The organism is Gemmatimonadaceae bacterium, assembly GCA_020846935.1.
In the GTDB taxonomy this organism is placed as follows: domain Bacteria; phylum Gemmatimonadota; class Gemmatimonadetes; order Gemmatimonadales; family Gemmatimonadaceae; genus RBC101.
The window spans coordinates 346,029-461,371 of the sequence record JADLCY010000011.1; the positions used below are offsets into that span (position 1 = coordinate 346,029).

Genomic DNA, 115,343 nt, shown 5'->3' on the forward strand with positions numbered 1-115,343 from the left:
CACCGTGAGCCACAGGTGCGTGGGGTGCAGCACGAGATCGTAGCGGCCCACGTCCACCGGTCGCGCCGAAAGCTTCTCCACCGCCTGCTCGGCCCACTTGGTCGCGTTGACGACCAGGTTCGCGTCCGTCACGTGCTCGTAACCCAGTCCCTTGGGCTGCACGTCGGTCGACTGGCGGGACTGGAAGTCCGTGAAATCCGCCGACACCGCGGTCACCGTCATGCTGGGCTGCGCACGGTAGATCGTCTGCACCGTGTACGTGCCGTCGGTGTTGGCGTAGGTCTTCTCCTCGCGGAGGAAGAACATGCTCGACGTGCAGAAGCGCGATCCCTTCACCTTGAGCGCGGCTTCGTTGGCGGCGAGCAGGAGCTGCACCTTCTCCTCGATCGGCACTTCGAACGGGTCGACCTTGATGGGGCTCTTCCATACGCCGTTGGGCTCGGCGGGGCCGCCTGGGGCGAGGGCGATCGGGCGCAGCTGCGTGATGCGGCTGGCCTGCGCCTGTCGCGCGGCCTGGCGAGCGACGCGAGCGATCTCGTCAGGCGTGATCACCGAGCTGGCGGCGAAGCCCCAGGCTCCGTTGACGAGTACACGGACACCAAAGCCAAAGGTCTCATTGTCCTGCACGCCCTGCACCCGGCGTTCACGCGTGAAGACGTTCTGCGTCCGATTGCGTGAGATGCGCACGTCGGCGTAAGAGGCACCGGCCGCCTTGGCAGCCTCGAGGGCCCGCATCGCGAGATCCTTGAACGCGGGATCCTGGATCGGTAGCGCGTCGGGGCCGACGAGCGTCGAGGCCGCCGCGAGTGAGCGCGGCGAGAACTGAGCGAGTCCGATCGCCGCAGCGGCTGCGGTCGAGTTGCGGACGAACGATCGACGGGAATGGGACACGGGTGAGCTGGCGGGTTGGCGAGGTGGGGGATGGACCTGCAGGCGCGGAGGGGAACGGTGGCTCTCTTGCGATGACACTCACAGCGCGCCGAGGACGGCGCTGCACGCACCCCGGGCCTGTTGAGAAGCGGGGCACCGAGTGCGGTCGCTCGGGCTGCTGCGAAGATACGCTCTGGGTCCCCGAGACGCTGGGCTCCGCTGGCGACTTGGGTCGGGCACGGTGGCAGACACCCGACGCATCCGGCACGCGAGCCACCGTGGGCTCAACAGGGCCCGGCGCCTGGAGGCTGAGCTCCAGATCCACGACCTCATCGGGACGAAGCGAACGCCAGCGCCGGACGCGGCGCGAGCTTCGAGCTGCGGATGGGCACAGAAGGGCGGTCCTTGCGCCCGGGCGTGTTCAGGCCTGCACAGAGCGGGTGCCTGGGTAATGCCGGCGCCTGGGCAGTCAAGCGGTTTGTGCCGACGGTGACCTGCGGCCCCCGTTCTGGACCAAGTCACACCACCTGAGCGCAAGCACGAAGGCCCCTCGGGCGCCGAGGGGCTCGTGTGGGAACATTCGCTTCGCTGAGTGACGGAAAATCATTGCCGAGCGCGTCACGTGAGCGTCACTTGGGGTCCGCCAGATCCCGGGAAATGACGTCTTACGCGATTACCTGCCGTTGCGGCGAGCGTTTCACCATTGAGGAGCGACACCTCGGTCAGGTGATCACTTGCTGGAAGTGCAAGCGTCAGCTCAAGGCCCGGCGACCGGGGGCTCGGGCGTGGCGCCCGGGCAGTGAGGTGGGTGCTCGACGGGGGCGCCTGCGGTGGCCTGGGTGGCGCGCCCTGACGCAGAGTGCGCGGAGCTTACTCGCCCACGCATTTCCGTTCGGCCGACGCTGGCGGGGCGCGGTACCGGCAATGCTGGCGATCCTGGCCTGGGGAGCGCTCGCTGGCATGGTCGGCGTGACGATCCTCATGTGGCAGGCCGGGGATCGCTGGCCGGTTGCGACGATTCTGCTGTTCATCGGGCGGTGGGTCTACCTCATCCCGATCGTGGGCATCGCGCTGCTTGTGCGGCGGCGAAATCGCGCGCTGCTGCTCCCGACCTATCTCGCCCTCTGGATCGCGCTCTTCCCAGTGATGGGGCTCCGAACGGGTTGGCGACGAATGCTTCCAGGGCCAGATGGCCCGACGCTGCGGATCGTCTCCTTCAATACGGCAGCGAGTCCGATCGTGACGGACAGCCTCGAGGCGCTCCTCGAGCGATGGGGCGCGGACGTGGTGGCCCTTCAGGAGTGTTCGGCGTCGTTGGCACAACGGCTCCCCGCAATTCGGGGATTCCACGCGCACGCCGTCCGGCCCCTCTGCTTGCTCAGCCGGTTCCCCATCGTTGCTGCCGAGTCCATGGAACGATCGTCGCTGGAGCGAGTTCGGAACGAAGGCCTGGCCGGCGTTGGAGGCGCGGGGTACGTGGTGCGATACGTGCTCGAAACGCCCGCTGGGCCAGTGGGTTTCACCAACCTGCACCTCGAGACCGCACGCAAAGGGCTGGAGCCGTTGCTCGACGGATTCGACCTGAGTCGGTTGCGCGACAACTCCGACCTGCGCGACATCGAAGCGAGGCGCGCGCGCGCGTGGGTCGACGGAGGACTGGTGCCGATGATCGTGGCGGGCGACTTCAACGCACCGCGCGAAGGCCGGAACTTCGCCGACCACTGGGGCGACCTTCGCAACGCCTTCGATCAGGTGGGCCAGGGCTTCGGCTACACGCGATATAACGGCTGGATCCGCGTACGGATCGACCATGTGCTGTACGGCGACGGATTGCGAGCGGTGACCGCGCGAGTCGCCGGTGACGCGTGGTCGGACCATCGGCCGTTGATCGTGGAACTGCGGCGCGTGCGACTCGACCCCTGATCGGCGTCGGAGCTACAGCGTCCGGAAGTACTCCTCGATGCCGTCGGCCACGCCGAGCGCGTACGCCTCCTGAAACTCCGCCGTGCGCAGCGCGGACTCCTGCTCGGGGATGATCAGGAAGGCACCTTCGCAGAGAACCGACGGCATCCAGGTCGGACGGATGACCGCGAGGTTGTCGTAGTTGACGCCGAGGTCGCGGAGGCCCAGCGTGCGCACCATACCTGCCTGGACGGTTCGGGCGAGGGCGATGCTCTGACCGGTGAAGTAGTAGGTGCCTGTTCCATGCGCGCGGAACGGATTCACGCCGTCAGGGAGGGCGTTCAGGTGAATCGACACGAAGGCGTGTGCGCCGGCCTGACGAGCGAGGCTGGGGCGCTCCGCGAGGCCTAACGCGGACGGACCGGTGCGCGTCTTCAGCACCTTCGCCCCGCGCTGTTCGAGGATCCGTTGCAGGCGCTCGGCGATCGCGAGCGTCGCGACGGGTTCGTAGAGGCCGGTGGGGCCCGTGGAACCGCCCGGCGGATGCCCGGCGTCCACGGCAATCGTGAGGCCGGCCAGCGGACGGCGTGGATCGATGGTCGGTGCGGCGCGGATGCGCAGCACGAACGCGCCACGCGCCCAGTGCGTGAGGTAGCCGTAGGGCGCACGCCGCAGCGTGATCACGTAGCGGGCCCGATCGCGCGTCACCTGCTCCCAGGTCACGCGTTCGACGAGCGAGTCTCGCGACGCGTAGTTGATGATGTCGGTGTTGGCGACCGTGCCGTGCAGCGTGAGGACAAGCGCGCGGTCCTCGACTTCCACCGCCCACGGTGGCGCGGCGCCGACGGGAATCACGACATCAGTGAAACCGGCGCCCGGGACAACACGCGCGTTGCCGGCGACACGCGAGGGCACGATGCGCGTCGAGTCGAGGATGCGGATGTCACCGGCATCGACCCAGCCTTCGAGGGATTCGTCGAGCGCGACGCGCCAGGCGCCGTCCTGGCGACCGGTCACCGCCACGTGCGTCCCTGGGCGGAGGAACCACTTGTAGGTGCCGCCCACGATGGATCGCACCGAGGTGACACGATCGGTGTCGGGCAGCGTGGAGGGCGCGACGCCGGAGAGTGCCACGAGGCGTCGGCCAGGTTCGACGACGGTGACCCGCGGCAGGACCAGCGTGATCGTGTCCGCGCCGCGCATCGCGACGATGTGCGACGCGTCGCCGAGCCACGGGGCCGGCACCTCGCCCACGTGCAGCGTTGAGTCGGGGCCGGACGCGGCCAGCACAGTGCGACCGGCCTGCGTCGTGACTTCGACGCGCGCCGAGCGTGGCGCGCGCAGCGCGACCCGGACCAGCTCATCCCGCCGACGCCACAACGTGCCCCGCGGTTGCACAGAGGCGCTGTCGACCACGAGGCGACCAGAGTCCGGCAGCGTTGGCAACGGGGGCAAGAGGCGCACACGGTGCGTGACGCGGACCGTGTCGCCCTTTCGTGTGGCCACGAGGCGCCAACCGCCATTGGAAGGCAGCGCGACCCAGGCCAGGAAGGCCCCGTTGGGCTGCACCGGGACCTCGGCCCCATCGATGTGCAAACGGGCGTCGCCGCTCCCGACCGACCCGAAGAGGAACGTGGAGTCCCGAGCGCCGGTGGTGGCGCCATCCGGCGGATAAACCACCCGGAACGCCAACCGACCGACCACCTTGGGCACCGGGGGAAGCTCCGGGGCGACCAACACGTTTGTCCGGTCGACGACAGGAGGCGCCGGAGCAACGCGGGCACACGCCAGGACCACCACCGTCGCCGTGGCGAATCGGAACCGCCGGTCGATTGGCATGCGGCAATATCGAGGGTTGCCGTTGGGTCGCCAAGCCAAACGTCAGGCGTCGCCGCACCAGCGCTTGGAGCTCGACGCGCCAGGTCACGGTGACTTGGGCGGGGCGACCCCGAGCAGCGGGTCGAGGTGACGGAAGCGCTTGGATGAGCGCGCGGCCCATGCGATTGCCGCTCCCCATCTTACGGTGTACTCCACCTTAGCGTTCCCCGTTACCAGCCACCATTGCGTCGGCGGTGCGCGTTTGCAGTCGTGCGGCTACGCCGGCGTCTCTGGTGACGCCACGGGACCATATCTCGTTTACCCAGCGATGTTTCCGGCCACGAATCCGCCCCCGAGGTTGATCCGTACGGGACTTCGTGCGATCTTCGCCGCGCACCGGCAGTGCGTCCATTCCGCCCACTCGGTCTCCTGCGTGCCAAATTGCTCGGCCTGCAACAGACGTCTTTCCCCGGGCGAGCGCTACTGCACGGGGTGCGGCAAGCCCGCTTCCGGGCTCATCGGCGGTCCTGAAACGCGCCAGCACGCAGCCCTGCGGCTCTCGCGGTGTCCGCATTGCGATCACGCCAATCGCGCCGGCGAACCCTTCTGTGCGCGCTGCGGATTCCGCATTCATGGCATCGAAGGCGCGCTGCCGACCTGCCGATCCTGCGGCACCCTCTCCACCGACGAGACGGCGCGGTACTGCGCCGGATGCGGCGCTCGCGTTCGATCCGACCGAACCCCCGAAACCACGGAGCCGCGCGGCCTCCCGGTCGTGGCAGGGGCACCGCGGCTCACACTCCTGGACGAGCAAGGCGACGAGTCTCGCGTGATCGAATTACCGGGTGACGGTGCGACAATCTCCGCCGACGGCCTTGGCCTTCACGTCGGGGACGACATGATCGGCGCCGACGGCGTCCACCTTTCGGTGGCGCGGCATCGCGCGCGCCTTGAGCCCGTCGGGAGCCCGCGCGCGTTGTTCGTTTTCATCACCGAGGAGACGTCGCTGGCCGATGGCGACATCGTCTTGCTTGGGTCACAGGTGATCCGGTGCCGACGCGTGCTCGAGGACGGCGCGCCGTATTTCGCCGACGCGGGCACGGTGCAGGTGGGGTCGGCGGTTCCCGCCCCCGATGCCGCCGTGCTGGAGCAGCTGCGCGCCGATGGTCGAGTGCGCGACACCATGCACCTGTGGCGCAAGCGTTCGATCCTCATTGGCCGCGAGGAAGGCGACTGGGTCTTTGCGTACGATCGCACGATGAGCGGCAGGCACGCGGTGATCCGATGCGGGGACGACGGCGGCCTCACGATCCGCGACATGGGCAGCCGCAACGGCGTCGCCATCGCGGTGCGGGTTGCGCGCGACCTCGTCCACGGACAGCGCGTCTCCCTTGGCGGCCAGGTGATGCGGGTGGATCTGGCGTGACGCGCATGGCACCACGTGGCACGGAGCTCACACGCGCGCTCCTCGATTACCCGGGAGTCGGAGCGTGAAGACACCGCCCGAAGTCCATGCCGCGCGACTCACCGGGGAATCGTCGGCGGGCAGTATTCTGGTCGAAGTGTACGCGCTGACGGACGTGGGGCGGACGAGGGAGCATAACGAGGACGCATACGTCGTGTCCGACCTCTCGCGCGGCACACCACTCGCCTTTGACACCTCGGTGCAGCAGCGCGTGGGGAGTCGCGGACTGTTGTTCATGGTGGCCGACGGCATGGGCGGCGCCGCCGCCGGTGAACTCGCGAGCGCGACCGCGGTCGACGTGGTGCTGCGTCACCTGCGCGAGCAGTGGACGACGGCGACATCCATCGCCCCCGACGAGTTCGTCGGCGCCCTGGAGCGGGCTGCCGTCACCGCCAACGGCGTGATCTACCGCTATGCGGCCGAACACGCGGAAGTGCGCGGCATGGGAACCACGGCGACCATCGCCGGGCTCCTGGGCGACACGGTCTACCTCGCCCAGGTCGGTGACTCGCGCGCATACCTCGTGCGCGACGGACACGCGCGGCAGCTCACCAAGGACCAGTCCCTGATCCAGAAGCTCATCGAAGCCGGTGACATGACGGAGGAGCAGGCGGAGCTGAGCGAGCGCAAGAACATCATCCTGCAGGCGCTTGGGCCCGAGGCGAACATCAAGGTCGACCTGACGCACCAGCAGGTGCGCCGCGGCGACGTGCTCGTGCTCTGCTCCGATGGGCTGTCGGGTCTGGTGCGGGGCGATGAGATCGCGCGCGCGGTGCGCGAGGAACCCGACCTGCTCAGCGCCTGCACGCGCCTTGTAGGCATTGCCAACGACAAGGGTGGCCCGGACAACATCACCGTGGTGGCGGCGCGGTTCGATGGCGCGGGCCTCCGGCGCGCCCTGCCGGAGGATCCGGTGGGTCATCAGCTGTACGAACGCCCGCAGCTCTCGATTCCCTCGGGCGCGGATCTCGACACCTTGTTGCGCGAACGGACCGAAGCCATGATGCGAGGCGCGCCCATCGAGCCCTTCCCCGTCGCGGTCCGCGAAGAACGCCGGCAGCAGGGCCTGATGATTCGCGCGGCGCTCGTGGCCGCCGCGGTGTTGCTCGGACTCTTTCTCGCCTGGCGCTGGTACGGCCGGCTGGGGGCGTAGGCGGGTCCGCGCGTCCAGTCGCGGCAACGGGGCACCCACCGCGCGATCCTGTCCCTCGATGACTCTCGCGGCCCCCGCCGGCCCCCCGGCCTTACCGGCCGCCAGCGCCATCGGGATCATCGAACGCCTGCGAAGAGCCGCAGCGCAGGAGACGCGAGGTTCGGTTGCCGTCAGGCCGGCGTCCGCTTGCCCAGCACCCGCGGACCCCTGGCGCCCGTGGCGCCCGGCACGTTGCCGGGCTGGCCGGTGAGGTGGAGGTAGCCCAGCAGGGCGAAGGCCACGGCTTCCTTGGCCTCCCCATCGAAGAACAGCTCGTCGAATCGTACCACGCGTCGCGGGGCCAGGCGCCGCGCGATGGCGTCGACCAGGGCCGGGTTGCGCGCGCCTCCTCCGGACACCACAACGTCCGCCACCGGCTCAGGTACAAAGCGCGCAAAGCTGTCGGCGATGGACGCAGCGGTGAACTCCACGGCCGTTGCGATCAGGTCGGGGTCGCTCGCGCCCGGGCGCTCGCGACGACAGGCGGCCATGAATTCCGCGATCCAACCGGGCGTGAACAGCTCGCGGCCGGTCGACTTGGGGGGCGGCGCGCTGAAGTACGCGTGGCCTAACGACGCGGCCACCACGCCGGGGATCGCCGTGCCGGCGCGCGCCAGGCGGCCGTCCTCGTCGTAACGCCTCGACGGGTCGAGCTGCCGCACGATGCCGTCGATCACGACGACGCCCGGGCCGGTATCGAACGCGCGCACCGCCGCCGCGTCCCCCCCGGGCGGTACGATGGTGACGTTGCCGATCCCGCCAAGGTTCTGCAGCGCACGGAAGTTCCGCGGGTCGGCAAAAAGCAGTCGATCGGCGATCGGCACGAGGGGCGCGCCCTGCCCTCCGGCGGCCATGTCACGGACGCGGAAATCGCTGATCACGGGAAGCCCGGTACGTTCGGCGATCACGGCCGACTCGCCGGTCTGCCAGGTGGAATGATCCGGGATGTGCCAGATCGTTTGTCCGTGGGACGCGATGCCGGCGATGTCGGCCCGCGGCACACCGGCCTGGGCAATCACCTGCTGCGCCGCCGCGGCGAGCCATTCACCCAGGTCGACGTTGAGACGGCAATACGTCTCGGGGGTGCCCCCCACCAGCGCGCTCCCCAGCCGCTCGCGCTGTGTGGCGGTGTACGGCGCCACGTCCCACGCGAGCAACTCGGCCGACACGCGCGCGCCATCCTGCGAGAATCGTACGACCGCCGCCGAGATGCCGTCGAGCGACGTGCCGGACATGAGGCCGACGAGGATCACGACGCCACCTCTCCCTCGACAAGCGCATCCGCACGCACCGGCGGCGGTCCCCCCACCACACGGCGGATCACACCGCCGCCTTCCACCAGTGCCGCCGCGGCCGCGGCGCGATCCACGCCCAGCTTCTGCATCACGATGGCAAGCTTCACGCTGCCGCCCGATTGTTCGAGCAGCGTACGCGCCACGTCGACACCGACGCCGCACACCTCGACCAGGATGCGCTCCGAGCGATCCTTCAGCTTGAGGTTGGTCGCGCGCAGGTCGACCATCAGGTTGCCGAAGGTTTTTCCGATGCGGATCATCGCACCGGTGGTCAACATGTTGAGGATCATCTTGGTGGCCGTGCCCGCCTTGAGGCGCGTTGACCCCGTGACGACCTCGGGCCCAGGCACGGCGATGATCGCGAGATCGATGGTGGCGACGAACGCAGGCTCGACGGGCGTACAGGCAACGAGCACCGCACGTGCGCCCAGTTCGCGGGCGCGCGTCAGGGCGCCGCGCACGAACGGCGTCGTACCGGAGGCCGCGATACCAACGACCACGTCCTTCGCATTGACCCCGTGTTCATCCATCGTCGCCGCCCCGGCCGAGGGATGGTCTTCGGCACCTTCCTGCGATCGGAAGACGGCGCGTTCTCCGCCGGCAATGATGCCCTGCACCAGTTCCGGATCGCTGCCGAACGTCGGCGGACACTCGCTTGCATCGAGGATGCCGAGCCGGCCGGAGGTGCCGGCCCCGACGTAGAAGAGCCGGCCTCCATTGCGGAACGCTCCCTCGACGAACTCGATGGCCCTCGCAATCGGTTCGCGCTGGGTGGCCACGGCGTCGGCGACTCGGCGGTCTTCGCCGTTCATGATATCGACGATCTCCAGCGGCGAGGCGAGATCGATCGCTGCCGAGGCCGGGTTGCGTTGTTCGGTAACGCGGGATTCGGGGCGTGGCGGCACGAGGTACCTGAGGGTCGAGGGCGCAGGGACGAAGTGAGTCTCGACCACGCCTGGCGGCGGCGCGGCGGCGCGTGGCACTAACTTACCGCCCTATGCGCTCACCATGCAGGCGTTCGAGGCGGGCGTTCCATGTACGGACGCGCGGCGTCCCCAGGCTCCGGTGTGTCGACTGATGCCACGTGCGCGCACCCTGATGATCGCCACGCTGCTCGGCCTCCCGGCCGCGGCAGGCGCACAGCGCCGCGACGACAGCGGCGGTGGCGAGCGCGCCTGGTTCGCGAGCGCGAGTGCCGGGATCCAGTTTGGCCCGCTCGTGCTCGACGATGCGTCCTCGTCACGATGGGATATCGACGCCGCGTTCAGCTGGCGAGCCACCGTCGAACGCGCGGTATCGCCGGGCGTCACGGCCGGCCTCGCGTTCAGCCACGCGCGATTGCCGATGACCTATGTCTCGACAGCGGCAAGCAGCAGCTGTGCCCGATGCGCCGCGGACGTCACCGTCTCGTCGTACGGCGGCATCGTGCGCGTAGGCCCTGGCAGCGCACGCGGCTTCCATCAGGTGCTCGAAGTCTTCGTCGGCGCGCTCCGATATGGGAACTTCGAGCAAGTGTCCCCACGCGGACGGCTGGCGCCTGCGTCCAACACGGACTTTGCCTTTGGCGCCGGCTACGGCTTTGCCTATGCGATCGGCAACGACTACGCCATTCAGCTCGTCCAGGACGCGGTCAACGCATTGCACGAACGGAGCACGCAGGGTGGTGGGCGGCTGGCGCGACACCTCTCGACCCGACTCGGCGTCCGCGTGGGGTTCTAGCTGGCGCACGCGTCCTGATGCTCGACGAGCCGACCGCGGGAGTGGCGGCCCTTCGAGATCGACCTGGAGACCCCCGTTCCACCGTCCACGTTGCGGCGTTCCAGTCGTGGGTCGACCCACTACCGGCGTTCCAGCGACGGCGCGCGCGGCGCACCGATTCAGTATCGTTCGGGTTCTGATGTATCCAGCGGCGTGTCATCCGCACGTCGTATCTCCGGCCTCACCATCATGCGCGCCATCGCCGTTGTCCTGGTGCTGTTCATCGTCGCCTGCTCCCGCGGGACGCCGTCGTCGTCGCTCCGTGCGACCGACATTCCCCCACGCCGCGCGATGGCGTTCCCCGAAGGGTGGCGTTTCGCGGCCGGCCAGCCCGCGGCGTTCGGTGAGCGGTTCATGATCGCCAGCAACGAGCGGCGCGCGTCCGATGCCGGGAACGAGATCATCCAGGCGGGCGGCAACGCCGTTGACGCGGCCGTGGCCGTCGGGTTCGCGCTTGCGGTCACCTACCCCGTCGCCGGCAACGTGGGCGGCGGCGGCTTCATGGTCATTCGCATGGCCGACGGACGCTCGGCGGCGATCGACTATCGCGAGGTCGCGCCCCAGGCCGCATCACGCGACATGTACCTCGACGCCCAGGGCAACCCAACCAACGAAAGCATCATCGGCTACCGCGCCTCCGGTGTACCCGGCGCCGTGGCCGGTATGGCCGAGGCCCTGGCGAAATACGGGACCATGCCCCTGTCGCGCGTGATGGAGCCGGCGATTCGCCTCGCGCGCGATGGCTTTGTGGTCGATTCGCAGTTCCATTCGTCGCTGGCCGGGAGCCGCGACTACATCACGCGCTTCGACGGGCGGGACGTTTTCTATGTCAACGGGCAGGCCCTCCCGGTCGGCACGCACTTTCGGCAGCTCGCGCTTGCGCGGACGCTGCAGCTGATCGCCGACCAGGGCCCTGCGGCGTTCTATCGTGGCGAGGTAGGCGATTCGCTCGTCGCCGCCATGAAGCGCGGCGGCGGCATCCTGACGAAGCAGGACCTGGAGAACTACCGACCCGAGTGGCGCACACCGATCCGCAGCACCTATCGCGGCTACACGCTCTTCACCATGCCTCCCGCGTCGTCAGGCGGCGTGACGATCACCGAGACCATGAACATGCTGGAGACGTGGGACTCGCTGCCGTCCTTTGGCAGCGCCGCCTATGCCCACGTGTTGTCCTCGGCGTACCAGCGGGCGTTCATCGATCGCAACAGCAAGCTCGCGGACCCGAAGTTCGTGCCGGTGCCGATCGCGGAGCTGACGAGCAAGACGTACGCGCGGGCCCTGGCGAAGACCATCGACCCGGCGCGCAAGACGCCGACGCCGCCGAACGGGGCGCAGATCGTCGACGGGATGCACACCACGCATTACTCCGTGGTCGACGACAAGGGCAACGCCGTGGCGACGACGACCACGATCAACAATGGCTACGGCTCGGCGGTCTACCTGACGAACGTCGGCTTCTTCATGAACGACGAGATGGATGACTTTGCGACCGCGCCCGGGAAACCGAACATGTTCGGACTCGTGCAGTATGAGCAGAACGCGATCGCCCCCGGCAAGCGGATGCTCAGCGCGATGTCGCCGTCGATCGTGCTGGACCCGAAGGGCGAGCTGCTTCTCGTCGTTGGGGCTGCCGGCGGGCCCCGCATCATCACCGCCACCTCGCAGGTGATCCTCAACGTGATCGATCACCGCATGTCGCTGTCGGATGCGATGCGGGCCCCGCGCCTGCACCATCAGGCCCTGCCCGACACGCTCATGTACGAGACCGGCGGGCTGTCGCAGGCGGCGCAGGACTCGCTCCGCCGCATCGGGCACGGCCTTCGCGCGATCGGCGGCATTGCCAATGTCAACGCCGTGATGCGGGTCAAGGGAGGTTGGGAGGGTGTCAGCGAGCCGCGATCAGGCGGGACGGGAGGGACGTCGGCTCGTTAGGCCGCCCGCCGCTGTGGGCCTGATCGCGGATCTGTGGGCCGCAGCATCCTCCCGGCGTGCCGGGCACGAGATTCGTCGATCGCGCGCATGGACGAGCCTCTCCGCGTCGCGGTCGGCAAGGCGTCGTCGCGTCATCCGGGCCCCTTGCCCGGCGACAGCCATGCCACTCCGATTCGCAATCGAGGACGAGCCACTCCGCGTCGCGGTCGGCAAGGCGTCGTCGACTCATCAGCGCCCCTTGCCCGGAGACAGCCATGCCACTCCGATTCGCATCGAAGTGGCATGGCTGTACCTCCGTGTGACTCGATGGCCCGCGCGGCACGTGGTCGCTGACTACGCGCCTGCGCGCACACGCACTACGCGCCAGCCACCGTCACTGACGAGTTGAGCTTCACCACGATGTCGGCGCCCGCGTTCAGGCAACCCTCGTAGTTCGCGGTAGCGGCCGCTGCGGCGGCACCCGCCGCCGCGCCGGCGGCGGCACCGATGAGCGTGCCCTTGCGGTTCTTGCCCAGCACCTGACCGAGGACGGCGCCAACTGCGGCGCCCCCAGCGACCTTCTTGGCGTCGTTCCCGGTGGACGAGTTGCGGACGCGATCGATGGTGGCGGTTTGCACGTCAGCGTCGAGCGGATACGTCTTGCCGCCAAACGCCACCGAGATCACGCGCAGGCCGATCACGATCTGGTCGTTCGTGTTTTCGCTGCGCTTGAGTTCCGTGAGTTCGAGCGTCACATCGGCGCCGGCCGGGATCATGACGCCGTTGCTGCCGGCCACGTTGTCCGCGACGGTCGCGGTAAAGCGATCACCGACCTTGTTGGTGTTGGTGCAGACCTTGTTGGCCGCATCGAGCTTGATCGTCGTTCCCGCGGCAATCGCGCCACCGGCCTTCTCGGCCACACCAGTGCCCTTCTCCGACGTGTTCCCGGATGGCGTGGTATTGGTTGGCGTCGGTGCCGGTGGTGGCGTGGGCGTAGGGGTCGGCCGCGGTGGCGGCGATGTGGGCCGCGGGCGCGGGCGTGTGGGCGCCGGCGTCGCGGGCGCGGGGGCGGCGGGTGCCGGCGTCTCCGCTGGCGGCACGTCCTGCAGTTGGGGCTGCACCGCGGTGTCCGCGCCCGCACGCGCCAGGTCGCGCTGCAGCGAGGAGTCGTTGGCGAGCGCGTCCTGCTTTGGCTCACGCGAGCAGGCGGCAACAGCGATCAATGCAAGCGCGGCGCTCATCACGCGGCCGCGTCGGAAGGCACGAGTCATCGAGGGCCTCGGCGGTTCGGGAAAGGGGGACGCCACAAGATACCCGGTCAGGGTGCCTTTGGTGCCTTTGCTGGTGCGCCGCGACGGCGCACTCGACCACGGCCGAGCGGATGAGTCGCTGGCGACGTGATGCCAGTCACCAGACACGGGAGCGGCGGCGGTACGGAGAGGCGAGTGGCGCGGTACGGAGAGGCGAGTGGCGCGGTACGGAGAGGCGAGCGGCGGTACCGAGAGGCGAGCGGCGATACGGAGAGGCGAGCGGCGGTACCGAAAGGCGAGCGGCGGTGGTACCGAGAGGCGAGCGCGACGCTCAGAGCCGCTCGAGCAGAAAGTCCGGCGTGAACCGCGTGAGCCAGGCGGCGAGCATCGTGAATCGATTGGTGACCATCAGCAACCCGATCGCCACCATCACCGCGCCGGTCCCGCGCGAGAGCCATCCGATCTGGCGCCTGACGCGACGGAAGAACGCCATGAAGCGATCCACCGCGAGCGCGGACAGGATGAACGGCACCGCGAGGCCTAACGAGTACGCGGTCAGGAGGACGACGCCGCGGCCCAGGCTCTCCTGGCCGGACGCGTACATCAGGATACCGCCAAGGATCGGCCCGATGCACGGCGTCCAGCCGGCGCCAAAGGCAATACCGACGAACACCGTCCCCGCATAGCCCATCGGCTTGTCCTTGAGGTGCAGCCGCCGATCCTGCGCCATCCAGCCGATGTTCAGGAAGCCCATGAGGTACAACCCGAACACGATGATCACCACGCCTCCGACCTGGCTGATCCAACCGCGATTGGCCGCCATGATCTGGCCGAACCCGGACGCGATCGCGCCAAGGACGATGAAGATCAGCGAGAACCCAAGCGTGAACAGCAGGCCATGCACGAGTGCCGTGCGACGTGCCGAGGCCGTCTGGACGTCGTCGATGGAGAGGCCGGTGATGAACGTGACGTAGCTCGGGACCAGCGGAAGGACGCACGGCGAGAGAAACGAGAGCAGACCCGCCGTGAATGCGATGAACAACCCGATCGTCGGTGCTTCCATGCGTCAGGCGCTCCGGGCCCACGCGGGCGCATCCAGCGCCGCACGCAGCGACTCGCGGGAATAGCGCTCCGGGTCCGCCTCCTCGCCGGCGCGCCGCACGACGCCGGCGATGACCTTTTCTAGCGTATCGAGCGGCGCATCGGCCTGGTGCACGATCTCGAGGTCCCACTTGCCGCGGTCGGGACCCTTCACGAGGAGCTTGTAGCGCGCGCAGAGGATCTCCAGCCGGCGGCGGCTCTCGGGCTCGCGCTCCTGCGGGCGTTCCGGCGCCGGCAACGCAAGCAGGTCGCCTAACGCGACGGTCTCCTCTCCGTCGATCGGTGCAGCGTCAGCCAACACGACATCAGCGGCCTCCATCGGGATGCTCACCTCCGCGTACCCGGCAAGGCTCTCGTATTCAACGACGACGCCCTCGGAGGCGACTTCCCATGTCGCCTCCCGGTCCACGGCGACGTCCACATCGAGATGCTCGGCGCGCACCGGCAAGCCGCCTGCGGCCAGCTCGGGCGATGGTGCATCAACGATCAGCGCGTCATCAGGCCCGGGCGCATCAGCGTGAACCTGGATGAGCTCGGGCTCGTCCGCGTGGGGATGCGCCAGTTCGACCTCCACATCGGCGACGACCCCAACGACGCCCAACGCATCCCCGGGCTCGACCGCGATGGTACTCGACGCGAGCAACGTATCGTCAGCGACAACTGCCGGCGGCGGCTCCACCGCGAGGACCGCAAGGCCGCTTTCGATCCCGCCCTGTCGAATCGCCGGGAACAGCCGCACATCCACGATGCGTGCCTCGGGAACCCGCTCCAGCACCGCCGTCAGGAATCGCCACGCGGTATCGTTCACAACGCGCGCTCCATGTTGGTCATGCTGCGGGCGCGCCGGTGCGCTGGGCCGCCGTGCCGGAACCTGGAGTCCATGAGTGTTCCCGGATGAAATGGTCGAGGGGGAAAGATAGTGCGCCGTCGAGCCGGGCCGAACCGGCTGGCCGGCACCGCGGGTGCTCACCGCCTGCTTGCCAGCCTACTACAGAAGGCTCTGCGGATCGCGGTCGATCGTGAGGCGAAGCGCATGTCGATCGGGGAGTTCGTAGCGGGTGGCCAGGTACTGCAACACGCTGGTGAGCAGACCGCCGTCCGACGAGCGCAGGAGCAAGTGCCAGCGCCACCGCTCCTTGATCCGATCGACCGGACATGGCGCGGGGCCAACAACGGCGAGACCGGACAGCGACCGCGCCCGGACCAGGCGGTTGAGCCATTGTGTCGCGCCCTGCGCGGCCTCGGCAACCGCAGACTCGTCGAGCCCGCTCACCACGACGTTGGCCAGACGCGTGGTCGGCGGATACGGCGGGGACGTTCGTCCCTCGAGTTCCTGCGCGACGAACGCATGGTAGTCGTGCGACACGGCGCACTGGATCGCGTGGTGTTCGGGCATGCGCGTCTGGATGACGACGTGGCCGCCCTTCACACCTCGGCCCGCGCGGCCGGCCACCTGGGCGAGGAGCTGAAAGGCGCGTTCCGACGCGCGGAAGTCGGGAAGGTTGATACCGACGTCGGCATCGATCACGCCGACCAGTGTCACGTTGGGGAAGTCGAGCCCCTTGGCGATCATTTGCGTGCCGAGAAGTACGTCGACCTCACCGCGTCCGACCTTCTCGAGGATGTCGGCGTGTGCCCACTTCCCGGTCGTGGTGTCCATGTCCATGCGCGCGATGCGCAGCGCCGGCATGCGCTCGCCGAGCAATCGCTCGACCTGCTGCGTCCCGAGGCCACGCTGCCGCACGGTCGCGTGCCGGCAGCGACGGCATTCCGTGTACGGCGCTTCGCTGTGTCCGCAGTAGTGACACGCGAGCCGATCGGGATGCCGGTGATACGTCAGCGAGATCGAGCAGTTTGGGCACGCCGCCACGTCGCCGCACGCGTTGCACTGGAGGAACGACGAGTAGCCCCGCCGGTTGAGCAGGAGAATCGCCTGTTCGCCCCGCTCCACACGCTCGACGAGCGCGCGTTCGAGCGGCGCGGAGAGCACGCGCCGAAACGGATCGCGCGCCGCTGACGGACGCTGTTCAGGCGACGGGAGTCGCTCACTCGGCTCCGCTGCGGTTGCGGGAGGGCGCGAGTCACGCAGATCGACCACTTCCACACTCGGCAGGGTGCTGCCGCCCACACGATCGGGGAGGGCGACCAGATCGACGTGGCCGCCGCGCACACGGGCCCACGTGTCCAGCGAGGGCGTGGCGCTGCCGAGGACGACGACGGCGCCCTCGTGCCTGGCGCGCACGATCGCCACGTCGCGCGCGTGATAGCGCGGCGCTTCGCCCTGTTTGTAGCTCGCCTCATGCTCTTCGTCCACGATGATCGCGCGCACGCGATCGAGCGGGGCAAAGATCGCCGAGCGTGCACCGACCGCGATGCGTCGCTCCCCGCGGTGCAGGGCGCGCCACGCGTCCAGTCGCTCGCCGTCGCTCAACGCGCTGTGCAACACGGCGACCTGATCGCCGAAGACCGCCCGGAAGCGCGCAACGGTCTGCGGCGTGAGCGCGATTTCCGGCACGAGCACGATCGCACTCGACCCCGGCTCGGCGAGCACGCGACGCAGCACGTCGAGGTAGACCAGGGTCTTGCCGCTTCCGGTCACGCCATGGAGGAGCGTGACCTGGCCCGGGCTCCGCGCGCCGATGCGCTCGATCGCCGCCGCCTGCGCCGCTGTTGGCTCGTGTCGCACGGTTGACGCCGCGGAACGCCCGGCGAACGGGTCTCGCAGCACCGACTCCTGCTCTATGCGAACGAGCCCGCGCGCGGCGAGCGAGGCCACGACGCCGTCGGTCACACCGAGTGTGGAGATGATGGAGGCCGCCGTGGCGCGGCCGCCGACGTGCTCCAGGTATTCGTAAACGACGCGCTGTTTGGGCGAGCGCCGGAAGGCATCGTCGCGAGCCATGAGGGAATCGAGCAGCCGCTCGATCACCACGACTCGCTGGCGCTTGCCCGGCGGAGCGGGAGCGGTCGCCGAGGTGAGGAGCACCGGCAACGCTGACCGGAGCGCGACCCCAAGCGGCGCGACGTAGTGTTGCGCCATCCAGCGGCAGGTTTCGAGCAGTGCTGGCCTGATGGCCGCCTCGGCGTCCGGCCACGCGTGGACGGCCTTCAGGACGCGGGGCGAATGGGCGTCTGGCGCGTGGGAGTCCGGCGGGTCGCCGTCATGCGAGCCGACGACGATGCCGATCTCCCGTCGACTCCTGAACGGCACGACGACGCGCGTGCCAGCCGCAATGTCCGTCGGGGCATCGGGGCCCACGGTGTACCGGAAGGTGCGGTGGAGGGGGAGCGCGAGCGCGACGTCCACGAGTCGTGGCATCCGGCAAAGTCTAGCGCGGTGGTGGCCGTGGTGTTTGCACCACGTTGCCTGAGCGGCTCGGCGGTCGACTCGGGGGCCGTCCGACGAGTTGCGCGGCCGGCGTTTGCGGTGCTGAGGAAAGGCGGGAACCCGACACAGGCCTGGCCGCTATGATCCATGTGTCACTGATCCCCCGCCCTGACCGCAACGCCGTGGCCCGACCCGCAACCGTCACCGCGCCGCACGACAAGGTCGACCTTCGAGCCCTGATCGACACGCACGGCTACGTCGTGCTCTACGACGGCGTGTGCGGGCTCTGCAACGGCTTCGTTCAGTGGGTGCTGGCGCGCGACCCTTCCGGTACGATGCGTTTCGCCACGCTCCAGGGACCCATCGGCGACGCGGCCAGACGTGCGCTGCCGCAGATCGCGGACGTGGACTCGGTGGTGGTGCTGTACAAGGACGGGGCGTGGGTGAAGTCGACCGCCGCCCTCGAGGTCGCGCGCTATGTCGGCGGCGCCTGGGCCATCGCCGTGGCCGCGTATGTCATTCCGCGGGTCGTGCGCGATGCCGTTTACGACGCCATCGCGCGTCGTCGCTACGGATGGTTTGGCCGCTACGACAGCTGCCCGATCCCCACACCCGAGCAGCGCGCGCGATTCCTGGACTGACGACGCGCCGGACCACCAGGTCGGACCTGCCGTGACTGGGCGAAAGCGAACGCCAGGGGCCGTGCCCTACAGCGACGCGACGGCCGCGCTGGCGGTGCGTCGTGCGAGAAAGGCCGCACGCTGGCCGCTCCGGTTGTCGCCCTGCGCAAGGAACGACAACAGCGCGTCGGCCAGCTCGTTCCCGGTCTGGTACCTGTCGTCGGCCGCCTTGGCCAGGCAGCGCATGACGATGTTCGACAACTCCGACGGCACGCGCGAGTCGACGACGTCCGGCGCGACGGCCTGCTCGTGCACCTGCTTGTAGCCCACCGAATACGAGTCGGCCCCGTCAAACGGAGGAAAGCCGAGCACCATTTCGTAGAGCATCACGCCCACGGCGTAGAGATCGCTGCGGCCGTCGACCATCTTGCCCATGGCCTGCTCGGGCGACATGTAGTGCGGCGTGCCCATCGCCCGGCCCATGCGTGTGAGGCGGCCGTGAAAGCGGGCCGTGGCAATGCCGAAGTCGGTGAGCTGCGCGTGCCCGTCTTCGTCGAAGAGCACGTTGTCCGGCTTTACGTCGCGGTGGACGATGCCTCGCCGGTGCGCGTAGTCGAGCGCGGTCGCCACCTGCGCGCAGATGGAGGCCGCGGACGCGGGGGCCACCGTCTTGTCCCGGATCAGCACATCGGCCAGCGAACCACCGGCCAGGTACGGCATCACGAGAAAGACGAGGTCGTTCAGTTCGGTGAAGTCGAGGATGGGGCAGATGTTCGGGTGATACAACTGCGCGCTGGCCTCAGCCTCGCGGCGAAACCGCTCGCGCATCTCCGGATCTTTGGCGAGGTGCTGGTGGAGGACCTTGATCACGAGCGGCCGATCGAGCTTGGCGTGTTGCGCGTAGTACACGTGCGCCATGCCGCCGCTGCCCATGCGACGCGTCACACGATACCGGCCACCGGATGAGCGGCGCAGGTTCGTGAGCTCGCTGTCCGGCTGCTCCATCGGCGGGCCCGAGACCTCGGGCAGCGGCGCCGCGCATCGCCCGCATTGCACCGCGCGGGTACGGTTCCACGTGCCGCACTCGGGACAGAACACCTAGCCTCCGAAGTGCAGACGCACGAAGTCGTATGCGGGCCAGGGTCCCGACTGCTCGATCGTCACGGCTTCCGAACGCTGCTGTTCGTCGCGCACCGCATCGACAAACGCTGACCACTTCTCACGATCGACGAGGAACGAGCTGTCGGCGACCCGTGCACCGTGCTCGGCGGCCTCGGACCGTGATACCGTCGCCACGGCGTGGCGGGTGAGCACGCGCATGGAGTCAAAGACGGCCGCTTCGAAGTCGGGGCCCGCGGCATCGACACGAGCGACCATGCGTACGCGAGCGGCGGCTTTGTCGTGAACAAACTCCAGGCCCTCGCGGAGGGCGACATAGTGCAGCTCCATCCAGCGCACGAGCGCGTCGCGCGAGCGGAACACCGCACCAAATGGCACCGGCACCACGGGCTGGTTCGTGAACGCTCCCTCGACCACCGCGCGGTACTCGCCAATCGCGAGCGACGTGGCGTCCACGCGCGCGTAGGGCACGCGCCTGACGAGTGCGATCAGGTCGCGGAGCGACACGACGTCCACCTCCAACGACCGCGACAGCGTACCTGCGTCACGGGCCACGACGGCAAAGAGCATGACACCTTCGCTCCCGACTGCCGCCTGGCGGCCACTGAACGATCGAATCACAACACTCCGGAGGTAATGGACCCACCGACCCGATGCCCGGTGCCGCTGCCTTTGTTGAGCGCCACCGACTCTGCCCGAGTATCGGTGGAACGCGTGCCAGACTCGAACAGAACTTTCCGACCTGCGCCGCGCTTCCGCGTTCGTCTCAGGACGACTGCGGGGGTGTGCTTCGTCACAACCCCAGCGACCTGCTTTCCCGTTCATTCCCAACGAGTTACGCAACGGCGACCGACACGGTGACGGTTCGGGTGAACCACGAAACCCCATCGGTCCGCTGGAGTCGTGTCACGGGGCCGGTCCGCACGCGCGCGCCCGCGCCCCACCGTGTTGTGTTCGCCCTATCCCAGCGCCCGGAGATGCGTCACACAGGCCTCGCCGAGCCGCGCGGGATCATAGCCGCCCTCGAGCGCGCTGACTACCCGACCACCGCACCACGCGGTCGCTTTCGCCACGACCTCCCGCGTGAGAAGGTCGAAATGCTCCATTTCCAGCGTGAACCCCCCCAGCGGGTCGCCCCGGAGGCTGTCGAACCCGGCCGAAACGAGGACCAGTTCCGGGGTCCACCCGTTCGTCGCGCGGTCGATCGCGGTCCGCAGCGCGTCGACATAGCTCGCGGCAGGAAGCCCAGGGGCCATCGGCACGTTGAAAACTGTGCCATGCGGCCCCCGATCTTCTGCCGGACCCGTGCCCGGGTACCAGGGCCACTGGTGCAATGACACGAAATGGATGTCGGGCTCGGCTTCGACGAGCGCCTGCGTCCCGTTGCCGTGGTGCACATCCCAGTCGAGGATGAGCACGCGCCCGATGCCGTGACGCGCGCGCGCGTAGTGGGCCGCAATCGCCACGCTCCCAAAGAAGCAGAAGCCCATGGCGTGGGCGCGCAGCGCGTGGTGGCCGGGCGGTCGCACGGCGCAAAAGGCACGAGAGGCGCGGCCGTTGAACACCATGTCGACGCCGTCGAGCAGCGCGCCGGTGGCTGCCGTTGCCGCTTCCCAGGTACCGTCGCTGGCCACGGTGTCGGCGTCGGCTCGGCCACCTCCTGCCGCGGCCAGCGCACGCACCGCATTCACGTACGCGGGGTCGTGTGCGAGTTGAAGCTCCCCCTCGGTTGCGTGCCTGGCTTCGTGATGCAACAGGGATTGGTACAGATCGAACTCGTTGCGCAATGCGCGTGGGATCGCGCGCAGCCGCCCGACGTGCTCGGGGTGATGCCAGCCGGTGTCGTGGCGCCCGCAGTCGGCGTGCGAGATGTACGCGACGCTCACGCCAACCCCGTCGAAGCGCCCGATGGTCTCATGTGGCGCCGCGCGTACGCCGCGAAGCCCACTCTGCCAGCAGCAGGGCGAGCGCGAGCAGGGCGAGGAGAACCTCCAGTGCCAACTCCTGGCGTGGGTCCTCCAGTGACCTGGTTTGGGCCACCGGTTGCCCCAATGCGCCTACGAGCGAGGCATACGGTGCGGGATCGGCTGCACTGATCAGGTTCGACTTCGTATCCTCTGACACGCGGATCCGTGACACACTGCCAACGATGGCGGACCACCACGCGCGATGGTCTTCCGGCGACGTCGGCCCACCCTCCATGCGCCAGCGCCAGGTCTCGGAGTATCCGATGACGAGAGCGCGCCCAGGCCCGACGCGCCTCGCGGCGACCAGCACGATCGGCCCCCGCCTGTCCACGGCGACCGCGTCGTCGCGCAGACCAACGAGCGCTCGCGCCGAGAGGCCTGTACGTGGGTTGAGGCGACCGAGCCCACCCACCTCCCCTGCGACCGACGCCCCAGGTCGCGCAGGCAACACGACCGCGAGCGCTGGCAGGGTTGCGGCCGCCGGGCCAAGGACCACACCGCCGCCATCCCGAACGAATCGCACGATGGACGCCGCTCTGCTCGCCGCGTGTTCGTCGAGTGCGATGACGGCCGAGTAGCGCGCCGTGTCGATGGGCAGCGCCGCTTCGCTCGTGCGCACGTTCGCGCCCCCGCCTGCGTTGGGTACGCTGGGATCGGTGACGCCAAAGTCCACCTCGACGCGCCACCCGGCCTCCTGGAGCGCCGCCGCGGTGAAGCGCCCTTCCCACCCGGCCCGCGCCAGCACCAGCACCGGCAAGAGCTCGAGCGAGTCCACCGACGCTGCGCTCGCGGTTCCCTCGCGCTGCTCCGCGCGAAGGCCACCGGCCGTGATCGATTCGACGACACGCACGCCGAGCGCGCCGATCACGGTGGAGTCAAGCACGCCGATGCTGTCGGCCATGCGCAAGGACGCACCAACGGGCGCGAACGCCGTGACGCGGACGCCGCCCTGCGGGTCGACAAGTGGCTCAGCGGCCACCGCAAGCGATGGCAGCGAACCCGTGGCCTGCCACTGCACCGGTGTTCCGCTCGATGCAATCGCCGAGAGCCACGCGCGTTCGGCGGGGCCCGGCAGCGAGTCGAGCCGGAGATCGAGCGCGGCCACCGGCGACTCGGTCGCTCGCGCGAGCGCGCCACCAAGCCCCGAGGTGTTGCCAACCCGCAGGCCTTCGCCTTCCCGTGGCCGTCCCACGCGCCACGCGAGGAGCACTATCGCGACGATCGCTCCGGCGCGGCAGGCGCGCTCGAGCCCGTGCCGCAGGTCAGCGGGTAAGCGCATAGACCACGAGGTTCACTGCAAACCGTGTGTTGTCCACGGCGTAGAAGCGCTTGTTGTCCGGATGGAAGTTCCACTCGGAGCTGTAGTCCTTGTTGCTGTAGAGCACCGTGAGCCGCCCGTCGCGGCTCGCGCCCATGAGGTACGGGTGAATGAGGTTGTCGCCCCAGCCGTTCAGCTCGTGCGACGTCGCCGGCGGTCCGTCGGGGAAGCTGAAGTGCACAGAATAGAGCGGGTGCGTGTTGGGCAGCTTGCTCAGTTTCCCGGCGACCCGTTCGATCTCCTCGACCGCGGTCCTGTGAAACATGCCGTCGATGTCGTGGTTGTGATCGTCGACAAAGAGCAGCCCACCGCGATCGAGATAGCGCGCCAGCACGTCGCGCTCCTGCGCGGTGAAGCGCACGGGGAGGTGGCCGGTCATCCAGACGAGCGGGTACTTCATCAACTCGTCGGAACCGAGGGGCACGATGCGGCCGGAGGGTGCGACCTCCAGGGTGGTGTAGCGCGCGATGGAGTCGATGATGTTCGCCGGGAGCACCGGAGCGCTGTCCCAGTCGCCGGACTCGTACTGCAGGGTGGCAAAGGTGAACTCGCTCACGGTCGCGGCCCGGTCCAGAACGAGATGGCGTCGCGGCGCGATGAGCCGGCGTCGAGGGACCGACGCACGGCTTCGACGTCGGCGCTGGCATCGCGACCGGACCGCACGGCAGCGATCAGGGCGTCCATCGCTCGCGCCGCGTCGGGGAGCTGACCAACGATCGACAGCCTGACGATGAGAAGCGAATCGGCCGCCGCACCCGGCGTTCCGAGCGCCAGCGCGCGTTCGATGCGCCCGATCGCGGTGCGTCGCAACGGTTCGGCCGGGCGGCTCGCCGCGCGGATCACGCTCTTCCCACGCTCCTTGCCGGCGAGCCGTGCCTTGCCGAGGTCCACGACCACACGCGGAGGAAGTCCGCGCAGGTAGAGTCGTTCGGCGGCACGCGCCTTCTGGATCGCCGCGAGCGCGACATACATCGGCGGGAGTGCCGTTCGCGGCCGTCCGGTATCCAGCTCGCGGCCCGCATCCCACATCGCGTTGTAGGCTTCCAGCAACGGCTTGTTGATCGCCACGATGGGCGTCTCGTCATGACCTTCCTCGACGAGGTTCTGACCAGTGCCGGTCGCCTTTTCTGCCGCGGCCAGCAGCTCTTCCGGCGTGAGGTTGCGCTTGAGCGGCTCCGACGCATCGTGGTCGTGACCGTCGCCGTGGAAGTGTTCCCCCGACGCGTCGTCGCCCAGGCGAGCGAAGACGAGGTCGCTCACCTGCTTGCGGAGTCGCGTCTGGTCGCGCGAGATCCGGCGGCTCTCGGCGACCACATCGTCGCGACCGAGCGTGCGCATGCGCCTGACGAGGGCCTCCGTCAGGTTGATCAGCATGCGCTGACTGAGGAGTGACTTGTCGGCCTCGGCAGGCGGGGCAGGATCGACCGCCACGGAGTCGTACTCGCCGGCGCGCGCGACGCGGATGGTGCGCGTGTCGGACGACCCGACACCGGGCCCGTCGATCGTCTTCCCGTCACGGGCCACGGCGCGCAGGTGAACGACGTCACCCGCCGCCAGCTTCATCGCCACGGCATCGAACGTCGCCGTCACGGTCACCGCTCGTGACGACGGACGCACGGCACCGAGCGTGCCGCTGCGGAACGTGAATCGCTCGCCGTCGCCGCTGCTGATGATGTATTCGATGGCCGCCGACGCGAGCCCGATGTCGTCGGTCGCCCGCGCGCGCAGCGCAAAGGTCCCTCGCGGTTCGCGCAAGATCGTGTCGCGGGCCGGCTGCTCGATGGTGACCACGGGGAGTGAATCGCGACGCGGCTCGATGACCACAAGGCGGCTGGTGGTCGCGTGCGCGAGACGCACGACGTGCGTGGCGGTGTCGGCCACGAGTCGGACCGCCCACCGGTCACCCGAACGCGCGGGTCGCAGGACAGCTGAATCCACGCGCGCCGCGATCGTGGCCGGCTCCATGCCTTCGGGGAGTCGACCGCTGAGCACGACCGCGCTACCAACGAGCGGATGCAGCACGTCAGCGTCGGCGTACTCTTCAACCGGCAGGCGCGCATAGGCCGGTGGCTCGATGCGCCCGCGTATGGTGGCCAACGGGTCGCCAGGCGCCGCGGATTCCCGGGCCATTCGAGCCACAGCGCCGGGCAGCGCTTCGAGGCGTGCTCCCAGGGCCATGGCGAACACGCCGGCCAATGCGAGGGCCAGCGGCCACCACAAGGCGCGATGCACCGCACGCCACCCCGTGGAGTTCACGTCGACGGCCGCGATGCGATCGAGCAACGCCGCCGGAGCATCCCCGCGCTCCACCGCGGAAACCAGCGCGAACTCGAGCCCAGGCGCGCGCTCCTCGAGCCAGAGCGAGACGCGGACGGGGGTCAGGCGACCTCCCGTCAGGCGCCATCCCTCCCACGTCGCGCCAATGAGCCCGACGACGAGTGCGGTGAGGACGGCCGCAGTCTCCGTGGCACCAAGCCATCGCGACACCAGATGCGCGACACCACCCGCGCCGATCCCGACCAGGAGCGCGCACACGGCGCCAACGAGTGCCAGGCGAGTGGTCCACGCCGCGACGAGGGCACGCGGGCTCACGCGGCTTCCCTCCGTGGTCGGCTGGCGGCGTTGCCGGTCACCCCGACGGCGCGACGGCGACGCATCCACCATTCGACGCCTAACGCGATGAGGGCGAGCGCGAGCAACGCCCGCTGCAGCATGGGATCGGGGCGCATGACACCGGCCGCCCGCGGGCCATCGCCGTCGGCGCGCAACACCGCCGCATCGACCGGCGCGAGTCGCGGCGACGCGCACGGCGCCGTGAGTGCGCGGACCACCGCCGTGAACGCCGGGCGCAACACCGCGTCACCTCGCACGGGCAGTCCGATGGCGACGTGACGGATGCAGCCCGCGCCGTGAGGCTCCTCCGACGCCGCAGGCGTTCCGTCAGCGAAGCGGGCGCGGGGCGTTCCTGAAAGAAGGTCTCCTGCAACGCGACTGACGGGAGCAACCGCGCTGACCCCATCCACCGTGATCGCGTCGACGGCACTATCGGGCGCCGCGACGATCGGCCACACGACCGTCGCGCCGCCGTCACGGGCAAACGCCGAGTCGGCGGCCGTGAGGGACGCGCGTGACAACCGCAGGTGTGCCGGCACGCCGCCCCACGCCACACGCACCGACGCCCCAACGGCGTCATCGATCGACGGGAGGGCGCTCCCCGGTGGCGTGGCCCGCGGCGCAGGGGCTGCGGCCCGCAACCGACGGAAGGTCACCGGACCACGCGTCGTGGCCACGATGCGGCCGAGCGCGGCGTCCACCTCCTCCTCGACGAGCGGAGACACCACCGCGACCTCGACCGAGTCGAAGCGCGCGTGTGCGTCGGCCACGGCACGCGCGGCCACAATGAGCGCCGCCCCGAGATGACCCCGTCCACCGACGGTGGTATCGGCCCGCAACCCATCGGGCGTGGTGGTGCGCGCCACCGTATCAAAAGCGATGACACGTAGCTCGGCGACACCGGTGGCCAGCGAATCGAGCACTGAAATGTGCTCGCGGGGATCGGCCACGGCTCGCGACCGGTCGACGACCACGACGCGCGCGACCCCGCCCACTCGCCAGCGCAGCAGCGGTCCCACGGCCGCAGCTCCAATAGCCAGGATCGCGAGCACGCGAATCGCGAGCACACTCAGGTCGCTCGGTTCGAGGCGGCGAAAACGCGAGGGTTGGGTGGCGGCAGGGAGGAATCGCGCCGTCGGCAGCAGCCGTGGACGCGGGCGGCGCCACGAGAGCAGGTGCAGCGCACCGATCCCCGCCACGGCGGCGGCGACCGCCCACCACACCAGCGGCGACGCAAAGGCCATCATCCCACCGCCTGATCCCGCGCGCCCGCCACGATCGCGCGTACGCTGGCGACAGGATCATCCTCAGCGACCACGCGAACATAGGTGGCGCCGAGCGCGATCCAGTCACGCCGAACCGCGTCCAGCCACGCGCCGAACGACGCGCCGTAGCCGGCCGCGCTCGTCGCGTCCACCGGGTACGGCTCGCCCGGACGCTCCGGATCCTCCACCAGTGCCACCGCCGGATCGAGGTCGAGTTCCCCGCGGGACACGAGGTGAAGGACCAGGACTTCTCCACCGCTGGCGAAGTGTGTCGCCGCTAGGCCACGCACCGCGCCTTCGTCGCCAAGCAGGTCGGTGACCAGCACGAGTCGCACGCCCGTTGCCACGCGCTGCAGCGTCGGCGCAAGCGGTGTGTTGCCCCCGACGTCGACGGCATCGAGTGCGGCCCCGATGGCGAACACGGCGTCGCGACGCGTGGTGGGCGCCAGCTGAGCTGACGCCGTTCCGCCAGGCACGAGCAGCGCCACGGGGTCACCGGCGCGCTGCGCGATGGCCGCGAGCCCCACGGTCAGCGCACATGCTGTCCGCCACTTGTCCCGCGTCGCCTCAGGGAACGCCATCGACGCCGAGGCATCCACGACGAACCAGGTCTCGTGGATCGCGCGGTCATCGGACAGGCGAACGAACGGACGGTCGCTGCGCGCGAGGAGCTTCCAGTCGAGGTCGCGCGGGTCGTCGCCCTGTCGGTACGCCCGATATTCGCTCAGCTCCGGCGCTCGCCCGCGCAAGCGGGAGACGTGCGTGCCGGTCCGCGCCCCACTCACGCGTCGGCGCGACGGCCACGTGAGCGAGCGAATGGCGTCCAGGAGGGGCCCGTGATTCATGACCGGCGACCGCTCTGGTCAGCGACCTGGTGTTTCGGGCGGACCGCCGGACCCGGCGGCGCCGCTGACTCCGTTTCCGACAGCCCTCATCTGCCTACCCAACCACCCGGCTATCCAACTGCAATGCCACTCCCGGGAACCTTGACCTCTCGCAACACACCGTCGATCACGCGTTCGACATCGATGCCCTCGGCCTGGGCTGTGAAGTTGGTGAGGATGCGGTGACGCAGCACCGGTCGGGCGACCCGCACGATGTCGGCGGGACTCACCGCCATGCGGCCCTGCAACAGCGCGTTGGCCTTGGCACCGAGGATCAGCGCCTGACCCGCGCGCGGACCGGCGCCCCAGCGGACGTACTTCTTCACCACGTCAATCGTGGCGCCCTCGGGTCTCGAGGCACGCGCGAGCCCGGCCGCGTATGCCAGAATGGGCTCCGACGCCACGACGGAGCGAGTCAGGTGCTGCAGCGCACGTGCCTGCTGCGCATCGAGGACCGGTGTGAGTTCGGCCGGAGCGTCACCCGTGGTGGCCCGAAGGATCGCGATTTCGTCATCGGCCCCGGGATACCCGACGCGCACGTCAAACAGGAACCGGTCGAGCTGCGCCTCCGGGAGCGGATACGTGCCCTCCTGCTCGATCGGGTTCTGCGTCGCGAGCACGAAGAATGGCTCAGGGAGCGCCATGGTCTCGCCGGCCGCGGTCACGCGGTGCTCCTGCATGGCTTCGAGCAGGGCCGCCTGCGTGCGTGGCGGCGCGCGGTTGATCTCGTCGGCCAGCACGATGTTGGCAAAGATCGGCCCGCGGACAAACCGAAAATGCCGGCCGCCAGTGCCCGCCGACTCCTCCAGGATTTCGGTGCCGGTGATGTCGCTCGGCACGAGGTCCGGCGTGAACTGCACACGACGGAACTCGAGGTGCAGCGCCTCCGCCAGTGACCGGATCATGAGCGTCTTGGCCAGGCCGGGGACGCCAACGAGCAACGCGTGCCCCCCGGCGAGCAGCGCCATCAGCAGTTCGTCGATGGCCTCGTGCTGTCCGACGATGCGGCGTGCGACTTCATGGCGCAGGCGGGCCACCCCGGCCAGCAGGGCATCCGCGCCGGCGGTCGTCTCGGCGCGATGGATCGGTGTGACGGTACTCAGCGGACTGGGCGCCGATGGCGGCTCGTAAGGAGCAGGATTGAGCCCGCGACGACACCTGCCGCGGCAAGCGACGTGTTCTCGTCGAGGATCTCCCAACCCGCCAGTTTCATCACGTAGTCGTCCGCATACTCAGCGGCGGGCACGAGCACCTCGAGGGCGCGTTCCTTCACGACGGACACCGGCGTATCTGCCGGCGCTTCGACCCGGATCGTATCCCAAACCTCGGGAACCTGCACGCGCAGCGTGATCAGCGGTTCGGTGCCTGTGCCCAACCGGATGGCGCCGGGACGGCTGCGGAGAGTAGTCGTGAACGGAGCGCTCATGCGGCACCAACCGGTGTGGCAACCACCGGGAGTACCGAGAAAAAGCGCGAGACCTGGGCATCGAACATGTACGTCGAGCCGGTGACCCGCGTGTGCGCCCCGTCCTGCACGGCGGCGATCACGATCTCTTCGCCGCCCTGCCCACGCAGCGACAAGTGCCGATCGCTCGCCTGTTCGACGAACGCCGCATAAAGCGAGTTGCGCCGAGTGAAGAACTCGCGCGCGGCGGCGAGAACCTCGCCGGGCGCGAGCGTGGTGGAGGTCTCGAGCAGGGTACGTCGCTGGAGTGACACGTGTCGGGCGGGAAGGAAGGTGATGCGGTGAGCTGGCTAGTTGGTCGGCGCCTCGAGGGGGAGTCGGACGACGTACGTCACGCTGTCTGAACCACCCTCTACCTCGACCGAACCACCAAGCGTGTGCGCGAGGTGGATGGCGAGCGGCACCCCAAGTCCGGTGCCGCCAGCGCGGCCTTCGATCGAGCGATACTCCTGCAGCAGGGCCTCGAGCTCGCGCACCCCCGCGGCGCCTGCGGTGACAACGCGGTAGGCGACGTGATCGTTGCCTGCCTCGACCGAGACCCTCACCGGCTCCTGCGAATGCGTGCGGGCAGCCGACACCAGCAAGCTAGCCAGGAGTCGCGCGGTTTTGCGCCGGTCCGATCGGAGTCGCGGCGCGTCCTCGGGGCCGGTCTCGGCAAGGACGTGCACCGCCATGCCCTGCGCGTCGAGGAGTCGCCGCGCAGCGCCGATCGGTTCCCAGGGGGAGAACGACTCCAGGTCGATCGGACCAGGCCCGGCGCGTAGCGCCGCGTACTCCAGCAGTTCGTCGATGCGCCAGAGCAGGTCTGCCGCCGAACGACGTGCGACGTCGAGCCGGGGGCCGTCCTCGTGCGCGTCGAGCGCCGCCAGGAGTGCGGTGAGGGGCCCTCGCAGGTCCTCGGACGCGTTGGCGAGAAACTCGTCGCGGCCTCGTCGCGCTTCGAGCACGGCGGCGTACTGCCGTTCCAGCTCGGCGTTCGTGTCGCTCAGCGCGGCGCTGGTCCGACGCAGTTCATCGGCGATCCGAACCTTCTCGGCGATCGCCGCGATCTGGTCGGCGAGCAAGCGCATGAGGTTGCGCCGCTCCTGCGTGGCGGTCCCGGCCTCGGCGAAGTAGAACGTGACCGTACCCAGTGCGCCGGCGCCGTTCTGCAACGGCAGGGCGACCAGCGAGCGGAACCCAAGTTCTGCCGCCACCTCGGCCCAGTCCTCCAGCGAACGATCGGTCGTCACGTCCGGCACCTCGATCAGGCGCCGTTCCGTCACCGCCTCTCCACTCGGCCCGAACCCGACCCGCACGCGCATTTCGCCGAGCCAGGGGCGAAACTTGGCCGGCCAGTTGAACGCGGCCGCGAGTCGCATCAGTTCGGAAACGCCGTCCACCAGGTAGATGGAGGCAAAGCTCGCCCCGATGAGCGGCGTGACGCGATCCAGCGCGAACTGAAAGGCTTCCTCAGGCCGGTCGGCCTGGAGATACGCGTGCAGGATCTCCCGGATGGCATTGAGCTCGCGCTGCGCCGGATCAGGGGCAGCGGTGCGGGCAAAGCGTTCGTGGGTGAGGATTCGCGACCGCGACACGTCCGGGAAAGTAGACCCGCGGGCCACCGGGCGGATAGGCGGGCCGGCGCCGTGGGGCGCCGCTGCGCAGAGGCCAGCCACCGCCTCGCTGGCTCGTTAGGCCTTTCCGGTCGCGAGTGCGCGCCTTCGACTGGCCATCATTCGTGACCGGGGATGGCGCGGTGATCCTGGACCGTGCCAACCCCGCGCACCCGAATCACCCGCAGCGGACCGTCCCGGCGCGTCAACCCTTTCGTGGCCGTGACGCGCGCACTTCGACGTTGTAGACGAGCGCGTGCGCCGGCATCGCCACCATCTGCGCCACCACCTCGGCCACGTCGTCGGGGCGCAGGGCCCAGGTCACGCTCGATCCGCCCGGGGTGAGTTCGGTCGCGACCGAACCCGGCATGACGCACGATACCCGGACCCCGTGGTCGCGGACCTCGAGCATCAGCGTCTCGGTAAACCCGAGCACCGCGTGTTTCGTCGCGACGTAGCCTGTCCCGCCCGGAAACGTCGTGCGACCGGCGATCGACGCGATGTTGATCACCTGCCCCGAGCCGCGGGCGATCATGCCGGGAAGCACCGCGCGCGTGACGTGATAGAGGGCGTTGAGGTTCACGTCGACCATCCCGTGCCATTCGTCGGGCGTGAGTTCGAGGAATGGTTTCCTGAACATCACACCGGCGTTGTTCACCAGTACATCGCAGCGGACGCCGTCCAGCGCGAGCGCGAGCCCGGCCGCATCCCGCAGGTCGACTTCGAGGCCGGTGAAGGTCCCGCCGGCGCCCGTGATCGCGGCGCCTAACGACTCCAGCTCACCACGCGTGCGACCGAGGCCGACCACGTGGTGCGTCCCGGCGAGGCGGAGGGCGACGGCGCGGCCAATGCCGCGCGTGGCCCCGGTAACCAGCACGGTCGGTGTCACGACAGTTCCTCCACGATCGCACACGTGAGCCAGAGTCCGAATCCGATCGCATCCACGCCCACACGTTCATCGTGCCCGTGCATGCGCGACTCGTCGCCTTCGGTGAGCGGAAACGGCAACAGGCCGTAGCAGGCGATCCCCGCTTCGCGCAGCGCCGCGGAGTCCGTCGCGCCCGTGCTGAGGTACGGCACCGTGATCAGCCCGGGGTCCAGGCGTTCCACCGCGCGACGGATCGCCGCGAACGCCTCGGTGTCGATCGCCGAGGACGGCGACACGCGACCACTCGAGCGCACCGTGAACTCGATGGCCGGATCGTCGCAGACCGTGGTGAGCCGTGCGATGAGGTCGGCGAGCGGCTCGTCAGGCAGCATGCGCACGTTGAGCGTCGCGGACGCCTCGGTCGGGATCACGTTGGAGCGCAGCCCGCCGGTGATGAGCGTCGGCGAGATGCCGTTGCGCAGCGTCGCATCGAGACCAGGATCCTGCCTGAGCCGCGCGGCGCCGCGCGACACGCGGGCCTGATCATCGCTGGCGACGTCCGCCATCGCCTCCCGCAGCGCTTCATCAGGCCAGATCACCGAGAGCGAGCGAAAGAACTCGCGCGTCACCGGGGTGAGCCGCAACGGCTCCTCGTGCTCGGCAATGCGGGCCACGGCCCGGCTGAGCCGAGCGATGGCATTGCCCGCGAGCGGTACCGACGCGTGCCCGCCTGGACCACGCGCCGTGACCACCACGTTGTAGGGCACCTTCTCGGCGCACTGCACGGCGGCGTAGAGGCGCTGGCCACCACGCTGCCGCACCCGACCTCCCTCGTTCAGCGCGACGTCCGCGGCGATGTCGTCGCGATGATGGTCCAGCACCCACTGGATGCCCAGCCGGCCACCCGCTTCTTCGTCCGACGTGGCGAGGAACACGAGGTCGCGGTCCGGTCGCTCGCCGGTGGCCTCGATCGCGCGCTGCCACAGCAGCATGGCCTGAAGGTTCGTCGCCAGCATGCCCTTGTCGTCGATGGCGCCACGGCCGTACACGTAACCGTCGGCGATCTCGCCGCTGAAGGGATGTTGCCGCCACTTGTCCCGTTCGACGCCCACGACGTCCATGTGCGCCATCAGCAGCAGCGCGCCCTTGCGACCGGTTCCGTGGATGCGCGCGATCACCGCACCGCGCCCGGGCGCAGGCTCGAGCAGCTGGGCTCCGATTCCGGCTTTCTGCAACACGTCGTGGAGATATCGCGCCACGCCGATCTCGTTGCCGGGCGGATTCACCGACTCGATACGAATCAGCGCCTGCAGGTGGCCGATGCACTCCCACAGCACGGCCTCCCGATCGGCAAGGGAAAGCTCGGAGATCCTCATGGCTGGTCGCAGCGCCCGCTCGCCACGCGCGTTACAGGCTCCCCGCCTGCACGGCGCGACCCGCAATCCACTCGCCGACACGATCCGCCGCCACTCGGTCCTGGGCGAGCGTGTCGCGGTGCCGCACGGTCACCGTCTGGTCGGCGATGGTCTGGCCGTCGATCGTGATGCAGTACGGCGTGCCAATCTCGTCCTGCCGACGGTAGCGACGGCCAATGGCGCCGCTCTCGTCCAGGAACACCGGGAATCGCCGGCGCAGCTCCCTGGCCAGCGCATCGGCAAACTCCGGCATCCCGTCCTTCCTGACCAACGGAAAGATGCCCGCCTTGATCGGCGCGATCCGAGGATCGAAACCCAGGACGACGCGGCCCTCGGTTTCACCCGGGACCTCTTCCTCGCGATAGGCATTCACCAGCGCGGCGAGCGTCGTACGGTCGGCGCCCGCCGAGGTCTCGACGACAAAAGGCACGTACCGGCGGTTCGACACCTGGTCCACGTATTCGAGCCGCTTGCCCGAGTACTCCTGGTGCCGACCGAGGTCGAAGTCACCGCGATGATGCACGCCCTCGATCTCCTGGAAGCCTAACGAGCCGCCAAAGTCGAACTGGATGTCGAACGCGGCCCGTGCATAGTGCGCGAGTTCCTTTTCCGTGTGCTGATGGAACAGCAGCCGGTCCTCGGCAAGGCCGAGGTCACGGTGCCATGCCATGCGCTGCGCCTTCCAGTGCTCGAACGCCCCCATATGGTCGCCCTGGGGATCGACGAAGAACTGCATCTCCATCTGCTCGAACTCCCGCGTCCGGAAGATGAAGTTCCCGGGCGTGATCTCGTTGCGGAACGCCTTGCCGATCTGCGCGATGCCGAACGGGATCTTCTGGCGCGATGCCTGCTGGACGTTGAGGAAGTTCACGTAGATGCCCTGCGCCGTCTCCGGGCGCAGGTACGTCACGCTCGCCGTGTCCTCCAGCGGGCCGACGTGCGTCTTGAACATCAGGTTGAACAACCGCGGTTCGGTGAGCTGACAATCGCTGTGCTCCCCGGGATGCCGGCTCGGCTTCCGCGGGCACGACGCGTCGCCGAGCTGGTCGGCCCGGAACCGCGCCTTGCACGCCTTGCAGTCGACCATGGGATCCGTGAAGCCGGCCACGTGGCCCGACGCCTCCCACACCCGTGGATGCATGAGGATCGCCGCGTCGAGGCCCTCGATGTCGTCACGTGAACGCACCATCGCGTGCCACCAGCGATCCTTGATGTTCCGCTTGAGCTCGACGCCGAGCGGGCCGTAGTCCCACACGGACCCGGCCCCGCCGTAGATCTCGGAGGACTGGAAGATGAAACCGCGCCGCTTGCAGAGCGACACGAGCTTCTCCATCACGTCGGGATAGGGCATTGCGGACGTTCGTGGTCGAGGTGGGTCGAACCTTGGGGCGGAAGCGCAAGATAAGCGCTCGCAGCGCAGCCGGCCCGAGCGGCTACCGCATGGACCCGCTGGCCACCTGCCGGATTTCGTCCGCAGTTCGGAGTTCGGGCCGCGCCCCGAGCAACCGCCCGATCAGCCCGGTGGCGTTGGCGACGGCAAACGAGACCCCGGACAGGTTGCGCTCCGCAGCGACACCGGGAATCGGCCGCGGCCAGGGCGACGCGCCCACGGGCCCGTCAGCTGAAGCCGAAACCGCCAGCGAGAAGCGCGGACAGGAAGGATCGACCACGACGCCAAGGACGCCGGCGAGCGAACCGGGATACCACTGGACTTCCCCGTCGTCGTACGCCGAGACGACGAGCGCACCACGCACCAACGCAGCGCTCAGCGCGGCTTCGAAGATGGGCACGTGGACCGCGTTCCTGGTGCCGAGGCTCAGGTTCACGAGGCGGGCGCCATCCTCCACCGCCCACACGATCGCGTCGGCGAGCATGCGCGCGCTTGTAGCGAGCGTGCGATCGAGCACGCGCACGGGAACGAGCGTCGCCTCGGGGAGCTTCTCCCGGATCGCCGCCGCGACGGCCGTGCCGTGTCCGAGGCGATCCACCGTGTCCGCTCGGTCGTCTCCAACGAGCGAGATCCCGCAGGCCAGCGCACCCACGTGGGGATGTCCCGGCGCCACGCCGCTATCGATGACGGCGACGCGGAGCCCGGCGCCGCCCGACGCCTCCGAGGGCGACCACAACTTGCCGCTCACGGCATCAGGTCGGGCTCGAGGAAGGCGGAAAGCTCTTGCGTGATCGCCGAGCGCGCGAGCATTGACAAGGGTGGCACGGGCTGTCGCTATGCGCTCGCCGACGTCACGACGGAGCGGTCCTCCACCAGGCGGCCGGCCTCCAGCACGACGGTGCGCCCAGCCATGGCGGCCACGTGTGCGCGATGCGTGATGAGGATGACCGTACGCTGCGCGAGCCATGGTCCCATGGCGCCAAAGACCGTTGCTTCGGTCGCGGGATCCAGCGCGTTGGTCGCCTCGTCGAGCAGGAGCACGCGCGGATTGGCCAGCCAGGCACGGGCGAGCGCCAGGCGCTGCCGCTCGCCCGACGACAGCGAGCGCCCGCGTTCTCCGAGCACCGTCGCCAGTCCCTCCGGGGCAGCGGCGAGCCAGTCACCAAGGCCCGTCACGGTGAGTGCCTCCTGCAGGCGCGCATCGGTCGCACTCGGGTCGGCCACTCGGAGGTTCTCGGCGATCGATGCGTGGAACACGAACGGCTCGGTCTCGACGGCAAGCACCGACTGCCTGACGACGGCGAGCGGAAGCTGGCGCAGATCGATGCCGTCGAGACGCACCACGCCGCGCTGCGGGTCGGCGTGCCTGACGAGGAGGTCGGCGATGGTCGACTTTCCGCCCCCACTCGTGCCAACGACCGCCAGGCACGCCCCGGGGTCGACGGACAGCGACACACCGTCGAGCACCGCGCCGCGGTCGAACGCGTACAGCACGTCATCGAGCCGCACCTCGCCACGAACGGGGGTCGCCGCGCGCGTGGGCGCTTGCGGATCCACGACCTCCACGGGCACATCGAGGATCTCGTGGACACGTTTGAGTGACACGCGCGCCGAAGCCACACTCGCATAGATGCCCATCAGTCCCTGGACCGGGCCCAACAGGCGCATCTGATAGGCGGCGAACGCGACGAGCGTGCCCATCGTGATCTCGCCGGTGATCACGCGCCACCCACCGTACATGAAGACGACGGCACTGCCGGCGGCGAGCAGCACCCCGGGCAATCCACCCGACAGGTACGTCTGCCGCCTCATGGTCATCAAGGCGTCAACAAACCCGGCGTTGCGCTCCCGAAACTCGGACTCGCTTCGCTGCTGCGCGTTGTGCGCGACGAGCAGCTTCATGCCCTGCAACGCCTCGATGAGGAACGTGCCCGTTCCGGCCGAGCGATCGCGCACCGCCGTGACCGAGCCTTCGAGCTGTCGCCGGTAGCGCCGCAGCGCCCACAGTGCCGGGGGCAGCGCGAGCAGCCCAACGACAAAGAGCCGCGAGTCGAGGAGAACCAGCATCACGACGCTGCCGACGAGGTAGACCACCTGCCCGATCCACGCCAGCGCCACCTCGGCCGCCACCCGCTGGATCTCGGCGATGTCGCTGTTGATGCGGGACGCGATCTGTCCGATCGGCGTGGCGGCGAACCAGCGCGGCGACAGCCGCTGCAGGTGGCGGAACACGTCGAGCCGCATGTCGAACAGGATGTCCGCCGACACGCGCGTGTAGCGGAGCCCGCTCACCACGTTGACGAAGAACGACGCAGCCGTGAGTCCGACGAACCCGGCGACCACCCAGGCAAGCGCCGTGAGGTCACGACCGATCAGCGCGCGATCGACGAGGATCTTGGAGAGGAACGGTTGCGTCAGCGAGAGCGCCGTGCCGACGAGCGAAAGGCCAACGACGGGAAGCAGGCGGCCGACGTAGGGACGCACGTAGCGCAGCGCGCGTCGAAAGTCACCACCGTCAGCCACGGGGACACCGCCGGTCAGTCACTCGTCACGGAACGACGAGAACGCGCGTCATGTCGGCCCGATACTCGACGGTGCGGATCTTCTGCAGCGTCTCCGCATCGTAGAGGTCGATCGTCGGACCAGCCGTGTGCACGTACAGCACGCGACCGTTCGAGCTCACCGAGAGGCCCATGCGTGGTCGCCCGTCGAACTCGACGCGCTGGCTCACCTGACGGTTCTCGAGGTCGAACGTCCAGAACTGGTAGTTCCCTACCTGTTGACGCAGGCCGAACGCCCGGCGTCGGCCCGGCGCGAGCGCAAACCCCACGGGCTCGCTGGGCCCCAGGGAATAGAAGTCGACCGCACGCCGGGCCAGGTCGACGCGCGCCACGCCCATGAGCGCGCGGTGGTTCACCGGATCCGTCGTGCGAAAGAGGCTCGTGTAGAAGCCTGGCTCATCGTACAGGCTCTCCGGGAACCCGAAGCTCAGCCGCCCCACGCCGTCATCGATCGAGTGCTGCAGGTCGAAACGATCGACTTCCCTGAGCGTGGCGGTGTCGTACACCAGGATGTCGTCGGCCGTGAAGAAGTACATCAGGCCGCCGTCGGGCGAAAAGAGCACCTGCGCGAACTCGCGCTCCTCGCCACCGGGCCAGCGAATCGTGTCCGTCACCACCTTCCGCGCCAGGTCGTACTTGAGGAGCGTGGGCCTCCCGATCACCCACCGATCCGACTTGCGCTGCGCCGTCTTCACCAGCAGTACGGCGAACCGGTCGCGAGGATCGATGTTGAAGTTCCGGATGCGCACCCGCACCGAATCGTTGGAGAGCGAGAACTGGCCTTTCGCCTTCCGCGTCGCGAGATCGAACACTTCGATGGACTCGAAGTTGGGTTCGATGATGTACATCGACTTGCGATCAGCCGAGAGCGTCATGCCCATCGGGATGCCGATGGACACGCGCATCGAGTCGCGCACGTTCATCGACGCCTCGTCGATGACGAGGACCTTCCTGTCGTAGGTGCCGTAGTAGATCGTGCCCGTGCCGCCGCTGGGCGCCTGCGCCGCCAGCGACCGGATGGCCGCGGCGCCGAGCAGCGCCGCCGCGAGCACTTGGGCGCGGACGCTCATGGGAAAATGAGGTCGATCTTGCGCCAGTCCTGCTGCGCGGCCGCACACTTGGCCGTCCAGTCCGGCGCGTGGTTGTACAGGTCGGGAACGTGGATCGGCCAAAAGCAGGTGATGTAGCAGTCGTACAGATCCCGCTCGACGGGCTGACAGAGCCCGGCGGTGGATCCGGTGCTATCGACCTCCCAGCCGGGGGAGAACACGAAGGAGCACCCGAGCGGGATGTGCGGCCCTTCCGGTACGCGAGGCCCCTGGGTCCCCTGGAGGGCCACGACGTCGCTCGCATCGTGAACGTCCGGCGGAGCATTCAGCTGCTCGATCGTCCGGGCCTTGCGGTTGACGGCCTTGAGATGGCGCATGTCCGATGATCGGTGATCGGTGGTCGATCAGGCGTCGAACTGACGAAGGAACTCGGGACGACGTGCGGCGAGCGTCGCGTACACCTCGAGGCACGTCGCACTCCAGCGACGGATCCACTCGCAATAGTGCAGGTTTGGCGCCTCGGTCGATCCGTAGCGCGTCTGTGCCTCGTGGTAGCACCCCCCGGCACAGAGCGATCGCGCCCAGCAGGTATGACAGTCGGTCTTGTTGTCGATGTGGTGCCGGCGGAGGTAGTCGTCCTGCAAGGCATGATCGACCCCGTCGCGCACCGTGCCAAGCTTGTGCCGGTCGGAGCCCGCGAAGCGATGGCAGAGCCCGACGTCGCCGTCGGTGGCCACGCCCAGCAAGCCGAGCCCTGCACCGCACGGGTAGGCCTTGGCCACGCCCTTGTGGATCTCGTCGAGCGTGTCGCGCACGTTGGAGAACCCGTGGTGACGTCCCTGGAGCGACGTCTCCCTGTACTCCGCCGCCAGCACCTGAAACTGCCCGAGCATCTCCTCGAAGCCTTCGGCCTGGATCGCGTAGTCGCGCTGCCACGACGTCGTCACGGGCGCGAAGCCCACTTCCCAGAACCCGATCTCCTCCTTGAGGTGCCGGTAGATGTTGACGACATCGAGGTTGCCCTTCGTGAGCGTCACCCGTGCCCCGATCGGCCGGCGGTTGTGGCGACGCAGCAACTCCTTCACACGCGGGATCACGACGTCGTAGCTCCCCGCGCCATTGGCAAACACGCGCAACGCATCCTGCTGCTCCCGTGCGCCGTCCATCGACACCGTGACCCCGACGTCGTTCTCCACCATCCAGTCGATGATCTCCTCGCGCAGAAGCGTCGCGTTGGTCGTCAACGAGGCGTCCACCGACTTGCCCAGGGCCGCGGCGCGCTCCTTCGCGTAGCCGAGCGCGAATTTCAGCACCTTGAAGTTGAGCAGCGTCTCGCCGCCAAAGAACGTGAGGTGCACGTGGGACTGCGCGCCCGACTCGGACAACATGAAGTCGACGCTCTCCCGCGCGGTCTCCTCGCTCATGAAGCGCGGCTTCGTCGTGGGCTCGACGATCCGATCCTCGCCGTATTCGTAGCAGTACTTGCAACTCAGGTTGCACTTGCTCGTCACGTTCATGACGAGCGTGGTCAGCGGAATGCGTCGGCGCGGACCCTCGGCGGCGGGCGCGGGCTTTGGCGCGGCCACCGGACGCACCGCCTGGGCCGCGACCAGCTCGTCGATCGTCTCGCCCAGCAGCGTCGGCTCGAAGCGCGCCGCGAGGCGGTCGAGCAGCGCGTCACGAGCGAGGTCGCCTTCGCCGAGGGCGTCGAGTACCGCCGCCGACGGGCCGTCGAGGCGAAAGACGGCGGCCGACGGCACGAGATAGACGTGCGTGGCGCCGTCGGCGTCGAACTGATGAAACTCCCCGCGTCGCAGCAGCATCAGGGCGCCGTCCGCGCCGGCTCCCAGCGCATGTACAGCGGGACGGTGACGATGAGCAGCGCCCGACCCTTGAGCGCCCGGGCCCCTGCGGTTGCTGGCGTGTAGGTCGCCACAACCCACACGTCGCCGATGTTGTTGCGGTTGCGGGAGCGCTGCGCGTTGGGCCCGTCCACGGCCGGCGTGAACAACCCCGTGCCGTCGATCGTTCCCACGAACTTCGTGTCGTCGTCCTTGAACGTCACGCCATACTCCTCGAGCCCCCAGCTCACCGGCACCGCACCCACCTCGATGTCGTCGTCGGTCTCGGGCTTGCCGTCGGGACCGTTGAGGTAGCCCACCGCCTCGAAGCGGGAAAATTGCTTGGGGAATCGTACGCCGCCGATGCGCGCCATGCCGGAGGCGGGCGTCACGCGGATGCGGTCGATGGTGCGCCAGGCCACCAGCGCCTGACGCAGCGAGGCGCCGCCAACAAAGAGATCCCGGGCTCCCACGGTCGCGGTGCTGTCGACGCTCACCCGGACGACCAGTTCATCGCCGGTTCCCCGCACCACGCGCTCCACCGCGACGCCGGGGCCGAAGTCAATGGCGCCCGGGGTCGCGGCGCGCGGGAGGTTCGATCCGTACACCGTCACGTCGACGCCTCGCTCGCCGACCCGTACGCCGCGAGGCCACACACCGGTCACCTGGGTGCCCGTGCCGGCGCGGCGCAGCGTCACGTCCATCCCAAACTCGTCGTAGCCGCCGCGGAACCAGCGGCCGGTCACTTCCTGCCATCCGGGCTCCACCGACAGCACCTCGCGCCACGAGCTGTCGCTCGGCGTGCCCGTCACCGACGAACGGCCGCGCCACTGATGCCCGGTATACACCACGGACTTGCCGTCCCTCGTGATCACCGGACCGCCGGCAGCATAGCGATAGGTCGCCCGCGTCGTGAACTCGTCATCGGTGCCGGGCACGCGCGTAGCGACGAGACGGCCATGGAATGGGCCCTTCCCCGCTTCGTAGCCGGTGAGCAGCCACGTGCCCTCGAGTGGCGCCGGCCGCATGGTCGCCGACCACGCGTTCCACTCCGTCGTGCGAAGCGGGAACGCGCGCGACAGGTGCGCGATCGCCTGATCCATCGGGTGCGGCTGCGGCGCGCTGTCCGCCGGGCTCGGCGCCGCGCGTCGGAACGCCTGGAAGTCGGAGTTGGGGTAGTAGCCTCGGTGTGTGGCCACGAGCAGCTCCCACTCCGTTCGCGTTCGCCGCTGCGTGATCACGCGACCCAGCGAGTGACAGGCGCGACACGTTCGCTCGGTATTCGCATCCGCCGTATAGCGGTAGTCGATCGAGCGACGCTCGGTCTCGAAGCGCCCCGGCCTCACCTCGGCGGGAGCAAGGCCCTGCGTGTTGGCGAGGTACTTCACGATCGCGCGCGCATCCGCCGGGTCGAGACGCACGCGGACGAGACTCGCCATTCGTCGGATCGACGCCTCCCACCCCTCCGGCGTCTTGCGCATGAACGAGATGCGTCCAAGGCGACCGGCCGAGTCCGCCTTGTGACAGGTCGCGCAGCGTCGCAGGATCAGCGGGTCGCGGATCACGAAGCCCGAGGTGTCTGCATTGCGCGGCGCCTGCGCGCCGGCGCCGGGCGCCGCCAGGACGCCTGCCACCAGCACGAGCGCAAGAACCGTTGGTCGTCGTGGGCGCATGAGAGCCATGTTGTAACGCGGGCAATCGCGGGCTGTCAAGCGAACGTGGCCCCACCCAGGCCAACCAGCACGGCGAGCGCCCCAAGGAAGTCGGGGAGCGCAACGGGTCCGAGCCGCCTGGTGTATTCGCCGTACATGGCGCCGGCGTCGTCGCTCGTGGTCGCGACCTCCAGCGCGACCATCAGGTCGACGTTCCGCAGGTAGCGCACCGGCTCCTCGAGCCCGGGGAGCACCAGGTGGCGCGCCTCCACCACCACGTTGCCGCGCACGAGTGGCCGATTCGCGAACGCGAGACCCGCGGCCGGAACGAGTCGCGCGCTCGCGCGAGTGCGCAGCGCGTCGAACGCCCGCTGCACCTCGGCCGAGCCGCGCAGTCGCTCGATGGACTCGGACTCCGGTTCGTCCACGTGCAGCGCGGCTCGGGCGCCCCAGAAGCCGGCATCGCTCCATCCCGCGGCCCGGTAAACGGAGACCAGTTCCCGGTGGGCTGCGGACACGTAGGCGCGCTCACGCTCGGCATACAACGCGAGCGCCGGCGCCGTCGAGCCCGGCGTGATCAGCGCGCTGTGCACCACCACCGCCGCGAGCCACGCCGAGGCCAGCGCCTTCTTTACTCCAAAGGACGACAGCGGGTCGATGAACGAGGCGGCATCCCCGACAGCCAGGAGACGTTCTGCGGGCACCGCATCGGCTACGTAAGGCGTCGCGTCACACGCCCACGCCGGCCCATCCCACCGAGCGCCCTCTGTTGCCGCGGCAAGGGCGGGGAGGTCGGCAAGCAGGTCGTGATACCGCGCAGCGAGTTCGGGGCCCGCCGCGAGAGGTGTCGCCGCCGGGTCGAGCATAACGGTGAAGTACCGGCGCACCCGCGATACCGGCACCGACCATCCCCAGCCCCACGGCCGGCTCTCGACCAAAGTGTGCGACGCGTCGGGCAGGTCCCAGGCGTCACGCTCCCACACACCGACCAGCCCGAACATCCGCGGGGCGCCTGGCCCGAGCTGCGCAACAGTGGCGCCAGCCGCCGGCTGCATGTTCGCAGCACGCCACTGCCGAGCGACCGCACGAGCGCGACCGGTGCAATCGAGCACCCAGCGTGCGCGTACCGCGCGCTCACCAGTCGGCGACGCAATGCACGTCGCATACCGCATCCCGTCGTCCGCAATGGAGGTGAGGGAGGCCAGGTGCCAGACCGTTGCGCCGGCGGCGTGGGCCGCATCGCTGAGCACGGCCTCCAGGTGATCACTCGCGACCTGATAGCCAGTGGCTCCGTCAGGGAAGTACTCCACGCGACGCGGCGTGTCGCCCCACCACACAGTGTTGCCGGTGCTTCGGACAAAGCCGGCCTCCTCCACCGCGGCGCGGATCCCAATCGCGTCCAGCAGTCCGTTGCAGCTCGGCGGGAGGGACTCGGCGAGCGGTCGCCGGCCGGCGCTCCCGGCCCGATCGAGCAGCAGCGTCGTGTGGCCCCAGCTCGCGAGCAGTCGGGCGGCGGCGCATCCCGCCGGCCCGGCCCCGACAACGAGGACGTCGACGTCCACGCCTAACGGCGCAGCTCGCGCGCCCAGGCCGCGAACGCGCGCGGATAGAATGCCGGGCCGAAGAGCAGCCACTCGCCAAGCGACGGTGGCAACGTAAACCTCGCCGCGGCCTGCTCCGCGGGCACGCCGTCGGCGAGCGCCTTGCGCGCCGCGTTCTCGATCTCGCCAAGGACGGCGACGTAGCGCTCGACGTCGGCGGCCGTGGCGACCGCGCCGTGACCGGGGACGTAGGTCGTTTCTCGCGAGCGGCGAAGCGCCGCGACGCTCGCGGCGAGCTGCGTCGGCACCGTGTCCACGTAGTTGGGGATCATCCCGTTCCACACGAGATCCCCGCAGAACACGACCGACGGATCGTCGATCCCGATCGTGACGTCGCTCGCCGTATGGCCTCCGCGCGGTACGAGTCGCACCGTGCGCCCGCCGAGATCGATGGTGGTTTGCGCCAGCGGGTCGAGGGCGATGACCGACGCAAGGGCCGCTGATCGCTCCCGATCGGCCGGCTGGTTGCGTTCGAGCACCTGCGTCCTCGTCGCGTCGGTCGCGTACACCTTCGGTCGTGACTCATCGCTCACGTATCCGGCCACGCCATTCGTGTGATCCGCGTGGTAGTGCGTGACCGCCACGTGCGTGGGCCAACGGCCGGTGAGCGTCTTCGATTGCGCCGCAAGCCACCGGGCGCCGGCCGGTGTCATGAATCCCTCGATCGCGAGCACGCCGCTCCGCCCGGCGATAAGTCCGCCGTTGCTCAGCGTCGTGCGATCACCAGCGAGGGGCGTGGAGACGAGGGCCCACACGCCCTCGGCCACCTGTTCGAGGCGACCGAACGGCTCGATGGCCACGGGGCGACCCACCGGACGCGCAGCCCACGCCGCGCGCGCCAGCAGCGTCGTCGAAGCGGCGGCCAGCGCCAGGTGCGTGGCACAGCTCGACGTGTCGCGGAGAAAGGTGCGGCGATCGATCATCGCGCGTCGCGTGAGAGAGCGGCAGAAGCTAGTGTGCGGGTGCCCGGACCGCGATCCACGAACGTGCGTTACCCGCCGTCGAGATCCCGGCTCACTCCCGGTGTCTCGGGGGCGGTGCGGCCCTGCAGGCGGGCCACGATGCGATCGCCATGGTGGCGCCCGTTCTCGATGAACACCTTGTTTGCATCAAAGCCCGCAATCACTACACCGGCCACGAAGAGGCCCGGAACCGTGGTCTCGAGTGTGGTCGGCTCGTGTGCCGGGATGCCCGTCACCGGGTCGATGGGTACTCCAACCGCGCGCAGCAGGTCGACGTTGGGTGCGTATCCGGTGAGCAGATACACGTGATCCGCCCCGAGACGATGTGCCGCGCCGTCGACATCGCGCACGTGAACCGCTTCGGCATCGATCGCCGTGACCCGTGCGTTCCAGCAGGCCGCGATGCTCCCCTCGGCGATACGGTTCGTGAGATCGGGCACCACCCAGGGCTTGATGCGCTTGTCGAACGTCGGGCCAAAGTGGCTCAGCGTCACGCGCGCGCCCGACCGCCAGAGGTCGAGCGCGGCTTCGGCGGCCGAGTTGCCTCCGCCAACGACCACGACGCGCTGCTGAAAGGCGTGGTGTCCCTCACGGTAAGCGTGCGACACGTGCGGCAGATCCTCGCCGGGGACGCGGAGCAGGTTCGGCGACCCCCAGTAGCCCGTGGCCACGACGACGGCGCGGGCGCGCACCTGCCTGACGACGCCACGTCGCTCGGTCGAGATGGTGAACACCGGGGCCTGTCCCTCGATGGCCGTCACGCGTTCGTATTGCCTGACGACGAGGTCGAAGTACGTAACCACGGCGCGATAGTACGCGAGGGCATCGCGACGCGTCGGCTTGGGCTCGGAGATCACGAACGGCAGGCCACCGAGCGACAGCTTCTCCGCCGTCGAAAAAAACGTCGCGTGCGTGGGGTACTGGGTGATCGCATTCACGACGCAGCCCCCGTCGAACACCACCGTGGTGAACCCGGCCCGTCCGAGCGCGATCGCCGTCGCCAGCCCGCAGGGGCCGGCGCCGACCACGACCACGTCGTACGCCTCGGGAGCGGTCATGCGCCGCTCGGCGGCACCTCGATGATCTGGTCGCGCCGCGTACCGACACTCACGTACCGGATCGGCGTCTCGACCAGTTCCTCGATGCGATCGAGGTAGCGACGCGCCGCCACCGGCAGGTCGCTCACGGTGCGCGCGTCGCCGGTCGGGCGCTGCCAGCCGTCCATCCATTCATAGATCGGCTCGAGGCGCTCGAGATCCGTGATGTCGGCCGGGAACTCCTGCAGCACGTCGTCCCCGCTCCGGTAGCCCGTGCACAGCGCGACGCGCTCCAGCGTGTCGAGCACGTCCAGCTTGGTGACCGCGAGGCCGGTGAGCCCGTTCACGCGCGCGGCATAGCGCACCACCACGGCGTCAAACCAGCCGCAGCGGCGCGGCCGTCCCGTGGTCGCACCGAATTCGTTGCCCAGCGTCCGGATGCGCTCTCCCAGCTCGGCATCGAGTTCGGTCGGGAGCGGACCGTTGCCGACCCTGGTCGTGTAGGCCTTCACGATGCCTAACGCGGCGCCGAGCGCCGTGGGGGCGATGCCAGCGCCAATCGCCGCGCCGCCGACGGTCGTGCTGCTCGACGTCACGAACGGGTACGTGCCGTGATCGACGTCCAGAAGCGAGCCCTGTGCGCCTTCCAGCAGCAGCGCGGCGTCGCTCCTGAGCGCGCGGTGCAGCATCACCCCAAGATCCTCGGCGAGCGCGAGGAGCCGGTCCGACACGGTGGCGAGGCTGGCCAGCGTCGCATCCACGTCCGCCCGTGCCGAGGAGCCAAAGCGCGTCAGCCGCATGTTGGCGTGATCGCACCCCTGCTCCACCAGCTTCCGCAGCCGTTCGGGATGCTTCAGGTCCACCACGCGAATACCGCGACGCCCCGCCTTGTCCTCATACGCCGGCCCGATCCCCCGTCCCGTGGTGCCGATGGCCTTGCTGGCGTGGCTCTCCTTGTCCACGAGCTTGTGGTACGGCATCACAAGGTGCGCACGATCCGAGACATAAAGCCGCCCCTCGACGTCTATGCCGTCCTTCACCAACTCGTCGATCTCGGTGAACAGCGTCTCCGGATCGAGCACCACGCCGTTGCCGATGGCGCATCGCACCCCGGGGTGCAGGATACCGCTCGGGATCTGGTGCAGCACGAACTCGTCGTCGCCGATGTGCACCGTGTGCCCCGCGTTCGCGCCCCCCTGGTATCGCACGACCCAGTCCGCACGCTCGGCCAGCACGTCCACGAGCTTGCCCTTCCCTTCATCACCCCACTGCGCGCCAACGATCACGACGGTGCGATTCCTGGAGTTCCACATGGAGAGAAGTCGGGTTGCGGACAAAGAAAAACGCCCCGGACCGGAAGCTCGGGGCGTTGGCGAAAGCTATGGCGCGGTGTGCGTGAGGGCAAACGGACGTCGAGGGTCAGGGCGCGCGGGAACGGCGGTGAGACGGCCCCGACCGAGCGCCATGCGCCACGCCCTGCGGCCTACCCATTCGCCTTCCCGATCGCGCTGATCGCCGCCGAGAGATCCGACTCGAGACCCGAACCCAGGATGGTGGCGCCACCATCCGTGAGGGTGCGCTCCGCGTGTGCAATGTCCGCCGACTCGACCAGCGCCACGAGCATCGAGGTGCCCACACCGATCCCGCTTCCCATCTGTTTGAGCAGCGGGTCGGGGAAGCCTGCGTCGACGAAATGAGCGGCGAGCCCCCCGACGATGGCGCCGGCGAAGGGTCCGATGCCAGGCAGCAGCAGCGCCGCCACTGCGCCGACGGCCGCGCTCTTCCCGATCCCCCAGTCCTGCGTCTCCTTGAACTCGACCTGACCATCGGCCATTCGCCGGATCACCGCGGCGTTCCCGAGTCGTGCGCCCGCTGCCTTGAGCCGATCGAGCCCACCACCTGCTCCTTCGGACGTGGGAAAGCTCGCGACGATGATGCGTTTGGTGGATGCAGGGCCCGATGGAGCGGTCATGGGAGTATGGGAACGGAGTGGGATCGAAACTGTAGAAAAAAACCTAACCTGGCGAGTTCCACCCCTCGGTGTGGCGGACTACGCCGCCGCGCCGATCATGAGAGTGACCGCGACGGCGCACCCCAGCCCGGTCTTGGCCGCGGCAGCCGCCACGCGCCCGAGCAATGCACCCGTGGCCACACGTGTCGCGCCTGCCCTCGTGGCGTCGGGGCGTGTGTACTCGAGCACGAGGGCGCCAACGAACGCGCCTGCGAATGCGCCGATCACCGAGCCGACGATCGGCACCGGCACTCCGACAATGGCACCCGCGATGCCCCCGAGGATCGACCCCCACGCCGCGCGCCTCGATCCACCGTACTTCTGCGTGTAGCGCGCCGAGAGCGTGAACTCGAGCACCTCGGCAAGCACCGCGAGGCCGACCGCGATCGCAACCGTGACCCAGCCGACCGATGCTGCCGGAACGAGCCAGTCATAGGCCAGCGCCGCGATGATCATGACCCACAGGCCAGGCAGGCCGAGTGGGACCAGGCACAGCGCAAGGAGCAGGACGCAGCCGAGGAGAACGAGGGACACAGACGGACGGGATTGAGCGACTGCGGTGCGGGAAAGGACGAAGGGCGGAGAGAGTGGCTCCCCGCCCTACGGATCGCTGCCTGAGCCGGATTCGACGCTATGCGACGCCAACCAGGCTCGCGTCGCGCAGCAGGCGCTCGACCTCGGCGATGTCGGCCGCGGACGGCGGCAGCAGCGGGAGCCGCACCGGGCCACCCTTGAGTCCCACCCGCTCCATTGCCGCCTTGACCGCGGGGATCCCCATGCGGCCGACGATTTCCAGCGCACATGGCGTCAGGCGCCGCTGGGCGTCTGCGCTGTCCTCGATACGCCCGGCCCGGAACGCATGGTAGACCTCGAGGGACAGTTCGGTCGCGAACAATGCCACGGCCAGGATCCCTCCGCGCACGCCGAGAGCCAGCGTCTGGTGGACCGTGCCGCCGTGCCCGGTGATGACCGCAAAGTCGTCCGACTGTGAGGCGAGATAGTTGGGCAGGTAGGCCAGATCGCCTGACGAGTCCTTCATCCCGACGATGTTGTCGTGTCCGGCAAGTCGCGCCACGAGGTCGCCCTCGAGGCGGAAGTGCATGTACTTGGGAATGTTGTAGAGCAGCACCGGGACGGGCGACTCATCAGCAACGCGCTCGTAGTGGGCCTGCAGCGCCGCCGAGGTCATGGCGTTTGAATAGTAGTGCGGTGCAACGACCAGCACGCCATCCGCGCCACGCTCCGCGGCCTCACGGCATCGTCGCACGCACGCCTTGGTGGACTCCGCGCCCGTGCCCACGATCAGCCAGCGATCGGCTGGCGTCACCGAGCGCGCCATTTCCACGAGCCGGAGGCGCTCGCTCTCCTCGAGCAGCGCGGCCTCTCCGGTCGAGCCGGCGATCACGAGCCCGTGCAACCCGGCATCGAGGTGGGCACGCGCGTTGGCACCGAACGCATCGAGGTCGAGTTCCCCGCGCGCATCGAACGTGGTGATCACCGGGCCGAGCACGCCGGCGAGAGTCCTGGTCATGCTGTCACTCCTCTCCTAGGTCAGGTTGCCCGCGTTGAACGGGTCGTTGTTCGCTTCCTCACGGCGCGCGGCGCTCCGGAACATGCTCATCTGCAGCTCGAAGTCCGCCGGGCGCGTCGACGCCGCCAGGGCCGTCTCGAACGTCACGACATTCTGGGTCACGAGGTCCGCGAGGTGCTGGTCGAACGTCTGCATACCGTATTGGTCACGCCCGTCGGCCATGTATTCGCGGATCTCGCCCACCCGCTGGTTGAGGATCAGGTCCGCGATCAGTGGCGTGTTCAGCATGACCTCGCACGCCACCGCACGCCCGTTGCCGTCCTTGCGCGGGAGCAGGCGTTGCGAAACGACGGCCGCGAGCGACTCCGACAGGCGGATGCGGATCACGTCCTGCTCCTCGGGCGGGAACATGGACACGACACGCATGATAGTCGCCTGCGCGTCCGGCGTGTGGACCGTGGCCAGCAGCAGGTGTCCGGTTTCCGCCGCCTTCATCGCCGTGTCGATGGTTTCGGTGTCGCGCAGCTCGCCGAGGACGATGACGTCCGGGTCCTGGCGAAGCGCGGCCTTGAGCCCGACCCGGAAGTTCTCGGTGTCGACGCCGATCTCCCGCTGCGTGATCGAGCTCTTGAGGTCACGATGCAGAAACTCGATCGGCTCCTCGAGCGTGACGATGTGCTTCTCGAGGTTGGCATTGATGTGTGCCATCACCGCCGCCAGCGTCGAGGACTTGCCCGAGCCGGTGACCCCGGTGATGAGGACCATGCCCCGTTCGGTCATGGCGATCCGCTCGAGCACCGCAGGAAGACCGAGCTGGTCGAACGTCGGCACGCGGAACGGGATCACGCGCATGACGATCATGAAACTCGATCGCTGGCGCAGGATGTTCACGCGAAAACGCCCGATGCCCGGGGCGCCCCAGGAGCAGTCGTAGTCGAGCAGCGAGTCGATCCGCTCCTTGACCTTCTCGTTGGTGATGAGGCGCAGCGCGATCGCGCGCGTCTGTTCGGGCGTGAGCGCCTGTTTCGTCATCGCCGTCAGCACGCCGTCGATGCGGGCGCGGAAGACGTCACCCGCCTTGATGTGCAGGTCCGACGCCCCACGGTCCACCGCCGCCTTGATGATCTTCTCCACTCACCCTCCCTCAGTCCAGGCCCATCAGTTCACGTACATAACCGATCGTCTGCTTCGCGATCCCCCGCGCCTTCGCGGCCCCGGCTTCGAGCCGCTCTCGCACGCGCGCGGGATGCGCGGTCAGCTCCGCCGCGCGCTCACGGATCGGCGTGAGCTCGGCGTTCATGTTCTCGAACAGCACCTTCTTGCAATCGATGCAACCCCAGCCCGCCGAACGGCACTGCATCGCCACATAGTCCACGGTCGCCGGTGGACTGAACGCCTTGTGCAGATGGTAGATGTTGCAGATGTCGGGGTTGCCGGGGTCTGTCCGCCTCACCCGCGCTGGATCGGTCATGGCCGGTCGCAGCTTTTCCCAGATGGTCTCGGGCGGATCGAGCAACCCCACCGTATTGCCGAGGGACTTCGACATCTTGGCCTGCCCGTCGAGCCCCATGATGCGCCGCGTGGGCGTAAGCCGCGCCTTGGGCTCCGGAAAGAACCCCTCGGAGAATCGGGCATTCCAGCGCCGGGCGATCTCGCGCGTCAGCTCGAGATGCTGCAGCTGATCCTCGCCCACCGGCACGGTGTCCGCCTTGTAGATCAGGATGTCCGCCGCCTGCAGGACCGGATAGTTCAGGATGCCAGCGGGTACGCTCTCAAAGCGCGCCGACTTCTCCTTGTATTGCGTCTGGCGCTCCAGCTCACCCACCGGCGTGATGGCGTTGAAGACCCACTGCAACTCGGTGTGTTCGGGCACGCGTGACTGCACAAACAGCGTGGCCTTGTCCGTGTCGATGCCCACCGCAAGCAGGGAAATCCCCATCTCGAGTGTGCGCCGCCGGAGGTCAGCCGGCTCGTACGGCAGCGTGATCGCGTGGTAGTCCACGACACAGAAAAACGACTCGAACTCGTGCTGCAGCTCGACCCAGTTCTTCACCGCACCGAGGTAGTTTCCAATGTGGAGTTCGCCCGAGGGCTGGATTCCGCTGAAGATCCGGGGCATTCGATGAAACTAAGGTGGCCGACTTTGCCGTCGCAACGAGACCAAACCTTTCCTGCGGTGCTTCTCACGGCGTGCACCGCTGCGGCGCAGGCCGGGGCAACTTACATCCGATCGCGCACGGCCGACCTTGCAACGATCGACTGGCAGGAGAAAGCACGCGCCGATTTTGTGAGCGAGGTCGACCTGGGCGCCGAGGAGCGCATCACCAACGTGCTCCATGCGGCCGTTCCAGGCGCCGTGGTCGTGGGCGAGGAGCGCTCACCGGGCCTCGCCCCGAACGACCATGAGATCGCGTTCATCGTCGATCCGCTCGACGGCACCACCAACTTCCTGCACGGGTACCCGCAGTATGCGGTGTCCATCGCCGCGGTGGCCGAAGGCGGCCTGGTCGCCGGGATCGTGCTGGACGTGCCGCGCGGCATCACGTACGCGGCCACCCGCGGCGGAGGCGCAACGCGCGACGGGACGCCGATCCGCGTGTCGCGGCTCGTGGAACCGGCGCGCGCGCTCGTGGGGACGGGATTCCCGTTCAAGGATCCACAGCGCATTCCGGAGTACCTCCCCTCATTTTCTCGCGTCGTGGGGCAGGTCGCGGGCGTGCGCCGTGCCGGGGCGGCTGCGCTCGACCTGGCCGACGTCGCCGCCGGGCGGTTCGACGGCTTCTGGGAGCTCATGCTCGCGCCGTGGGACCACGCCGCCGGCACGCTGCTCATTCGCGAAGCTGGTGGCCGCGTGAGTGACCTCGCCGGCAACGAGCTGCGCGTGGAGCACACGCCGGTGGTCGCGTCGAACGGCGTCCTGCACGAATGGCTCCTCGCCCAGTTGCGCCCGAGCGCACCGTTCACGATCCCTTCCTGAACTCCCCACCCTCAACTGCCCGCATGAAACTCGTCGAGTGCGTTCCCAATTTCTCCGAAGGTCGCGACGCCGCGGTCGTTGACGCCATTCGCGCGGCGATTGCCAGCGCCGAAGGCGCGACCATCCTCGACGTGTCGAGCGATCCGTCGCACCACCGGTCGGTGATCACGTTCGTAGCGCCCGTCGAACACGCGGTCGAAGCCGCGTTCCGCGGCATGAAGGAAGCGGCCAGCCGGATCGACCTCACCCGGCACCAGGGGGAGCATCCGCGCATCGGTGCCACCGACGTGGTACCCTTCGTGCCGCTCGAAGGGGCCACGATGGACGACTGCATCGCGCTGGCCCACGCGTTAGGCGCCCGCGCCGCCAGCGAACTGGGGATCCCCGTGTACCTCTACGAACGCGCGGCCTCGCGACCGGATCGCGAAAACCTGGCCGACGTGCGCCGCGGGGAGTTCGAGGGTCTGCGCGACGAGATCGCGGCCAACGTCAGGCGCGCGCCCGACTACGGCGAGCCCCGGATCCACCCGACCGCCGGCGCCACGGCCATAGGCGCCCGCCCCTTTCTGGTCGCCTACAACGTCTACCTGGGCGGTGCCGAGAACCTGCAGGTTGCCAGGGATGTGGCTCGGGCGGTGCGCCACTCCACCGGCGGGCTGCGCCACGTGAAAGGCCTCGGTCTCGAAGTCGACGGGCAGGCCCAGGTATCCATGAACCTGGTCGACATCGAGAAGACGCCGCTCTACCGCGCGTTCGACATGGTAAAGATGGAGGCGCAGGCACAGGGTGTCTCGCCGACGTGGAGCGAGGTCGTGGGACTCGTGCCGGAGCGCGCGCTCTTTGATACGGCTGCGCGCCACCTGCAGCTACGCGGGTTCTCCGCCGACGCGGTGCTCGAGCGCAAGGTGCGCGCGGCAGTCTCCGGCGGGGAGTCGCTGTCGACGTTCGTTGCGTCGGTGGCCGCGCCCACGCCGGCGCCCGGCGGAGGATCCGTCGCCGCCATCGTCGCCGCGCTCGCTGCGGCGCTCGCCCAGATGGTGGCGGGCCTCACGATCGGACGAAAGAAGTACGTCGCCGTCGAAGGCGAGATGAAAGACGTGGCGCGCGAAGCCGCCGCACTCGGCACGGAGCTGCAGGCGCTCGCGCCGCGCGATGCGGCCGCCTACGAGGTCGTCATGCAGAGCTACCGTCTGCCCAAGGAAACGCCCGAGCAGGTCGCCACGCGCCAGTCGGCGATCGAGGCGGCGCTGCTGGGCGCGGCCCACGTGCCGCTCGAGACCGCACGCACCTGCGCGTCCGTCGCGCGGCTCGCCGCGATCGCGGCGACCAAGGGCAACACCAACGCAGCCTCGGACGCCGGGGTCGCCGCACTCCTCGCCGAGGCCGCATGCCGCGGCGCGTCGTACAACGTGCAGATCAACGTGGCATCGCTCACCGACTCCGCCGAGGCGCGCGGCATGCTCGCCGAACTCGCGCGCATCGTGGAGGAGGCCGCCTCGCACGCCAAGGCCGCCGCAGAGGCCGTGCAACGGAGCATCGCGGCAAGCGCCGGGTAGGGTTACCCAGGGTGGGGCGCCTCGCCCCACCCGCCGGCGTCACGGCAGCCGATAGAGCAGGATCGATCGGCCGATCCTTGCCTCGGGCTCGCGATCCCTGAGCCACGCCAGGGCCTCCGGATACAGCGTCCAGACGCCGTTGCGCAGCACCGCATCGCCGCGTTGGAGGCGTGTCTGGCTCACGGCAAACCAGCCGTGGGCCTCGTCACCGCGCACCCACTCGTGCTTCACCGGAATGCCGTACATCCCGGGAACCGCACTCCCGAAGTACGCAGTCGTCACGCTGTCGATGCCGCGCGCCTGAATGGTGTCGCGCAAACGGCGCAGGTCCTGCCCCCAGTCGAGGTCACTGTCCACCAGCACACGCTCGGGATGCGCGCCGGCCAGTTCGTTGAAGTACGCGAGGTAGTCGGGGTGCACCCGGAACGTCGACACGAGGCCAGCGGTGGCGAGCGCGGCCAGCAGCGAGCGGGCAGCCGGAGTCTTCCATCGGGCGAATGCGGCTGACACGGCAACGCCGCCCGCAATCGCAAGCGTGGCGAAGACGGGCAGCACGTGGCGCACGCCGATGTTGATGCGCGCCGGGATCGATACGGCGAGGATTGCCACCGCGAGCAGCAGTGGCACGGCGATCTGCCAGTCGCGCGAGGCCCGCGACCGCCGCGCCAGCAGCCACGCACCCGCAAGCCCAAAGACGAGCAGCGTGAGCGGCGACTTGACCGCGAGCCCAACCGGGAAGAACAGCCATCGCCCGTCGGCGTAGGCCTCGCCCAGCAGGAAGGAGGCGTGGCCCAGTCCGTTGTGCGCCGCCAGGTCGCGCACGCCCTGGATGAGCGTGGTGAGCGGGAACGGCACGCCACGCAGGCTGCCAACCTGAAACCGGTACACGGTCCACACGGCGAGGAAGGCGACAGGAGCCACCACCAGCAGCCGGCGAAGGTGCGCCGGTGTCAGCGTCAGCCAGCGCGCGAGTCGACCGGCGAACCCCGGAGCTGGCGCCGCATCACGGGCCGCCCACACGTGACGCAGCGCGAGTACCAGCAATGCGGTGAGGCCAAAGAACGCGATGGACGAGAGCTTGGCGGTGAGCGCGGCCGCACCTGCGATGCCCAGCCACACGCTGCGCTTCGTGGTCGGCGACTCCACCCACAGCATCGCGGCGAACAGGAGCGCGATGAGCGTCGCAACGAGCGCCATATCGGTCGTGGCAACACTCGAATGCGCGAGCACGGGCGGCGCCGTCGTGAACAGCGTGACTGCGGCCAGGCCCGCGCCGTCGCCTGCGATGCGCCGAGCCCACGCCCACACCAGGCACGCCGCGAGCACAAAGAAGGGCAGCACACCAAGCCGCGCCAGGAACAGGGTGCGGTCGGCGTTCACCGCGTGAATGATCGATCGCCCCTCGCCCCAGATGTTGCCCACACCCTGCGAGCCGACACCACTGAGCCATGGCCCCAGGGCCACGGCCGCGCGCGCGAGCGGAGGGTGCTTGGGTTCATACGTGAACCGGCCGCGATCGAGCAGCTCCATGCCCGCGGCGATGTGAACCCCTTCGTCAAAGGTCTCGCTGAAGACCTCGTAGGTGGCAATGATGCGCGCAGCACCGATCGCCACCACCAGCACGAGGCCGAGGAGACTCCAGAGCGGAAGCGGACGATGGGACGATCGCACCATGAGGGACGACCAAACGGGGGAGCCGGCCACCAAGCGAGGGACAACCCGACCGGCCAACGCAGCGAACGCCACGGGCCCGGCCTACCCTCAGGCCGCCCGCGTGAGGACCCGAGGGCCGGCCTCCGTAATGGCCACCGTGTGCTCGAAGTGGGCCGACCGGGAGCCGTCCGCGGTCACGATCGTCCACTTGTCGCTCAAGGTTCGCGTGGCCGAACCCCCGACGTTCACCATCGGTTCAATGGCAATAGTCAGGCCGGGCAGCAGCTTTGGGCCCCGCTTGGGCTTGCCCTTGTTGGGCACCTGGGGATCCCCGTGCGGTTTGGTGCCCACGTAGTGGCCCACGAGATCGTCGGCGACGGTGTAACCGGCCGGACCCACCACGCCCCAGATCGCGGCACCAATATCGCCAACGTGGTTGCCGAGCACCGCGGCAGCGATCCCGGCCTCGAGCGAGGCCTGCGTGACCTCTATCAGCCGCTGCGTGGTCTCGTCGATCACCCCAACGGGCACGGTGATGGACGCGTCCGTGAAGTACCCCTCCAGCTTCACGCCAACGTCAAGCTTCACGATGTCGCCCTCGCGCAGCAGGCGACGCGGCGAGGGAATGCCGTGCACGATCTCCTCGTTCATCGAAATGCAGATCGCACCCGGAAACCCGTACAGGCCCTTGAACGCCGGCTCGGCGCCAGCATGTGAGCGAATGAACGCTTCAGCGGCCTGATCGAGCTCCTTGGTAGACACCCCGGGCCGGACCAGTGGCCGAAGATGCTCGTGCGTGAGGCCGAGGATTCGGCCTCCCTTGGCCATGATCTCGAGTTCGCGCTCCGACTTGAGGTGGATCATGTGCCGAGGGCCGCGCGGGCCCGCGCAAGGACGTCCGCCATGCTCCCGGTCGCGTCGATGGCGCGCACTGGGCCGCCCGTGGTCCGGTACCACGCGATCACCGGAGCCGTCTGCTGCTGGTAGGTATGGAGGCGATTCCGGATGGCTTCGGGCTCGTCGTCCTTTCGGCGAACGAGCGTTCCACCGCACTTCTCGCAGGTGGACCCCGGCTCGCGGCCCGTGTATGGCGTCTGGCAGGACTGGCACACGGTGCGACCCGACAGGCGCTTCACGAGATCCTCGTCAGGCACCTCGAAGACGAGCACGGCGTCGAGCGGGCGACCGAGTTCGCGGAGGACACGCTGCAGGCCTTCGGCCTGGGGCACCGTTCGCACCACGCCATCCAGGATCGCGCCGCGGGCCGCCGACGGCGCAGCGAGGGCTTCCTTCATGATGCCGAGGATGACGTCGTCAGGCACCAGGTCACCGCGGTCCATGGCCGCCTTGGCTGCCAGGCCGAGCGGTGTGCCGTCGCGCACGGCTGCGCGCAGAACGTCGCCAGTGGCGACCTTGGGAATGCCGAGTTCAGCGGCCAGGCGCTCCCCCTGGGTGCCTTTGCCGGCCCCTGGGGGTCCGAGAAGAACGAGAATCATTGAAGCGGTTGGGCGGATAGGAACAATGCGTCGCTCGCTCCCAGGAAAAACGCAAGGCGCGAGCCAGCCTTCACTCGCGCCCACTGACGGACAACGTACGATCGTTCCGGGTCCCGACGGGTCCCGCGTGAACGGTCGCAGCGACCGTGCGTCCCTAGAACCCTCCCGTCGCCCCCTGCCGCCCGCGGAACCGCACGCGGCCCTTCTTCATGAAACCATCGTACTTCCGGAGCAGCAGGTGTTGCTGCATCTGCGACATCGTGTCGAGCGCCACGCCGACGACGATCAGCAGTGAGGTACCGCCGAACCGGAAGGGTACGTTGATCCACTTCGCGATGAGCACCGGAAAGAGCGCGATCGCGGTCAGGAAGATGGCACCAGGGAGCGTGATGCGCGTGACGACCTGCTCGATGTACTCCGCCGTCTTGGCGCCCGGCTTTACCCCGGGAATGAACCCACCCTGCTTCTTGAGGTTCTCCGCCAGGTCGATGGGATTGAAGATGATCGACGTGTAGAAGTACGTGAAAAAGAGGATGAGGAACGCCGAGGCGATCACGTACGGCCACGATCCTTCGGCAAAGAGATCCGCCATGCGCTGGAGCGCCGGGTTCCCGGAGAACTGCGCCAGCGCTCCCGGCACCACGATCACAGACTGCGCGAACACAATCGGCATCACGCCGGCGGCGTTGATGCGGAGCGGGATGAAGTTCCTCGCTGCCTCGCGCATGCGACCGCGCGCCATGGTGCGTTGCGGGATCTGGATCAGCACGCGCCGCGCGGCCAGCGTGAGTGCCACGACGCCCGCCACGACGCCCACCATCACCAGGGCCAGCACCGCCAGCGAAAATGCGCCCACGGCACCCGTGCTCACGAACGTGAATGTCTGGAAGATCGCGCTCCAGAAGCGCTCGACGATCGAGAAGTAGATGATCAGCGAGGCGCCGTTGCCGAGGCCCCGTTCGGTGATCTGCTCACCGAGCCACATCACGAACACCGCACCGGTCGTGAGGAAGAGCGACATTTGCAGCCGGAACCCGAACCCGGGCGTCGCGACCGCACCCTGCAACGACTCAGTGAACAGCGCAAAGCCCCACGCCTGCACCACGGCAAGCGCCACCGTGAGATACCGCGTCCACTGCCCGATCTTTTTTCGACCTTCCTCGTCCTTGTTCATCTTGTCCATGGACGGGATGATCGCCGTGCCGATCTGTGCAAAGATCGACGCGGAGATGTAGGGCATGATGCCGAGGGCGAACACCGTGGCGCGCGAGAGCCCGCCCCCCACGAACAGGTCGTAGAGGCCGAGCAATCCGTTGCTCTGCTGGTTCTGGAAGAAGTCCAGCAGAGCCAGCTGGTCCACCCCCGGCGCCGTGATGTGCGAGCCGAGTCGGTAGAGCGCCAGGCACCAGAAGGTGAACAGGATCTTCTCCCACAGCTCCGGCGTGTTGCGAATGTTCGCCAGCGCCTGGGCGGGATTGGACTGCGCCATTTACTCCTCGATGCGGCCGCCGGCTGCGACGATCTTCTCGCGAGCGCCGCCGCTGACCTTGAGACCGCGAATGGTGTACGCCTGGGCCGCCTCACCATTGGCCAGCAGCTTCACCGGCCCGGTGCGCAGCTTCACGAGTCCTGCCTTCGCCAGCGTCTCCGGTGTCACCTCGGCACCGTCCACGCGCGCGAGATCGTCGAGCCCGACGATCTGGTACGCCGTGCGGAAGCGCGCGTTGTTGAACCCGCGCTTGGGAATACGACGCGACAGCGGCATCTGGCCGCCCTCAAACCCGGGCTTGCCGCCGCCGGGACCGCCGTGACCGGCGCGCGCCATCGAACCCTTGTGACCCTTGCCCGACGTCTTGCCGGTGCCGGACCCGGGGCCGCGACCCAACCGCTTGCGATCCCGGTGCGAGCCCGGGGCCGGCTTGAGGTTGTGCAGCCCGATCTTTTCCTGAGTTGCCACGTTCCTACTCCTTGATGGGCGTCACCTTCACCAGGTGGCGCACCTTCTTGATCGCCCCACGCAACTGCGGCGTGTCCTTCTGGATCGCCGTGTCCTGGTGGTGTCGAAGCCCCAGCGACTGCAACACGAGGCGCAGCTTGGCCGGGTGGCCGATGCTGCTCCGCACCTGCGTGATCTTGACCAGTTCTCCGGTCGGGACTTCGTCCTTCGGCGTGTGCTGTGGCCCGCGGGTGCGGTGCCACACGAATGTCCTAGGCATGCGCGCGCTCCTTCGACTTGTGGCGCGGCTTGTAGCGCAGCGCGGTCGTTTCGATACCACGCTCACGAGCGATCTGGTCGACCGTCGTGAGCTGGGCGAGTCCGTCAAACGCGGCGCGCACCATGTTGTGCGGGTTGGTCGAGCCAAGCGACTTGGTGAGGATGTCGGAGATCCCGACGCACTCCATCACCGCGCGCACCGCCCCACCCGCGATCACGCCGGCACCCGGCGCCGCCGGCTTCATCAACACCTTGCCCGCGCCGTGACGCCCCACCACTTCGTGGGGGATCGTCGCGCCGGTGAGCGGCACTTGCACCAGGCGCTTGCGCGCCCCCTCGACCGCCTTGCGAACGGCCTCGGATACTTCATTTGCCTTGCCGGTGGAGAAGCCGACCTTGCCCTGCCCGTCGCCGACGGCGACGAGCGCGTTGAACGAGAAGCGTCGACCGCCCTTCACGACCTTGGCGACGCGGTTGATTGCGATCACGTTCTCGATCAGGTCAGAACCGCCCTCGCGGGACTGCGGCTCTCCGCCACGGCGATCACGTCCACCGCCGTCGCGTCCGCCTCCGGGACCGCCATCACGGCCGCCACCGGGGCCGCCGCGGCCGCGGCCACCGCCACCGCCGCCCGGACCACCACGCCCGCGACCACCACCTGGGCCGCCACGACCACGCCCAGCCCCTCCGGGGCCGCGCGCTGCGGGTGACGACGATGCGCCCTGCCTTGGTTCAGCCATGTCAGAACTCCAACCCGCCTTCGCGGGCGCCATCGGCCAGCGCCTTCACGCGGCCGTGATATCGGTAACCAGCACGATCGAAGGTGACCTTCGAGATTCCGGCCGCCTTCGCCTTCTCGGCGAGCGACTTGCCCACCAGCGAGGCGCGCTCGCTCTTCTTGCCGCTGAACGCCTGGTCGCCGACCGCCACCAGCGTGCGCCGGCTGTTGTCGTCCACCAGCTGCGCATAGATGTGCTTCAGCGATCGGAAGATCACGAGCCGCGGGCGCTCGCCCGTTCCCGTCACCTTCTTGCGCACCCGCAGATGTCGGCGGGCGCGCTGCTCCTCGCGCGTCTTCGGACTTGCGATGCGACGCATTACTTGCCTCCTGCCTTGCCGGCCTTGCGGCGGATGACTTCGTTGGCGTACCGCACACCCTTGCCCTTGTAGGGCTCCGGCTTGCGGAGCTTGCGGATCTCAGCCGCGACGCGGCCCACCACTTCCTTGTCGGCGCCCTCGACGATCACCGTCGTCGGCTGCGGAGCCGCCAGCTTGATGCCAGCCGGCGCCTTCACCTCGATCGTGTGCGAGTAGCCCAGCGACATCAACAGTCCGTAGGGCTTCACCTCGGCCTTGTAGCCGACGCCCGTGATCTCCAGCTGCTTCTTGTAGCCGTTGGTCACGCCCTCGACCATGTTGGCCACGAGCGTGCGCGACAGGCCGTGCAGGGCCTTGTGCCGCGGCTCGTCCGACGGACGGTTCACGGTGATCGTGCCCTCCGCCATCGCCAGCTGCATCTCGGGGTGGAACGCGCGCGTCAGTTCGCCCTTCGGCCCCTTCACCTTGAGCGTGTTCCCCTCGAGGTTGGCCGTGACACCACCGGGCACGCTCACCGGCTTCTTTCCGATACGAGACATCGATTCCTCCTTACCACACCAGGGCGAGCAACTCGCCCCCGGTGTGCGCCTTGCGCGCGTCGTTGTCCGACATGAGGCCACGCGACGTGCTCAGGATCGCCATGCCCAGGCCGTTGCGAACCCGCGGGATTCCGGTCGCCGGCACGTACTTGCGCAGCCCCGGTGACGAGACGCGGCGCATCTCGCGGATCACCGACTGGCCCCCAGCGTACTTCAGGATCACCCGCAGCAGCTTGCGACCGCTCTCCGACTCCACGAGGCGGTAGTCCTGGATGTAGTGGTTCTCCTTCAGGATCCGTGCGATTTCGGCCTTCATCTTCGACGCCGGAATGTCCACGCGACGGTGCTTCGATCCGCAGGCATTGCGGATCCGCGTGAGCATATCGGCGATGGGGTCAGTCATGCTCATTCGTTGGTCTCTCTCTCCACCCGTATCCCCTGGGGACGCGGCGGAATCGGTGTGTCAGGAAGGAAGGCAGCCCGGTACGACGCGCGTGGCCATGCGTCGCCGGTGACTGCCCATCTGCTTACCAGCTCGACTTGCGCACGCCGGGGATCAGCCCGTTGAGCGCCATCTCGCGCATGGCCATGCGGCCCAGCCCGAAAAAGCCCTCGTAGCCCCGCGACCGGCCGGTCATCGAACACCGGTTGCGGATGCGAACCCGCGACGAGTTCCGCGGCAGCTTGCGCAGCTTGCTGTACGCGGCCTCGCGCTGCGCGTCCGTCGACTTCGGGTTCTTCACGATCGCCAGGAGGGCCTTGCGCTTCTCACGATACCGCGCGGTCAGCGCCTTGCGCTCCTCGTTCTTCACGATCTTGCTCGTCTTCGCCATGCGTCAGCTCGCCTGGAATTGGACCTGGATCGGCCGGTCGTCACCGCGGAACGGCATCCCGAGTTCGCGCAGCAGCGCAAACGCCTGGTCGTCCCGGTTCGTCGTCGTCACGAAGGTGATGTCCATCCCGTGGATCTGTTCGATCATGTCGTAGTTGATCTCGGGAAAGATCATCTGCTCCTTGATGCCCAGCGAATAGTTCCCGCGGCCATCGAACGAGCGCGTGCCCAGCCCGCGAAAATCGCGGAACCTCGGCACCGCCGCATTGATGAATCGGTCCAGGAACTCCCACATGCGCGTGCCCCGGAGCGTCACCGATGCGCCGATCTCCTGGCCCTCGCGCAGTCCGTAGTTGGCAATGGACTTCTTCGCCTTGCGCCGCACCGGTCGCTGACCGGTCACGAGCGCCAGCTCCTCCACCACCGAGTCGAGGATCTTCGGCGTCTTGATCGCCTCACCCATCCCGACGTTGAGCACGATCTTCTCGAGCCCCGGCACCTGGTTGGCATTCTTCAGCCCGAACTGCTGGGCCAGCCGGCCGCGCACCGTCGCGCGATAGTACTCGCGCAGCCGCGGGCTGGGCGTCGGGATCTTCGCGCCGGCGTGCGGTCCCTTGGGGAGCATCGACTTGCGATCGCCCCCCTTGCCGCCACCGGTGGAGCCGCCCTTGGGCGTGCCGCCGCCACTCTTCTTCTGTTCCTTGGTCGCCATGATCTATCGTCCTTGGCTCAGCGGGACCGCGGGATCGCCTGCCCGCTCTTCGCGCTGATCCGTTCCTTGGTCCCGTCGGCATCGATGCGGTGCTTCGACCGCGTCGGCTGCTCCGACTTCGGGTCGAGCAGCATCACGTTGGAATGGTGAATGGGCGCCGGCATGTCGATGATCGCGCTCTGCTCCTCGGCGCGACGTGCCTTGCGGTGCCGCTTCACCATGTTGATCCCTTCCACCGTCACGCGGCCGGTCTTCGGGAACACGCGGAGGATCTTGCCCTCCTTTCCCTTGTCCTCGCCACGCATGACGCGCACGGTGTCGCCCTTCGTCACCGGCATCTTCACGCGCTCCGACTTGATCGCGTGGCGGCCGGCGCCCAGGCGCTTGCCCTCCGTCTGGCGGTACTTCAGCACGCGCATGTCAGAGCACCTCCGGCGCGAGCGAGACGATCTTCATGTACCGCTTCTCGCGCAGCTCGCGCGCCACCGGCCCGAAGATGCGGGTTCCCAGCGGCTCGCCGTTGTCGTTGATGATCACGACCGCATTCTCGTCGAAGCGGATGTACGTCCCGTCCTTGCGACGCGTCTCCTTGACCGTGCGCACCACCACCGCCTTGGCGACGGCCGACTTCTTCACCGTGCCGTTGGGGAGCGCATCCTTCACGGCCACCACGACCTTGTCGCCGAGTCCGGCGTAGCGGCGTCGGGTGCCTCCGAGCACGCGGATCACGAGAGCGCGCTTCGCCCCCGAGTTGTCCGCCACTCGCACCATGGATTCCTGCTGGATCATCGATCGGGTCTCCTATTGGGCGCGTTCGACGATCTCGACGACCCGCCACCGCTTGTCCTTCGACAGCGGACGGGTCTCCATGATCCGCACGGTGTCACCGCGCTTCGCCGAGTTCTCCTCGTCGTGCGCTTTCACCTTGCTGGAACGCGTCACCATCTTCCCGTAAGTCGGGTGCGGCACGCGACGGTCCAAGCGGACCACCACGGTCTTCTGCATCTTGTCGCTCACCACCACGCCCACGCGCACCTTCCGCGTGCCGCGCGACGGCGCCTGCTGCCCGTTGTTGGTCATTTCGGCCATGATCGATTCCTCTAGCCCCTGGCCCCTGCGGCCAGCTGGCGCTCACGCAGGATCGTCCGCATGCGCGCTACGTCTCTCCGGATCGCGCGCAACCGCAGCGGATCCTCCAACGGCTCCGTCGCACTCTTGAACCCGAGGCGGAAGCTTTCTTCATCCAGCTCCGCCAGTCGCGCGCGGATGTCCGCATCGCTCATCTCGCGGATCTCTTCAGCTCGCATCGGTGTGCGCCTCCTCGCGGACCACGAACTTGGTCTTCACGCCCAGCTTCGCCGCCGCCAGCGCCATCGCCTTTTGCGCGATCTCCGGCGTCACGCCCTCCAGCTCGAAGAGCACCCGACCCGGCTTCACCACCGCCACCCACCCTTCCGGAGAGCCCTTGCCCTTCCCCATGCGGGTCTCGGCCGGCTTCTTGGTGATCGGCTTGTCCGGGAAGATCCGGATCCAGACCTTGCCGCCGCGCTTGATGTGACGCGTCAGCGCCACGCGGGCGGCCTCGATCTGCCGGTTGGTTACCCACGCCGGCTCGAGCGCCTGCAGGCCGTAGTGCCCAAAGGACACCTCGGCGCCACGGCCGGCCAGACCCTTGGTCCGGCCCTTGAACATCTTGCGGAATTTGACGCGCTTGGGACTCAGCATCGCTGTCTATCGTTATGCACGATCCGTGGTGACCCGCTCGGGCTTCCCGCGCTTCTCGTGCTCCTCGTCGCTCGCTCGTGCGCTCTTACGAACCCGTGCTGTAGGTCTTCCCACGTCGATCCTCCACCACCTCACCCCGGAAGATCCACACCTTCACCCCGATCGTGCCGAACGTCGTCTTCGCCGTGCTCGTCGCGTAGTCGATGTCCGCACGCAGCGTGTGCAACGGCACGCGCCCCTCGTGGTAGCCTTCCACGCGCGCGATCTCCGCGCCGCCCAGTCGGCCACCGGCCTTCACCTTGATCCCCAGCGCCCCCATCCGCATCGCGCTCTGCACCGCGCGCTTCATCGCGCGGCGGAACGAGATGCGCTGCGAGAGCTGGTTGGAGATGTTGTCCGCCACCAGCTGGGCGTCGAGCTCGGGGCGCTTGATCTCTTCCACGTTCACTCCGACCTCCTTGCCCGACAGGCGCGCAATCTCCTCGCGCAGCTTGTCCACCTCGGCGCCCTTCTTCCCGATCACCACGCCCGGACGTCCGGTGTGGATCGTCACCACCACCTTCCCGGGCTTGCGCTCGATCTGCACGTCCGAGATGGCCGCGTGACCCAGGCGCGTCTTGATGTACTTCCGCAGCATCTGGTCTTCCTTCAGCAGCTGCGGGAACTCGCGGTTCGCGAACCAGCGCGAACGCCACGGCTTCGTGATTCCGAGGCGGAATCCGATCGGATTGGTCTTCTGTCCCATTAGCGGCCTGCCTTCTCGGCCACGACGATCTCGACGTGGCTGGTGCGCTTGAAAATCGGGGTGGCGCGGCCCATCGCCGCAGGGGTCCACCGCTTCAGCTTCGGCCCTTCATTGATGATCGCCTTCTTCACGAACAGCGCGTCGACGTCCACCGATTCGTTGTTCGATCGCGCATGCTGCTCAGCGTTTGCCACCGCCGACTCCAGCACTTTCGCGATCTCCGTCGCCGCCCGCTTCTTCGAAAACTTCAGCATCGACAGCGCATCGTTCACCATCTTCCCGCGGATCTGGTCGATCACCAGCCGCATCTTGTAGGGCGATTGGCGCGTCGTGCGCTGAATGGCACGTGCTTCGGTGGTCATGGCCTACTTGCCTCCCCTGGCCGCCGGCGCCGCCGGGACCGGTGCCTTCTTGTCCGTCGGCCGGTTGCCGGAGTGCCCGCGGAACAGACGCGTCGGCGCAAACTCGCCGAGCTTGTGTCCCACCATGTTCTCCGTCACGTACACCGGGATGAACTTGTTCCCGTTGTGCACCGCGAACGTGTGCCCCACGAAGTCGGGCAGCACCGTGCTCGCGCGTGACCAGGTCTTCACCACGCGCTTCTCGTTCTTAGCGTTCATGCCAAGCACCTTCTTCATCAGTGCTTCCTGAACGAACGGTCCCTTCTTGATACTGCGAGCCATAGGTCTCTGTCTCGGTGGTGGCTAGAACCCGGACTGGGTCGCCTTGCCGCGCTTGCGCCCGCGCACGATCAGCTTCGTCGAGGGCTTCTTCATGTTGCGCGTCTTCACGCCTTCCTTCTTGCCCCACGGACTCACCACGTTGCGCCCGCCACGCGTGCGGCCGCCGTGCGGGTGATCCACCGGGTTCATCACTTCGCCGCGCACCTTCGGACGGCGACCCTTCCAGCGCGTCTTGCCGGCCTTGCCGTACGAGATCAGCTCGTGCTCCGCGTTGCCGACCTCGCCGATCGTCGCCAGGCAGCGCATGTGCACGCGTCGCATTTCCGTCGATCCCATGCGCAACGTCACATAATCGCCTTCCTTCGCCACGACCTCCGCCGACATGCCCGCCGAGCGCGCCACCTGTCCGCCCTTGCCCGGCACCAGCTCGATGTTGTGCACCGCCGTACCCAGCGGCACTTCGCCCAGCGGCAGCGCGTTCCCGGTCCGTATGTCGGACCCGGGGCCGGACACCACCGTGTCGCCCACCGACAGCCCCTTGGGGTGCAGGATGTATCGCTTCTCCCCGTCCGCGTACTCCACCAGCGCGATCCGCGCCGAACGGTTCGGGTCGTATTCGATCTCGCGCACCGTGGCCACGTCGACAAAGCGGTTGCGCTTGAAATCGATCACGCGATACATGCGCTTGTGACCACCGCCACGACGCCGCATCGCGATATGCCCGTGGTTGTCGCGGCCGCCGCTCTTCTTCAGTGGCTCGAGCAGCGACTTCTCGGGCGTCGAGCGCGTGATCTCCTTGAAATCCGCCACCGAGCGAAAGCGCGTGCCCTTGGTGACCGGCTTGAATTGACGAATGCCCATGCGTGTGCCTCAGACCTCGAAGATGGGAAGCTTGTCGCCGGCCTGCAGCGTCACGATCGCCTTCTTCCAGCTCGGGCGCAGTCCTGCCGTCTTCCCCATGTTCTTCCGCGGCTTGCCGCGCGTGTTCATGGTCCAGACGCCGGTGACCTTTACGCCCCACAAACGTTCGATTGCCTGCCGAATGGCGGGCTTGCTCGCGTCGCGTGCGACTTCGAAGACGTATTCCCCCCGGTTCTGGTATTGCGCCGAGGTCTTCTCCGTGACGAGCGGACGCACAATGGTGCGGTGCAGCGTAGCCATCGATCAGTCCCCCTTCTTCTTGGCCGACTTCTTCGCCGCCGGCTTCTTTGCCGTTGCCTTCGCGGGCGCCTTGCTCGCGGGCGCCTTCGCCGCCGCCTTCTTTGCCGCCGGCTTCGCCGCGGGAGCGGCCTTCGTCTTTCGGGCCGTGGGCTTCGCGGTCCCCTCGGCCTTCGCGGCTCTCGCCGCGGGCGCCGGGGCCTTCTCCGCCACCGGAGCCAGCGTCTGGCCGATCGCAGTGCCCTCGATCAGCACCACATCGGACCACAGGATGTGGTAGGTCGACGCGTCCTTGAACGGCATCACGTGCACCCTGGGCAGGTTGCGACCCGACAGGTGAACGTTCGGCTTGTTGCCGTCGGTCAGCACCAGCACCTTGCGCCCGGCGAGGCCGGCACGCTCGATGAGCCCCTGGATCAGCTTCGTGCGCGGCGCCTCGTAGTTGAAGGCATCGATCACGTAGATCGCCGACTCGCGCGCGCGCGCGTTGAACGCGCTGCGACGCGCGAGCTGCTTGACCTTCTTTGGGAGCGCCTGCTCGTAGTTGCGGTCCCCGTGCGGTCCGAAGACCGTACCGCCACCCGGCCAATGAGGGGCGCGTGTCGAGCCCTGGCGCGCACGCCCGGTGCCCTTCTGCTTCCACGGTTTCTGATTACCGCCAACCACCAAACCGCGTGTCTTGGTGGACGCGGTTCCCTGGCGCTGGTTGGCAAGGTACGCCTTCACGGCGAGATGCATGGCCGGCATGTTCACCGTGCCATCGAACGTCTCCGCGGGCAGCGCCACGCGCTCGCGCGAGGTGCCCAGGCCGGTGAAGGCCGCCGCGTCGAAGGAAGTCTGGTCAGCCATGATCTATTGCCCCTGCTTCCGCACCATCACGATGCCGTTGGTGGCACCGGACACCGAGCCGCGGATATAGAGCAGGTTGCGCTCGGTATCCACCTTCTCGACGCGGAGGTTGATTTGCGTGTGGCGCACGTTGCCGTGCTGGCCCGGCATGCGCTTGCCCTTGATGACGCGGGACGGATCGGTGCCCGCGCCGATCGAGCCCGGGCGCCGGTGCTTGGTGTTGCCGTGCGTGTTGGGACCGCCGCCCGCCTTGTGGCGCTTCACGATGCCCTGGAAGCCGCCGCCCTTGCTGGTGCCGGTGACCTTGACCAGCTCGCCGACCTGGAAGATCGAGATGTCGACCGTATCGCCGAGCTTGTACTCGGGCGCCGTCGCCATGTCGTCGAGTCGGAACGAACGCAGCACGCGGGGCGCGGCCGCGAGGCCCGCCTTCGTCGCGTGACCCAGCGCCGCCGCCGTAGCGCGATGGCCATGGGGCACCTTCTTCTCCCCCTTCTTCGCCTCACGACGCGTGCGCGAGCTGCCGTAGCCCAGCTGCACCGCCGCAAAGCCCGGCTTGTCGGACTCCGCACCGATCACCTGCACGACCGGGTTGGGCTTTGCCTCAACCACCGTGCAGGGAATCTGCTGCCCCTGTTCGTTGAAGATCTGGGTCATGCCCAGCTTCTTCCCAATGATGCCTAACATCGGTTCCCCGTTCTCGTTGAGAGTCGCGACCCGGCGGTCGATACGCACCGGACTGCAGTCGTTGGACTCGTGTCGTTGGCTGCAGGGGTGACATCCCTGCACCCGTCCATCCGATCCCTTACTGAACCTTGATCTCCACGTCCACGCCCGCCGGCAGATCGAGCCGGGTGAGCGCGTCCACGGTCTGCGCGCGCGAATCCAGGATGTCGATCACACGCTTGTGCGTCTTCAACTCGAACTGCTCGCGCGACTTCTTGTCCACGTGCGGCGACCGGAGCAGCGTCCAGCGACGCGTCTTGGTCGGCAGCGGGATCGGGCCGGAGACCTGCGCCCCCGTCTTCTCCGCCGTCCGCACGATGTCCGACGCCGCCTGGTCGATGACCGCGTGGTCGAACGCCTTCAGTCGAATTCTGATGCGACCCGCCATGGAAGCCTTGAAGTCGTGTCCTGACGCGCGGGCAGCACTCGCTGCCCGCGCGTCCCGGAGCCTTACGCGAGAATCTTCGTCACTACGCCCGAGCCAACCGTCCGGCCGCCCTCGCGAATCGCGAAGCGCAGCTGGTCCTCGAGCGCGACCGGCGTGATCAGCTCGATGGTCATCTGCGTGTTGTCGCCCGGCATCACCATCTCCGTGCCGCCGGGGAGCTCGATCGAGCCCGTCACGTCGGTCGTGCGGAGATAGAACTGCGGACGGTAGCCCTTGAAGAACGGCGTGTGACGGCCGCCCTCTTCCTTGGTCAGCACGTACACCTCGGCCTCGAACTTCGTGTGCGGCGTGATCGAGCCGGGCTTGGCGAGCACCATGCCGCGCTCGATGTCCTTCTTGTCGACGCCACGGAGCAGCAGACCGACGTTGTCGCCCGCCTGACCGTCGTCGAGCAGCTTGCGGAACATCTCGACGCCCGTCACGACCGACTTCTTGTCGGAGCCAAAGCCGACCAGCGCCACTTCGTCCTGCACCTTGATCTTGCCCTTCTCGATACGACCGGTGGCCACCGTGCCGCGACCCGTGATCGAGAACACGTCCTCGACCGGCATCTGGAACGGCTTGTCGATGTCACGAACCGGCTCGGCGATCCACGAATCGAGCGCGTCGTAGAGCTCCTGAATCTTGGCGATCCACTTGGCATCACCCTCGATGGCGCGCACCGCGGCGCCGCGGATCACCGGGGCGTCGTCGCCTGCATAGCCGTACTTCGTGAGCAGCTCACGGACTTCGAGTTCGACGAGGTCGAGCAGTTCGGTGTCCTCGACGAGATCGCACTTGTTGAGGAACACGACGATGTTCGGCACGTTCACCTGACGGGCGAGCAGGATGTGCTCGCGCGTCTGCGGCATCGGGCCGTCGACCGCGCTCACCACGAGGATCGCGCCATCCATCTGCGCCGCACCCGTGATCATGTTCTTCACGTAGTCGGCATGCCCGGGGCAGTCGACGTGCGCGTAGTGGCGCTTCTCCGTCTCGTACTCCACGTGCGACGTCGCGATCGTCAGGATCTTCGTCGGGTCACGACGGCCCTGGGACTCCGACGCCTTTGCCACTTCATCGTAGGCGACGTACTTGGTCCCGTAGCCCTTGTCCGACGAGATCTTCGTCAGGGCGGCGGTGAGCGTCGTCTTCCCGTGGTCGACGTGGCCGATCGTGCCCACGTTCACGTGCGGCTTGTTCCGCTCGAATTTTGCCTTGGCCATTGCTGCGTTTCCGGTGAAGTGGAGGTCTGCGTGAAAGGGAGTTGCTACGAGACGACCTCCGTCTCCCGTCTCCCGTCGTGGTCTTCCTGCCTACTTCGCCTTGGAGATGATCTCCTCGGCCTTGCTCTTGGGCACTTCTTCGTAGTGCGAAAACTCCATCGAGTACACCGCCCGCCCCTGGGTCATCGACCGCAGGCGCGTCGAGTAGCCGAACATCTCGCCGAGCGGCACCGTGGACGCGATCACCTGCGCCTCGCCGCGCTGCATCATCCCGCCGATCTTGCCGCGGCGCGACGACAGGTCGCCGAGCACATCGCCCATGTACTGCTCGGGCGACACCACTTCGACCTTCATCATGGGCTCGAGGATGACGGGGTTGGCCTTGGCCGCGCCCTCCTTCACCGCCATCGAGCCCGCGATCTTGAACGCCATTTCCGATGAGTCGACGTCGTGATAGGAACCGTAGACCAGCTCCACCTTCACGTCCACCATCGGGTAGCCCGCCAGCACACCGTTCTCCAGCGCTTCCTTGATGCCCTGTTCCACCGGGCCGATGTATTCACGCGGGATCACGCCGCCAACGATCTTGTCCTCGAAGACGAAGCCGTGGCCCACTTCGCCAGGCATCACGTTGATCACCACGTGGCCGTACTGGCCCTTGCCGCCCGACTGGCGAATGAACTTCCCCTCGACCTTGTCCACGCGCTTCTTGATCGTCTCGCGATAGGCCACCTGCGGACGGCCCACGTTCGCGTCGACCTTGAACTCGCGCATCATGCGGTCGACGATGATTTCCAGGTGCAGCTCGCCCATCCCGGAGATGATTGTCTGCCCCGTCTCCGCGTCGGTGTGCACGCGGAACGTCGGATCTTCCTCGGCGAGCTTGTTGAGCGCGATGCCCAGCTTGTCCTGGTCGGCCTTCGTCTTCGGTTCGATGGCGACGTCGATCACCGGCGTCGGAAACTTCATCGCCTCGAGGATGATCGGCTTCTCGTCATCGCAGAGCGTGTCGCCGGTGCGCGTGTCCCTGAGACCAATCGCGGCGGCGATGTCGCCGGCGCGCACCTCCTCGATCTCCTCGCGCTTGTTGGCGTGCATCTGCAACAGACGGCCGATGCGCTCCCGCTTGTCCTTGGTGCTGTTGTATACGTGGCTGCCCGACTTGAGCACGCCCGAATACACGCGGAAGAACGTCAGTTTTCCGACGAACGGATCCGTCGCGATCTTGAACGCCAGCGCCGCAAACGGCGCGCTGTCGCTGACCTCGCGGGTGTCGAACGTCTCGTCGTGGTGCGGCAGGTGACCCTGGATCGCCTCCACGTCCAGCGGACCGGGCAGGAAGTCGATCACCGAGTCGAGCAGCGCCTGCACGCCCTTGTTCTTGAAGGACGCGCCGCAGAGGATCGGCGTGAACTTCATCGAGCACGTGGCCTTGCGGATCAGCGAACGGATCTCGGCGACCGACAACTCCTCGCCGGCGAGGTAGCGCTCCATCAGCACGTCGTCGTGCTCCACCACCGCCTCGATCAGCTCGCCGCGCGCCTGCTCGACCCGGGCCTTGAACTCGTCGCTCACCTCCACCACGTCAAACGTCTTGCCGAGCGTCTCGTTGTGGAAGATGTATTCCTTGCGCTCGACAATGTCGATGTGCCCCGTGAACAGCTCGCCCGACCCCACCGGCAGCTGGATCGGGAACGCATTCTTGGTCAGACGATCGCGGATCATCTCCACGCAGCGCTCGAAGTTCGCGCCCACACGGTCCATCTTGTTGGCGAAGATCATGCGCGGAACCTTGTAGCGGTCCGCCTGACGCCACACCGTCTCGGTCTGCGGCTCCACACCGGCCACGGAATCCAGGAGCGCAACGGCGCCGTCGAGCACGCGCAGCGATCGCTCCACCTCGACGGTGAAGTCCACGTGCCCGGGGGTATCGATGATGTTGATACGGTACTCCGGCCCTTCGCCCTTTTCGTGGCTCGAACCGTGACGCTTCCAGAAGCACGTGGTCGCCGCGGACGTGATCGTGATGCCGCGCTCCTGCTCCTGCTCCATCCAGTCCATGGTGGCCGCGCCATCATGGACTTCGCCGATCTTGTGGCTCTTGCCCGTGTAATAGAGGATGCGCTCGGTCGTCGTCGTCTTCCCGGCATCGATGTGGGCCATGATGCCGATATTCCGATAGTGCTCGAGCGGTGTCGTACGAGGCATGTCAGTCGTCAGTTCGTGAGGCCGTCGCGGGGACGCCGTCGTCGGCCGGAGCATCTCGATTCGTTCAGCAAAAACGCGGGTGGACCGTGTCACCCCTGCATGCAGGGGCCGGTATCCATCCGCTCTCGCCGGGTACATGCGCCACTCGAGCACGCACGGGGACCCATGGCGCGCCGGACCTCCTGCGGCCCGACGTTGAATTGTCCTGCGTCGCTTGTCGGGGCCGGACATCGCTGTCGAGTGCCGGCTGGCTGACCACTCCCCCGCGAACGATCGCGGGCCCTTAGGCGCCGACGCGCAGCTCGTCGGCCAGCATACCCCCAACGCCAGCCGGAGGCTGGACGCGGGAGCCGAGTAATGTGGACAGCGTCGAAGCGAAAGTCAATGCGCTAGTTGCGACGCTTCGCGACCCTCACGTCGCCCACAGGACGTTGAAGTAACGTCGCCATGCGCGGCCGCGCGTCAGCTGGGTCTTGATCCGCGTCACGACACCAGCGTCCCCCGCATACACGGTCGGTCGCCGCGCCGGCTCGGAGTCCCAGGGCCGCTCTCGGCTCGTCGCAGTCCGGTTCGGCTCGAGTGCCATGCTCCACATAGCCCTCCGCAGCTTTGCCGAAGGGCACGGGGTGATGATGGCGATCACATGGATGGCCAGATGGCGCTCCAGCAATTGGAGCATCCAGGCGGACCGCCGGGGTGCCAGGCTCGCCAGCACACCTACGGGGGCCACCGACACCCCACAGAGCAGGTCCGCCAGCCGCAGGCTCCAATACATGGCGAACTCGGCCTTGTATCCCCGCGAAAGCTCCAGCACGCGCTGCCAGTCGATCCCTCGCTCCGCGAGGGCGGCCACATCCCGCGCCAGTCGCCAGATCCCGAACGAGGCCAGGTGGCCCCAGGCGAAATGCACCGCCAGGTGCAAGAGCTGATGCTCGGGGTCGAGCACCCGTGTGAGTTCGCTCCGCTCCGAGATCGGGCGCGACACCGCGCGCGCCTGCTCGAACGACAGGGAAAAGGGATGGCTGCTCAGGCTCAGCGCCGTGTGCAGCTCGAGCCGCACCCCCGTTCGCGCCGCGTCGAACAACGGCGGCAGGTGGTGGTGCGCCTGATAATGACTGCTGGGGTACTCGTGCTCATCCCAGACCCAGCCCTGGGAGAGCGCGAGTTCCCATGCGCGCTTCGAATGTTCGGGCGCAATCAGGACATCCAGATCCCCCATGGGACGATCCGCAAATCGCGGATACGCCGACAGCGCCAGCCCCGCCCCCTTGAGGAGGATTGCCGGAATGCCCTCGGATTCCAGCCCGGCAATGAGGCGACGCAGCCGATCCTCCAGCATCAGCGCCGTGAAGCCCGATACGCGCGAGAGCCGCTCGATCTGATCGGCGCCGTCCTGCGATGCGTCGACCCCCAGGCGCTTGAGCCGTTCCCACGACACCGGAAGGGTGCGCTCCCACTCCAGCAAGGTGCGCAGGCCGTCCCACTGCACCGGGCCGGCGAGCAGATCCCGTAGCTGCGCGTCGTTGGACTCTCCACCACCGGTCAGGAGGAGAATCCGCATTTCGCGCGACATCAGGCCGAGCAGGCGGGCGTTGACGCTCACAGGGATGGCGAGGCGAAGAACCGGGACGGCAACGGGAAACCTAAAGATGACTCAACGTACCGCGACGGCCAGCATAGCCAAGCGCCGCGCGAAACGCGACGACGCCAACCACGAGCGTTCCCGCCGTGATCGCGGCCAGGATCAGCACATCGGATGATACCGTCGCAACCGGCGCTCCATCCAGCAGCACGCGCCGCAGCGCTCGAAGCCCGTACGCGGCAGGGACGAACGACGCCAGACTCTGGATCCACGACGGAATCACGCTCGTGGGATAATACGCCCCTCCAAGCAAGGTGGATGCGACCACCACCGCTTGCGAGAGCGGACCGGACGTACGGAACGCGACGACCAGCGCCGCACCGATCAGACCTATCGCCCAGTGCACCACCACGATGAGGGCCAGGATGCCAAGCGCGGGCACCACGGAACCGATCGCAATGCGCGCGCCGAAGAGCGCGCCGGCCGCGAGCATCAGCGCGCCACGGAACACGGCCCACAGGATGGGATAGGCGGACAACCCCGCGAGAATGGCGACCCGCGGCGCGCGCGTCATGAGCACGCCCTCGAAGAAGCCGCTCGATATCCCCGCCTCCACCGCCCCTGGAAGGGTGGCCACGCAAATGCTGATGAGACTCACGGCAAACGTACCGATCAGCATGAATGGGAAGTACTGCGTCCCCTCGTTCCGGATGGCGCTGGCCATGGTCGGCTGCAGCGCCGTCGCGATGAAATACACGGGAATCACCGTGACCCAAAGCGTGAGCAGCGAGATGACGGTCTGCACGCGATAGCTCATCGCGGTGAGCCATGCTGCGCGGATCAGCGCGCCTATCGTCCTCATCGCGTTCCCTCGCGCCGACGTGCCAGCACGGCGTCGATGAGGTCAGCCAGGGAAGCCTCGTCCTTTTCCATCGCGGCCACCCGGACGCCGGCGTTCACGAGCTGCGCGACGACCTCGCTCGCGGCAGCCTCGTTGGCAGCGAGGCGGATGGTGAGTCGCGCCCAGCCGGCGGCATCGGCCGGCTCGCGCGTCACGACCTCCAGCCTCCCCTCGTGCTCCAGCTCCGCTATCACAGAGTGCCATGGCTGATCGATCGTGACCCGGTGACGCGCCCCGAGCACATCGTATGCCAGGTCGCGCGCCGACCCCTCAGCCACGATCGCACCTCGATCGAGAATCGCGACACGCCGGCAGAGGTTGAACGCCTCGTCCGCGTCGTGCGTGGCCAGCACCACCGCGCATTGCCTGCGATGGGACAATTCGTCGCGCAGAAAGCGCCGGAACTCGCGCGAGGCAATTGGGTCGAGGCTCCGCGTCGGCTCATCGAGCAGCAGGAGCCTCGGCCGAGGCAGAAGCGCTCGCGCGATGATCAGCCGCTGGATCATGCCGGACGAATACTCGCGCACCATGCGATCCGCGGCGTCCTCGAGCTGGACATCACGCAGCGCCTCCTGCACGCGCTCGTTCACGTCGCTCGCGGGGATCGCATGCAGGGCCGCGTAGAGCCTCAGGTTCTCGCGAGCAGACAGCCGCCAATAAAGACCACGCTCGCTGGCCAACGACAGCGACATCAGCGATCGCACCACCTCCGGCTCGCGCCTCACGTCGTGCCCCTCAACGCTCACCTCCCCTTCGTCCGCGATGATCAGCGTGGCGATGACTTTCATCAGCGTCGTCTTGCCCGCGCCGTTGGCGCCGAGCAGTCCATAGAACTCGCCCGCGGCCACGTCGAACGAAACGCCACGCAGCGCGGGAGTCCACGTTACGTCGAACGGTGCCCGGATGGCCTCACGCCAGGGGCGGCGGCGCGGAAAGCGCTTGGCGACCCCACGAACGCGGAGCAGCGCAGGCTCTGCGCCCGACGCGCCCTGCCGAACGGTACCTGGCGAGGTCTCGAGGTCCACGCCCACGCGTCAGCGGTGCCAGCCGAGGATCGTCGCGGCGGCATCCGCCAGGCGATCAAGGTCGCGTGCCACGTGGAGGAGATAGACCGGCACGCGCCGGGCAATCGCAGCCGATTGCTCGAACATCAGGCCCGCATCCTTGCGGCCGAGCAGCGGCCCAAGCTTGGCGTGTTCGACGAGCGCAAGCGTGGCCTGGATCTCGGTGAGCACACTCCGTCGAGCCGACTCCGCGTCGTCAGGGGCGGACGGGAGCAGGACATACAAGGCCGCGAGCGGAACGGCGCTGCGTTGTACCGTGCCCTCATCGAAATGATCGAGCACCACTTTTCGGGCTGGTGCAGATTCTCCCATGCGCTCCGCGGCCAGCCGCGACGCGGAGTCCTTCCACAGTCGGAGCTGGTGCACGCCGGGGCGGACCAGAGGTGTGGCATCGGGCGTCACCGGGACCGTGTCGTCTGACAGGAGCCGGGCCCCACCGCGGACCAGTGCCGTGGCCAGCGTGCTCTTTCCGTGCATCTTGGGCGCGAGGAGCGCAATGCCTCTGCCGTTGATGGACACCGCGCTGGCGTGCAGACAAAGCACGTCGTGCTGGTGGAGCGCGAGGGCAAGCACCCTCCCGACCACGTCAGCGCGAACCGCCTCGAGCAAGCTGTCGTCGGCATCGTGCGGAGCGAACCACCGAATGAGGGCCCCGTCGCTGACATCGAAGCGGCCCGTGTCATCATAGACGAGCGAGTGGCCCTGCATGGTGCGATAACACCGCACCTTGACCTCGCCGTAGACGTCGTCGTCGCCAATGAGAGACGCGGGATCGAGGGGCGAGGGAATGTCACCCCGCTCCAGAATCCACGACGCCGGACCGGAGGTCTGCTGGAGCTCCGGGAATTGGAAGGGCGCCTTGAGCGTGCCGGCGAAGACGTCGTAGGAGTACATGTGGGGAGTGATCGACAGCTGATGCGACCTGCGCCTGCAGCGTGGACGACCTGACCGAAGTGGCTGTGGTCAGGTGAGAAGTTGCAGAGGGCGTGCCGAGAGGGCGATGGGCGTGCGGCGCGTCCGCCACAACAAAACTGCCGTCCCGCAGCCACGGAAGGTGGCTACGGGACGGCGTTGAGTCCCGGGAGACTTGGGAGTGAGGTTGGTCGCCCCCGCAGCGCTTCCCGTCGTTCGCTTGTCGACCAGCGGCTCAGGAATCCGCCGAGCGAGCGACCCCGATCATGCACCGCCTGGGTCGCGCGGAGGCGACCCAAGTGGTGTGATTACGAACGGATGCAGGCGCGCGGATCGCCCGGCGGGGCGTTGCCGTCGCAGTCCAGCCCGATGTTCGGAATCAGGTCGTCGCCGATGATGCGCTTGGTCGTATTGGGATTCCGCTGGAGCGTGAGCTCACGGAACGACCCAAATTTCTCGAGCGATGGTGCACTGTACATCGTTCTCCTCCTCCCGTGACGGTGAGCACTGTGGCAGTACCGCAATTCCCAGGCCAAGGTGCAGTACCGGCTATTTCCTGTTCACCCCACGGTAAGCGCAGATGCCCAACTGGGCAATGAGCAGCTTTTTCCCGGTGCGCTACGTCACCCCACGACCGACCGCATCCACAGTTCTGCCTGCAAGGTGAGCAGAAGCTGTACACCGATCATGTGCTCTCCGCTGGCCTCATACCGGGCCAGGCCTGCTCGATATCGATCAACGTCGATGATCCCGGCGTCAGCGAGTCGTGGCGGGCTGGATCCGAGCAGGACGTCATGGACCCACGGCGCCAGTTCCTCTCGGAGTCGGCGGTGCAGGTACGCACGTGGAACGCCAGTCTTCGACTTTCTGGGGGCCAGGACGGATGCCGGGATCAGTCCTTCCACGGCCCGGCGAAGCACGCGCTTGGTCTCGCCGGGGCTCACCCGATCGCCGATGGGGCGGCTCGCCGCAAACTCGATGATGCGTCGATCCATCAGGGGCGACCGCACGTCCACGCCCCCCTGGAGCGCCACGGCGCCGGACCACGACACGGCACGGGGGAAGAAGGGAGTCTGGGTGTACCAGCGCGATTCGTACGCGGCCGGACTTTCGAAGAGTCGCTTTGGTGGGTCGAGCTCCACGCGCGCCTTCATCAGCGCCTCCTCACGCCAGGCGTCCCCGAGCCAGGGTGGAATGGACTGCGACGTCAGCTCCTCGGTGCTGCGCCCGCGGGCCTCCTGGATGCGGCGCCAGAGTCCGGGCGGTAGCCACGGCACGATGCAGTCGACAAAGAAGGCCCGAAACCCGATGGACTCCATGGAGCGTCGGAGCTCCGCGAGTTCGCGCCATCGACCCCGAACGAGGAGATCGGCGGCGTACACGGTCGAAACGTGGAAGAGCTGATCACCGCCGTAGCCATCGAACGCCACGCGACCACCAGCCGCGACGCTGGTGCGGGCCAACTGCCGATTCATCTGCTCAAACGTGTGTGCATACGGGTCATCGCGGACCGCGGCACTCAGCTCCGCGTCCACGAGGACCGGGACCGACTCACTGTCGATCCAGGTGACCTTCGAATGCCACTGCTCAGCGATGGCGTTGACGTGATGATCCTCCCGAGCGCTGTCGCCCTCCGGATAGGAAACCGTCACCGGGGCGATCGTGATCGCGCGGCTGTCTTGTTGGGCGGCAAGCTGGGTGGCCCCGAACACGGCGGTGGAGTCTGCGCCGCCACTCAGCCACACCGTGGTGACGGGTTCAACGGCGCGCTCCGCGACCGCCCGCACGAGGAGGGCCCGCAGCTCGCGGGCCCCTGCTTCGAGGTCGTGTCGTCCGCCAATGCGGAACTCCGGAGGAGTCCACATCTCGACGACGCGCGGAGCGGCGCCGGGCCGCCACTCCACCGCTGCGCCGGCGGCCACCGGAAGCACGCCTTCGAATCCGGTCTGCAAGCTGCCCCCCAGCAGACCGCCAACGGCCGCCGCGATGGTCGAGAGCTGCAGGGGAAACCGGTGCGCGGGCGATGCCGCGATGGCGCGCGCCGTCGACGCGGCCAGGAACGTGTCACCGCCGAGTGCGTAGTGCAGTGGCCGGCGACCCACGTAGTCGCGCGCCAACAGTACTTTCCGCTGCGCCTCGTCAACAACGATGAAGGCGAAGTCTCCCTCGAGCACGTGCACACACCGGGCGCCGAAGGCACGATACGCACCGAGAATGAGTGACGTGGCGTCGTCGCCGCGCTTCGCAGGCACGCCGGCACTCGTGAGCCGGTGGCACAGGTCGTCGACGTAGTACAGCGTGGCGTCGGCCACCGCGATCAGCGGGCCATCGCGAACCACGTGCGACGGACCGGCAAGGCCAGGAGCGATTTCCCAGGCAAAGCGCTGCACCCCGACGGCGCCCCAGGCCAGTTCGCCAATGGTGCGTCCCGCGTCACCGCGATGCGTCGCGGCTTCGAGCATGGCCCCAACCGATGGCGTGCCTGCGCCGCGGGCGGTGCCGTGGAAAATCCCCGCGATGGCGCTCAAGGCCGCGTGCTGACCTGGAGATCGTCGAACGATGCGTAGCGATCGACGGTGCCTTCGTCGTCGCCGACGACTTCGCCGGCGTATTCGACCCATGCGTGGGCCATGAACTTCCCCTGACGGCGCGCGACGCCGACCCTGACGGCGCTCCCGGGGAGTCCCTCGGCGTCGAGGCGACGGCAGATGGCGAGTGAGCGGACGAGGCAGGTCGGATGGAAGACTCCGTAGACCGACGCCCGCGAAACGCCGAGGACGACACGACGCACCTCGTCGATTCGCTGGGGATCGGCGGCGCTCCCGGAGCGTGCATCCGCTGGGCCGGTCGTCACGAGTTCACCCTGTGGCCTGGTCCGCACGTCGCGTCGGGCTCGGAGCAGCGCCACCTGGCCGAGCAGCAACCGCCACCAATCGCGTGGGGTGAGCCGCGCCGCCTTACCGAGCAACGCGAGGAGCGCTGCCATCGCCACCGGCCCTGGGCGGAGCGTCGATGACGAGGCCGTTGGCCCGGAGGTCCGCGAGAAAACTCGTCACGTCGCGCTGGATTCGCGCGAGGCCCACGTCGGAAAACTTTCTTGCGAGCGTTTCACACAACTCCTCGACGGAGCTGCACGTCGGGAGCATTTCCCAGATGATTGCGCCGACCGCGTTGACACCGAAGTAGACCTCGGAGTCGCTGGAAAAGAGCACCCCGCCCTCTGCCATCGCGCGGAAGATGGCAGCGGGAGCTGGCGTCGGGAGCGGCGTGCGGGAATCGGCCACCGGGGTCACTCACTTCGTGGAATGGGCGCGAGCGCTGTTTCGGGTGACGACGGTCGAGCGGGAAAGGAAACCAGCCGCGTGTCGTGGCGCTAGATCGGGTTCGGCGGCGTGAAAAGGGCGCCACGGCAACTCGCCGGGCGCCCTGGAACGTACGAGGCCAGTCGCGCTTACCAGCGGTAGTGTGCGAATGCCTTGTTGGCTTCGGCCATGCGGTGCGTGTCTTCTTTTTTCTTGACCGCGTTGCCTTCGCCCTTGGACGCGGCGATGACTTCGGCCGCGAGCTTCTCCGCCATCGACTTTTCGTTGCGATCGCGCGAGTAGGAGAGCAGCCAACGCATGGCGAGGGCCGTGCGGCGCTCCGGGCGAACCTCGACCGGCACCTGATACGTCGCGCCACCGACGCGGCGCGACTTGACCTCGATGACGGGCTTGAGGTTGGCCAGGGCGGCCTTGAAGACGTTCACGCCGGGCTGGCTGGTGCGCGACTCGACGAGATCCATCGCGCCATAGAAGATGCGCTCGGCGGTGCTCTTCTTTCCCTGAAGCATCAGGGAGTTGATGAACTTCGAAACGGTCTGACTGTCGTAGCGGGCGTCGGCGAGGACGGGGCGCTTGACTGACTTCTTGCGACGGCTCACTTCTTCCCTCCGGCGGCGCCTGCTTTGGGCTTCTTGGTTCCGTACTTGGAGCGGCTCCGGTTGCGGCCGTTCACGCCAGCCGCGTCGAGGGTGCCGCGAACAATGTGGTAACGCACCCCCGGGAGATCCTTCACACGACCGCCGCGCACGAGCACGATCGAGTGTTCCTGGAGGTTATGGCCTTCGCCCGGAATGTAGGCGATCACTTCGATCTGGTTCGTCAGTCGCACCTTGGCGACCTTCCGCAACGCCGAGTTTGGCTTCTTGGGCGTCGTGGTATAGACGCGGGTGCAGACGCCGCGCCGGAAGGGATTCGCCTTGAGCGCCGGCGACTTCTCCTTCTTGAGGACGTCCTTGCGGGCCCGGCGAACGAGCTGGTTGATCGTTGGCATACCGAGGGATAACGAAAAACGCGCCCCACAGCCGGGGCGGAGAGTCTGGTAAGATAGACGCCGGAGAAACCGGTTTCAAGTCACGGTTTCAGGCCCGCTTAGGCCGCCCCAGCCCCCCATCGCCACCGTGGACGGCAAGGCGTCCCGGGCCCGGACCGAGGCCGCGAATGGGCCCAGCAGGTGGGCGACGGAATTGGCGTAATAGCTGATCAGCGGCCGCCCCCGGGACAGCACGACGTACCCCTCCCCCTCCCGGGCGATCACGCGGCGCATCCGCAGCATCCGATAGGCCCGGTCGAATACCTCCTCGGTCGAGGATTCGGCCTTGAGCACCCGTGCGTTCAGCTCGCGGAGCACCTCACGAAGCTCGCCCATCCGCTCGAGCAGCCGGTCCTGTCGGACGAAGTCCCCGTCCAGGCTCTGGAGCGCGGCACACGCCAGCGCCACGGGCGTGACCGGGATCAACCCCCCGATTCGTCCCATCATCTCGTCGCAGAAGGCCTGAACGTGGCCCAGCCGCTCCGGCCGCTCGAGGTCGAACGGGTGGATCCCCTGCCCTTCCAGCCGATCGAGCCACGATGAAACAGGTACCGGAACCCCGATGGTCACGGCGGCCCGGCCGTAGCGCTTCCACCGTCGACCGACCAGCCGCCCGAGGTTGAATACGACGTAGCGGGCCACCTCGCCCACCTGTCGCAGCCGCGGGGTTCGGTGTCCGTCGACACGGGACGCGAGTTCGGATAGCAGTGTTCGGTCCTCCAGCACCCGATCGTAGTTGATGCCGACGGGCACCACGTACATGCGTGCGCGGTACGCGGGGTCGCTCGCCACACCGAGGGCGTAGTCGAGCAACCCGATCTTCGCCGGGCGCAACGTGCCGTCGCGCGTGAGGCCACCTTCCGGGAAGATGCCCTGCGTCACGCCGTGCCTCGTGATGTGCTGCACGTACCGCGCGAGCACGGTGTGGTAGAGAGGTTCGCGATACTTCCGTCGGATGAAGTACGAACCAAAGCTCTTGAACAAATATTCGAGGGGGAACGCGCGTGCCCACTCACCCACGGCGTACGAGAGTGACACGTCGCCCAGCAACGCGTAGGCGACGAGGACGTAGTCGGCGTTGGATCGGTGGTTCATCAGGTAGATGACCACCGAGTCGCGAGGCAGGCCGCGGAACGGATCTTCCCGTTCGTAGTCCACCGTCACCTTGTAGAACAGGGTGAGCAGGGCGCGACTGAGGAGGTAGCCGAACTTGTAGTAGGCGAGAATGCTGAAGAACGGGATGATCTCGTCGAGGTAGGTGCGCACACGCCCCCACGCGGCGGCCTCGCTCACACCATGTTCGGCGGCGTGTTCGCGCACGGCGGTCGCGATTTCCTGGTCCCGGAGCAGTGCGGCGACGATGGTGCGCTTTCGCGTCAGTTTGTAGCGATCGAGGCGAGGGCGGAAACGCCTGACCGCGCGGCGCGCTGCACGCTCCACGACCGCGCGCCCGAGCAGCCAGACGGCGAGCAGCACGACGAGGCCCGTGGCGAGAAAGAGCGCGGTTCGCAAGTTTGGCCGAGGCGAGGACGCTGAGGAGCCACCACAGGCCTGGTGCTACCGCACCGCGGCGAGCTCCAGATGCACCAGGCCGTCGTCGTCCGCGCGTGCAACGTACGCCCCGCGGGCCGTGACGGTGAGGATGCGAACACGCTTTGGAAGCACGAGCCGAGCAACCGCCGCACCGCGCGCGTCCAAGATGTCGTACCACGTAGAGTCGCGCCGGGCGGTCACGTGCCGGCGTACCCACGTCTCACCGTTGGCCAGTGCCACGACCGACTGCGGCGGGAATGGCGGCAGCGTTTCGGGCCACTCGAGCGCCTCCGGCGCCGGTCGGCGCAGCAAGGTCGCCAGATACTCTTCGCGTTCCGCGTCTCCGACGGGAATCGACGTCACCGGGATCACCGGTCCGCGCACGACCCTGCCGTCGGCCATCACCTGGTCGAGCCGGTACGGCGCCCGCCGAGCAATCGCGACGCGCCCGCCCGGCGCCACGCCGAACGGCTCTCCGACGGCAAACGGCATGCGGACCACCTCGACCGACTCGATGCGCGTGCCGGTCTGCTTGATGTGGATCTTTGTCTGAGGCGCGGCCAGCGGCGTCACGGGCGTCACGCGCAACGACGCGACGTTGACTCTGACGAGTCGAACCGAGTCCGGCGCCTTCCCCGCAAACGTGCTCCCCTCGAACATGGCTGTGACCGCAACGAGGTTTCCCGCACCGTCACCGCCGCCCGCCTGGGCCAGCGGGACGCCTTCGGGCGCCGTCACCGTCGCCGGCAGCGATCCGTCGGGCGCCACCACCAGCAGCCGACGGTTGCCGGCGTCCACGAGCCAGGTGGTGTCCCCGCGGGCGGGCAGCAGCGCGGTTGCTCGACGGAACTCGCCCGGACCGCTCCCGACACTGCCTAACGACTTCTGCGTCCCGCGCTCGAGGTCGACGAGGTGCAACGCCTGCTCCTTTGCGTCGTACACGAGGATCCGGCCGTCGGACAGCACGCGCGCCGCCGAGATGTCGGAATACGCGGCCGCGGCCTCACGCGAAGCGCCGAGTCGACGCTCGCGGACCTGCGCGCCTGCCGGTGTCGCGGCGAACAGCGCGAGCGCGGCCAGACAGACGATCGAAGGATCTCGCATGCGGCAACCATGCGGCGCATGGACATCTTGTCAACCCGAGGCCCGCAACGGAAACCCGGCCGCCTCCCCACCGGAGTGCCCGAGGCGCGGTCCCAGAAAATCTGGGCGTGATCAGCGCCTCGACCTTCGCGCGTGGGAGCAGCGGCCAGAGAGAGGGGCACGGTGTTCAACCAGCGCTCGATGGAGCCGGCATCTTCGCGTTCGTGGTCGCCAGGCTCGCCACCTGGCTCATCGATAACTCACCGAACTCCCGGAATCGCGCCCACCTGACCGCAAGGGCATCGGTGCCAGTCTGGTTTTGGGAGTGAACGCAGGCTCGCGATCCGACTCAACCCTAGGGCCGTGGGTCACATGACGACGCGAAGGTCCAGCGACTCCACAAACGCAAACACGAGAGCCCGGGTGGGACTCTCGTGTCGTGCACTCGGCCTGTGCCTGACCTACATGTCGTCGTTGCCGCCGAACGAGTAGGTCGAATCGGAGAACGACGTCGAGAAGATGCTGGGAACCGGCTCCGCCGTCCCCGGCAGCTCTTCTGGCTGCGGCATCTCGGTGCCCTCGATCGCCACCGTGCTGTACCGGAACTGGCCGGTCCCGGCGGGGATGAGGTGGCCGATGATGATGTTCTCCTTGAGCCCCATGAGGTCGTCCCGTGCGCCGCGAATGGCGGCGTCGGTGAGCACCCGCGTGGTCTCCTGGAACGAGGCCGCGGAGATGAACGACTGGGTGGTGAGGCTCGCCTTGGTGATCCCCAGCAGCAGCGGTTCGGCCGTGGCAGCCTTGAGCTTCTTCTTCTTGGCCTTGTCGTTGACGTCGCGGAAGTTCTGCTTGTCGGCGTGTTCGCCCTCGAGGAACTCGGTGTCACCGGGCTCCACGATGCGGACCTTCTGCAGCATCTGCTTGACGATCACGCCGATGTGCTTGTCGTTGATCTTCACGCCCTGCAGGCGGTAGACCTCCTGCACTTCGTTGAGCAGGTACTCCTGCACCGCACGCGGACCCTTGATGCGAAGAATGTCGTGCGGGTTGACGGGGCCCTCGGTGAGGCGGTCACCGGCGCGCACGCGATCACCCTCGTGCACGCGAAGGTGCTTGCCGGCCGGCACTTCATAGAGCTGCGGATCGGCGGTCTCATCGACCACCCACTGGCCCGCGTCGACGCGCGCCTGCGTGACGAACACCTCGCGCTTGCCGCGCTTGATGTCGCCAAAGCGGACGATGCCATCGATCTCGGAGATGGTGGCCGGATCCTTCGGGCGCCGTGCCTCGAAGAGTTCGGCCACGCGCGGGAGACCGCCCGTGATGTCGCGCGTCTTGTAGGCTTCGCGCGAAATCTTGGCGATCGTCTCGCCGGCGTGGATCTCCTGGCCGTCTTCCGCCAGCAGCACCGCGCCGATCGGCATGACGAAGTCGCGGACCTTCTTTTCCTTGCCACCCTTGGTCTGCCAGATCTCGATGTGCGGGTGGAGCTTCTTTTCCCGGTCCTCGAGGATCACCCGCTGACGCAGGCCGGTGAGCTCGTCGAGTTCCTCGGAGACCGAGTCGCCCTCGACGATCTCGACGAACTTGAGGGTGCCCTCGATGTCGGCGATGATGGGGTTGGTATACGGGTCCCAGGTGAAGATGACCTGGTCCTTCTTGACCTCGTCGCCGTCCTTGACGAACAGGGTGGCGCCGAGCGGTACGGCCAGGCGTGCGCCGATCGCCGCGTTCGGGTCGGACGACGTGCGAATGGTGAGTTCGCCCTCGTACGACGTGACGATGCGCTGGCCCTCGGGGTTGGTGACTTCAACCAATCGATCGCCAAACTCGATGGTGCCGGCCACCTTGGACTTGCGGGCGGTCTGCTCGGCGATACGCGCCGCGGTGCCGCCGATGTGGAACGTGCGGAGCGTGAGCTGCGTGCCCGGTTCGCCGATGGACTGCGCCGCGATGATGCCGACGGCCTCGCCCAGGTCGACCATGGCCATGGTGGCCAGGTTGCGGCCGTAGCACATGCGGCACAGCCCGCGCTTGGCCTCGCAGGTGAGCACGGTGCGGATGCGCACCGTCTCGATGCCGGCCTCCTCGATGCGGATCGAGGTGGCCTCGTCGATCATCTGTCCGGCCTCGGCGAGGAGCACCTGCCGACCGGCCTCGTCTCGCTCGTGCGGATCGTACACGTCCTCGGCGGCCACATTGCCGACGATGCGCTCGGAGAGCGCCTCGATCACGTCTTCGCCTTCCTTCAGCGCGCCGATGTCGAGGCCGAGGATGGTACCGCAGTCCTCTTCGGAAATGGTGACATCCTGCGCCACGTCCACGAGACGACGCGTGAGGTAGCCGGCATCGGCCGTCTTGAGCGCCGTATCGGCCAGACCCTTTCGCGCGCCGTGCGTCGAGATGAAGTACTCAAGCACGGACAGCCCTTCCCGGAAGTTGGACTTGATCGGACTTTCGATGATTTCGCCGATGCCGCCGGTAAGCTTCTTCTGCGGCTTGGCCATCAGGCCGCGCATCCCGGCGAGCTGTCGAATCTGGTCACGGCTTCCACGCGATCCCGAGTCGAACATCATGAACACGGGGTTGAATCCGCGGTTCGACTCACGCATCGCCTTGACCATCGCATCGGCCACGTCGGAGTTCGCGTGGGTCCAGGTGTCGATGACCTTGTTGTAGCGCTCGCCGTTCGTGATGTTGCCGGTCGCGTAGGCGCGCTGGAAGCGCTCGACGCGCTCCTCCGCTTCCTGCAGCAGCGACTCCTTCTCGCCCGGGATGTGGAGGTCCTCGATGCCGATCGAGACGCCGCCGCGGGTGGCGTAGAAGAACCCGAAATCCTTGAGGCGATCGAGGAACTCGACGGTGCGCGAGAGTCCGCACGCGCGGAACGTCTCGAACGCGAGTTCACCGAGGGCCTTCTTTTTCATGTCCTTGTTCTGGAACCCGACCTCGGGTGGCACGATCGCATTGAACAGCACGCGACCCGCGGTCGTGATCCGCCAGGAGGACTCACCATTTTCGGTGACGAGGTACCGGATGGCGGAGTGGTACGAGGGAAGGCGCCGTGTGGCGAGCGCCATCTCGACCTCGGCCGGGCTCGTGAACGTCTTGAGCGCCGCCGCGGCCTTGGCGTCCTTGGCGAGCCGGTCGAAGTCGGCCGGCGCCTTGGTGGCGAAGTAGCACCCCAGCACGATGTCCTGCGACGGCTCGGCGATCGGCCGGCCGTCGGAGGGCTTGAGGATGTTGTTCGAGGAGATCATCAGGAGGCGGGCCTCCAGCTGGGCCTCGAACGAGAGCGGGACGTGCACCGCCATCTGGTCGCCGTCGAAGTCCGCGTTGAACGCGGCGCAGACCAGCGGATGGATGCGGATGGCCTTGCCTTCCACGAGCACCGGCTCGAACGCCTGAATGCCCAGGCGGTGAAGCGTCGGCGCGCGGTTGAGCAGCACCGGGTGGTCGCGGATGATCTCTTCGAGGATCTCGTAGACCTCGGGGCTCTCGCGTTCGACGATCTTCTTGGCGCGCTTCACCGTCTCCGCAATGCCCTTCTCCACGAGCTTGTGGATGATGAACGGCTTGAAGAGTTCGAGCGCCATGGCCTTGGGCAGGCCGCACTGGTGCAGCTTGAGTTCCGGGCCGACGACGATGACCGAGCGGCCGGAGTAGTCGACGCGCTTGCCGAGCAGGTTCTGACGGAAGCGCCCCTGCTTGCCCTTAAGCATGTCGCTCAGGGACTTGAGCGGTCGCTTGCCGCGGCCACGAATGGCCTTGGAGCGACGGCCGTTGTCGAACAGGGCGTCCACGGCCTCCTGCAGCATGCGCTTCTCGTTCCGGAGGATGACCTCCGGCGCGCGATGCGAAATGAGCTTCTGCAGGCGGTTGTTGCGGTTGATGACGCGCCGGTACAGGTCGTTCAGGTCGGACGTGGCAAAGCGTCCGCCGTCCAGCGGAACCAGCGGGCGGAGGTCGGGGGGAATGACCGGCACCACGTCCAGGATCATCCACTCCGGCTTGTTGCGCGTACCGCCCGCATCACCGGAGGTCCGGAACGCGTCGACGATCTTGAGGCGCTTGAGCATCTGCTTCTTGCGATGCTGCGACGTCTCGACGGCCACCTGCTTGCGCAGCTGCTCGGCCACCTTGTCGACATCGATGCGCTTGAGGAGATCGCGCACGGCCGGCGCGCCGATATCGGCGTGGAACCCCGTATCGCCTTCGGCCTTGGCCTTCTGCTTGAGCTCCAGGTAGCGGTCTTCGTCGAGCAACTCGTTGGTGCGCGCTTCCTGGTTGCCCGGCTCGATGACGACGTAGTTCGAGTAATAGATGACCTTCTCGAGATCACGGAGCGTGAGGTCGAGGAGGTTGCCCATCGGCGACGGCAGGGTCTTGAAGAACCAGATGTGCGCCACCGGCACCGACAACTCGATGTGTCCCATGCGCTCGCGCCGGACCTTGCTCAGCGTCACCTCGACGCCGCAACGATCGCAGATCACGCCGCGGTAGCGGATGCGCTTGTACTTGCCGCAATGGCATTCCCAGTCCTTGACCGGACCGAAGATGCGCTCGCAGAACAGGCCGTCCTTTTCGGGCTTGAACGACCGGTAGTTGATGGTCTCTGGCTTGGTGACCTCGCCCCACGACCACCAGGTGCGCGCGCCCTGCATTTCCTGGCGCTCGCGTTCCTTGGGGTCCTTGGGTCCGCGGATCTCCTCCGGAGAGGCGATGCGGACCTGGATGAAGTCGAACGACGACGCGCGGGTCTCGCGCGCGCTGCGGAAGTCGATCATCGGTTACTCCTCCCCGGAGGCGCCGGGGAGCGCGCCGTTGCCGTTGGCTTCGTTCTTGGAGCCCATCTTCACGTAGATGCCTAACGCCTGCAGTTCCTTCACCAGCACGTTGAAGGACTCCGGTGTGCCGGGGTCCGGCAGGTTCTGGCCCTTCACGATCGCCTCGTACACGCGGCTGCGACCGTTCACGTCGTCCGACTTGACCGTGAGGATCTCCTGCAGCGTGTGCGCGGCGCCGTAGGCCTCGAGGGCCCACACTTCCATTTCGCCGAACCGCTGGCCGCCGAACTGCGCCTTGCCGGCGAGTGGCTGCTGCGTGACGAGTGAATACGGCCCGATGGACCGGGCGTGGATCTTGTCGTCGACGAGGTGCGAGAGCTTGAGCATGTAGATCTCGCCGACGGTCACGGGGAACGCGAAGCGCTCGCCGCTGCGTCCGTCGCGCACTGACATCTTGCCGGCCGGCGTGATGCCCGCGAGGCGCATCAGTTCCACCGCGGCCTTGTCCGTGTCCGCCTCGGACTTGCGGCCGAGCATGGCGGCCAGGGCCGGCAGTTCCAGGTCTTCGAGTACCGCCGCCGACTCACGTGCGGCCAGCTTCTCGATCACCTTGAGCGCCGCCTTGGCCTCGGCGCGTTCAGTGGCCGGGCGCGACTCGTCGTCCGCGACGGACGCATGGTAGGACCGTTGGTTCGCCAGCTCCGTTGCCTCGCGCTCGGCGAGTTCGCGCGCCGCGTTGGCCAGGCAGTCGCGGACGCGCGCGTACACGTCCTTGGTCTCGGCCGAGAGGTTCCGGCCGTGCAGGTCGTTCAGCATCGCGTCGGCCACCAGGTGCACGCGCTCCGCGTCGCTGTTGTCCGGACGCAGGTCGGCAACGATCGCCTTGATGTCACCGTCGGTGATGCTGAGCGGCGCGGTGTGCAGGTTGAGCGTGGCGCGCGCCCAGGTGAGGCCGGCGAGTTTGAGTGCGAGCCCGATCTCCCGTTCGTTTGCCCCCTGGAACACCGGCGTCTTGGCATAGAAGCCCAGGATGCGGGCCGCCCAGCCGAGGTGCGTCTCCAGGATCTGCCCGACGTTCATGCGCGACGGCACGCCCAGCGGGTTCAGCACGATGTCCACGGGCCGACCGTCGGGGAGGAACGGCATGTCCTCTTCGGGCACGATGCGGGCGACGATGCCCTTGTTGCCGTGGCGGCCGGCCATCTTGTCGCCGACGGAGACCTTGCGCTTCTCGGCGAGGTAGACCTTCACGAGCTGGATCACGCCCGGCGGCAACTCATCGGGCTGCAGGATGCGGTCGATGCGTTCCTCGGCGCGCTCCTCGATGCGGGCCTTTTCCTCGTTCGCGGCGTCGATGATCTCGCGGACCTGGTCGTTCACCTTGCGGTTCTCGACACGGAAGGTCTTGAGATCGATCTGCGCAAAGCGCACGTCGCGAAGCACATCGCGCGTGAGCTCGGTGCCGGTGTTGATACCTTCTTCGACGGTACCGGCCTTGAGCGCGAGCGCCACGACCTGGCCTTCGAGCACATGACGAAGTTCGTCGTCGCGGACGTCGTTGACACGAACCTTGTCTTCGCCCTCGAGACGGCGCACTTCACCGATGCGCTCACCGCGGTCTTTCTCCACCACCTGGTCCTCGACGCGCGAGAAAATCTTCACGTCGATGACCACGCCTTCCATGCCCGGCGGCACCTTGAGGGACGAGTCCTTCACGTCCTTCGCCTTTTCGCCGAAGATCGCCGTGAGGAGCTTTTCTTCCGGTGACAGCTCGGTTTCGCCCTTCGGCGTGATCTTGCCGACGAGGATATCACCCGGCTTCACATGGGCGCCGATGCGCACGATGCCGCGCTCGTCGAGGTCGACCAGCGACTCCTCGGCGACGTTCGGAATTTCGCGCGTGATCTCTTCCTGGCCGCGCTTGGTGTCGCGGACGTGGAGTTCGAGTTCCTGGATGTGGATCGACGAATACACGTCGTCCTTCACCAGACGCTCGGAGAGCACGATGGCGTCTTCGAAGTTGTGGCCGTACCACGGCATGAAGGCGACGAGCACGTTCGAACCGAGGGCCAGCTGCCCCTTTTCGGTGGCCGCGCCATCGGCGAGCACGTCGCCCCGCTTGACCCGCTGCCCCAGCCGGACGATCGGGCGCTGGTTGATCGCCGTGTCCTGGTTGGTGCGCAGGTACTTCTTGACCTTGTAGCGATCCTGCTGCGTGAGGCGCGACAGCGGCTGGTCGTCGTCCTTGCGGTTGCGTTCGGCCGGACCGGCGTCGACGATGATCTCGTCGGCGGTGACGCGGGTGACCACACCGGCGCGGCGAGCAAGCACCACGGCGCCCGAATCGCGTGCGACCTTGTCCTCGAGACCCGTGCCGACGAGCGGCGTCTGCGGGTTGAGGAGCGGCACGGCCTGGCGCTGCATGTTCGAGCCCATGAGCGCGCGGTTCGCGTCGTCGTGCTCGAGAAACGGGATGAGCGCGGCGGCGATCGAGACCAACTGCTCGGGCGCTACATCCATGTAGTCGATCCGATCCGGCGGCGTCAGCGGAACGTCGCCGCGCTGGCGGCACAGCACCAGCTCGTCGGCGAAGGTGCCGTCTTCGTTGAGCTTGGCGTTGGCCTGCGCGGTGATCGTCTCTTCTTCGCGGTTGGCGTCGAGCCAGGCGATCTCGCCGGTCACGCGCCCGTTCTTCACGACGCGGTACGGCGTCTCCACGAAGCCGAGGTCGTTCACCCGCGCGAAGCAGGCGAGCGACGTGATGAGGCCGATGTTCGGACCTTCCGGCGTTTCGATCGGGCACATGCGCCCGTACTGCGAGTAGTGCACGTCGCGGACCTCGAACCCGGCGCGCTCGCGCGTCAGGCCGCCCGGACCAAGCGCCGAGAGGCGACGCTTGTGCGTCAGCTCGGCGAGCGGGTTGGTCTGGTCCATGAACTGCGAGAGCTGCGACGACCCGAAGAACGCCTGGATCACCGCGGAGACCGTTCGCGCGTTCACGAGGTCGTCGAGCGAGATCTTCTCGGGATCGGTGTTGATCGACATGCGCTCCTTGACCAGGCGCGCCATGCGTGAGAGGCCCACGGAGAACTGGTTGGCGATCAACTCACCGACCGAGCGAATGCGGCGATTGCCGAGGTGGTCGATGTCGTCGACGTGACCACGGCCTTCGTGCAGCTCGACCAGGTAGCGCAGGATGGCGACGAAGTCCTCCTTGGTGAGGACCGTCATCCCGGCGTCGGTATTGAGGTTGAGACGCTGGTTGATCTTGTAGCGGCCGACGCGTCCGAGGTCGTAGCGCTTGGGCGAGAAGAAGAGCCGGTCGAGGGCCTGCTTGGCGGTCTCGTCGTTCGGCGCGTCACCTGGGCGCAGGAGCATGTAGATGGACCGCAGCGCCTTGCCGGAGCCCGAGTCGGCATCGGTCTCCCACTTGTTCTTGTCGCGTTCCTTCTGCTCGATGTGTTTGGGATCCGTGGGATCCTTGCCGATCGTGTTGCGGATGAGCGCGGACTCTGCACGGCCCGAGGGCACGAACACCGACGCCTTGATGACGTCGGCCTTCCGGAGGCGCTTGATGAGCGTCTCCTTGATCGGCGCCCCGGCGTCGGCGAGCACTTCGCCAGTGGTCGGGTCGACGACGTCGTGCGAGAGCACGCGCGGCACCGCACGCTCGCCGCGTTCGATCGCGTCGAGCTCGTCGCGGAGGTCGACTGTCATATAGGACGAGAAGACCTTGATCGACTTGATGCCCTGGCGGGTCAGCCGGTTGAGCACCTCTTCGGTGAGTTCGTCACCTTCGCGGACCAGGAGGTCGGCCTGGGCACGCTCGGCGGCGGCGCGGGCCTTCTTGGTCTTGAGCTTGGGTGCGTCGGGATCGGCGGCCTCGCCGGCGAGCGTCACGTCTTCGGCGAGGATGGCGCCCAGGACTTCGCGCGTCTCGGCGCGGCCTTCACGCTTGCGCGTAAGGTCGAGGTCGCGGACGCCGAAGAAGAGGCGGAGGATGTCGGAATTGGCTCCGTAGCCGAAGGCACGGAGCAGTGCCGTGGCGGGGAACTTCTTCTTCTTGTCGATGTGGACGTAGATGACGTCGTGAATGTCCACGGTGAACTCGACCCACGACCCGCGGAACGGGATGATGCGCGACGAGATCAGGCGCTGGCCGTTGGGGTGCGTGGACTCCTCGAAGACGACGCCCGGGGAGCGGTGGAGCTGTGAGACGATGACGCGCTCCGCGCCGTTGATGACGAAGGTGCCGAGGTCCGTCAGCAGGGGCAGCTCACCGAGGTAAACCTCCTTCTCGATGATGTTGCGGGGCCGCTTGACGCCGTTCACGTCCTCGTTGATGATGAGGCGGAGCGTGGCCTTGAGCGGCGCCGAGTACGTCATGTCGCGCTCGATGCACTCCTCGACGGAGTACTTCGGCTCGCCTAACGCGTATTTGACGAACTCCAGCGAGAAGTTCTCGTGGACGTCGGCGATGGGGAACAGGTCCTTGAAGACGCGCTCGAGGCCGATGTCCTCGCGATGGTGAGTGGCGGCATCGAGCTGCAGCAGCGACTCGAACGCGCGCGTCTGGATGTCGAGGAGGTGGGGCATCTCCATCCCCTCGTCGTACTTGCCGAAGACGATCTGCTTCAGGAGTTCAGGCATGGTTCACCCGCGCACAGGCGAAAACCCGCTCGTCCCCGCGGCGACGGGCCGCGGAGACGGGGCGAGAAGGAGGGACGGAACGGAGCGGAAATCTCGAATCACAGCGTCGAGGCAGAAGGAAGTGTGAGGGAGGCGCAGTGGCCGGCGGGATGTCGCTCGCGCGACGGGACCGCCGGCCGGCTGCGAACCGCCGTCATCACTTCACTTCGACCACGGCGCCTTCGGCCTCGAGCTTGGCCTTGACCTGGGCGGCTTCTTCCTTGGTAACGCCGGCCTTGATCTCCTTCGGCGCGCCATCGACGAGGTCCTTGGCTTCCTTCAGGCCCAGGCCGGTGAGCTCGCGCACCACCTTGATGACCTGGATCTTCTTGGCGCCCGACTCCTTGAGGATGACGCTGAACTCGGTCTGCTCCTCGACGGCCGGGGCCGCGGCAGCCGCACCGCCGCCACCACCGCCAACCGCGACGGCAATCGTCACGTTGAACTTGGTCTTGAACGCGTCGTTCAACTCGACGAGCTCCATGACGGACATGTTGCCGATGGCTTCGAGGATATCGTCCTTGCTGATCGTGGTGTTAGCCATTGTGGTATGGTCTCCGTGTCGAACCCAGGCGGGCCTGGGATTGTTGTGATCACAATTCCATGGTGGCGGCCGGCGAACCGGCGCACCGCCCGGGTCTAGCCGTTCTCCAACTGTGTCTTGCGAGCGTCGAGGGCGAGCGAGAACATCATCAGCACGCTGTTCAGGCTCCCGGCAAAGAGGCTGAGCGCCTCGTCGCGGGTCGGGAGCGTGGCCAGGCGCTTGACCATCGCCTCATCGATCGGCTTGCCCTCGAAGAGGCCACCCTTGGTGGCCGGCTTCTGGTCGTGCTCCCTGGCGAAGTCGACGAGCACCTTCGCCGCGGTGATCGGATCCTTCGCCACGACGACGCCGGTGGGGCCGCGAAGGCGCGAACCGGTGAGGCCGCTCTCGTTGACCGCCCGCAGCGCGAGGGTGTTCTTGATGACGACGTAGTCGACGCCGGCGCGGCGGAAGCGGCGACGGAGTTCCGTCATGCGCTTCACGTTGAGGCCGGTGAAATCGGTGAAGTACACGGCCTGCGCGCCGCCGATCCTGGCGCGGAGGTCGGATACCAGCTGTTCCTTCTCGGTCTTCTTCATGGCCCGTTACCCGCGGTACAGGGTGGTGTCCACCTTGACGCCGGGGCCCATGGTGCTGGACACCGAGACGTTGCGGACATAGACGCCCTTCGACGCCGCCGGCTTGGACCGGACGATCTGGTCCATGAACGCCGTGAAGTTCTGCTCCAGGGCTTCGACGCCAAACGACACCTTGCCGATGGCGGCGTGCACGTTGCCGGCCTTGTCGACGCGGAACTCGATCTTGCCGGCCTTGGACTCCCGCACGGCCTGACCGACGTTCATGGTGACCGTCCCGGCCTTGGGGTTGGGCATGAGGCCGCGAGGCCCGAGGACGCGGCCGAGCTGGCCGATCTGACCCATCTGGTCCGGCGTCGCGATCATGACGTCGAAGTCGAGCCAGCCCTCCTTGATCTTCGCGAGATACTCGTTGCCAACGAAGTCGGCGCCAGCGTCCTGCGCCTCACGGGCGCGCTCACCGACGGCGATGACCAGCACGCGCACCGTCTTGCCCGTCCCGGCCGGGAGGACGACGGTTCCGCGGACGATCTGGTCGGCATGACGCGGATCGACGCCGAGCCGCACCGCGACTTCAACCGTCTCGTCGAACTTTGCGAAGGCGGCCCCTTTCACGAACTCCAGCGCCTGACGCGGCTGGAAGGCCGCGACCGGGTCACGCTTCTTTGCCGCGGCGTTGAACTTCTTTCCGTGGGTGCGCATCAGTCCTTCACCTCGACGCCCATCGACCTGGCCGCGCCGGCCACCATGGCCATCGCGGATTCGATCGAGTCACAGTTGAGGTCGGGCATCTTCACTTCGGCGATCTTCCTGACCTGCGCACGCGTGAGTGAGCCGACCTTCACGCGGTTGGGCTGACCCGACCCCTTTTCGAGTCCGAGCTCCTTCTTGATCAGGATCGCCGCAGGCGGCGTCTTGAGGATGAAGGTGAACGACTTGTCCGAGTAGATGGTGATCTCGACCGGGAGGATCAGTCCATCCTGGGCCTGCGTGCGGGAGTTGAACTCCTTGCAGAACGCCATGATGTTGATGCCCTGAGGGCCGAGCGCCGTGCCTACCGGAGGGGCCGGATTCGCGCGTCCAGCTGGAATCTGGAGTTTGACGAATCCAGTGACCTTCTTTGCCATGGGCTCCTTCTGTTCGAATGGCGAGACGCACGCCAGGCGTGGGGCGTGTCCAGGGGTGCATCGCGCTCTGGTTCTCCCACGGTCTGATTAACGTCGTCGTGGTTGCCGACGGGTGCGCTCCTCGCCGCTCAGCGGCTGCCCCGCGCAAAGGCCGGTGGCTGCGTGTGCGAGCGCCAGGGCTCGCGATCCTGCGGGACTCCGGCGCGCCGCAGCTCCCCCGCGCGCCGTCCCTCCCTGCCTGTCTGCTCCCGCTCTAGTAGCCCTTGAGCTGGAGGTAATCGAGCTCCACCGACGTCGGGCGACCAAACAGGCTGACCGAAACCCGGACCTTGCCCTTGTCGGTGATCACTTCCTCGACCGTGCCGTTGAAGTCGGTAAACGGTCCCTCGGTGATCGCCACCGCCTGACCGATGAGGAATGGAATCTCCTCGCGCGGCGCCTCGTCTTCCTTTTCGTCGACGATGCCCAGCAGACGGTTCACTTCCTCCTGCCGCAGCGCCATCGGCTCCTTGGTGGGACTAACGAGCCCGTGCTGCACGAACTTGATGACGCCCTGGATGCTGTTGATGACGTGGGACGACTCCTGGTTCCACACCATTTCGACGAGCACGTACCCCGGGTACAGCTTGCGCTCCACCGGAACCTTCTTGCCGTTCTTGATCTCCACCACTTCCTGCGTGGGCACCATGGCCTGCCGGATGAGTCGCTCCTGGGCCGGCCGCGGATCCTGTTCGATCTTCCGAAGGATCAGCGACTTGACCTTGTTCTCATGGCCCGCCGTGGTCTGGATGGCGTACCAGCGGTGCACCTCCACGATCAACCTCCGAACAGCGAGGGGATCCACCGCACGAGCACGGTCTGCAGGACCAGGTCCATCAATCCGATGACCGCGCCGATGAACAGGGAGAGCACGATGACGCCGATCGAGAGCTGGCGCACCTGCGGCCAGTCCGGCCACGTAACGCGCTTCAGCTCAGCCATCACCTCGTTGTAGAACCGGACGAGGCGCTGGACGACGGACGGGCGGGCGACAGCTTCGGTGGCCACGTTACTTCGTTTCCTTGTGGACGACGTGCTTGTTGCAGCGCGGACAGAACTTCTTCCACTCCACGCGCTCCGGATGCGTGCGCTTGTTCTTCGTGGTGAAGTAATTGCGATTCTTGCAGTCGCTGCACGCGAGGATGATCTTGTCGCGGGGCATCTTGGATCCGAGGCACGAGAAACACGAGAACCAACAGGACGGGAAGCGCGGCTTCCCGACGAACCAGAGCTGACGACCGGGATTGAACCGGTGACCTCACCCTTACCAAGGGTGTGCTCTACCAACTGAGCTACGTCAGCGTCACTGCCCTGCACCCTGCCACCACCCGACCCCGCACCTGCACGCCGCCACCAGAGCGGGAGACGGGGCTCGAACCCGCGACATCAAGCTTGGAAGGCTTGCGCTCTACCAACTGAGCTACTCCCGCACATCCCCCTCGACCTAACGACTCGATGGTGGGGGAAGGATTCGAACCTTCGAAGGCATAAGCCGGCAGATTTACAGTCTGCTCCCGTTGGCCACTTGGGTACCCCACCTGCTTGCCCTCGCGACTCGCCGCCGCAGCACCGACGCCTTGCCATTCGACAGAGCTGACGGCGAGAATCGAACTCGCAACCTGCTGATTACAAATCAGCTGCTCTGCCAATTGAGCTACGTCAGCGCTCAGGCCCGTTCTTCGCGAGCTTGGAATGCTAGCCGGTGCGGAAATGCGTGTCAAGCAATTGGGAATCCTCAGCTTAGAGCCCGGTCAATCGCGCCGCAGTCGCCCGACTGAATCGGAAGCGGCGGCCTCCGTCGCCCGACCCTGAGCAGCTGCGGCGCTGCATCGGGAGCCGCAGCCTCGGGTGCCCGCCCCCTGAGCAGTCGCGGCCAGCTCAATCGGGAGCCGCGGCCTCCGATGACCCACCCCCTGAGCGGCGCTCGCCACCGGGGTCGGGGGCCGACCCCTAGCGCCAGCGCTCGAGCTGCGTCCCCGTCGCGGTGTCCTTCACCACGAACCCGCGGAGCTCCACCTCGCCACGGATCGCGTCGGATCGCGCAAAATCGCGCTCCCGTCGTGCCTCGAGGCGCTCCCGAACCCGCCCGACTGCCCACCGGAGCGCCTCCTGCTCCGCCTCGTCGCTGTCGCTCAGGGTAGTGGGGTCCGGCTCGATGGACGCCGGGCCAACAACCAGCCGGACGACCCGAGGCTGGAGGTCGAGCACCGAGTCCATCAGATCGAAAACCCGGCGACCCTCGGACAGCGCCGCCGTATCCGCTCCATTCCGGTCGAGCTCGGCATTCGCCTTCTGGATGAACCCGAACAGGGCTGCAACCGCCTCGGGCGCGTTCAGGTCGTCTGCGAGCGCGGCCCGGAACTCGGCCTCGGCCTCCCTCGCCACGGCGCCAAGGTCCGGGGTCGCTCCCCGCATCTGCGCCAGTCGATGGGCGAACTCCCCGATTCGGCGGACCGCCTCCAGTGACCCCTCGAGCCCCTCACCGGAGAGGTTCATCTGCTTCCGGTAGTGCGTCGAGTACACGAAATGCCTGAGGGCCGCGGCAGAAATCCCGCGCTCGCGGAGATCCTTGACCGTCGTGATGTTGCCCAGGCGCTTTGACATTTTCGTCCCGTCGATTTGCAGAAACTCCCCGTGGCACCAGAAACGGCTGAACGGCTGTCCCGTCGCCGCTTCGCTCTGTGCGATCTCGTCCTCATGATGCGGAAATACGAGGTCGATCCCGCCACCATGGATGTCGAGGGTTTCGCCGAGGTACTTCATGGCCATCGCCGAGCATTCGAGGTGCCAGCCCGGGCGCCCGCGGCCAAAGGGAGCATCCCAGGCAGCCCCCGTCGTCTCATCCTCCTCCTTTGCCCGCTTCCAGAGCGCAAAGTCCTGCGCGTGCTCCTTCGTGTAGTCGTCCTGCGCGACGCGGGCGCCGCTCTTCACCTCACGCGCGTCGAGGCGGGAGAGCTTTCCGTAGCCCGGGAACCGCGCGATGCTGAAGTAGACCGAACCGTCCTCCGCGAGATACGCGACGCCTTTGGCGAGCAGGGTCTCGACGAGGGCGATCATTTCCGGGATGTGCGTCGTGGCCTTGGGATACTCCTCCGCATCCTCGATGCGCAGGTAGCGTCGATCCTGATGGAAGATGGCGGTGATCGGCTCAGTGACCTCGAGGATCGACTTGCCGGTGGCCTTCGCCCGCTTGATGATCTTGTCGTCGACGTCGGTCAGGTTCTGGACCTGGACGACCTTCCACCCCTGGAGCCGCAGGGTGCGGCGCATCAGATCGTTGAAGAGGAAGGTCCGGAAGTTCCCGACGTGCGCCGGGTCGTACACCGTCGGGCCGCAGGTGTACATGCGCACGGTTTCACCGTCGGCGGGCGCAAAGGGTTCGACCGAGCGGGAGAGCGTGTTGTACAGGCGGAAGGTCATGACGGCAAGATAGCCGTGCCGTCAAAGGCGGCGCGATTCGCCGGTGACCGGTCTGGCGGCGCCGCAGGGAGTGCCGGAGCTTGCTGTTCTTCCGGTTTCAGGCAGCCGTGAGCGACGCAACGACGATCCAGTTCCTGGGCTACGCCATCGACTTCTCCACGCCATGGCTCGCCGTGGCCTGGGCGCTGGGGATCGGGTTTGCCCTGGCGGTGATTCCGATGGGGGCGGCCGAGTTGGTGGCCTTCGCCGCCGGCGCGCTCAGGCCTGCAGGCATCATCGGCCCCGTGGTGGTGTCGTTCACCTGCGGGCACGTCGCCGGCAAGTTGGTCTGGTTCTGGCTGGGTACGCAGGAGGCGCGCGTGCGACGGCCGCATGTCCGTCGGGTGATCGATGATGCGAAGGCGATTACCGCGCGGCACCCGGCGATCGGGGCCGCCGTGCTGGCGACGTCCGCCGTGGCGGGCCTGCCACCCTTCCACCTCACGACGGTGGCCGCGGGCATCGCGCGCTATCCGCTCGTGCCGTTCGTTGCCATCACGTTCACGGGACGACTCGTGCGCTTTGGCCTGATCGCACTCATTCCCGGCACGTTCGTGTTCGACTGAGTGAGTCATGCGCGCGCTTCGCCCGACCATCAATTGCGTGCATGCTGAGTGTCGCGGCTCCCAGGGCACGCAACGGAAGGTGCACGTGGTTGATGCTGCCGAGTCCCTCGCGGTACCGTGACGCCGGAGCCTGACTGTTGACGGGATCCTGCGGCCTCCACCGCGTAATCGATGCTCAGTGGTACCCGCCCGGCGTCGCCCTCAGGCGGAGCGCGTGGTGGGCTCCACGAAACGCAGCACGTCGATGGGCGGATCCGACGTGACGATGACGCCGCGATCAGCCGATGGAACGCGAAGCACGAGCACGCGATCCTGCCCCGGGCGCAGCAGGCTTTGCCCCTCGTAGATGCGATTGACGAGGATGCGCCTGACGAGGACGATACCGGTCGCCAGGAGCGGCACCGCCACCGGGAGGCCGGCGGGCCCGAGCATCCGCCCGACGATGAGCACCGCCATGATGCTGAGCACCGGCGGGATCTCCACCTGCTTCTGCGTGATGAGCGGCACGACGAGGTTGGCCTCGACGATGTGGATCACGAAGCCGAGTACCATCACGAAGACGGCGTGCGCTCCGGGACTCAGGCCAAAGACGCCTTCGCCGCCAAGAACGAACAACGCCGGGATCGTGGACGACACGAGGGTGCCGAAGAACGGGATGATGGCCACGGCGCCGGTGAAGACGCCGAAGGTGAGCCAATAGGGAACCTCGAGCAGGTAGAGCCCAATGGCGGTGAGGATCGCGAGGATGGTCATCGCGAGGAGCTGCCCGACCAGCCATGAGCGGAGGGTCGTGCCGATGTCTCCGAGGACATCGCGCACGAGATCGCGCCGCACCGGCGGAAACAGCGCGATGAGCCACTCGCGATAGGTGCCGGGGTAGAGGGCGAGGAAGATCCCCATCACGAGAATCGAGACCAGATTGACGACGGCGTGGCCGAGCCCAACGACGCGTGGCAGCACCTGCCCGAGTGCGGCTTCGGTCTGTTGGACGAGCGTCCCGACGAGCTTCCCCGATTCTTCCGCGTAGACCTGTCGCAGGGCGGGGTACTTCTCGAGCACGCGCTCGAGCCAGCCCTGCCAGGCATCGCGGTAGCGCGGGAGGTTGGCCACGAGGGCCTGCGTCTGCTCGACGACGGGCGGCACGAGCAGGAAAACGAGGCCGATGACGGCCCCGATGGTGCCAAGGAATCCGACAAAGAACGCGACGGACGCCGGGAGGCGCGTCCGTCGCGTGATGGCCTCGCTCAGCGCGCCGAGGTAGAGCGAAAAGAGGATCGCGACAAACAGCAGGAGGAAGATGTCTGCCGTGCGGCCGAGCAGCCACAGGAGCAGGACGGTCGCGACCGTCGCGGCGAGCGCGGGCGCGAACCGCTGGCGCGGCAGGGTCGCGAACGTATCGCTCACGCCCCGCTAGGCCTTTTCGTCGTGTGCGTCCTCGATCTCGGCGTGCACGTCCTCGACCGGTGCGCTGCCGGCGTTGAGCTGGCGCTTCTCGGCCGGGGCGCCGCTCGGCAGGAGACCCATTTTCTGCTTGAGCGCAAGGAGTTGTGCGTCGGCGCTGGCGGCGCCGGCCGTGCGCTCGAGCTGCTTGAAGTCGTGCTGCAGTCGGTCGCCCGAGAACTCCTGGTCGATCTCGTTCGACGCCTTCAGCATGCGCTCGTTCTGCTCGATCTTCTCCTCCATCCGCGCGAACGCTTCGAACGCGGACTTCTCGGAGAGGCCGGACATGGTCTCCTGGATGCGCTGCTGCGCCTGCGCCCGACGCTGACGCGCGAGGAGCAGGTTCTTCTTGCGCTTGGCCTCCTCGATCTTGTCGTTGAGGTCGTGCAGCGCCGTCTTGAGCTTTTCGGTTTCGAGCTGGTGCGACTGCCAGGTGGTCTCGAGCTGCTGGTAGTGCGCAATGTGTTCGCTCTGCCTGACGAGCGCCTGCTTGGCGAGATCGTCGCGGCCCTGCTGGATCGCGAGCATGGCCTTCTGCTCCCAGTCCTGGGCCTGCTTGTGCTCGTTGTCGGCCTGGTCGCGCAGGCGCTTCTCGTCGGCAATGGCGGCGGCCACCTGCTGCTTGGCCTTCACCAGCTGGTCACGCATGTCGACGATGATCTGATTCAGCATCTTCTCCGGGTTCTCGGCGGAGGAGATGAGGTCGTTGATGTTCGACTTGACGAGTGAGGCGAGTCGATCGAAGATGCCCATGAGCCTATGCGTCCTCGCGGTACGTCGTGAGCTCGCGCAGGTGTGTCGCGAGTGCGAGCGTGATGCTTTCGTAGCTGGAGAGGAACTCCTCGTAGTCGAGGTGCGCGAGTTCCAGCGCCTCGGTGAGCACGATCGACCCGTCGCTGATGCCGTAGGAGCCGTGCACGAGGTCGCTCGCGTTGAGCTCGAGCAGGCGCTGGTTGAGCTTCGCGCCCTTCCCGTTGGTCGACGGGACGTTCATGACCTTCACGCGCAACACGAGCACGGGCGGGTTGTAGTGGATCACGATGTCCACGTCGAGCGCGCCGCCAGGATGCACGATGTACGTGTTCTCGCCGGCTTCGAAGTAACTCGCGCCGTGGCTCGAGAGGCGGTCCAGAAAGGACTCGAGGTCGTCTTTGGTTACCATGAGAATCCTGCGTCGGGGCCTGGCCTTCCTACGCATGCCGGAGGGCCATGGTTTCCGGTCACGCGCCGTTGCGCCACGTGCCCGCGTATGAGACGTCCCAAGATACAGGGCGCGGCGCCCGGCGATACCATGCCGCCACAGGAACGACGATTACCCGTCGTGTTGGTGTCAGGGCCGTGCTTTCCGGATCTGCACGAGTCGCTCTCGTGCCAGGCGCCGCCCGGTCGGTGTGGCCGCGAGGCCGCCGCCGGCGGTCTCCCGATAGCGAACATCCATTGATCGGCCGATCTCGCCCATCACGTCGATCACCTCGTCCACCGGAATGGCGAACGTGACGCCGGCGAGCGCCATCTCGATGGCCGCGAGCGCAATCGCCGCCCCCGTGGCGTTGCGGAAGACGCAGGGCAGCTCGACGAGTCCGCCCAGTGGGTCGCAGACGAGTCCAAGGGTACCCTGCTGAGCCAGCGCGACCGCATGACCGGCCTGTGTGGGCGACCCGCCAAGCATTTCGGTGGCGGCACCCGCAGCCATGCCTGCGGCCGCCCCGGTTTCGGCCTGGCATCCACCTTCTGCACCCGAAAGTGAGGCCCGCTCGGCGACCACGGCTCCGATGAGGCCCGCCGTGGCGAGCGCATCGACGACGCGGTCATCGTCCACGCCCCTGGCGTCGGCGAGCCCGGTAAGCACCGCCGGGAGCACGCCCGCGCCTCCCGCCGTCGGTGCAGCCACGATGACGCCCATCGCCGCATTCACTTCCTGGACGGCGAGCGCGCGCGCGAGCACCTCGCGGAAGGGCGTGCCGGCGAGCGGGCCCTCCGGACCTTCGCGGAGCTTTGCGGCGTCACCGCCGACCAGCCCCGACGTGGAACGGAGGTCGCCAACGAGACCTTGCTGCACCGCACCGCGCATGACGGTGAGCGCACGCCGGAGTGCGGCACGAATATCCTCGATCGGTCGTCCCTGGTCGCGCGACTCTGCCTCGAGGGCGACCTGGGCCAGTGTGGCCCCGCGAGCTTCCGCATCGCGAATCGCGTCAGCGATGGCCTTGTACATCGGTTACGCCGCGACCTTGTCGAGGCGGTACGCCCACTTCACCCAGTCGAGCGCCAGGATGTCGTCGATCGCACGCTCCTCCGGTCGTTCGTCGGCTTCGATGACCATGAAGGCATCACCGCCGCGCTGCTTTCTCGACAGCCGCAGGTTGGCGATGTTGACGTCGTCCTCGGCGAGGATCGCCGTGATGCGCGCGATGGACCCGCGGATGTCCTCGGCAACGAGCACGATCGTGTGGTAGCTGCCCGAGACCGCGACCGGATAGTCGTCGATGGCACTGACGAGCACGCGGCCGGCGCCTAACGACGCCCCCACCATCACCGCACTCCGCTCGCCCCGTTCGACGGTGAGGCGCACGGTATTGGGATGCGTCTCGCCTTCCTCGCCGAGTTTGGTCTTCTCGAACCGGAACGCCAGTCCCTCGCGCTCGGCAATGTCGAGCGCGTCGCGCAGGCGTTCGTCGTCAGGCCGGAATCCCATGAGTCCACCGGCCAGTGCCTTGTCCGTGCCGTGCCCCTCTCCCGTTCGCGCGAACGACCCGTGCAGTTCGATCAGCGCACGCTCGGGCGTTCCACCGACGAGTCCTCGTGCCAACAGCCCGAGCCGACAGGCACCCGCCGTATGAGACGACGAGGGGCCGACCATGACGGGACCGATGATGTCGAGAAGAGAAACCACGGATGGACGAGTGAGAGAGGCTCGCGCGGGAGGACGACGGGAGAACCCGTTGACGTGTGGTTGACTGAGACGGACAGACGGGGAATGTAGCAGCGCTCACGCCCCACGATGCGCGGTCCCACGCGACGATGGCGTACCCAACCGATCCGCGGTCCGCCGCGTGGAAGGCGCACCCAGCTGATCTGCTACCCGCTCTTCCGCTTGCGAAGCAGGGGTGCGAGGTACTGGCCCGTGTGTGAGCCCTTCACCTTCACCACCTGCTCCGGCGTCCCGGCGGCCACGACCGAACCGCCGCGCGTACCGCCCTCGGGACCAAGGTCGACGATCCAGTCAGCGGTCTTGATCACGTCGAGGTTGTGTTCGATGACGAGGACCGTGTTGCCGCGATCCACGAGCCGGTGCAGCACGTCGAGCAGGACGCGCACGTCCTCGAAATGCAGTCCTGTGGTGGGCTCGTCCAGGATGTACAGCGTGCGGCCGGTGTCGCGCTTCGAGAGCTCTGTCGCAAGCTTCACCCGTTGCGCTTCGCCGCCCGACAACGTGGTGGCGCTCTGCCCGAGGTGCACATAGCCGAGGCCGACGTCATTGAGCGTCTGGAGCCTTTGGGCGATCCGTGGCTGATTCTCGAAGAAGGCGAGGGCGTCCTCCACGGTGAGGTCGAGCACCTCCGCGATGCTCAGGCCGCGAAAGCGCACTTCGAGTGTCTCGCGGTTGTAGCGTCGTCCCTTGCAGACATCACACGGGATGTAGACGTCGGGCAGGAAGTGCATCTCGATCTTCACGAGGCCATCACCCTGACACGACTCGCAGCGACCTCCCTTGACGTTGAACGAGAAGCGGCCGGGCCCGTAGCCGCGGATCTTCGCTTCGGGCAGTTCGGCGAACAGCTCGCGCACCGGCGTGAAGAGGCCCGTGTACGTGGCGGGATTGGAGCGCGGCGTGCGACCGATCGGGGACTGGTCGATGTCGATGACCTTGTCGATGTGCTCCAGGCCCTGGAGGCGGTCGTGTGCGCCGGGAATGACGCGCGCACGGAAGAAGTGGCGAGCCAACGACCGGTGGAGAATGTCCTCGACCAGGGTGGACTTGCCTGAACCGGAGACGCCGGTGACCGCCACGAAGGTGCCGAGCGGGAACTCCACGGTAAGATCGCGAAGGTTGTGTGCACGCGCTCCAACCACGCGAAGCAGGCGATCGGGCGACACCGGCCGCCGCGTCGCCGGCACCGGGATCTTTCGCTCTCCCAGCAGATACTGGCCAGTCAGCGAAGACGGTGTGCGCATCACCTGCTCGACGGTACCTTCGGCCACCACCAGGCCACCGTGCTTGCCTGCGCCGGGGCCGAGGTCGATCACGTGGTCCGCCTCGCGAATCGTGTCCTCGTCGTGCTCGACCACGATCACCGTGTTCCCGAGGTCGCGGAGCTGCTTGAGCGTCTCGAGCAACCGCGCGTTGTCGCGCTGGTGCAGTCCGATGGACGGCTCGTCGAGGATGTACAGCACGCCCACGAGGTGGGATCCGATCTGCGTCGCGAGCCGGATGCGCTGCGCTTCGCCGCCCGACAGCGACTCGGCGGAGCGGCCGAGCGTGAGGTAGTCCAGCCCGACGTCGTCAAGGAACCGCAGTCGCTCGCGGACCTCCTTGAGGATCGGCCCGGCGATCTCGGCGTCGAGCCCGGGCCGACCCGGGGCGCGGAGCGGCATCGCGTCGAAGAGGCCGCGTGACTCCGCGATCGACATGGTTGTGAGGTCGCCGATACTGCGGCCATCGATGGTGACGGCGAGCGACTCCGGCTTGAGGCGCTGCCCTCCGCACGCGGGGCACACGCGCTCGACCATGTACTCCTGCAGCTCCATCCGGATCGCGTCGGAGTCCGTTTCCGTGTAGCGCCGCTGGATGAGGGCCAGGATACCCTCCCACGCCACGGACGGCGTGGTCGCGCGGGCCCGCTTCGTGCCCTTCTTCGTCCCCGTGGACGCGCTGTTCGTCGTACCGCCCGCTCCGTGGAGCAGCGCCTGCTTTACGCCTTTTGGTAACTTTGCCCATGGCGTGGCGAGGTCAAACCCCAGTTGCCTGGCCAAGCCCGGCAGGATCACGCGGCGGAGGTAGCCGTCGGGCTCGCCCCAGGGCAGCACGACGCCCTCGAGAATCGTGAGGCTCGGATCACCGAGGATCAGGTCTTCGCTGACGACGCGGCGGGTCCCGAGCCCGCTGCACGACGTGCAGGCACCGAACGGTGAGTTGAACGAGAAATGTCGCGGTTCCAGCTCGGGCAGCGAAATGCCGCAAGTGGGGCAGCCGAATTTCTCCGAGAACAGCTGCGTGGTCTGCTCGCCACCGTGGCGCACGACCTCGACGAGACCCTCGGCCAGCTTGAGCGCCGTCTCCAGCGAGTCCACGAGGCGTCCCCGGTCTTCGCCCCGCACGACGGCGCGATCGACGACGATGCTGATGTCATGATTCTGCCGACGATTCAGTGCGGGCGGCTTCGCCAGCTCGACCAGCTGACCGTCGACCATGGCCCGCAGAAAGCCTTGTTTGCGCGCGCCCTCGAAGAGGTCCCGGAACTCTCCCTTTCGACCGCGGACGAGGGGCGCGAGGATCTCGATGCGTTGTCCCTCGGGCCACGTGAGGATCACGTCCGCGATCTGCCCGGCGGACTGGCGCTCGACCGCACGGCCACAGTTCGGGCAATGGGGCGTGCCGACGCGCGCATAGAGCAGCCGCAGGTAGTCGTAGATCTCGGTGACGGTGCCCACCGTGGACCTTGGGTTATGCCCCGCGGACTTCTGTTCTATTGAAATGGCGGGGGAAAGCCCCTCGATGGAGTCGACGTCGGGCTTCTCCATCAGGCCGAGGAACTGTCGGGCATACGCGGACAACGACTCCACGTAGCGGCGCTGGCCCTCGGCGTAGATGGTATCGAATGCGAGGGACGACTTGCCGGACCCTGAGAGCCCGGTCACGACCGTCAGGCGGTCGCGTGGGATCTGGACATCGATGTTGCGGAGGTTGTGCTCGCGCGCGCCGCGAATGATGAGGGCGTCTTCGGCCATAGACCCGAAACTTCGCCGAAGGGTGCGCGGGCTTCAAGTCGGCCTGATGCGACGGGCGATGCGACGCGCGCGCGGAATGTTCGCGCAGACTCCCGCGCGGGAACCGCGCGGTCGTCCCGTGACCTTTCGAGCGCCCAGCGGTCTTTTCGCCGAGGTCACTCCCTTCCGAACCCGTTGTGAATCAGTCACTTGGAGCGCGTCGTCGACCGTGCCGGGCCGCGCACGCCATGCTGCGGGCGGCGAGCGCCTAACGTGCGCCTCGATATCGCGATCGACGACCTCGCGTTTGTCGCAGCCGATGCGATCGCCAGGCCGGTGAACGCGGAGCTGCGTGCGACGACGCCACTGCAGCGGCGCCTGGAAGGCGCGGCGGGTCCGACGCTTTCTGCACAGCTGCGCGTGACGGAGCCCCTCGACATCGGTGCTGCCGTCGTGACGGCGGCTGGTGGGCTCGAGGCGGGGCTCCTGATTCATGCGGTGGTGATGACCGAGCACGAGGCGGTATCGCGCACGGGAGTGCAGCGCGCGATGACGAGCGCCCTGCAGCGGGCTCGTGACTGGAAGCTTGCGCGGGTGGCTTTTGCGCCGTTCGGCCTTGGGGCGGGCAACCTCGACGTCGATGAAGCCGCGCAGGTAATGGTCGGCGTACTGAATGACCACGCCAGCGCCGAGTTCCCTCGAGAGGTCACGATCGTGGTGGAGAACGAGGTCGAGGCCGCGGCGTTTCGTGCAGCGCGCGCGTGGGCGTGGCGGGAGGCGCTATGAACGGGCGCGGCATTGCCGCCGTTGCGGTGCTCGCGGCGTGGGGCGCAGGTCTCGCCGTGTTCGCCCAGCGGGAATCATCCCGTTCGACCGTGCAGCGGCTTGCCGAGGCCGCGGTTCGCGTCGCGCCGGGCCCCACGTACTTCGCGATCGAATCCGAGGCGCGCCACGTGGGCTTTGCCTCGTTCACCACCGACACGATCCCCGACGGATTGCAGTTCACGGAGTACGATGTGCGGGAGGAGCGTGCGTCGGGGCGTCGCGTGCGCCAGGTGGTGACACACGCCACACGCGCGCTCGCACTTCGGGAGATCGCCGTGAGCGCCGCCGCACCGGTTGCCACGGCGCGTGTGCTCGACGACTCCACGCTGCTCGTCGTGCGAGAGAGTGCCGCGGGCCGCGACAGTACGCGGGAGCGATTCGTTGCACCACTGCTCGTGCCGGCGCTGGTGCCGATGGCGATCGCCCTCGGGCCCTCGCCATCGGTGGGAGATCGGCATGCCTTCGATGTGTTCGATCCTGCCACGCTGCGCGTGCGGCGTCTGGCGGTGACGCTGGCGGCGGAGTCGACGTTCGTGGTGGTGGACAGCGCGGCGTTCGACGCAGAGGAGCGTCGGTGGGTTCCGGCGCATCGTGACACGCTCACGGCCTGGCGCGTGGTGGAGGATCGCGTGCCCGGACTCGACGCCTGGGTCGACGCACTCGGCCGGCTCGTGACCCTGCGCGAAGATGCGGCGACGCGGCAGACGCGCACGTCGTACGAGATGGCATTCGAGAACTGGCGCAGCACGGTTCGCGCGTCCGGCGACGCGGTGACGGCTCCGATGAAGACGGTGACGGCGGTGCGCGCGACGCCGCCCGTTGGCACGCTCACCGTCGTGGCCCTTGGCCTCCCGTTAGGCGACCTGTCCGCCACCGGGCGCTGGCAGCGGCGCTCGGGGGACACCATCCGGATCGTGCGCGCCGACTCCCTCACGCAGCAGCACGGGTACTGGCTGCCGCCGCAGCGTGACCATCGCACGGCCTTCGCGAGCACGCTCAAGGTGGAGCCGGGCATCGAGGTCGAGGCGCATCCGATTGCCGGCGCCGCTCGCCGGCTGCGCGGCCGCGCGTACGATCCGCTCGCCGTCACCCAGCGACTGGCCCGTTGGGTCAGTGACTCCATTCGACTCGAGACGACGTTGACCCCGCCGAGCGCGCTCACGACGCTGCGGTCGGCCTCAGGCGATGCGGACCACCACACGATGCTCTTCCTGGCGCTGGCCCGGGCGTCCGGCATCCCTGCGCGCGCGGTGCGCGGCGTGGTCTACACCGGCGATGCCTGGCTGTCGCACTCGTGGGCCGAAGTCTGGGTCAGTCGGGACTGGGTGCCGGTGGATCCGACCAGTGGTCAGTTCCCCGCGGATGCCTCGCACTTGCGGCTCGTCGTCGGTGCGGTGTCCCTGGGCCAGGAACTCGACCGACTCGTCTCGCGGTCGACGCTGAGGGTCGTCGCGTCGGGGCCCGCTCCAACCCACAAGCCATGATCGAGATCGCGAACCTCACGAAGCGATACGGCAGCTTCACCGCCGTCGACGCGCTCAACCTCGTCGTGCCGCGCGGGGAGCTGTTCGGCTTTCTCGGGCCAAACGGCGCGGGAAAAACAACGACGATGCGCATGGTCGCCGGCATCCTGCGTCCCACGTCGGGGAGTATCCGGATCTGCGGCATCGACCTCGATCGCGACCCGATCGCGGCCAAGTCGCGGCTCGGCTTCATCCCCGATCGCCCGTTCATCTATGAAAAGCTGACCGGCATCGAGTTCCTCCGGTTCGTGGCCGGACTCTATGCGCAGGAAGGTGACGCCATCGAGCGCCGCGCCGCGGAACTGCTCGAGGTGTTCGACCTCACGGAGTGGAGAGATGAGCTGGTCGAGGCGTACAGCCACGGGATGCGGCAGAAGCTCATCATCTCGAGTGCATTCGTGCATCGCCCCGATGTGATCGTCGTCGACGAGCCCATGGTGGGGCTCGATCCGAAGGCGGCGCGCACGCTGAAGGATCTGTTCCGGGAATACACGCGGCGCGGCCACACGATCATGATGTCGACGCACACGCTCGAGGTGGCGCAGGCGATGTGCGACCGCATCGCGATCATTCAGCGAGGTCACATCCGGGCCGCGGGCACGATGGATGAACTGCGCGCCAACGCGGAGCGCGGTGATGAAGGGCTCGAGGAGATCTTCCTCCGACTCACCGGTGACGACGTGGCGCGGGAGCTGGCCGAGGTGCTCGATGGGTAGTGCCGGACTGCCGGTGGGTCCCGACCCCGGCCTCGTCGCGCGCCACCGGATGCTCTCCGGATCGCAGTCGCGCGTGGGACCGCAGCCGGGGTACACGCCGTCGGGCGGGCGGGTGGTGCCTCCGGTGGCCGCGGGCGCATCCATCCTGCACCTGCTCTCGCCTCGCTGGCAGAGCGCGCGCGCTCGTCGACGGCAGGGAGAGCGAGGGCGTGGGGCACGCTGGGTGCTCCTGTCCCTCCTCGCGCTCGTGTTCTGGAGCTTCGCCTTCGGCGCCGTGCACCGGGTGCTCTCCTACTTCAAGGGTGTACCGGAGATCGGGCCGCTGCTCGCCGGCAAGCTGCTTGGTGTGCTGCTGCTGGCCTTCTCGTCGATCCTGCTGCTCTCGAACGTGATCACCGCGTTGTCGAGTTTCTTCCTGGCGCGAGACCTCGACATGCTCGTCTCGGCGCCTGTGGACTGGCTCAGGCTCTACGCGGCCAAACTCTTCGAGACGACGCTGCACTCGAGCTGGATGGTGCTGCTGCTGTCGATTCCGATCTTCGTGGCGTACGGCATGGTCTACGACGGCGGGTGGGGGTTCATCGCAATCGTCGTTGGCACCCTCGTGCCCTTCCTGGTGATTCCATCGGCCGTGGGCAGCGCGCTCACGCTGTTGCTGGTGAACGTGTTTCCGGCGCGGCGTACGCGGGACATCCTCAGCGTGATCACCGTGATCGCCGGCGCGGGCGTGGTGGTGTTGTTCCGGTTGCTGCGGCCGGAGAAGCTGGCGCGTCCGGAAGGCTTTCGATCGCTGGTCGAGTTCATTGCGATCCTCCGTGGACCGACGTCGCCGTTGCTGCCGAGCGAGTGGGTGCAGCGCTCGGTGATGGGATGGCTGACCTATGACTACGACGTGCTCCCGCTCTATCTGCTGTGGTCGACCGCCGCCGCGTTCGTAGTGCTCGGCGCCACACTGCATGGTGTGTTGTACGCCCGTGGCTACAGCAAGGCGCAGGAGGGTGCACAGCGCCTGGTGAAGGAAGCAACGTCGGCGCCACCGCGCTGGGCGATGTGGCCGTTCGGCGTGCGACGTCGCGAACTGGTGTTCAAGGAGATCCGCATCTTCTTCCGCGACACGACGCAGTGGTCGCAGCTGATCCTGCTCGGCGTCCTGCTGGTGGTCTACGTTGTGAACATCCGGTTCCTGCCGCTGTCGGGAGAGGGTATGACGTTCTTCATCGTCAACCTCATTCCGTTCCTCAACCTGGCGCTGGCCGGGTTTGTGCTCGCCTCGATCGCCGCGCGGTTCCTGTTCCCCGGTGTGAGCCTCGAGGGGCGCAGCTGGTGGCTGGTGCGGTCGAGCCCCCTGGCCATGCGCGACCTGCTGTGGGCAAAGTTCTGGGTGGGCACCGTTCCCCTCCTGGCGCTCGCCCTTGGGATCGTTGGCGTGACCAACGCGTTGCTGCAGGTGAGTCCCTTCATGTTCGCGGTGTCCATTGCGACCATCACGCTCATGACCTTTGCGATTGCCGGTCTGGCGGTCGGATTCGGCACCATGTACCCCCGCTTCGAGACCGAAAACGCTGCGCAGATTCCCACGTCGTTCGGGGGTCTGGTGTTCATGATGAGCGCGGTGTGCCTGATCGGGGGCGTGCTGCTGCTCGAGGCGCGTCCGGTGTACCTCTACCTGAGCGCGCGGGCCTTCGCCGAGGTCGCGGATCCCACGCCGATGATCCTTGGCTTTGCGATGGCCGCCGGGCTCTGCCTGGTGGCGACGTTCGTTCCGCTCAGGCTCGCGCGGCGGCGGCTGGAGTCCATCGAGCGATAGCCGGCACGGCGTGGCGGCGCCTCACGTCGAGCGCGTCGGGTGTCGCCGCGCGGCCGGGAGCAACGAGAGAAGCACGGCGAGGCCGGCGAGACCGGCCGCAATGCCCCACAGCACGATCGGCCAACGGTCAACGATCGTCAGGCGCACCTCGTCGCCCGGACGAACATCCTCCAGCCAGACCACGGTGGACGTGAGGCCGACCATGCGTGCGGGAATCTTCACGAGGCCACCGATGATGCCCCCGCGCGCATCGTGGTACTCCCGATGCTCCGCGCTCGCCAGCCGCGTGCGTCCAGACCGCCGGGTCTCGAGCGCCAGGGCCAGGACATCGGAATCGTTGTCTTCGTAGCGGGAGAGGCCGAGGTGGTCCAGGGCTCCACCGGAAACCGGCGCAGACCCGCCACTCGTCAGGCGCCCATCGCGCGGCGCGCTTTCCAGCTCGATACCCGCGGCCGTCAGCGCGACCAGGGCCGAGGCCATTGCGACGGCCGTCGCGGGCGACGGCCGCGCGGTTCGCGGGAGCCCCGGCCGGCTGCGCCACACCGCGATGAGCGCGACAACGAACGCGAGCCCAGCGAGTCCACGCATCGCCAGGGTCGCGGGCAACGCGACCGGTCCGAGGGCGAGGCCAACGGCGGCGAGTGTGAGGGCGAGCGCGCCCTCGACCGCTGCCTGCGTGCCGCCGCGGCGCGAGATGGTGGCCAGGCTGCCCAGCGCCACCAGCATCGCCATCACCGACGCGCCGCCTCGACTGGTGAGGAGATCGACGTCCCGCGAAACGCCGGTTGCGACCGCGACCCACACGTGCGCCAGCACCGCGGTCACGACGCCGAGAAACGCCACTCTCCCCAGCAGGAGATCGGCGCCCGTCGGGTTCCCGTGTCGCCATCGATCGACGGTGACTCCGAGCGTGAGCGCGGCCCCGACGATCGCCGTGGTGAGCCCAGCCATCCACAGCAGGGAACCCACATGGCGAAAGAAGATCAGCGGGTCCTGGCCATCGACCGGTGTCCATGCGAGTCGCGCGAGCGGTCGCCCGGCCAGCGGGCCGGCGAGCAGTACGATCATGGTCACCGCGGCGATCCCGGCAACGCCGGGTCGTGTGCCGCGCCGCGCCCACCAGCCGCCAACGATCCCCAGCAGGGCCGCCAGGGCGGGCCCTGCCCCGCTCGGGTCCGCAAAGGCTCCACGGATGGCAACCGTCGCCGGCACCGCGTTCGTGGTATGTCGCGCCACGAAATCGACGGCGACGTCGTGCCGGCGCAGGGCGTCCCCGAGCACGAGCGTCGCGAGCGACGCGAACGCCGCCGCCATGAGGAGCGCGCGGGAAGCCACGCCGGAGCGGTGGTCTCCCGGCCGCGCCGTCATCGCCGCCACCCCGGCCACGAGGGCGAGTGCGGTGGCGATCCAGATGGCGAGCGTGCCTGGGGTCAGCGCGCCGAGGCTCACGCGCGCTCCGTCGGCGCTATTCGGTCGAGCGTCGCGTGGCTTCGGATCGGACTTGCTGCATCACGCGATCGAGCGTCGCTTCGGCACGCTCGCGTTCGTCCGGGGACCACGGGCCCGCATTGCGCTGGATGTCGCGGACCTGCTCCAGCATCTCGTTGATGAGCATGCGAAGCAGCAGGTTCTTGCGTTCGGGACGTGGGCTTTCCGGCTCGGTCATGGGAACCCTCGGCGCGTGAGCGGGATGTCGGCCTCCCGCCCGGGAATGATGCAGGGAGCATGCGGGGGCACGCCAGCGTCACCGGCCAGCGCCCTCGCGAACGTCCCGGGCCCAGCCTAACGTCGCGCGCACGGCCCGCTGCCAGCCGTCGCGGCCCGAGGTGGCGATCGCACGGTCGGCGCCCGGCGTGAACTTCGTGAACTGCCGCGCGGCCAGGAACTCGCCAGGACTTGCCCAGACACCGGCGGCCACACCGGCCAGCCCCGCGGCACCGAGTGCGGTCGTCTCCAACATCGACGGCCGTTCCACGGGGATGCCGAGCACGTCCGCCTGGAATTGCATCAGCCAGTCGTTGGCGGTGGCCCCGCCGTCCACACGCAGCCGATCGACGGCAACGCCGCCAAACGTTCGTGCGGCGTCCACCACGTCGGCGGTGGAGTAGGCCATCGACTCCAGTGCCGCACGTACCAGGTGCGCCCGGCCGGTCCCCCGCGTGAGGCCCACGATCATGCCGCGTGCATCGGCGTCCCAGTGCGGCGCGGCCAGACCCACGAGCGCCGGCACGAAATACACCCCATCATTTGATACAAGCGACCGTGCCATCGCCTCGCTCTCGCCCGCGTGAGCGAGCAGCTGCAGGCCGTCGCGTAGCCACTGGATCGCGGCGCCAGCGATGAACACGGCCGCTTCGAGTGCGTAGGCCGGCTGGCCCTTCGCGTCGCAGGCAATCGTCGTCAGCAGGCCGCCTCCGCCATTCGGCCGTGACGCGCCGGCGTTGAACAGCAGGAACGCTCCGGTGCCGTAGGTGTTCTTGCCTTCACCTTTCGCCCAGCATCCCTGGCCGTACAGCGCCGACTGCTGGTCACCGACGACGCCGCGGATCGGGATCGCGGCGCCAAGGTGTTCCGCGCTCGCGGTGCCGAAGTCTCCCGAGGACGATCGCACGTCGGGGAGCATCGCGCGGGGCACCCCGAAGAGCGCGCACAGCTCGTCGCTCCACGCGAGACGGTCGATGTCGTAGAGCATCGTGCGCGACGCATTGGTCGGGTCGGTCGCATGCACCTGGCCGCCGGTGAGCTTCCACACGAGCCACGCGTCGATCGTTCCCGCCGCGAGTTCACCGGCGACGGCGCGCGCGGCAAGGCCGGGCACCTGCCGCAGCAACCATTCGAGCTTGGTCGCCGAGAAGTAGGGATCGACGACCAGACCCGTTCGTCGCGAGATCTCCTCCGCGCGTGGCGACAGCTCGGCGCAGCGCGGAGCCGTGCGACGATCCTGCCAGACGATCGCGCGATGCACCGGCGCGCCCGTGCGTCGGTCCCACACGACGATGGTCTCGCGCTGGTTGGTGATCCCGATCGCCTCGGGCACGACCCTGGCAGCGGCGATCGCCTCACGCGCGGCCTCACGCGTGCGCTCGAAAATCTCCTCCGCATCGTGCTCGACGAGCCCCGGTTGCGGATAGTGCTGCGTGATCTCGCGATAGCCACGACCGACGACCTGGCCATCGGAGCGGACGACCAAACAGGTGCTGCCGGTGGTTCCCTGGTCGATGGCAAGCACGTACTTCATGCGAAGGCGGGTGGCTGGTGGGCGCGCGTGTTCAGGTCCAGCGATACGGCGGGTGGTGGATGCCGCGTTCGGTGATGATCGCCGTCACGAGCTCGGCAGGCGTGATATCGAAGGCCGGATTGTACACTCCCACGCCGTCCGGCGCCGTGACCGACCCGAAGCCACGCGTGATCTCATCCGGACTGCGCTGCTCGATGGTGATCTGCGCGCCGGTCGGGGTGGCCGGATCGATCGTCGAGCTCGGCGCCGCCACATAGAATGGAATGCCGTGATGCCTGGCGAGCACCGCGACGCCGTAGGTGCCGATCTTGTTGGCCACGTCTCCGTTCGCCGCGATGCGGTCAGCACCGACGATGCACAGGTCGATCGTCCCCGCGCGCATCACGCTGGCCGCCATGTTGTCGGCGAGGATCGTGACCGGGATGCCGGCGCGCGCGAGTTCCCACGCGGTGAGCCGACTTCCCTGGAGGAGGGGTCGTGTTTCGTCGGCGAACACGGCGACGCGGCGGCCGCTTTCTTTGGCTACGTAGACCGGGGCCAGCGCGGTCCCCATGCCTCCGGTCGCGAGGGCGCCCGCGTTGCAGTGGGTCAACACGCGCGCGCCGTCCCCGAGCAGCGAGGCGCCGTGTTCACCAATAGCCCGACACATGGCGCGATCTTCGTCCAGGATGCGGGTCGCCTCGTCACGGAGTGCGTCGAGCAGGCTCGAGGTCGAGCCATTGGAACCGTGGGCCACGCGCATGAGACGATCGACCGCCCAGGAGAGATTGACCGCGGTCGGTCGCGCTGCGCTGATCACGCGCGCCGCGGACGCGAGCGCGGCCCGAAACGCCGCGCCTTCGAGCGCCGCGTGCGATTGCGCGACCACGGCGAGACCCATCGCTCCACAGACGCCGATCGCCGGGGCTCCGCGAACGGCGAGCGATTGAATCGCGCGCACGACGTCGTCGAGCGAGTGGAGGTCGCGCTCGCGATATGCGCCCGGCAGCAGCGTTTGATCGATGATCCGAACCGCACGCCCATCCGGACTCCAGCGCACCGCTTCGATGGGACTCGTCATGCGTCAAGGTACGAGCCTCGCCGGTCGGCTGGCAGGCCGGCGGCCCCCGTCGACCCGTGGCGTACGAAGCGCAGCGAGGAGCTGCCATTCCGGAGTAGATTCCTCCCTCG

Annotated in this window: 109 protein-coding genes, 4 tRNA genes and 1 pseudogene (1 of these 114 only partly in view); 13 read left to right on the forward strand and 101 right to left on the reverse strand. The window is 67.8% G+C overall.

What is annotated here, in order from left to right; genetic code table 11:
- On the reverse strand, nt 1–891 hold the 5' portion of the coding sequence (locus IT361_13965) for a TldD/PmbA family protein (protein MCC6318783.1). 747 nt of this gene lie to the left of the window's left edge; only the first 891 of its 1,638 coding nucleotides appear in the window; the start codon lies at nt 889–891; the stop codon falls past the left edge of the window.
- A gap of 903 nt (nt 892–1,794) precedes the next feature.
- Between IT361_13965 and IT361_13970 the strand changes: the two genes are divergently transcribed.
- On the forward strand, nt 1,795–2,793 hold the full coding sequence (locus tag IT361_13970) for an endonuclease/exonuclease/phosphatase family protein (GenBank protein MCC6318784.1): 999 nt from the start codon (nt 1,795–1,797) through the stop codon (nt 2,791–2,793).
- Nucleotides 2,794–2,805: 12 nt separating this feature from the next.
- Here IT361_13970 and IT361_13975 read toward each other — a convergent pair whose 3' ends face one another.
- Nucleotides 2,806–4,611 carry an N-acetylmuramoyl-L-alanine amidase gene (locus tag IT361_13975; protein ID MCC6318785.1) on the reverse strand — a complete coding sequence of 602 codons (1,806 nt, stop codon included), beginning with the start codon at nt 4,609–4,611 and terminating at the stop codon, nt 2,806–2,808.
- Nucleotides 4,612–5,023: 412 nt separating this feature from the next.
- Here IT361_13975 and IT361_13980 point away from each other — a divergent pair, with 412 nt between their 5' ends.
- The gene (locus IT361_13980; GenBank protein ID MCC6318786.1) at nt 5,024–6,016 is read left to right on the forward strand and encodes a zinc ribbon domain-containing protein; all 993 of its coding nucleotides are present in this window, start codon (nt 5,024–5,026) and stop codon (nt 6,014–6,016) included.
- 64 nt (nt 6,017–6,080) lie between these two features.
- On the forward strand, nt 6,081–7,208 hold the full coding sequence (locus IT361_13985) for a serine/threonine-protein phosphatase (protein ID MCC6318787.1): 1,128 nt from the start codon (nt 6,081–6,083) through the stop codon (nt 7,206–7,208).
- A gap of 170 nt (nt 7,209–7,378) precedes the next feature.
- On the opposite strand, the gene IT361_13990 is transcribed toward IT361_13985, so the two are convergent.
- Together IT361_13990 and murQ are read right to left on the reverse strand one after the other, a co-directional pair.
- Nucleotides 7,379–8,500 (reverse strand): anhydro-N-acetylmuramic acid kinase, encoded by a 1,122-nt coding sequence (locus IT361_13990; GenBank protein ID MCC6318788.1) that lies wholly within the window; start codon nt 8,498–8,500, stop codon nt 7,379–7,381.
- Nucleotides 8,497–9,447, reverse strand: coding sequence for an N-acetylmuramic acid 6-phosphate etherase (gene murQ, locus IT361_13995; GenBank protein MCC6318789.1), 951 nt, complete (start codon nt 9,445–9,447; stop codon nt 8,497–8,499). The genes IT361_13990 and murQ overlap by 4 nt, the downstream gene beginning before the upstream one ends.
- 172 nt (nt 9,448–9,619) lie before the next feature.
- Here murQ and IT361_14000 point away from each other — a divergent pair, with 172 nt between their 5' ends.
- Both IT361_14000 and ggt read left to right on the forward strand, forming a co-directional pair.
- Nucleotides 9,620–10,261 (forward strand): hypothetical protein, encoded by a 642-nt coding sequence (locus IT361_14000; protein MCC6318790.1) that lies wholly within the window; start codon nt 9,620–9,622, stop codon nt 10,259–10,261.
- A 192-nt stretch (nt 10,262–10,453) separates the two neighbouring features.
- Entirely contained in the window at nt 10,454–12,235 is a 1,782-nt protein-coding gene (gene ggt, locus IT361_14005) for a gamma-glutamyltransferase (GenBank protein MCC6318791.1), read from the forward strand.
- A gap of 467 nt (nt 12,236–12,702) precedes the next feature.
- On the opposite strand, the pseudogene IT361_14010 reads toward ggt, so the two are convergent.
- From IT361_14010 to priA, 4 genes and pseudogenes are all read right to left on the reverse strand, one after another.
- Nucleotides 12,703–12,789, reverse strand: a pseudogene (locus tag IT361_14010) (glycine zipper 2TM domain-containing protein).
- A 1,006-nt stretch (nt 12,790–13,795) separates the two neighbouring features.
- A complete protein-coding gene (locus IT361_14015) occupies nt 13,796–14,527 on the reverse strand; it encodes a sulfite exporter TauE/SafE family protein (GenBank protein MCC6318792.1) in 732 nt (243 codons plus the stop codon).
- 3 nt (nt 14,528–14,530) lie between these two features.
- Nucleotides 14,531–15,373 carry a hypothetical protein gene (locus IT361_14020; protein ID MCC6318793.1) on the reverse strand — a complete coding sequence of 281 codons (843 nt, stop codon included), beginning with the start codon at nt 15,371–15,373 and terminating at the stop codon, nt 14,531–14,533.
- 180 nt (nt 15,374–15,553) lie between these two features.
- Nucleotides 15,554–17,884 carry a primosomal protein N' gene (priA, locus tag IT361_14025; protein MCC6318794.1) on the reverse strand — a complete coding sequence of 777 codons (2,331 nt, stop codon included), beginning with the start codon at nt 17,882–17,884 and terminating at the stop codon, nt 15,554–15,556.
- 149 nt (nt 17,885–18,033) lie between these two features.
- Here priA and IT361_14030 point away from each other — a divergent pair, with 149 nt between their 5' ends.
- Nucleotides 18,034–18,534: a DUF393 domain-containing protein gene (locus IT361_14030; GenBank protein ID MCC6318795.1), complete on the forward strand. Its 501-nt coding sequence runs from the start codon at nt 18,034–18,036 to the stop codon at nt 18,532–18,534.
- 66 nt (nt 18,535–18,600) lie between these two features.
- On the opposite strand, the gene IT361_14035 is transcribed toward IT361_14030, so the two are convergent.
- From IT361_14035 to trpS, 30 genes are all read right to left on the reverse strand, one after another.
- Complete coding sequence (locus tag IT361_14035; GenBank protein MCC6318796.1) at nt 18,601–19,611, reverse strand: protein kinase; 1,011 nt, start codon at nt 19,609–19,611, stop codon at nt 18,601–18,603.
- Nucleotides 19,612–20,202: a GvpL/GvpF family gas vesicle protein gene (locus IT361_14040; protein MCC6318797.1), complete on the reverse strand. Its 591-nt coding sequence runs from the start codon at nt 20,200–20,202 to the stop codon at nt 19,612–19,614.
- A gap of 389 nt (nt 20,203–20,591) precedes the next feature.
- Nucleotides 20,592–21,518 (reverse strand): histone deacetylase, encoded by a 927-nt coding sequence (locus IT361_14045; GenBank protein MCC6318798.1) that lies wholly within the window; start codon nt 21,516–21,518, stop codon nt 20,592–20,594.
- 28 nt (nt 21,519–21,546) lie between these two features.
- Nucleotides 21,547–22,878: a hypothetical protein gene (locus IT361_14050; GenBank protein MCC6318799.1), complete on the reverse strand. Its 1,332-nt coding sequence runs from the start codon at nt 22,876–22,878 to the stop codon at nt 21,547–21,549.
- Nucleotides 22,862–23,491 carry a DUF4159 domain-containing protein gene (locus IT361_14055; GenBank protein ID MCC6318800.1) on the reverse strand — a complete coding sequence of 210 codons (630 nt, stop codon included), beginning with the start codon at nt 23,489–23,491 and terminating at the stop codon, nt 22,862–22,864. The genes IT361_14050 and IT361_14055 overlap by 17 nt, the downstream gene beginning before the upstream one ends.
- Nucleotides 23,470–25,509 (reverse strand): hypothetical protein, encoded by a 2,040-nt coding sequence (locus IT361_14060; protein MCC6318801.1) that lies wholly within the window; start codon nt 25,507–25,509, stop codon nt 23,470–23,472. Before IT361_14060 ends, IT361_14055 begins: the two co-directional genes overlap by 22 nt.
- On the reverse strand, nt 25,506–26,777 hold the full coding sequence (locus IT361_14065; protein ID MCC6318802.1) for a hypothetical protein: 1,272 nt from the start codon (nt 26,775–26,777) through the stop codon (nt 25,506–25,508). The genes IT361_14060 and IT361_14065 overlap by 4 nt, the downstream gene beginning before the upstream one ends.
- Nucleotides 26,774–27,640, reverse strand: a complete 867-nt coding sequence (locus tag IT361_14070) for a DUF58 domain-containing protein (protein ID MCC6318803.1) — start codon at nt 27,638–27,640, stop codon at nt 26,774–26,776. The genes IT361_14065 and IT361_14070 overlap by 4 nt, the downstream gene beginning before the upstream one ends.
- Nucleotides 27,641–27,750: 110 nt before the next feature.
- Complete coding sequence (locus IT361_14075) at nt 27,751–28,647, reverse strand: AAA family ATPase (GenBank protein MCC6318804.1); 897 nt, start codon at nt 28,645–28,647, stop codon at nt 27,751–27,753.
- Between the two features lie 131 nt (nt 28,648–28,778).
- A complete protein-coding gene (locus tag IT361_14080) occupies nt 28,779–29,105 on the reverse strand; it encodes a hypothetical protein (GenBank protein MCC6318805.1) in 327 nt (108 codons plus the stop codon).
- The gene (locus IT361_14085; GenBank protein ID MCC6318806.1) at nt 29,102–29,398 is read right to left on the reverse strand and encodes a hypothetical protein; all 297 of its coding nucleotides are present in this window, start codon (nt 29,396–29,398) and stop codon (nt 29,102–29,104) included. The genes IT361_14080 and IT361_14085 overlap by 4 nt, the downstream gene beginning before the upstream one ends.
- A gap of 36 nt (nt 29,399–29,434) precedes the next feature.
- Nucleotides 29,435–30,721, reverse strand: coding sequence for a GAF domain-containing sensor histidine kinase (locus IT361_14090; GenBank protein ID MCC6318807.1), 1,287 nt, complete (start codon nt 30,719–30,721; stop codon nt 29,435–29,437).
- Between the two features lie 223 nt (nt 30,722–30,944).
- Nucleotides 30,945–31,628, reverse strand: coding sequence for an SDR family NAD(P)-dependent oxidoreductase (locus tag IT361_14095; protein ID MCC6318808.1), 684 nt, complete (start codon nt 31,626–31,628; stop codon nt 30,945–30,947).
- A complete protein-coding gene (locus tag IT361_14100; protein ID MCC6318809.1) occupies nt 31,625–32,983 on the reverse strand; it encodes a M20/M25/M40 family metallo-hydrolase in 1,359 nt (452 codons plus the stop codon). The genes IT361_14095 and IT361_14100 overlap by 4 nt, the downstream gene beginning before the upstream one ends.
- Nucleotides 32,984–33,014: 31 nt before the next feature.
- Nucleotides 33,015–34,373 carry a glycine--tRNA ligase gene (locus tag IT361_14105; GenBank protein ID MCC6318810.1) on the reverse strand — a complete coding sequence of 453 codons (1,359 nt, stop codon included), beginning with the start codon at nt 34,371–34,373 and terminating at the stop codon, nt 33,015–33,017.
- Between the two features lie 82 nt (nt 34,374–34,455).
- Entirely contained in the window at nt 34,456–35,160 is a 705-nt protein-coding gene (locus IT361_14110) for a S8 family serine peptidase (protein MCC6318811.1), read from the reverse strand.
- Between the two features lie 86 nt (nt 35,161–35,246).
- Nucleotides 35,247–36,935, reverse strand: a complete 1,689-nt coding sequence (locus IT361_14115; protein MCC6318812.1) for an ABC transporter ATP-binding protein — start codon at nt 36,933–36,935, stop codon at nt 35,247–35,249.
- A 25-nt stretch (nt 36,936–36,960) separates the two neighbouring features.
- On the reverse strand, nt 36,961–38,043 hold the full coding sequence (locus IT361_14120) for a hypothetical protein (protein MCC6318813.1): 1,083 nt from the start codon (nt 38,041–38,043) through the stop codon (nt 36,961–36,963).
- Nucleotides 38,040–38,399: a quinohemoprotein amine dehydrogenase subunit gamma gene (gene qhpC, locus IT361_14125; protein MCC6318814.1), complete on the reverse strand. Its 360-nt coding sequence runs from the start codon at nt 38,397–38,399 to the stop codon at nt 38,040–38,042. The genes IT361_14120 and qhpC overlap by 4 nt, the downstream gene beginning before the upstream one ends.
- A 27-nt stretch (nt 38,400–38,426) precedes the next feature.
- On the reverse strand, nt 38,427–39,845 hold the full coding sequence (gene peaB, locus IT361_14130) for a quinohemoprotein amine dehydrogenase maturation protein (protein ID MCC6318815.1): 1,419 nt from the start codon (nt 39,843–39,845) through the stop codon (nt 38,427–38,429).
- Nucleotides 39,845–41,536: a quinohemoprotein amine dehydrogenase subunit alpha gene (gene peaA, locus IT361_14135; protein MCC6318816.1), complete on the reverse strand. Its 1,692-nt coding sequence runs from the start codon at nt 41,534–41,536 to the stop codon at nt 39,845–39,847. Before peaA ends, peaB begins: the two co-directional genes overlap by 1 nt.
- Before the next feature lie 35 nt (nt 41,537–41,571).
- Entirely contained in the window at nt 41,572–43,077 is a 1,506-nt protein-coding gene (locus IT361_14140; GenBank protein ID MCC6318817.1) for an FAD-dependent monooxygenase, read from the reverse strand.
- Between the two features lie 2 nt (nt 43,078–43,079).
- Nucleotides 43,080–44,039, reverse strand: a complete 960-nt coding sequence (locus tag IT361_14145) for an MBL fold metallo-hydrolase (GenBank protein MCC6318818.1) — start codon at nt 44,037–44,039, stop codon at nt 43,080–43,082.
- Between the two features lie 68 nt (nt 44,040–44,107).
- Nucleotides 44,108–45,136: a YpdA family putative bacillithiol disulfide reductase gene (gene ypdA, locus IT361_14150; GenBank protein MCC6318819.1), complete on the reverse strand. Its 1,029-nt coding sequence runs from the start codon at nt 45,134–45,136 to the stop codon at nt 44,108–44,110.
- The gene (locus tag IT361_14155) at nt 45,133–46,428 is read right to left on the reverse strand and encodes an adenylosuccinate synthase (GenBank protein ID MCC6318820.1); all 1,296 of its coding nucleotides are present in this window, start codon (nt 46,426–46,428) and stop codon (nt 45,133–45,135) included. Before IT361_14155 ends, ypdA begins: the two co-directional genes overlap by 4 nt.
- A 170-nt stretch (nt 46,429–46,598) precedes the next feature.
- Nucleotides 46,599–47,087 carry a DUF1269 domain-containing protein gene (locus IT361_14160; protein MCC6318821.1) on the reverse strand — a complete coding sequence of 163 codons (489 nt, stop codon included), beginning with the start codon at nt 47,085–47,087 and terminating at the stop codon, nt 46,599–46,601.
- A 78-nt stretch (nt 47,088–47,165) separates the two neighbouring features.
- The gene (locus tag IT361_14165; protein MCC6318822.1) at nt 47,166–47,660 is read right to left on the reverse strand and encodes a DUF456 domain-containing protein; all 495 of its coding nucleotides are present in this window, start codon (nt 47,658–47,660) and stop codon (nt 47,166–47,168) included.
- Nucleotides 47,661–47,757: 97 nt separating this feature from the next.
- Complete coding sequence (locus IT361_14170; GenBank protein MCC6318823.1) at nt 47,758–48,657, reverse strand: dihydrodipicolinate synthase family protein; 900 nt, start codon at nt 48,655–48,657, stop codon at nt 47,758–47,760.
- 15 nt (nt 48,658–48,672) lie between these two features.
- Nucleotides 48,673–49,791, reverse strand: coding sequence for a PilT/PilU family type 4a pilus ATPase (locus tag IT361_14175; protein ID MCC6318824.1), 1,119 nt, complete (start codon nt 49,789–49,791; stop codon nt 48,673–48,675).
- Nucleotides 49,792–49,801: 10 nt separating this feature from the next.
- Complete coding sequence (gene trpS / locus IT361_14180) at nt 49,802–50,776, reverse strand: tryptophan--tRNA ligase (protein ID MCC6318825.1); 975 nt, start codon at nt 50,774–50,776, stop codon at nt 49,802–49,804.
- Nucleotides 50,777–50,833: 57 nt separating this feature from the next.
- Here trpS and IT361_14185 point away from each other — a divergent pair, with 57 nt between their 5' ends.
- Together IT361_14185 and ftcD are read left to right on the forward strand one after the other, a co-directional pair.
- Nucleotides 50,834–51,634, forward strand: a complete 801-nt coding sequence (locus IT361_14185; protein ID MCC6318826.1) for an inositol monophosphatase — start codon at nt 50,834–50,836, stop codon at nt 51,632–51,634.
- Between the two features lie 23 nt (nt 51,635–51,657).
- On the forward strand, nt 51,658–53,190 hold the full coding sequence (gene ftcD, locus IT361_14190; protein ID MCC6318827.1) for a glutamate formimidoyltransferase: 1,533 nt from the start codon (nt 51,658–51,660) through the stop codon (nt 53,188–53,190).
- Nucleotides 53,191–53,229: 39 nt separating this feature from the next.
- Here the strand turns inward: ftcD and IT361_14195 are convergent, their stop codons facing one another.
- From IT361_14195 to IT361_14455, 53 genes are all read right to left on the reverse strand, one after another.
- On the reverse strand, nt 53,230–54,864 hold the full coding sequence (locus IT361_14195; GenBank protein MCC6318828.1) for a glycosyltransferase family 39 protein: 1,635 nt from the start codon (nt 54,862–54,864) through the stop codon (nt 53,230–53,232).
- A gap of 87 nt (nt 54,865–54,951) precedes the next feature.
- Nucleotides 54,952–55,707 carry a type I methionyl aminopeptidase gene (map, locus tag IT361_14200; protein ID MCC6318829.1) on the reverse strand — a complete coding sequence of 252 codons (756 nt, stop codon included), beginning with the start codon at nt 55,705–55,707 and terminating at the stop codon, nt 54,952–54,954.
- On the reverse strand, nt 55,704–56,339 hold the full coding sequence (locus IT361_14205) for an adenylate kinase (GenBank protein MCC6318830.1): 636 nt from the start codon (nt 56,337–56,339) through the stop codon (nt 55,704–55,706). Before IT361_14205 ends, map begins: the two co-directional genes overlap by 4 nt.
- A 154-nt stretch (nt 56,340–56,493) precedes the next feature.
- Nucleotides 56,494–57,828 carry a preprotein translocase subunit SecY gene (gene secY / locus IT361_14210; GenBank protein MCC6318831.1) on the reverse strand — a complete coding sequence of 445 codons (1,335 nt, stop codon included), beginning with the start codon at nt 57,826–57,828 and terminating at the stop codon, nt 56,494–56,496.
- On the reverse strand, nt 57,829–58,278 hold the full coding sequence (gene rplO, locus IT361_14215) for a 50S ribosomal protein L15 (GenBank protein MCC6318832.1): 450 nt from the start codon (nt 58,276–58,278) through the stop codon (nt 57,829–57,831). It lies immediately after the preceding gene.
- Between the two features lie 22 nt (nt 58,279–58,300).
- Nucleotides 58,301–58,555, reverse strand: a complete 255-nt coding sequence (gene rpmD, locus IT361_14220; GenBank protein ID MCC6318833.1) for a 50S ribosomal protein L30 — start codon at nt 58,553–58,555, stop codon at nt 58,301–58,303.
- Nucleotides 58,548–59,294, reverse strand: coding sequence for a 30S ribosomal protein S5 (rpsE, locus tag IT361_14225; protein MCC6318834.1), 747 nt, complete (start codon nt 59,292–59,294; stop codon nt 58,548–58,550). The genes rpmD and rpsE overlap by 8 nt, the downstream gene beginning before the upstream one ends.
- Before the next feature lies 1 nt (nt 59,295).
- Nucleotides 59,296–59,652: a 50S ribosomal protein L18 gene (locus IT361_14230; protein MCC6318835.1), complete on the reverse strand. Its 357-nt coding sequence runs from the start codon at nt 59,650–59,652 to the stop codon at nt 59,296–59,298.
- The gene (rplF, locus tag IT361_14235; GenBank protein ID MCC6318836.1) at nt 59,652–60,191 is read right to left on the reverse strand and encodes a 50S ribosomal protein L6; all 540 of its coding nucleotides are present in this window, start codon (nt 60,189–60,191) and stop codon (nt 59,652–59,654) included. The genes IT361_14230 and rplF overlap by 1 nt, the downstream gene beginning before the upstream one ends.
- A gap of 10 nt (nt 60,192–60,201) precedes the next feature.
- Nucleotides 60,202–60,600, reverse strand: a complete 399-nt coding sequence (gene rpsH, locus IT361_14240; GenBank protein ID MCC6318837.1) for a 30S ribosomal protein S8 — start codon at nt 60,598–60,600, stop codon at nt 60,202–60,204.
- Nucleotides 60,601–60,718: 118 nt separating this feature from the next.
- Nucleotides 60,719–61,024, reverse strand: a complete 306-nt coding sequence (gene rpsN, locus IT361_14245; GenBank protein MCC6318838.1) for a 30S ribosomal protein S14 — start codon at nt 61,022–61,024, stop codon at nt 60,719–60,721.
- Between the two features lie 3 nt (nt 61,025–61,027).
- Nucleotides 61,028–61,648 (reverse strand): 50S ribosomal protein L5, encoded by a 621-nt coding sequence (gene rplE / locus IT361_14250; protein ID MCC6318839.1) that lies wholly within the window; start codon nt 61,646–61,648, stop codon nt 61,028–61,030.
- A 104-nt stretch (nt 61,649–61,752) separates the two neighbouring features.
- Nucleotides 61,753–62,073 carry a 50S ribosomal protein L24 gene (rplX, locus tag IT361_14255; GenBank protein ID MCC6318840.1) on the reverse strand — a complete coding sequence of 107 codons (321 nt, stop codon included), beginning with the start codon at nt 62,071–62,073 and terminating at the stop codon, nt 61,753–61,755.
- Between the two features lie 82 nt (nt 62,074–62,155).
- Complete coding sequence (gene rplN / locus IT361_14260; GenBank protein ID MCC6318841.1) at nt 62,156–62,524, reverse strand: 50S ribosomal protein L14; 369 nt, start codon at nt 62,522–62,524, stop codon at nt 62,156–62,158.
- Between the two features lie 12 nt (nt 62,525–62,536).
- Entirely contained in the window at nt 62,537–62,824 is a 288-nt protein-coding gene (rpsQ, locus tag IT361_14265) for a 30S ribosomal protein S17 (GenBank protein MCC6318842.1), read from the reverse strand.
- A gap of 11 nt (nt 62,825–62,835) precedes the next feature.
- Nucleotides 62,836–63,042, reverse strand: a complete 207-nt coding sequence (gene rpmC, locus IT361_14270; protein ID MCC6318843.1) for a 50S ribosomal protein L29 — start codon at nt 63,040–63,042, stop codon at nt 62,836–62,838.
- Nucleotides 63,032–63,460, reverse strand: coding sequence for a 50S ribosomal protein L16 (gene rplP / locus IT361_14275; protein MCC6318844.1), 429 nt, complete (start codon nt 63,458–63,460; stop codon nt 63,032–63,034). Before rplP ends, rpmC begins: the two co-directional genes overlap by 11 nt.
- 85 nt (nt 63,461–63,545) lie before the next feature.
- Nucleotides 63,546–64,205, reverse strand: a complete 660-nt coding sequence (gene rpsC, locus IT361_14280; protein ID MCC6318845.1) for a 30S ribosomal protein S3 — start codon at nt 64,203–64,205, stop codon at nt 63,546–63,548.
- The gene (gene rplV, locus IT361_14285) at nt 64,205–64,567 is read right to left on the reverse strand and encodes a 50S ribosomal protein L22 (GenBank protein ID MCC6318846.1); all 363 of its coding nucleotides are present in this window, start codon (nt 64,565–64,567) and stop codon (nt 64,205–64,207) included. Before rplV ends, rpsC begins: the two co-directional genes overlap by 1 nt.
- A 3-nt stretch (nt 64,568–64,570) precedes the next feature.
- The gene (rpsS, locus tag IT361_14290) at nt 64,571–64,888 is read right to left on the reverse strand and encodes a 30S ribosomal protein S19 (GenBank protein ID MCC6318847.1); all 318 of its coding nucleotides are present in this window, start codon (nt 64,886–64,888) and stop codon (nt 64,571–64,573) included.
- Nucleotides 64,889–64,909: 21 nt separating this feature from the next.
- A complete protein-coding gene (rplB, locus tag IT361_14295) occupies nt 64,910–65,749 on the reverse strand; it encodes a 50S ribosomal protein L2 (GenBank protein MCC6318848.1) in 840 nt (279 codons plus the stop codon).
- Nucleotides 65,750–65,758: 9 nt separating this feature from the next.
- A complete protein-coding gene (gene rplW, locus IT361_14300) occupies nt 65,759–66,049 on the reverse strand; it encodes a 50S ribosomal protein L23 (GenBank protein ID MCC6318849.1) in 291 nt (96 codons plus the stop codon).
- Nucleotides 66,050–66,052: 3 nt separating this feature from the next.
- The gene (gene rplD / locus IT361_14305) at nt 66,053–66,895 is read right to left on the reverse strand and encodes a 50S ribosomal protein L4 (protein ID MCC6318850.1); all 843 of its coding nucleotides are present in this window, start codon (nt 66,893–66,895) and stop codon (nt 66,053–66,055) included.
- 3 nt (nt 66,896–66,898) lie between these two features.
- Entirely contained in the window at nt 66,899–67,582 is a 684-nt protein-coding gene (gene rplC / locus IT361_14310) for a 50S ribosomal protein L3 (GenBank protein MCC6318851.1), read from the reverse strand.
- 118 nt (nt 67,583–67,700) lie between these two features.
- On the reverse strand, nt 67,701–68,009 hold the full coding sequence (gene rpsJ / locus IT361_14315) for a 30S ribosomal protein S10 (protein MCC6318852.1): 309 nt from the start codon (nt 68,007–68,009) through the stop codon (nt 67,701–67,703).
- A gap of 62 nt (nt 68,010–68,071) precedes the next feature.
- Nucleotides 68,072–69,274 carry an elongation factor Tu gene (gene tuf, locus IT361_14320; GenBank protein MCC6318853.1) on the reverse strand — a complete coding sequence of 401 codons (1,203 nt, stop codon included), beginning with the start codon at nt 69,272–69,274 and terminating at the stop codon, nt 68,072–68,074.
- Nucleotides 69,275–69,364: 90 nt separating this feature from the next.
- Complete coding sequence (fusA, locus tag IT361_14325; protein ID MCC6318854.1) at nt 69,365–71,482, reverse strand: elongation factor G; 2,118 nt, start codon at nt 71,480–71,482, stop codon at nt 69,365–69,367.
- A gap of 412 nt (nt 71,483–71,894) precedes the next feature.
- Nucleotides 71,895–73,085 (reverse strand): nucleotidyltransferase family protein, encoded by a 1,191-nt coding sequence (locus IT361_14330; protein ID MCC6318855.1) that lies wholly within the window; start codon nt 73,083–73,085, stop codon nt 71,895–71,897.
- Nucleotides 73,086–73,125: 40 nt separating this feature from the next.
- Complete coding sequence (locus IT361_14335) at nt 73,126–73,926, reverse strand: ABC transporter permease (GenBank protein MCC6318856.1); 801 nt, start codon at nt 73,924–73,926, stop codon at nt 73,126–73,128.
- On the reverse strand, nt 73,923–74,990 hold the full coding sequence (locus IT361_14340; protein ID MCC6318857.1) for an ABC transporter ATP-binding protein: 1,068 nt from the start codon (nt 74,988–74,990) through the stop codon (nt 73,923–73,925). The genes IT361_14335 and IT361_14340 overlap by 4 nt, the downstream gene beginning before the upstream one ends.
- A 9-nt stretch (nt 74,991–74,999) precedes the next feature.
- A complete protein-coding gene (locus IT361_14345) occupies nt 75,000–75,923 on the reverse strand; it encodes a hypothetical protein (GenBank protein ID MCC6318858.1) in 924 nt (307 codons plus the stop codon).
- Between the two features lie 326 nt (nt 75,924–76,249).
- Nucleotides 76,250–76,420 (reverse strand): lasso RiPP family leader peptide-containing protein, encoded by a 171-nt coding sequence (locus IT361_14350; GenBank protein MCC6318859.1) that lies wholly within the window; start codon nt 76,418–76,420, stop codon nt 76,250–76,252.
- Nucleotides 76,421–76,564: 144 nt separating this feature from the next.
- Nucleotides 76,565–78,469, reverse strand: a complete 1,905-nt coding sequence (locus tag IT361_14355) for a hypothetical protein (GenBank protein MCC6318860.1) — start codon at nt 78,467–78,469, stop codon at nt 76,565–76,567.
- Nucleotides 78,466–78,927: a lasso peptide biosynthesis B2 protein gene (locus IT361_14360; protein ID MCC6318861.1), complete on the reverse strand. Its 462-nt coding sequence runs from the start codon at nt 78,925–78,927 to the stop codon at nt 78,466–78,468. The genes IT361_14355 and IT361_14360 overlap by 4 nt, the downstream gene beginning before the upstream one ends.
- Entirely contained in the window at nt 78,899–79,225 is a 327-nt protein-coding gene (locus tag IT361_14365) for a PqqD family protein (protein MCC6318862.1), read from the reverse strand. The genes IT361_14360 and IT361_14365 overlap by 29 nt, the downstream gene beginning before the upstream one ends.
- 167 nt (nt 79,226–79,392) lie before the next feature.
- Complete coding sequence (gene rpsG / locus IT361_14370; protein MCC6318863.1) at nt 79,393–79,863, reverse strand: 30S ribosomal protein S7; 471 nt, start codon at nt 79,861–79,863, stop codon at nt 79,393–79,395.
- The gene (locus IT361_14375; GenBank protein MCC6318864.1) at nt 79,860–80,255 is read right to left on the reverse strand and encodes a 30S ribosomal protein S12; all 396 of its coding nucleotides are present in this window, start codon (nt 80,253–80,255) and stop codon (nt 79,860–79,862) included. Before IT361_14375 ends, rpsG begins: the two co-directional genes overlap by 4 nt.
- A gap of 75 nt (nt 80,256–80,330) precedes the next feature.
- Nucleotides 80,331–81,806, reverse strand: coding sequence for a 1-acyl-sn-glycerol-3-phosphate acyltransferase (locus IT361_14380; protein MCC6318865.1), 1,476 nt, complete (start codon nt 81,804–81,806; stop codon nt 80,331–80,333).
- 45 nt (nt 81,807–81,851) lie between these two features.
- A complete protein-coding gene (locus IT361_14385) occupies nt 81,852–82,931 on the reverse strand; it encodes a hypothetical protein (protein ID MCC6318866.1) in 1,080 nt (359 codons plus the stop codon).
- Between the two features lie 440 nt (nt 82,932–83,371).
- Complete coding sequence (gene rpoC / locus IT361_14390; GenBank protein ID MCC6318867.1) at nt 83,372–87,697, reverse strand: DNA-directed RNA polymerase subunit beta'; 4,326 nt, start codon at nt 87,695–87,697, stop codon at nt 83,372–83,374.
- Between the two features lie 3 nt (nt 87,698–87,700).
- Complete coding sequence (rpoB, locus tag IT361_14395) at nt 87,701–92,347, reverse strand: DNA-directed RNA polymerase subunit beta (protein ID MCC6318868.1); 4,647 nt, start codon at nt 92,345–92,347, stop codon at nt 87,701–87,703.
- 196 nt (nt 92,348–92,543) lie between these two features.
- On the reverse strand, nt 92,544–92,915 hold the full coding sequence (rplL, locus tag IT361_14400; protein ID MCC6318869.1) for a 50S ribosomal protein L7/L12: 372 nt from the start codon (nt 92,913–92,915) through the stop codon (nt 92,544–92,546).
- A 110-nt stretch (nt 92,916–93,025) separates the two neighbouring features.
- Entirely contained in the window at nt 93,026–93,508 is a 483-nt protein-coding gene (locus IT361_14405) for a 50S ribosomal protein L10 (GenBank protein ID MCC6318870.1), read from the reverse strand.
- Nucleotides 93,509–93,514: 6 nt separating this feature from the next.
- A complete protein-coding gene (locus IT361_14410) occupies nt 93,515–94,207 on the reverse strand; it encodes a 50S ribosomal protein L1 (GenBank protein MCC6318871.1) in 693 nt (230 codons plus the stop codon).
- Nucleotides 94,207–94,632: a 50S ribosomal protein L11 gene (rplK, locus tag IT361_14415; protein ID MCC6318872.1), complete on the reverse strand. Its 426-nt coding sequence runs from the start codon at nt 94,630–94,632 to the stop codon at nt 94,207–94,209. The genes IT361_14410 and rplK overlap by 1 nt, the downstream gene beginning before the upstream one ends.
- Nucleotides 94,633–94,885: 253 nt before the next feature.
- Nucleotides 94,886–95,446 carry a transcription termination/antitermination factor NusG gene (gene nusG, locus IT361_14420; protein ID MCC6318873.1) on the reverse strand — a complete coding sequence of 187 codons (561 nt, stop codon included), beginning with the start codon at nt 95,444–95,446 and terminating at the stop codon, nt 94,886–94,888.
- Nucleotides 95,447–95,448: 2 nt separating this feature from the next.
- Nucleotides 95,449–95,679 (reverse strand): preprotein translocase subunit SecE, encoded by a 231-nt coding sequence (gene secE / locus IT361_14425; GenBank protein MCC6318874.1) that lies wholly within the window; start codon nt 95,677–95,679, stop codon nt 95,449–95,451.
- Nucleotide 95,680: 1 nt separating this feature from the next.
- Nucleotides 95,681–95,833, reverse strand: coding sequence for a 50S ribosomal protein L33 (gene rpmG, locus IT361_14430; protein ID MCC6318875.1), 153 nt, complete (start codon nt 95,831–95,833; stop codon nt 95,681–95,683).
- Nucleotides 95,834–95,900: 67 nt separating this feature from the next.
- A tRNA-Thr gene (locus tag IT361_14435) sits at nt 95,901–95,973 on the reverse strand.
- Between the two features lie 55 nt (nt 95,974–96,028).
- Nucleotides 96,029–96,101 (reverse strand) — tRNA-Gly (locus IT361_14440).
- A gap of 26 nt (nt 96,102–96,127) precedes the next feature.
- Nucleotides 96,128–96,210: transfer RNA gene (locus IT361_14445), tRNA-Tyr, on the reverse strand.
- 52 nt (nt 96,211–96,262) lie between these two features.
- A tRNA-Thr gene (locus IT361_14450) sits at nt 96,263–96,335 on the reverse strand.
- Between the two features lie 286 nt (nt 96,336–96,621).
- Nucleotides 96,622–98,091, reverse strand: coding sequence for a cysteine--tRNA ligase (locus IT361_14455; GenBank protein ID MCC6318876.1), 1,470 nt, complete (start codon nt 98,089–98,091; stop codon nt 96,622–96,624).
- A 107-nt stretch (nt 98,092–98,198) separates the two neighbouring features.
- Between IT361_14455 and IT361_14460 the strand changes: the two genes are divergently transcribed.
- Complete coding sequence (locus IT361_14460) at nt 98,199–98,696, forward strand: hypothetical protein (protein MCC6318877.1); 498 nt, start codon at nt 98,199–98,201, stop codon at nt 98,694–98,696.
- 201 nt (nt 98,697–98,897) lie between these two features.
- On the opposite strand, the gene IT361_14465 is transcribed toward IT361_14460, so the two are convergent.
- The 6 genes from IT361_14465 to uvrA all read right to left on the reverse strand — a co-directional run bounded on the left by IT361_14465 (nt 98,898) and on the right by uvrA (nt 106,085).
- Nucleotides 98,898–100,100, reverse strand: a complete 1,203-nt coding sequence (locus tag IT361_14465; protein MCC6318878.1) for an AI-2E family transporter — start codon at nt 100,098–100,100, stop codon at nt 98,898–98,900.
- Between the two features lie 6 nt (nt 100,101–100,106).
- On the reverse strand, nt 100,107–100,889 hold the full coding sequence (locus IT361_14470; GenBank protein ID MCC6318879.1) for a PspA/IM30 family protein: 783 nt from the start codon (nt 100,887–100,889) through the stop codon (nt 100,107–100,109).
- Nucleotides 100,890–100,893: 4 nt separating this feature from the next.
- Nucleotides 100,894–101,298: a hypothetical protein gene (locus tag IT361_14475; GenBank protein MCC6318880.1), complete on the reverse strand. Its 405-nt coding sequence runs from the start codon at nt 101,296–101,298 to the stop codon at nt 100,894–100,896.
- 168 nt (nt 101,299–101,466) lie between these two features.
- Nucleotides 101,467–102,351: an L-serine ammonia-lyase, iron-sulfur-dependent, subunit alpha gene (gene sdaAA / locus IT361_14480; protein MCC6318881.1), complete on the reverse strand. Its 885-nt coding sequence runs from the start codon at nt 102,349–102,351 to the stop codon at nt 101,467–101,469.
- Nucleotides 102,352–102,354: 3 nt separating this feature from the next.
- Entirely contained in the window at nt 102,355–103,029 is a 675-nt protein-coding gene (sdaAB, locus tag IT361_14485) for an L-serine ammonia-lyase, iron-sulfur-dependent, subunit beta (GenBank protein MCC6318882.1), read from the reverse strand.
- 185 nt (nt 103,030–103,214) lie between these two features.
- A complete protein-coding gene (gene uvrA, locus IT361_14490; protein ID MCC6318883.1) occupies nt 103,215–106,085 on the reverse strand; it encodes an excinuclease ABC subunit UvrA in 2,871 nt (956 codons plus the stop codon).
- A 252-nt stretch (nt 106,086–106,337) separates the two neighbouring features.
- On the opposite strand from uvrA, the gene IT361_14495 reads away from it, so the two are divergent.
- The 4 genes from IT361_14495 to IT361_14510 are packed head-to-tail and all read left to right on the forward strand — an operon-like array spanning nt 106,338 to nt 110,935.
- On the forward strand, nt 106,338–106,850 hold the full coding sequence (locus IT361_14495; GenBank protein ID MCC6318884.1) for a macro domain-containing protein: 513 nt from the start codon (nt 106,338–106,340) through the stop codon (nt 106,848–106,850).
- On the forward strand, nt 106,847–108,373 hold the full coding sequence (locus tag IT361_14500; protein ID MCC6318885.1) for a transglutaminase domain-containing protein: 1,527 nt from the start codon (nt 106,847–106,849) through the stop codon (nt 108,371–108,373). Before IT361_14495 ends, IT361_14500 begins: the two co-directional genes overlap by 4 nt.
- Complete coding sequence (locus IT361_14505) at nt 108,370–109,128, forward strand: ABC transporter ATP-binding protein (protein MCC6318886.1); 759 nt, start codon at nt 108,370–108,372, stop codon at nt 109,126–109,128. The genes IT361_14500 and IT361_14505 overlap by 4 nt, the downstream gene beginning before the upstream one ends.
- Complete coding sequence (locus IT361_14510) at nt 109,121–110,935, forward strand: hypothetical protein (GenBank protein MCC6318887.1); 1,815 nt, start codon at nt 109,121–109,123, stop codon at nt 110,933–110,935. Before IT361_14505 ends, IT361_14510 begins: the two co-directional genes overlap by 8 nt.
- Nucleotides 110,936–110,956: 21 nt before the next feature.
- Here IT361_14510 and IT361_14515 read toward each other — a convergent pair whose 3' ends face one another.
- From IT361_14515 to mtnA, 4 genes are all read right to left on the reverse strand, one after another.
- A complete protein-coding gene (locus tag IT361_14515; GenBank protein MCC6318888.1) occupies nt 110,957–112,384 on the reverse strand; it encodes a hypothetical protein in 1,428 nt (475 codons plus the stop codon).
- Between the two features lie 16 nt (nt 112,385–112,400).
- The gene (locus tag IT361_14520) at nt 112,401–112,601 is read right to left on the reverse strand and encodes a hypothetical protein (protein MCC6318889.1); all 201 of its coding nucleotides are present in this window, start codon (nt 112,599–112,601) and stop codon (nt 112,401–112,403) included.
- A gap of 78 nt (nt 112,602–112,679) precedes the next feature.
- Nucleotides 112,680–114,173 (reverse strand): glycerol kinase GlpK, encoded by a 1,494-nt coding sequence (gene glpK, locus IT361_14525; GenBank protein MCC6318890.1) that lies wholly within the window; start codon nt 114,171–114,173, stop codon nt 112,680–112,682.
- 31 nt (nt 114,174–114,204) lie between these two features.
- Nucleotides 114,205–115,233 carry an S-methyl-5-thioribose-1-phosphate isomerase gene (gene mtnA, locus IT361_14530; GenBank protein ID MCC6318891.1) on the reverse strand — a complete coding sequence of 343 codons (1,029 nt, stop codon included), beginning with the start codon at nt 115,231–115,233 and terminating at the stop codon, nt 114,205–114,207.
- Nucleotides 115,234–115,343: the final 110 nt, after the last annotated feature.

Excerpts from the sequence above, each read along its gene's own strand:
- IT361_13970 (MCC6318784.1), top strand. The coding sequence starts at position 1,795 with ATGCTGGCGATCCTGGCCTGGGGAGCGCTCGCTGGCATGGTCGGCGTG.
- IT361_13975 (MCC6318785.1), bottom strand. The coding sequence starts at position 4,611 with ATGCCAATCGACCGGCGGTTCCGATTCGCCACGGCGACGGTGGTGGTC.
- IT361_14000 (MCC6318790.1), top strand. The coding sequence starts at position 9,620 with ATGCCACGTGCGCGCACCCTGATGATCGCCACGCTGCTCGGCCTCCCG.
- IT361_14015 (MCC6318792.1), bottom strand. The coding sequence starts at position 14,527 with ATGGAAGCACCGACGATCGGGTTGTTCATCGCATTCACGGCGGGTCTG.
- priA (MCC6318794.1), bottom strand. The coding sequence starts at position 17,884 with ATGCCACGACTCGTGGACGTCGCGCTCGCGCTCCCCCTCCACCGCACC.
- IT361_14030 (MCC6318795.1), top strand. The coding sequence starts at position 18,034 with ATGATCCATGTGTCACTGATCCCCCGCCCTGACCGCAACGCCGTGGCC.
- IT361_14040 (MCC6318797.1), bottom strand. The coding sequence starts at position 20,202 with ATGCTCTTTGCCGTCGTGGCCCGTGACGCAGGTACGCTGTCGCGGTCG.
- IT361_14050 (MCC6318799.1), bottom strand. The coding sequence starts at position 22,878 with ATGCGCTTACCCGCTGACCTGCGGCACGGGCTCGAGCGCGCCTGCCGC.
- IT361_14065 (MCC6318802.1), bottom strand. The coding sequence starts at position 26,777 with ATGATGGCCTTTGCGTCGCCGCTGGTGTGGTGGGCGGTCGCCGCCGCC.
- IT361_14070 (MCC6318803.1), bottom strand. The coding sequence starts at position 27,640 with ATGAATCACGGGCCCCTCCTGGACGCCATTCGCTCGCTCACGTGGCCG.
- IT361_14075 (MCC6318804.1), bottom strand. The coding sequence starts at position 28,647 with ATGGCGCTGCTCGCCGGGGGGCACGCGTTGCTCGTTGGCGTCCCCGGC.
- IT361_14080 (MCC6318805.1), bottom strand. The coding sequence starts at position 29,105 with ATGAGCGCTCCGTTCACGACTACTCTCCGCAGCCGTCCCGGCGCCATC.
- IT361_14100 (MCC6318809.1), bottom strand. The coding sequence starts at position 32,983 with ATGAGGATCTCCGAGCTTTCCCTTGCCGATCGGGAGGCCGTGCTGTGG.
- IT361_14105 (MCC6318810.1), bottom strand. The coding sequence starts at position 34,373 with ATGCCCTATCCCGACGTGATGGAGAAGCTCGTGTCGCTCTGCAAGCGG.
- IT361_14120 (MCC6318813.1), bottom strand. The coding sequence starts at position 38,043 with ATGAGCGTCCGCGCCCAAGTGCTCGCGGCGGCGCTGCTCGGCGCCGCG.
- qhpC (MCC6318814.1), bottom strand. The coding sequence starts at position 38,399 with ATGCGCCATCTCAAGGCCGTCAACCGCAAGGCCCGGACGATCGAGCAG.
- peaB (MCC6318815.1), bottom strand. The coding sequence starts at position 39,845 with ATGCTGCTGCGACGCGGGGAGTTTCATCAGTTCGACGCCGACGGCGCC.
- peaA (MCC6318816.1), bottom strand. The coding sequence starts at position 41,536 with ATGCGCCCACGACGACCAACGGTTCTTGCGCTCGTGCTGGTGGCAGGC.
- IT361_14145 (MCC6318818.1), bottom strand. The coding sequence starts at position 44,039 with ATGATCGATCGCCGCACCTTTCTCCGCGACACGTCGAGCTGTGCCACG.
- ypdA (MCC6318819.1), bottom strand. The coding sequence starts at position 45,136 with ATGACCGCTCCCGAGGCGTACGACGTGGTCGTGGTCGGCGCCGGCCCC.
- IT361_14155 (MCC6318820.1), bottom strand. The coding sequence starts at position 46,428 with ATGTGGAACTCCAGGAATCGCACCGTCGTGATCGTTGGCGCGCAGTGG.
- IT361_14160 (MCC6318821.1), bottom strand. The coding sequence starts at position 47,087 with ATGACCGCTCCATCGGGCCCTGCATCCACCAAACGCATCATCGTCGCG.
- IT361_14170 (MCC6318823.1), bottom strand. The coding sequence starts at position 48,657 with ATGACCAGGACTCTCGCCGGCGTGCTCGGCCCGGTGATCACCACGTTC.
- trpS (MCC6318825.1), bottom strand. The coding sequence starts at position 50,776 with ATGCCCCGGATCTTCAGCGGAATCCAGCCCTCGGGCGAACTCCACATT.
- ftcD (MCC6318827.1), top strand. The coding sequence starts at position 51,658 with ATGAAACTCGTCGAGTGCGTTCCCAATTTCTCCGAAGGTCGCGACGCC.
- IT361_14195 (MCC6318828.1), bottom strand. The coding sequence starts at position 54,864 with ATGGTGCGATCGTCCCATCGTCCGCTTCCGCTCTGGAGTCTCCTCGGC.
- map (MCC6318829.1), bottom strand. The coding sequence starts at position 55,707 with ATGATCCACCTCAAGTCGGAGCGCGAACTCGAGATCATGGCCAAGGGA.
- IT361_14205 (MCC6318830.1), bottom strand. The coding sequence starts at position 56,339 with ATGATTCTCGTTCTTCTCGGACCCCCAGGGGCCGGCAAAGGCACCCAG.
- secY (MCC6318831.1), bottom strand. The coding sequence starts at position 57,828 with ATGGCGCAGTCCAATCCCGCCCAGGCGCTGGCGAACATTCGCAACACG.
- rpmD (MCC6318833.1), bottom strand. The coding sequence starts at position 58,555 with ATGCCTAGGACATTCGTGTGGCACCGCACCCGCGGGCCACAGCACACG.
- rpsE (MCC6318834.1), bottom strand. The coding sequence starts at position 59,294 with ATGGCTGAACCAAGGCAGGGCGCATCGTCGTCACCCGCAGCGCGCGGC.
- IT361_14230 (MCC6318835.1), bottom strand. The coding sequence starts at position 59,652 with ATGCGTCGCATCGCAAGTCCGAAGACGCGCGAGGAGCAGCGCGCCCGC.
- rplF (MCC6318836.1), bottom strand. The coding sequence starts at position 60,191 with ATGTCTCGTATCGGAAAGAAGCCGGTGAGCGTGCCCGGTGGTGTCACG.
- rpsH (MCC6318837.1), bottom strand. The coding sequence starts at position 60,600 with ATGAGCATGACTGACCCCATCGCCGATATGCTCACGCGGATCCGCAAT.
- rpsN (MCC6318838.1), bottom strand. The coding sequence starts at position 61,024 with ATGGCGAAGACGAGCAAGATCGTGAAGAACGAGGAGCGCAAGGCGCTG.
- rplE (MCC6318839.1), bottom strand. The coding sequence starts at position 61,648 with ATGCTCCCCAAGGGACCGCACGCCGGCGCGAAGATCCCGACGCCCAGC.
- rplX (MCC6318840.1), bottom strand. The coding sequence starts at position 62,073 with ATGCCGGTGACGAAGGGCGACACCGTGCGCGTCATGCGTGGCGAGGAC.
- rplN (MCC6318841.1), bottom strand. The coding sequence starts at position 62,524 with ATGATCCAGCAGGAATCCATGGTGCGAGTGGCGGACAACTCGGGGGCG.
- rpsQ (MCC6318842.1), bottom strand. The coding sequence starts at position 62,824 with ATGGCCGAAATGACCAACAACGGGCAGCAGGCGCCGTCGCGCGGCACG.
- rpmC (MCC6318843.1), bottom strand. The coding sequence starts at position 63,042 with ATGCGAGCTGAAGAGATCCGCGAGATGAGCGATGCGGACATCCGCGCG.
- rplP (MCC6318844.1), bottom strand. The coding sequence starts at position 63,460 with ATGCTGAGTCCCAAGCGCGTCAAATTCCGCAAGATGTTCAAGGGCCGG.
- rpsC (MCC6318845.1), bottom strand. The coding sequence starts at position 64,205 with ATGGGACAGAAGACCAATCCGATCGGATTCCGCCTCGGAATCACGAAG.
- rplV (MCC6318846.1), bottom strand. The coding sequence starts at position 64,567 with ATGACCACCGAAGCACGTGCCATTCAGCGCACGACGCGCCAATCGCCC.
- rpsS (MCC6318847.1), bottom strand. The coding sequence starts at position 64,888 with ATGGCTCGCAGTATCAAGAAGGGACCGTTCGTTCAGGAAGCACTGATG.
- rplB (MCC6318848.1), bottom strand. The coding sequence starts at position 65,749 with ATGGGCATTCGTCAATTCAAGCCGGTCACCAAGGGCACGCGCTTTCGC.
- rplW (MCC6318849.1), bottom strand. The coding sequence starts at position 66,049 with ATGGCTACGCTGCACCGCACCATTGTGCGTCCGCTCGTCACGGAGAAG.
- rplD (MCC6318850.1), bottom strand. The coding sequence starts at position 66,895 with ATGGCTGACCAGACTTCCTTCGACGCGGCGGCCTTCACCGGCCTGGGC.
- rplC (MCC6318851.1), bottom strand. The coding sequence starts at position 67,582 with ATGTTAGGCATCATTGGGAAGAAGCTGGGCATGACCCAGATCTTCAAC.
- rpsJ (MCC6318852.1), bottom strand. The coding sequence starts at position 68,009 with ATGGCGGGTCGCATCAGAATTCGACTGAAGGCGTTCGACCACGCGGTC.
- tuf (MCC6318853.1), bottom strand. The coding sequence starts at position 69,274 with ATGGCCAAGGCAAAATTCGAGCGGAACAAGCCGCACGTGAACGTGGGC.
- fusA (MCC6318854.1), bottom strand. The coding sequence starts at position 71,482 with ATGCCTCGTACGACACCGCTCGAGCACTATCGGAATATCGGCATCATG.
- IT361_14335 (MCC6318856.1), bottom strand. The coding sequence starts at position 73,926 with ATGAGGACGATAGGCGCGCTGATCCGCGCAGCATGGCTCACCGCGATG.
- IT361_14345 (MCC6318858.1), bottom strand. The coding sequence starts at position 75,923 with ATGTACTCCTACGACGTCTTCGCCGGCACGCTCAAGGCGCCCTTCCAA.
- IT361_14350 (MCC6318859.1), bottom strand. The coding sequence starts at position 76,420 with ATGTACAGTGCACCATCGCTCGAGAAATTTGGGTCGTTCCGTGAGCTC.
- IT361_14360 (MCC6318861.1), bottom strand. The coding sequence starts at position 78,927 with ATGGCAGCGCTCCTCGCGTTGCTCGGTAAGGCGGCGCGGCTCACCCCA.
- IT361_14375 (MCC6318864.1), bottom strand. The coding sequence starts at position 80,255 with ATGCCAACGATCAACCAGCTCGTTCGCCGGGCCCGCAAGGACGTCCTC.
- IT361_14385 (MCC6318866.1), bottom strand. The coding sequence starts at position 82,931 with ATGCGAGATCCTTCGATCGTCTGTCTGGCCGCGCTCGCGCTGTTCGCC.
- rpoC (MCC6318867.1), bottom strand. The coding sequence starts at position 87,697 with ATGATCGACTTCCGCAGCGCGCGCGAGACCCGCGCGTCGTCGTTCGAC.
- rpoB (MCC6318868.1), bottom strand. The coding sequence starts at position 92,347 with ATGCCTGAACTCCTGAAGCAGATCGTCTTCGGCAAGTACGACGAGGGG.
- IT361_14405 (MCC6318870.1), bottom strand. The coding sequence starts at position 93,508 with ATGAAGAAGACCGAGAAGGAACAGCTGGTATCCGACCTCCGCGCCAGG.
- IT361_14410 (MCC6318871.1), bottom strand. The coding sequence starts at position 94,207 with ATGCGCACCCACGGAAAGAAGTTCAACGCCGCGGCAAAGAAGCGTGAC.
- rplK (MCC6318872.1), bottom strand. The coding sequence starts at position 94,632 with ATGGCAAAGAAGGTCACTGGATTCGTCAAACTCCAGATTCCAGCTGGA.
- rpmG (MCC6318875.1), bottom strand. The coding sequence starts at position 95,833 with ATGCCCCGCGACAAGATCATCCTCGCGTGCAGCGACTGCAAGAATCGC.
- IT361_14455 (MCC6318876.1), bottom strand. The coding sequence starts at position 98,091 with ATGACCTTCCGCCTGTACAACACGCTCTCCCGCTCGGTCGAACCCTTT.
- IT361_14470 (MCC6318879.1), bottom strand. The coding sequence starts at position 100,889 with ATGGGCATCTTCGATCGACTCGCCTCACTCGTCAAGTCGAACATCAAC.
- IT361_14475 (MCC6318880.1), bottom strand. The coding sequence starts at position 101,298 with ATGGTAACCAAAGACGACCTCGAGTCCTTTCTGGACCGCCTCTCGAGC.
- sdaAA (MCC6318881.1), bottom strand. The coding sequence starts at position 102,351 with ATGTACAAGGCCATCGCTGACGCGATTCGCGATGCGGAAGCTCGCGGG.
- uvrA (MCC6318883.1), bottom strand. The coding sequence starts at position 106,085 with ATGGCCGAAGACGCCCTCATCATTCGCGGCGCGCGCGAGCACAACCTC.
- IT361_14500 (MCC6318885.1), top strand. The coding sequence starts at position 106,847 with ATGAACGGGCGCGGCATTGCCGCCGTTGCGGTGCTCGCGGCGTGGGGC.
- IT361_14505 (MCC6318886.1), top strand. The coding sequence starts at position 108,370 with ATGATCGAGATCGCGAACCTCACGAAGCGATACGGCAGCTTCACCGCC.
- IT361_14510 (MCC6318887.1), top strand. The coding sequence starts at position 109,121 with ATGGGTAGTGCCGGACTGCCGGTGGGTCCCGACCCCGGCCTCGTCGCG.
- IT361_14520 (MCC6318889.1), bottom strand. The coding sequence starts at position 112,601 with ATGACCGAGCCGGAAAGCCCACGTCCCGAACGCAAGAACCTGCTGCTT.
- glpK (MCC6318890.1), bottom strand. The coding sequence starts at position 114,173 with ATGAAGTACGTGCTTGCCATCGACCAGGGAACCACCGGCAGCACCTGT.
- mtnA (MCC6318891.1), bottom strand. The coding sequence starts at position 115,233 with ATGACGAGTCCCATCGAAGCGGTGCGCTGGAGTCCGGATGGGCGTGCG.